Here is a 114,168-nt window from a genome sequence, read left to right on the forward strand (position 1 = left end):
CCCCAGCTGCACACCGAGGCGACGACCGTGCAGTTTCCCGGTCTGAACGGGGTGCTGCCGGGGTTCGGATCGCAGCGCCCGAACGACTGGGGGCTGGGGTTCGAGATCCGGGCTGAGAAATCGCCGCACTGGACCGGGACGTCCAACTCGGCCCGGACCTACGGCCACTTCGGCCAGTCCGGCACGTTCCTGTGGGTGGATCCTGCCGCTGAGCTGGCCTTTGTGGTACTCACCGACCGGGACTTCGGGGAGTGGACGTATCCGCTGTGGCCGGCCATCTCTGATGGAGTCCTGAGAGAATTCGGCGCACACTAGCGCAACACGCGTCCCACGGGGCACAATAGACACGCGCGAAACAGCTGCACAGTTCGGTAACGCCAGGTCGTTGGGGAAGACGTCCCTAGTGGAGCCGAAGGAGCAGATGTATGCGTGCGTCGAACCAGTTCGCCGAGGCGACAACTGGCGTGGTCTACGTTCACGCCTCGCCCGCGGCGGTATGCCCACATGTCGAGTGGGCTCTTTCGTCGACCCTGTCGGCGCGGGCGAACCTCAAGTGGACGCCCCAACCCGCCATGCCCGGACAGCTGCGAGCCGTCACCAACTGGGTGGGCCCGGTGGGTACCGGCGCGCAGTTGGCCAACGCCTTGCGGTCGTGGTCGGTGCTGCGCTTCGAGGTGACCGAGGATCCCAGTGAGGGCGTGGACGGACACCGCTGGTGCCACACCCCGCAACTCGGTCTGTGGAGCGGCGCGATGAGCGCCAACGGGGACGTGATGGTCGGCGAGCAGCGGCTGCGTTCCCTGATGGCCTCCGGCGCCGACGCGCTGGCCGCCGATCTGGACTCGGTGCTCGGCACGGCCTGGGACGAATCGCTGGAGCCCTACCGCGGCGGTGGCGACACCGGCGAGGTCACCTGGCTGAACAGGGGCGTCGGCTAACCCCCGACGCTCAGCCGCACCCGCACGGTGTCGCCGTCGTCGATACCTTCGGGCCGGCGCAGCGCCACCTTCAGCGGCACCAGGTACACATCGTCTTTCGGGATCAGCGATGTCGTCACCTCGGTGGCACCGATGCCCACCCGGGCCGGGATGACGCCCCACCCGTAAGTCAGCTCACCGAGGTGCGCGCGCAGGAAATCGTCGACCTCGGGCGGCGTCTCGACGAAGAAATGAAGAAATAGGGTGCCGGGCGGTGCCTTTCTGAGCCAACTGGAACACCGCACCGTCGAACTCCCAGTCCACGGCTCGATGCTAGGGCGTGAGGATCTTCAGCGCGCCCGGTACCGCGGTCACGGTGACGGGCAGCGGGCACACGTACTCGCCGTCGGCATAGGCGTTGATGCCCGGGCAGTCGACGGTGATCGTCGTCGCCCGCGCCGTGCGCACCTCGTCGAGATCGACATGGGTGCCCTTGAACACGGTGGGGAACAGCCGGATCAGCCTGGTCCGTGACGCCGAGGCCACCATCGTCGCGTCGAGCAGGCCGTCCCGCGGGTCCGCGCCCGGACAGATCTTCATGCCCCCGCCGTAGCTCCTGGTGTTGCCGAACGCGGCCAGGGTGAGCTCGGTGACGAGTTCCTCACCACCGTCGAATGACAGCCGGAACGGCAGCAGCCGCAGCTTCGAGATCTCGGCCACCATGGCCAGGTTGTAGCGCATCCGGCCGTGCGGCCAGGTCATCCGGTTGGTGCGGTCGGTGACCAGCGAATCGAACCCGGCGGCCATCACGGTGCCGAACCAGCGGTCGGTGCCGTCGGCACCGGAGATTCGGCCCAGGTCGATCTCGCTGATGTTGCCATCGGCGATCACGTCGGCGGCGGCCGCGGGATCCTTTGCCGGGATACCGAACTCGCGGGCGTGGTCGTTGCCGGTGCCCGCCGGGACGATGCCCAGCGGGATCTCGGTCTGGGCGAGCACCTGCAACGCCAGCGAGATGATGCCGTCACCGCCGACGACGACGAGCGCGTCCATACCGCGTTCCAGCGCGCCCTCGACGAGCTGGCGCGCATGTGCGGAGTCACGGCCCGCGATGGCCACCACATCGACGCCACGCCGGTGCAGCTGTGTGATGGCCCGCTCCGCGGCGTGCGGTGCGCTGCCGTGCCCCGACGCCGGGTTGGTCAGGACGGTGACCCGGTTGATCACGGAATCAGCTTGCCGGGGTTGAGGATCCCGGCCGGATCCAGGGTCGACTTGACCGATCGCAGGATCTCCACGCCGAGATCGCCGATCTCGGCCTGCATCCACGGCCGGTGATCGGCGCCGACGGCGTGGTGGTGGGTGATGGTGGCCCCGGTGCGCACCATGGCGTCCGAGGCGGCGGCCTTGGCGCGGCGCCACTGCTCGATCGGGTCACCCTGCTGGGCGGCGACGACGGTGAAGTACAGCGACGCTCCGGTGGGGTACACATGCGAAATATGGCACATCACCAGTGCCTGCCCGAGTGACTCGGACAACGCCGCGGTGACGGCGGCCTTGAGCGCGGGGATGTTGGACCAGTTGGTCGCGGTTTCCAGGGTTTCGCACAGTGCGCCGGCCGCCAGCAGCGAATCCCGCAGGTACGGAGCGCCGAAGCGGCCGTGTTCCCACCCCTTGGCCGGTGCTTCACCCAGGGAGGTGGCGCCGTTGGCCCGCAGCAGCGCGGCGGTCTCGGCGTGGCGGCTCTCGGTGTGGGCCGCGGTCCCCTCGAACACGGTGATAGCCAGGCAGCCGCCGGTGATGGTCTGCTCGCCGATGCTCTCGGTGGTCGCCAGGTTGACGCCGGTTTCGGCCTCGTCGGAGAGCCGGAGCACCGTCGGGCCGGTGCCGGTCTGGATGACGGCACGCAAAGCGGCTGCGCCGGTGGCGAAATCGGGGAACGACCAGGCCTCGTAGCGGGTGGACTCGGACACCGGGTGCACCCGGACCCGCACCCTGGTGATGATGCCGAACACGCCCTCGGAGCCGACGATGAGCTGGCGCAGATCGGGGCCGGCCGCCGAGGCCGGCGCGCGGCCCAGGTCGAGCACGCCGGCCGGTGTCACCACGCGCAGCCCGCGGACCATGTCGTCGAATCTGCCGTAGCCGGCGGAATCCTGTCCCGAGGACCGGGTGGCGGCGAACCCGCCGATGGTGGCGAACTGGAAACTCTGCGGGAAATGCCCGAGTGAGAAGCCTTGTGCGCCGAGCAGTTCCTCGGCGCGGGGGCCGGTGACGCCGGCGCCGAGTTCGGCCTCGCCGGATTCCGCGTCGAGGCTGTGCAGTGCGTCCAACCGTCGCAGGTCCAGCGAGATGACCGAGGCGAATCCGCCACGTTCGGGGTCGACGCCGCCGACCACGGTGGTGCCGCCGCCGAACGGGACGACGGCGATCCGGCGCTCGGAACAGACGCGCAGCAGTTCGACGATGTCATCCTCCCCGCCGGGAAGCAGCACCGCATCCGGAGCATCCTGCACACCGGTATCCTTGCGGCGCAACAGGTCCGGGGTGGACTTGCCACCGGCCCGCAGCAGCCTGCTGGTGTCGTCGGTGCGGCAGAACTGGTCTCCGACAACGGCTTCCAGCGCTGCGCGGTCCGCGTCGGTCAGTGCCGAGGGGCGCACCCGGACCTCGGTGATCGCCAGTTCGGGGGTGGCCGGGCCGTCGATACCCAGCGCCTGCTGCAGGAGCGCCTTGATGCCGTCGGAGAGTGGCTTGGCGGCCCGCGGGTCTCCCCAGGCATTCCACTTCATCGGGGGTTGCAGGGCGGCATCAACGGGCGTCATGCGTTACAGTATTACATATCATGTCAATCAGTAACGATGAGTCGCTCGGCGATCGGATCCTCGATGCCGCCGCTGCCTGCGTGCTCGCCTACGGCATCGACCGGGTCACTCTGGCCGAGATCGCCCGTCGCGCCGGCGTCAGCCGCCCGACGGTCTACCGGCGCTGGCCGGACACGCCATCGATCCTGGCCGCCCTGCTCACCTCCAGGGTGACCCGCGTACTCGACGACGCCGGTGACCGCGAGGTCGGCCGGGAGGCGCTGGTCGCCCGCATCGTCGCGGTCGCCGAACGCCTGCAGCACGACGAGATCGTGATGTCGGTGCTGCACAGCGCCCCCGAACTGGCGATGGTCTACATCGCCGAACGGCTGGGCACCAGCCAACAGATCCTCATCGATGCCACCGCCGGTCAGATCGAACTGGCCCAGGAGCACGGCAGCGTGCGTGCCGGCGATCCACGCCGGCTGGCCGCGATGTGCCTGCTCATCACCCAGTCGACCGTGCAGTCCGCGCAGATGGTCGAGCCCATCCTGGGCGCCGCCGATCTGGCCGCCGAACTCGCCCACGCCCTGAACGGATACCTGCAGCCATGAACCCTGCACCCATCGAGGACAGCGCCCTCAACCGCGAGCGCCGCAGCACCGAACTCACTGCCCTCGCAGACGGCGGGCCCGTCGATGTCCTGGTCATCGGCGGCGGGATCACCGGCACCGGCATCGCCCTCGACGCAGCGACCCGCGGGCTGCGGGTAGTCCTGGTGGAGAAACACGATCTGGCGTTCGGCACCAGCCGCTGGAGTTCCAAACTCGTGCACGGCGGGCTGCGCTACCTGGCCACCGGCAATGTCGGCATCGCCCGCCGCAGCGCCATCGAACGCGGAATCCTGATGACCCGCAACGCACCTCACCTGGTATCCGCCATGCCGCAGCTGGTTCCGTTGCTACCCGGTATGAACCGGGCCTCCCGCGCTCTGGTCCGGGTCGGGTTCGTGGCCGGCGACGGGCTACGCCGATTGGCGGGGACCTCGGTCAAGACGCTCCCGCGGTCACGCCGGGTCGATGCCGCCCGCGCGGTGGAGCTGGCGCCGACGGTGCGCCGTGACGGACTCGACGGCGCCTTCCTGGCCTACGACGGTCAGCTGATCGATGACGCCCGGTTGGTCACCGCGGTGGCCCGCACCGCCGCCCAACACGGAGCCACGGTGTTGACCCGGGTTTCCGCCCATGGCGCCCAGGGTGATTCGGTTCGCCTGGTCGACGAGCTCACCGGTGAATCGGTGGACGTGCGCGCCCGCGCGGTGATCAACGCCTCCGGTGTGTGGGCGGGGGAGGTGGACCCGTCGATCCGGCTGCGGCCCAGCCGTGGCACCCACCTGGTCTTCGACGCGGCCACCTTCGGCAATCCCACTGCGGCACTGACCATCCCGATACCGGGGGAGCTCAACCGGTTCGTCTTCGCGATGCCCGAGCAGTTGGGCCGGGTGTACCTGGGCCTGACCGACGAGGACGCACCCGGGCCGATTCCCGATGTGCCGCAACCGACGCAGGCCGAGGTGTCCTTCCTGCTCGACACCGTGAACACCGCACTGGACACCGCGCTGACGCAGGCCGATGTCCGTGGGTCCTACGCCGGGCTGCGGCCGCTCATCGAATCCGGCGGGCACACCGCCGACGTGTCCCGTGAGCACGCGGTGACCGAATCACCCCACGGCGTGATCAGCGTGATCGGCGGCAAGCTCACCGAATACCGCTACATGGCCGAGGACGTGGTGGACCGCGCGGTGGCGCTGCGCGGGCTGGCCGCCACCGAATGCCGCACCCGCAACCTGCCGTTGGTGGGTGCGCCCGCCAATCCGGTCGCCACCCCCCGGGCGCCGTCGGACATGCCGTCCTCACTGGTGGCGCGCTACGGCGCCGAGGCCCCCAACGTCATCGCCCGGGCCACCTGCGACCGGCCCACCGAGCCGGTCGCCGAGGGAATCGATGTCATCCGCGCCGAATTCGAGTACGCGGTGACCCATGAAGGCGCGTTGAGCGCCGAGGACATCCTGGACCGCCGCACCCGGATCGGCCTGGTGGCCGACGACCGCGGGCGTGCCGAAGCCGCGGCCGCGGAATTCGTCTGAGCGCTACTTGGTCGTATAGCCGCCATTGGCCAGAATGGTCTGGCCGGTGATCCACCAGCCCTCGCCGACCAGGAAGCGTACTAGCGGAACGATATCGGCCGGATCGGTCAGACCCGTCGAGGTGAACTTCGACAGGTCGGCAGCATTCTGGTTGTACTCGGCCGACTCTGTGCTTTCCTGACCGTAGAAGAACGGTGTCTCCATCGGACCCGGCGCAATGGCTGTCACTGAGATACCGCGTGGGCCGAATTCCTTGGACGCTGCCCGTGTGAAGTGCTCCACGGGGGCCTTTGATCCGGCGTAGATGGAATACAGGCCGGTGAAGGCGCCGAGCAGGGATGTAACAACGGTCGTGAGCTTCCCGCCGTCCGCCAAGTGTTTGCCAGCCTCCTGCATGAAGAAGAACGCCGTCTTGGCGTTGATGGCGAAGATCTTATCGAAATCGTCCTCGGCGATATCCCCGAACGGCTTCTTGATCACCATGCCGGTGGTGTTGATGGCGATATCAACGCTGCCCATCGCGCCTTTGGCATCGGTCCACAACTGGGTGACCGCTGCCGCGGTGGTCAGGTCGCCCTGGAGCAGAAACGCCTCCGCGCCAAGGGCCCGCACAGCAGCGGCGGTCTCGTGGGCGGCTGCTCTGCTGCCCTCGCTGTTGTAATGCACGGCAACCGCCGTGGCGCCCTGCTCGGCCAGGTCACGGGAGATCAGGCCCCCCAGATTCTTCGCACCGCCGGCGATCAGCACATTCTTACCCGCGATGGTGCGGCCCGGACTTGTCATCGACCCTCCTGAATTGTTTGCCCGAGGCTAAGGCCGTGGAGGTGCCGGACGCCTTCGAAAAAACTATGGTGGTTGCGGAAAACATCCACCGGGGGAGAGTTCATGCGGGTTTGGCAGGGGGAACGACCCAGGACGCCGCGAACGGTGCTCGCCCGCCGTGGTCTCGCGGCCCAGGGCATGAACTTTTCCTTTGTATCCGAACGCATAGCGACGCCCACCGACTGGTGCTTTTCCGAGGGACACCATGTGCTGGTCGTGCATCGTGACGGCCGGCTGAAATCGATGGAGAGTGAGTTCACCTCCGGCCCGACCGGGCGGATTCTGCCGCGCGTCGGCGACGTATGGGTGATACCGGCTGACCACCGATACGCGGCACTGGCCACTGGCGATACCGTGGGATTTTGTGAAATTGCTCTTCCCGCAACAGCTTTGCCGAGCAGGCAGTTGACGCCTCGAATAGGGCAGCTCGACCCGTTCCTGCACCGATTGACCGACAGGCTCGCCGGGTTGGCCGATCGTCACGATGCGATGTCGCGCCTGATGCGGGACAGCATCGCCGAGACTGTCCGGCTGCACATCGTCGACAGCTACACCGCAGAAGGCGCCTGCGCCCGATCGCCGCGAGATCTGGATGCCTCGACAAAAAATGCGTTGGTCGAGCATCTGGAGACAAGTCTTGACGCCGACATCACCCTGGCGTCGATGGCCGACTTCGCGGAAATGGCTCCCGCCGACTTCATCCGCGCATTCGCGGCTGCCTTCGGCACCACACCGCACCAGTACCTGATCGAACGCCGCATCAACCGGGCCAAGACGCTGCTTTCGGCCAGCGTCGCGTCGATCACCGAGATCAGCATGAGCGTCGGCTTCTCAACGCCGAGCCATTTCGCGACGACGTTCAAACAGCGGGTCGGTGTGACACCGTCGGCCTACCGGGCCGCCGCGGGCTAGGCACGTCTGAAACGCCGAAACTGTATTCCAGAAGGCGAATGACGAGTGAGGGCCTTCTGGAATACAGTTTCGCGGGAAATACGGGTTACAGCGGGATGTTCTTGTGGCGGCCGCGTCGTGCGGGCGCCTCGGCCAGCGCCTGGGTGATCACGCTGCGGGTGTGGGCGGGATCGATCTTCGCGTCCACCACGCCGATCTCGATGGCGCTGTCCACGCCACCGGCGATCCGCTCGTGCTCGGCGGCCAGCTCCTCGTGCAGGGCCTCGCGCTCGTCGTCGGCGGCGGCGGCCAACTTGCGCTTGTGCAGGATGCCGACCGCGGCCTTGGCGCCCATGACGGCGACCTCGGCGTCCGGCCAGGCGAAGACCTTGGTGGCACCGAGTGACCGCGAGTTCATCGCGATGTAGGCACCGCCGTAGATCTTGCGGGTGACCAGCGTGACGCGCGGAACGGTGGCCTCACCGAACGCGTGCAGCAGCTTCGCGCCGCGGCGCACCACGCCGCCCCACTCCTGGTCCACACCGGGCAGGTAGCCCGGGACGTCGACGACGACGACCAGCGGGATGCCGAACGCGTCGCACAGGCGCACGAAGCGCGCCGACTTCTCGGCGCTCTCGGAGTTCAGGCAGCCGCCGAGGCGCAGCGGGTTGTTGGCGATGACGCCGACGGTGCGACCGGCCAGCCGGCCCAGGCCGACCACGATGGACGGCGCCCAGCGGGACTGGAACTCCTCGAAGTGGGTGTCCTTGTCCAGCAGTGCCTCGACGATCGGGTGCACGTCGTAGGCGCGGCGCGCGGACTCGGGCATCAGGGCCTTGAGGTCGGTGTCGCCGGCCTCGGCCTTGCTGCGGTCGAAGTGACCCTGCTGGCAGAACAGCCCGACGAGGCGGCGGCCGCGCTCGTAGGCGTCGAGCTCGCCATCGGCGACGATATGGCAGACACCGGACTTCTTGTGGTGGGCTTCCGGGCCGCCGAGGGACACCATGTCGACGTCCTCGCCGGTCACGCTGCGCACCACATCGGGCCCGGTGACGAAGACCTTGCTGTCCGGCGCCATCACGATGACATCGGTCAGCGCGGGGCCGTAGGCGGCGCCACCGGCGGCGAAGCCGACGACGATCGAGATCTGCGGGACATACCCGGAGGCACGGATCATGGCCTCGAAGACCAGTCCGACCGCGTGCAGGGCCTTGACGCCCTCGGCCAGGCGCGCGCCACCGGAGTGCCAGATGCCGACGATCGGGCTCTGCTCCTCGATGGCGACGTCATAGGCGTTGACGATGTGCGCGCAACCCTCGACGCCCATCGCGCCACCCATGACGGTGCCGTCGGTGCAGAACGCGACGGTCTTCACGCCGTTGACGGTGCCGGAGGCGGCCAGCACACCGGACTTGTCACGCTCGTGCAGCACGGACACGCTGCCGTCGTCGAAGAACATCTTCAACCGGAGCAGTGGGTCGCGCGGGTCGAGCGACTCAGCTGCTGCCTCGGGAGCCATAGTGGTCATCCAGTCCTCCTCATTACGCGTCGGAATGGTGACCGGCGCCTTCGGTACTTCTGTCAGTACTTTCCGAAGGTGAGCGCCACATTGTGCCCACCGAATCCGAACGAGTTGTTGATCGCGTACTTGTAGTCACCGGTACGGGGCTCGCCAGCCACCACGTCCAGGTCGATCTCGGGATCCAGATTCTTAAGGTTAAGCGTCGGGGGGATGATCCCGTCGCGCAAGGCGAACACTGTGAGAATGGACTCCACTGCGCCGACAGCGCCCACGGAGTGACCCAGCGCCGACTTCGGCGCGTACACCGCGGGCTTGTGGCCCTTCATCGCGTTGTTGATCGCCACGCCCTCGGCGACGTCACCGACACTGGTGCCGGTCGCGTGGGCGTTGATGTGGTCGATATCGCTGGGCTGCAGGCCGGCGAGCTGGATGGACCGCGACATCGCGTAGCCGGCCTGCTCGCCGTTGGGGTCCGGCGCCACGATGTGGAACCCGTCGGAGGTGACGCTGGCACCCATGATGCGGGCCAGGATGTTGGCACCGCGCGCCTTGGCGTGCTCTTCGGTCTCGATGACCATCATCGCGCCGCCCTCGCCGAACACGAAACCGTTGCGGTCCCGGTCGAACGGCCGGCAGGCGCCGGCCGGGTCATCGTTGGTGTTGGAGAGCACGATGCGCATCTGGGCGAAGCCTGCGATCGGCACCGCTTCGATCTTCGTCTCGACACCACCGCAGATGGCGATGTCGGCCTCGCCGAGCACGATGTTGCGCCAGGCGTTGGCGATGCCCTCCGAACCCGATGCGCAGGCTGAGATGACGGTGCTGACACCGGCTTTGGCCTTGCGTTCGAGTCCGACGGCAGCGGCCGCGCCGTTGGGCATGTACATCTGCACCACCAACGGTGAGACCGCCCGCAGGCCCTTGGCCCGCATGCCGTCGTAGGCGAAGACGAGTTCCTCGGCCGATCCCAGACCGGTGCCGATGGAGACCATCAGACGCTTGGGGTCGACTTCGGGGGAGCCTGCGTTCTCCCATACCCGACGGCCGATGACCGTCGACATCTTCTGCAGATAGGACAGGCGACGCAGTTCGACCCGGTTCAGCTCGCTGTCGAAGTCCTCGAGCAGATGGCCGCCGATGCGTACCGGCAGGTCGTACATCTCGATGAAATCGTCTTCGAGTGTCCGGATGCCGCTTTCACCCGCCAGCAGCTTCTTCCACGTCGTATCTGCGTCGGTCGCCAACGCGGTCGTCATGGCTACGCCAGTGACGACCACGTTGGGAAGACCGTTCCCCGTTGAGAGCCCAGTCACGCTGTTCCCCACCTCTTACTGCCACATTCCTGCCGAGGACTCTCCTCTGAATCCCCGGTAACGATCCTCAGTAACGTCCGAACGCCAATGCCACATTGTGGCCACCGAAACCGAACGAGTTGTTGATGGCGTACTGGTAGTCGCCATAACGAGGCTCGCCCGCAACAACATCGAGATCGATCTCAGGATCGGGGGTCTCGTAGTTGAGGGTCGGCGGGATGACACCGTCACGCAGCGCCAGCACCGTCAGGATCGACTCCAGGGCGCCGACGGCACCGATCGAGTGACCCAGTGCCGACTTCGGCGCGTACACCGCGGCGTGGTCCACTCCGGCGACGCGCAGTGCATTTGCCTCTGCGGTGTCACCGATCGGGGTTGCCGTGGCGTGTGCGTTGACGTGGCTGATGTCCTTGGGGGACAGCCCCGCGGTTTCCATCGCGCGCTTCATCGCCTGGCCGGCCCGAAGACCGTCCGGTGACGGAGCGACCATGTGGAACGCATCGGAGGTGATACCGGCACCCATGATGCGGGCCAGCGGCTTGGCGCCACGGGCCAGGGCGTGCTCCTCGGTCTCGATGACCATGAGCGCACCGGCTTCGCCGAACACGAAACCGTCCCGGTCCTTGTCGAACGGCCGCGAGGCCGCCGTCGGATCACCGTTGCGGGTCGACATCGCACGCATCATCGAGAACGCGGCGATGGGCAGCGCCTCGATGGCGCCTTCGACGCCACCGCAGACCGCGATATCGGCGTCACCCATGACGATCTGTCGCCATGCGTGGGCGATGCCCTCGGAACCCGACGAACACGCCGACACCGGTGTGATGACACCGGCGCGGGCCCCGAGTTCGAGGCCGACCACGGCGGCTGCACCGTTCGGCATGACCATCTGAACGGCGAGCGGGGACACCTTGCGGGGCCCGCCCTCGTTCATCGCGTCATACATCTCGACGATCTTCTCGCCGCCACCGAGACCGGTGCCGATCACGACCGCAAAGCGGTCGGGATCGACCTCCGGACGTCCGATGCTGTCCCACAGCTGATTGCCGAGGTACTTCGACATGCGCTGCACGTAGGACATGCGGCGGTGTTCCAGCCGCGACATCAGCGGATCGAGGGGCTCCGCGAGGTGGCCACCGATCTTGACTGCCAGATCCCACTTCTCGACGAAATCGTCCTCGAGAATGCGGATGCCGCTTTCGCCTGCCAACAAGCCCTTCCACGTGCTCTCGATGTCCGGCGCGAGCGCAGTGGTCGCCGTGACGGCGGTCACGACGACGTTAGGGAAACCGCCATTAGCAGTGGAAGGACGTGTCACTGTGCGAACTTCTCGCGCAGTGCGGCGGCAGCCTCGGGGTTCTCTTCTTCCAGCTTCTGGATGTAGGAGACGACGTCACCGACGGTGCGCAGGCCGGCCAGATCCTCATCGGGGATCTTCACGCCGTACTTGTCCTCGGTCTGCACGGCGATCTCCACCATCGACAGCGAGTCGATGTCCAGGTCGTCGACGAAGGACTTCTCCATCGTGACCTCGGAGGGCTCGATGCCGGTGACCTCTTCGATGATCTCGGCGAGGCCGGCGATGATTTCTTCTTGGTTGGCCACAATGGCTCCTTCTTGTTACGGCACTCCGGCTGTCGGAGTGAGGTTGTACGTCTTGGTGTTCGGGCAGTGCTACCCGGACTCAGATCTCGGCGAGTCCGTCCAGGTCTGACGGGGCCTTCACCGCATGTGTCGGTGTGCCCTTCAGTTCTCGTTTGGCGATACCGACCAGGGTTCCCGCGGGCGGGAATTCCACGATGGCCGACACCTCCAGGCCGCGCAGCGTCTCGTTGCACAGATCCCAGCGCACTGGCCGGGTCATCTGGGCGACGAGCTTGGTCATCGCGTCGGCCGCCGAAGCGACCGGCTTGCCGTCGGCGTTGGACAGCAGGGTCGCGGTGGGCTCGTTGGTGGCCACCGTGGCGGCCGCCGCGGCGTAACCCTCGGCCGCGGGAGCCATGTAGCGGGTGTGGAACGCTCCTGCGGTGGCCAGCACCCGGACCCGGGCCTTGGCCGGCGGATCCTCGGCGAGCTTCTCCAGTGCCGCGACCGCTCCGGCGGCGACGATCTGGCCGGCGGCGTTGCGGTTGGCGGGGATGAGGTCCAGGGACTCCAGGCGGGCCAGCACCTCGGCCTCTTCACCACCGAGCACCGCGGCCATACCGGTCGGCTCCAGGGCGCAGGCCTTGGCCATTTCCGCACCGCGGGTGGCGGCCAGCTTCACCGCGTCATCGGCGGAGATGACGCCGGCGATGGCGTAGGCCGCGATCTCGCCGACCGAATGCCCGGCAACGGCGGCATCCTTATCGGCGATGAGGCCACGCTTGGTCAGTTCTTCGTGTGCCAGCAGGGTGGCGGCCACCACGAGCGGCTGGGTCACCGCGGTATCGGTGATCTCCTCGGCGGTGGCGGTGGTGCCCAGGCGCGCCAGGTCCAGTCCGGCGATCTCCGACCACGCGCTCAGTCGGTCCGCCGCACCGGGCAGCTCCAACCACGCGGTGAGCATGCCGGGGGTCTGAGAGCCCTGTCCGGGAGCAAGCAGAGCAAGCACAGTCTTTTGGGGCACGGATTAAGAAAACACTGTGAGAGCCTCTCAGCGCGGTGTAAGAGATTATGAACCTTGTCTTATTCTTTTGTGGAGTTTCCACAAAAGCGCACGTGAAGCGACCGGGCCGAGACCGGACCGCGATCTGGACTCATGGGGTGTATCCGCCCCAGCGGGTGATCTGTTGTCCGTTTGACGCCGCGGAATAGCCGTTTGGCGAGCTGAAGTGGCTTGCGTCACCTTTGAGCCGTCCCACCGTCGCGGCGACCCGCAGGATGTACGCATCGCGGGGGACGGTCGGATCCCGTCCGGTGAAATCGGTGATTCGCTTGAGGCGATAGCGCACGGTGTTTGGATGAACCGTCAATTTGCGGGCGCACGCCTCGATGGCCCCACCGGAATCGAGGTAGGCGTCCAGCGTCTTGGTGAGCGCGGGGTCGGCGTCGGCCAGGGGGCGCATCACCTCGGTGGCCAGCACGGCGATCGCGTGTGGGTCGCCGAGCAGCGCGCGCTCGGGCAGCAGTTCGCGGGACGAGACCGGACGCGGCGCGCCGCTCCAGCCTGCGACGGCGTTCATCCCGGCGATGGCTTCGGCGGCGCTGCGGTGGGCCGCGCCCAGTGTCGGCACGGTGGGTCCGATGACGACCGGGCCGTCGCCGAAGACGTTCATCAGCTCGGCAAGGAACCGTTCGGTCGGTGACAGCCCACCGGTGACGATGGTGACCAGCCAGGTGCCGTGCACATCCGACAGGGCGGCGCGACCGCACTTCCTGGCCGCGGCGTGCACGTCATCACCGGCCTGCTCGATCCGATCGGAGCGTGGCAGCCCGACGATGACGGTGGCCGGTGCGGTCGCGTCCCAGTTCAGTGCCGCCGCCTGGGACTGCAGCGCGGGTCCCATGTCCCCGCGGACCACGGCGTCGACCAGGTTGGCCTCCATCCGGGTGTCCCAGGCGCCGCGTGCCTCGGCCTGGTCGGCGTAGGCGGTGGCGGCGGCGAACGCCAGGTCGCGGCTGTAGCGCAGGATGCCCGCGGTCAGCGCCGTCAACTGCTCCTCGTTGCGGGCCAGCAGCGGCACGACTTCCTCGAAGTACTCCATGGTGACGCGCACCATCTCCACCGACTGACGCAGTGCGACACGACGGCGCAGATCCTGAGGCACCACTTCGAAGGCCTGGGCGGTGTAGCCGACGTCGCTGTTGGGATCGCGCATCCATTCGACGAAGTTGATCACCGCGGTCTGCACGACCAGCTGCACGCTGGCGCGCTGGGAGGCCTCCAGGTCGGCGAAGAACGGCAGCCGGGTCTCCAGGGCGTGGACCGCCTCGGTCGCCAACCTGCCGGAGTACTGCTTGAGGCGGCGCAGCGCCGACTCGGGGACGCTCTGCAGCACTTCCAGCGTCGACGCCGGAGGCGGGGCGAACCGATTGTCGGGCATCCCCAAAAGATACGCCTGCTTTTTGTATGGATCCGTTTGTCAGGGGTTGTGGGAGCGTCAGCCGGGATGAGTCCGGCTGACGCTCCCACCACCCACTAGGCGCTTCCGGTGTCGGCGTAGGAGACGCCGGCCGCCTTGACGTCGTCGATCTGGTACTCCTTGGCGGCCGCGATCGCCACCGACGGATCGATCTCCCCGTCGCGGGCGAGTGCTTCCAGGACGGCCACCACGACCGACTCCGCGTCGGTGTTGAAGTAGCGGCGCGCCGCCGGACGGGTGTCGGAGAAGCCGAACCCGTCGGTGCCCAGGGTGAGGTAGGTGCCGGGCACCCAGGGCCGGATCTGCTCGGGAACCGCACGCATCCAGTCCGAGAACGCCACCACGGGTCCGGTGGCATCGGCGAGCACCTGGGTGACATAGGCCGTCGGTGCCGGCTGATCGGGGTGGCGCAGCCGTTGCTTCTCGACCGCGACACCGTCGCGGTTGAGCTCGCCCCAACTGGTCACCGACCACACATCGGCGGCCACGTCCCACTTCTCGGCCAACATGTCGGAAGCCTTGATCGCCTCGGGCATCGACACCCCCGAGGCCAGGATCTGCGCGGTGCTGCTGCGCTTCTCCGGAGCGGCCCGGAACCGGTACATGCCCCGCAACACGCCCTCGGGATCGAAGTTCTCCGGTTCGGCGGGCTGCACGTAGGGCTCGTTGTAGATGGTGATGTAGAAGAACACGTTCTCCGGGTTCTCCCCATACATCCGCTTGAGGCCACTCTCGACGATATGAGCGATCTCGTAGGCGAACGCCGGGTCGTAGGTGACCGCCGCCGGGTTGGTCGAGGCGAGCAGCAGCGAATGCCCATCGGCGTGCTGCAGTCCCTCACCGGTCAGCGTGGTGCGACCGGCGGTCGCACCCAGGACGAACCCGCGGGCCATCTGATCGGCGGCAGCCCAGAACCCGTCGCCGGTGCGCTGGAACCCGAACATCGAATAGAAGATGTAGATCGGGATCATCGGCTCGTTGTGGGTGGCGTAGGAGGTGGCCACCGCCGTGAACGACGCCGTCGAGCCGGCCTCGTTGATGCCCTCGTGCAGGATCTGGCCGATCTCGGATTCCTTGTAGGCCAGCATCAGCTCGGAGTCCACCGCGGTGTAGAGCTGCCCGTTGCGGTTGTAGATCTTGAGGCTCGGGAACCACGAGTCCATGCCGAACGTGCGGGCCTCGTCCGGGATGATCGGCACGATGCGCGGCCCGATGTTCTTGTCGCGCAACAGTTCCTTGAAGGTCCGCACGGTCGCCATGGTGGTGGCCACCGGTTGCTTGCCCGAACCCTTCTTGAGCGCCTTGTAGGTGTCGGTGGGTGGCAGCTTGAGCGCCTTGGACTTGGTGCGGCGCTCGGGCAGGAACCCGCCCAGGGTGCGGCGGCGGTCCAGCAGGTACCGGATCTCGGGGGCATTGGGCCCGGGGTGGTAGTACGGCGGCAGGTACGGGTCCTTCTCCAATTCGGCATCGGAAACCGGTACCCGGGTGACGTCGCGGAAGGTCTTGAGGTCTTCCAGGGCAAGCTTTTTCATCTGGTGCGTGGCGTTGCGGCCCTCGAAGTGCTGGCCCAGCGTGTAGCCCTTGATGGTCTTGGCCAGGATGATCGTCGGCTGGCCCTTGTGCTCCATCGCCGCCCGGTAGGCCGCGTACACCTTGCGGTAGTCGTGCCCGCCGCGCTTGAGGTTCCAGATCTCCTTGTCGGTCATCGGATCGACGAGGGCCTTGGTGCGCGGGTCGCGACCGAAGAAGTGGTCGCGGACGTAGGCGCCGTCATTGGCCTTGTAGGTCTGGTAGTCACCGTCGGGGGTGGTGTTCATCAGGTTGACCAGCGCGCCGTCGCGGTCGGCATGCAGCAGCGCATCCCACTCGCGGCCCCACACCACCTTGATGACGTTCCAGCCCGCACCCCGGAAGAACGACTCCAGTTCCTGGATGATCTTGCCGTTGCCGCGCACCGGGCCGTCCAGGCGCTGCAGGTTGCAGTTGACCACGAAGGTCAGGTTGTCCAGCGCCTCGTTGGCCGCCACCTGGATCAGGCCGCGGCTCTCGGGCTCGTCCATCTCACCGTCGCCGAGGAACGCCCACACGTGCTGATCGGAGGTGTCCTTGATGCCGCGGTCGTTCAGGTAGTGGTTGTAGCGCGCCTGATAGATCGCGTTCATCGGGCCCAGGCCCATCGACACCGTGGGGAATTCCCAGAAGTCGGGCATCAGCCGCGGATGCGGGTAGGACGGCAGTCCGCCACCGGAATGCGAGTGCTCCTGGCGGAAACCATCCAGTTGGTCGGTGGACAGCCGGCCCTCCAGGAAGGCGCGGGCGTAGACACCGGGGGAGGCGTGGCCCTGGATGAAGATCTGGTCCCCACCACCGGGGTGGGACTTGCCGCGGAAGAAGTGGTTGAACCCCACCTCGTACAGCGACGCCGACGATGCATACGTCGAAATATGGCCGCCCACACCGACTCCCGGGCGCTGGGCGCGGTGCACCATGATGGCGGCGTTCCAGCGGATCCAGGCTCGATAGCGTCGTTCGACGTCCTCGTCACCAGGGAACCAGGGCTCCAGTTCGGTGGGGATGCTGTTGACGTAATCGGTGGAGGTCAAGGCGGGAATGGCAACACGCTGCTCGCCGGCGCGTTCCAGCAGACGCAACATCAGGTAGCGCGCCCGGGCGGGACCGGAGCGTTCAACCAACTGGTCGAACGACTCCATCCACTCGGCTGTCTCCTCGGAATCGATATCGGGCAGATAGGAGGCAACGCCCTCCCTGATCACACGAACCCGGTCGGGTTCGCCTGTGGTGCCAGAGTTTTGGGCCAGGTCTTGGCGCGCGAACTCGGTGGTCAACTACGGCTCCTCGGTTGAAAGGTGCTTGGTGTCGGATACTTGATGCTTGTGGCACCCTCTATCGTCCCCCTATCCTGCCGCAGATCACCGGGCGGGGTTGCCTACCGCAATGATCTGCCCATCCGGCGGGTGAACCGGTAAGTTTGGCCACGATGGTGAACAGTTGGCGGGGGTCCGCAGCACCGACGCGGATGCGCATCGCTGCGCTGGCACTGGGAGCGCCCGCGGGCCTGGCCCTGGTCGTGGTGGGGTGCACGAGTGTCACCAGCGGTACCGCCACGGTGGACAAGGCCGACGCGCCGATCTACCAGGCCTCGGTGTCCGCGTCGATCGCCGAGTCGGTGGCGAGTTCCAGCGCCAAGGAGTCCGAGCGTCAGGTGTCCATCACCAACCGCGCCGTGCACACCTCGTGCGAGGCGATCAGCAACAGCAGCGCGGACGCCATCAGTTCGGTCAACGGTTATGTCGACGCGTACAACCAGAACGCCGACGTGGTGGCCACGGCCGGCCCGGCGATCGCCGCGCTGAACGGCAGCGCCGACCTGGTCTCGGGCAGCCTGTCCGATCCGCTGGGGCCGGAGTTGAGCGGCGCGCTGACCCGCTGGGTCGACGCGGCGCGGGCGGTGGCGTCGGCGATCGAGACAGATATCGGCCCGAGTCCGTTCAACGACGCCATCAACGAATTGAACGATTCCCGGACCGTGGCGCTGGACCTGTGCGACGCCGCATATTGACGAACTCGATCAAACTTGCTGCCAGTGGGCAGCTACCACAACACGACGTGCGACGATAGGGCTCCAGAAGTTCGGAGGCACATACGAAGCAGGATGAGGGAGGACAGAAGGTGGTCGCGGCGGGGAAGGATTCCGACCCGAATTACGCCCAGAAATTGGGCATCGAGAAGGGTCAGGTCGTCCAGGAGTTGGGCTGGGACGAGGACACCGACGACGATATCCGGGCCGATGTCGAGGATGTCAGCGGCGGCGAGATGCTCGACGAGGACTCCGACGAGGTGGTCGACGTCGTCCTGCTGTGGTGGCGCGATGACGACGGTGACCTGGTCGACCGGCTGATGGACGCCATCACCCCGCTCGCCGATGACGGCGTGATCTGGGTGGTGACACCGAAGACCGGCAAGCCCGGCCATGTGCAGCCTGCCGAGATCGCCGAGTCCGCGCCCACCGCGGGGCTCATGCAGACCTCATCGGCGAATCTGGGGGACTGGATCGCCAGCCGGTTGGTACAGCCGAAGTCCAAGGCCGTCGCGAAGAGCCGGTAGGCATGCTCGCTGTCGGCGACAGCGCGCCGGACTTCACGCTCAAGGACCAGCACGGCCGCGCCGTCACGCTATCCGGGTTGCGCGACAAAAATGTGCTGCTGGTGTTCTTCCCGCTGGCGTTCACCGGCGTGTGCCAGGGCGAACTCGGGGAGATCCGCGACCGGCTGTCCGAGTACCAGAACGATGATTCCGCGGTGCTCACCGTGTCGGTCGGACCGCCGCCCACCCACAAAGTCTGGGCCACCGAGAACGGGTTCGGATTCCCGGTGTTGTCGGATTTCTGGCCGCACGGGGCCGTGACGCAGGCCTATGGCGTGTTCAACGCCGACGCCGGCTACCCGAACCGGGGCACGTTCGCCATCGACCGCGGCGGGGTGATCCGGTTCGCGGAGATGATGCAGCCCGGCGAGCTGCGTGATCAGTCGGTCTGGCAGCAGGCCTTGGGGGCGTTGCGGGACGGCTGAGGATTTCACCGCACGCGGGCGCGACGTGTAAGTTGCCTGCGACGGGGCGCGTAGCTCAGTGGTAGAGCTCTGGTTTTACACACCAGTGGTCGGCGGTTCGATACCGTCCGCGCCCACCATCAAAACTGCAGTTCAGAGGGTTTTGCGTGCCGAACATCTGGTCCGTCGGCGGCGACCGTCTTACTCGGAATCGGGCGTCGGAGCCTGCAAGCAGCAGAGCGCCGATCCGAACGGCCGTCAGTCCTCGATTCCGTGCAGCACGACACTTTCGCTCAGAGGCAGGCGATGCATATGAACGTCGTTCACCGGAGCCGCCGGATCAGCTGTGCCGAAGGAAATTCCGAACAGCAATTTGAGCTCGTCAGACAGGCCGAGTGCTTCGCGTACGACGTCGGCATACATACCCAGAATGGTCTGCGGGATGCTGTGATAGCCCCGGGCCGTGAGTGAGAGCAGGAGTGTCTGCGCGTACATGCCGATATCGCCGGCGGTGCGCACCCCGTCGCCGAGCTTGGGCATGAACAGGAACGCGACGTGGGGGGCGTCGTAGAAGCGCAGATTGTCGCGCACGACCCCGTGTCTGCCTTCTACGTCCGTGCGGGCGATCCCCCACGCCTCGTACAGCGTTGCACCGTGGGCGCGTGACCGTTCCCGGTAGGTGCCGTCGCCATAGTCGAAGGTGAAATCGGCGGACTCGCGCCCGTCGTCGTAGGCCCGCAGGAGTTCGTCGCTGATGGCATCCCGCAGGGTGCCTGAGACGACATGCACCTGCCACGGTTGGGTGTTGCTGTTCGAGGGCGCGGTCTGTGCATCTTCGAGTACGGCGCGGATGTCAGACGCCGGCAGGGGAGTCGGCAGGAACTTCCGAGCCGACCGCCGGGACCGGATCACATTCACGAACGGCGTTGTGGTGCTGGTCATCTGTGGTCTCTTTCACGTCTCGTCGTCAAATCCGTTGTCATTGATTCGATTCTTTGGCTGATGGGGGTCAGCCTGCTGTCAGCTGGTCACGGTTCTCGATCGCCCATTCCCGCAGCGAGATCGAGGGGCGGCCGGTGACGAACTCCACGTCGTCGCGCACGGTGCCGATGTAGCCCATCCGCCCGTCGATGACTTGGCGGGTGAATTCCACACCCGCGTCGGCGTACCACGACTCCACCGCGGTGCTGCCGTTGGCGATCGACGCCTTGAACTCCTCCGGGCCGCGCACATCGCAGCGAATCTCTCGATTGAGGACCTCGGAGAGGGTAATTGCCACTTCGGGTCCCGATGCCACCTCGGTGGACAGCCAGTACTCCTTCCCGCCGTGTCGGGAAGGTCCCTGCCGCAACACCGTTGCCGCAACGGCGGCGATGTCGCGCGCGGCGATCCATCCGACACGGCGATCACCCCAGAAGACTGAGAAGGCGCCATTGTCGACCGGCGTCATGGACGCCAGCCCCTCCATGAACACGTTGGGGTGCAGGTGGGTCCACTGCAGTCCGCTTCCCTCGATGTAGCGCTCGATCATCTGGTGCCAGACGAAGTGCGGATCGGTGACGTCCCAGTTGGCGAACACGCCCTGATGCACGATGTGGCTGGCACCGGCCTTCACCGCGGCGTCGACGAGCGTCTTGCTCTGGGTCAGCATGGCAACGGTGTAACCGGTCAACAGGTATACCCGGTCCACGCCGTGCAGCGCGTGCGCGAAGGTGCTCGGATCGTCCAGGTCGAGGCGCACCGCGTCGCGTCCCGCCGCGCGCAGCTCGTCGACCTGCTGGGGTTTGCGTGCGGCATAGCGGACCCGGACGTTCCCGGGGTCACGGTCGAACTCCTCGACGAGGAGCTTGCCGACCTGGCCCGTCGTCCCGATGACGAGCACGAGGGGGCCCGTTGAATCAACTTCTGCAGCAGGGTTTCCCACGGTGTGTCTCTTCCGGTTCGAGTGGATCCGACGCGTTTCACAAGCCCAATGCGGCTGCGAGTGCCCGCAGATTGGGCAGCGGGTCGTCGGTCGGGTCGTCGACGGCGACCTGTACGACGACGTGGTCGGCGCCGGCGTCGAGATGTGCGGTGACCGAGGCGGCCGCCTCCTCGGCTGTTCCCATTCCGACCAGCGCACGTGCCAGCCGTTCGGAACCGCCGATCACCAGGTCGGTCTCGTCAAAACCCTGCCGCAGCCAGGAATTCCGGTAATTGTCCAGCCGCGAGTAGAGATCCAAGTGGCTGTGCGCGCGACGCAGTTGATCATCGACACTGCCGCCGATGGCGATGGCCTGCTCGGTGACGATCCACGGGTCTTCACCCAGGATCGCACGGGTGTTCCGCGTCTGGTCGGGCAGCACCAGATACGGATGCGCGCCGTCGGCACCCTCACCGGAAAGTTCGATCATCTTGGGACCCAACGCAGCCAACAGACGCGTTGGCCGCGAGCCGGATTCGAGCTCGGCCGGTACCGCGTTCATGCCGTCCAGATACGCCCGCATCATCGCCAGCGGCTTCCGATAGGCGCCGCCGAGGGAACCTTCGACGAAGGGGGCGTGGCTGACACCCAGCCCGAGGACGAACCGTCCCGGGTACAGGGCGGTGAGCATCCGGGCGCCACTTTCCGCCGCGGTGGGCAACCGGACGTGGATGTTGGCGATGCCGGTGCCGACCACCAATCGGTCGGTGGCACCGAGGAGTGCTGCGGATTCGACGAGCACGTCCTTGCCGTTGCCCTCGGGCATGAACAGCGACCCGTACCCGAGCGCCTCGATCTCGCGGGCCATGTTCTGCGCATCGCGGATCGGCCAGGGTTCACTGTTCCAGAACACGCCGACCTTGGATGGAAAGTCAATGGTGCCAGGCTTGTTCGTCATGATCACTTTCGTTTCGTGGAGTGGATGCACGGTCACATGAAGATCGCGCGCGCCAGTCGGACGGCGTAGTCCGAGCTGAGATTCGGCATCCCGTCGCCAACGCGTTCGGCGATGGCGGCGATGGAGATGTCGCGGCGCTTGGGCAGCCGATCCTTCTCGGCCGCGGCGAGGGCATCGCCCATTTCCTCGCTGGTGAGATTCGTGCAATAGCACGGGGCGCCCGGTTGCTGACGCCACGACTCGGAGAGTGGGCCGGCATCGAAGCCGTCGAATCCGGTCTGATCGACCAGCATCATTGCGAGCGTGCGGTCGTCGGCGTCGTCGGCGGCGACCGGAATGGCGATGCGGCCGGGGGTTCCTGCGGGCGCGCCCTTGTCGGCGAATGATGCCGACCCGATAGCGTTCCAGGCCTTGACAATTGGCCGTCCGATCTGCTGGGACAGCCATACGCTCTCGACCTCGCCGGCGTCGATGGGCTGAATCCGTTCATCGCGGTGCGGGTAGTAGTTCGAGGTGTCGATGACGACGGCGTCGGCCGGAGCCGCGGACAACGTCGATGCGAAGGCGGGCATGCGATTCAGCGGCATCGACAAGATGACCACCTCGACGTCGCGCACCGCATCGGCCGCGTCGACCGCGCGGGCGCCGGCGGACAGCGCCTCAGGGTCGATGGTCTCCGGGCCGCGGGAGTTGGCGATCTTGACGTCATGTCCCGCCGCACTCAATTTTCGACTCAACGTCTTGCCGATGTTGCCGGCGCCGACGATGCCGATTCTCATTCTCGCTCCTTCGTTGTGTTGTGTGTCAGTCGACGGCGGGGTGGGCGAGGCCCTCGAGCGTGCGTCGAAGGTCCTGGAGGCCGGGCTCGTCGAGCTGGCAGGCTGTTTTGATCTTGTCGGTGACGCCGCGGACCTCCGACTCGAGCGCGCGACCCGCAGTGGTCAGGTCGACCAGCACGCGCCGCTCATCGGTGCGATCTCGCACCCGCGACACCAACCCGGCAGCCTCCAGGCGCTTGACCAGGGGCGTGATGGTGCCGGTGTCCATGTCCAAGCAGGCACCAAGTGCGCCGACGGTCTGGGGGGCGCCGTCGAGCAGCGCCAAGATGACCAGGTACTGGGGGAAGGTCAGTCCCAACGGCTCGAGGAACGGCTTGTGCAGGCGAACCATCCGGTTCGCTGCACCGTAGAGCGCGAACGACAATTGCTCGCCCAGGCGGCCGTCTGTGCCCGGCGGAGTGGGTGAATGCAGATCTCCAGTGCGCGATTCCATAGTGCACTAGATAATAGCAGCACGGACGGGGTTAAGCGAGCCATGAAGGCGGCCAAGCGTTGAGTTTGATTGTCAAACTCACTTCTGGCACGCTGGCACCGTGTCAACCACACCGCTTGCCGACCTGGCGGGCCGTCCTTGCCCCATCGCGGCGGCCATGGAGGTCGTCGGCGAGAAGTGGTCCCTGCTCATCATTCGCGAAATCGCCCTGGGCTCAGTTCGTTTCGGCGCCATCGTGGCGGGCACCGGCGCACCGAGGGACCGCATCGCAGCTCGCCTGAAGACGCTGGAGGCCGCGGGGGTCATCGCCCGAACGGCCTATCAGGATCATCCTCCGCGTGACGAATACCGTTTGACCGCCTCCGGCCGGGACCTTCTTCCCGTGCTGGACGCCCTACTGGCCTGGGGTGCCGATCACGCGGTGGCCGTCGACGATCCTCTCCGCCCACCCCGCTACCGATCCTTCGTCCGAACCGAGGAGACACCGTGACCACGCAAACCACTGAGACGACCGACAAGCGGGACGGCTGGGGCGAGGAACGCTCGAAGGTTGTCAACTGGCACGATCCGGCGCCGACCGCCGCGGCCGGCCTGGCCATGTCGGGCATCGACTATCTCCGTGCCATGACCGAGGGCACGTTGCCGCCGCCCCCGATCTCGGGCCTGATGGACTTCACGATGGTGGAGGCAGAGCCGGGTCGCGTGGTCTTCACGTGTCGGCCCGACGAGTCGGCGTACAACCCGATCGGCGCCATCCACGGCGGATTGGTCTGCACGCTGCTGGACTCGGTGCTCGGCTGCGCACTGCACAGCACACTGCCCCAGGGCAAGGGTTACACGTCGATCGAGATCAAGGTGAACTACCTGAAAGCGGTCCGGCTCTCCAGCGGCCTACTCACCGCGACGGGCACCGTGGTCAAAGCGGGATCGCGCGTCGGTTTCACCGAGGGCGTCGTCACCGACGCGGCGGGCGCCGTCGTCGCGACCGCGTCGAGCACGCTGCTGGTATTCGACCTCTGAGCGTCACCGGACCACGCCGGTCTCGAGAAAGTGCGTTTGTCACAGCTCTACCTCTGCCGCATCGATGGTGGACACGACGTGTTCGGCGATCGCGAGCGCCGATGTGGCCGCGGGGGAGGGCGCATTGCGCAAGACGACGATGCGGTCGCGGAAGCTGATCCGGAAGTCGTCGACCAGGCCGCCATCGGCATCGAGGGCCTGGGCCCTGATCCCGGACGGCCCGGGCACCACATCGTCGTCCGCCAGGTCGGGCACGTAGGCGCGTGCAGCCTCGACGAATCGATGCTTGCTCAGCGACCCGCGCATTTCGCGGATCCCGGTCCGCCAATGCTGGCGGGCGAACCGCCAGAACGCCGGTGTACGCGCCACCCCCACCAGATCGGGTACCGACACCTTGCGCCAGGTGTAGCCCTCCCGGGCAAGGGCCAGAACGGCATTGGGTCCGATCAGCACCTGTCCGTCCACGCGCGGGGTGACGTGGACGCCGAGGAACGGGTAACGCGGATCGGGCACCGGGTAGACCAATCCATTGACCAGGTCCCGGCGCTCCGGCTTGATCGTCCAATACTCGCCACGGAACGGCATGATCACCGGATCCGGCCCGTCGCCGGCCATCTCGGCCAGCCGGTCGCTCTGCAGCCCTCCACAGGCGACCACCCGATCGAACGTGGTCGCCGCTGTGCCTCCGGCGGTACGTGAGGTCACCACCACCTCCGCGCCCATGGTGCGCAGGCCGGTGACCTCGTGGCCCAATTGCACCGTGGCGCCTGCCGCGGTCGCATCGACCGCCAGCGCCTCAGTGACCTGGCCGTAATCGACGATCGAGGTCGATGGGGAGTGCAGGGCGGCGATGCCGCGCACATGCGGTTCGAGTTCGCGTAGTTCGTCGGGTCCGACGATGCGGATCCCAGGGACACCGTTCGCGAGTGCGCGTTCCTCGATATCGAGCAGCCGGCCCCGCTCCTCCTCGTCGAGTGCGACCAGCACCTTGCCGCAGGCGATGCGGGGGATCGAGTGCTCGGCGCAGAACTCCTCGAGCAGCCCGACGCCGCGGCGGCACAACCGTGCCTTGACCGACCCTGGCTGGTAATACAGACCGGCATGGACGACACCGCTGTTGCGTCCGGTCTGATGCGCGGCGAGTCGGTTCTCCTTCTCGAAGACCGTCACCTCCGCGTCGGGATGGCGCGTGATGATCTCGCGGGCGATGGCGATCCCGACGATTCCGCCGCCGATTACTGCAATCCGCATGTGTGTCACTGGGCCCCCTCGGCCCGAGCGTAATAGCCGGTGAACACCTCGTCCTGGTGGGCGGCGAGGGTGGGATGCGGCAACGTCAGCACCACGATGTCGCGGACGTGACTCGGTCGGCCGGAGGTCGGCCGTCGTGTAGGCCCTGGGGAGTGGCGCGCCGAACCGTGAATTCAGTACGCCGACACCGACGAATTCCGAGCGTCGTCGAAAAACTCGTCAAACAAGTAAGGGCGGGTCCGAATATTTCGGACCCGCCCTTACTTCCATGAATTAGATCAGTCGTTCGGACCCTCAACGGTCTGCTGCGGGGCCGTCACCGGAGGTGTGAATACACCGCCACCGGGGTTCAGCGACTTCTCGGTCGGGGTCAGCGAGACCTCCGTGGTGGTCGTGGTCGTGGTGGGCGACTCTTCGGGCTTGTCGCTGTCACTGCTGCACGCCGCGGTGAAGCCGATCATCGCGATGATGGCGCCACCGCCAACCGCTGCCGAAATCCGACGACGAGCCAGACGATTTAATGCCATCTTCCGTCCTTCTCCTGGTGTCAATGTGGTGAAACTCCGGCAGCCGCGATGTCCGCGAAAACCGGGTGCAACAATCCCATTTTACGCTGGGATCTGGCGTCAGAAACTGTAACGCAGTGCCTGTATCAGTGCATTCCCTCACTCCTGCTATGTAGGGGTTGTTTTGACGGGTTGTGTGTTCGTTCTGGAGCCCACGCGGTTCCGGGCATGGCCGCGGGTGTACCGTAATAAGATACGGACCGTATCTTGATCGGTCGAGGCTTCACGAGGAACCGGGGGGTGCGCGATGAGCACCGAACATCAGATGATCTTCACGCCATCGCAACCGCTGCCCGCGGCGCGCACCGGCGTGTTGACGGGATTCGATCCGGGCACGCGCACGTTGGAGGCCGGCTATCGGGTGGCGCCGCAGTTCCAGCCGATACCGGTCGACATCGTTTTCGAGAAGGACGTTGCGGTCCGGCTGCGCGATGGTGTCACGATCCACGTGGATATGTTCCGCCCCGCGGGTGCCGAACAGGTGCCCGTCGTGGTGGCATGGAGTCCGTACGGCAAGGGGCAGGGGTCCTCGGCCAGTGTCATGGGGGTGTTCGCCATGGTTGGACTGGACAACGGGATCGTCTCGGGACTGGAGAAGTTCGAGGGGCCCGACCCGGCGTACTGGTGTGCCCATGGCTATGCCATCTGCAACCCCGACATTCGCGGTGTGGTCGACTCTGACGGCAACAGTGTGTTGTGGGACCGCCAGGAGGGCCGTGATTGCCATGACCTGATCGAGTGGCTGGCCGAACAGCCCTGGTGCAGTGGCAAAGTCGGGATGAGTGGAACCTCCTACCTGGCCGTGTCGCAGTGGTTCACGGCAGCCGAGCAGCCCCCGCACCTGGCGGCGATCAACCCATGGGAGGGCGTCAGTGACGTCTACCGCGATCTGGTGATGCGCGGAGGCATGCCGGACACCGGGTTCGCCCGGCAGTTGCAGGAAGGAAGCTTCTTCGGCACCAACATGAAGGAAGATGTACTCGCCGAGGCGGAGCGTTACCCACTGATGAATACTCTGTGGGAGAACAAGATCCCGGATTTCGAGAAGATCACCGTGCCGGCCTACGTGGTGGCCAGCTACACGAACACCCTGCATACTGCGGGAACGTTCCGTGCCTGGCGGCGGATGGCGTCGCAGCACAAGTGGCTGCGCATCCACAACGGTCAGGAGTGGCCCGATTACTACGACGAGACGAACCGCGAAGATCTGCGCCGATTCTTCGACCGGTATCTCAGGGACATCGACAACGGGTGGGAATCCACACCCCGCGTTCGGTACTCGATTCTCGACCTTCGCGGTGGCGATCAGGTCGGAGTCGCCGCGGACCGGTTCCCGCCCACCGGGTTCGTCTCGACCAAGTTCTACCTCGACGGTGCCGCGCGGGTATTGAGCACCCAGCCGACATCGGCGGACGTAGAGGTCGGCTACGCCGTCGACGCCAATCCGAATGCGGTGTCGTTCATCGCTCGCTTCGACGAGGAGACCGTCATGGTCGGCTATCCGAAGGCGCACCTCTGGGTCGAAGCGCGCGGCGCCGACGACATGGATCTCTTCGTGCTCGTGCAGAAGCTCGACGCGTACGGCACCCCACTGCAGCAGTTCACCGTGCCCAACCAGGACGCCCGAATCCACGACCTGACCGACCACGGAGCAACCGTGCTGCGGTACAAAGGATCCGACGGACGGCTGCGCGTCTCTGCCCGACACCTCGACGGCGAGTTGTCCACATGGGATGTCCCGGCGCACACCTTCGACCGGGTCGAAAAGCTCGTCGAAGGCGAGCCCGTCGAGATCGAAATCGACCTGTTGCCCATCGGTCTCGCCTTTCATCCCGGCGAACAACTGCGCTTCGTCATCAGCTCGGCCACCCTGCTGGGCCCGTTGATGCCCGCAATCCGGGAATACACCGGCGCCAACAGCGGGCAGCACGTCATTCACACCGGCGACTCGCACCCGTCGTATCTGCAGCTACCCGTTCGGAAGCCTTGAGGACTGTCATGGACGGGGAACCGAAGACGCGACGCCGCAACGACGCGCTGATGACGGCGATCCGGGATGCGGTCAGGGCCGAGCTCACCGAACACGGCTATGCGGCCCTGACTTTCGAAGGAGTGGCCCGGCGGGCGAAGACCAGCAAGCCGGTTCTCTACCGTCGTTACCGGACCCGGGCCCACATGGTCGTGGACGCGTTGCCCAATCTCCGATGGGAACCCGACGATCTCGTGTTCGACGCGACGGAATCGTTGCGGGAAAACCTGCTGACCCTGTTCGCCGCGATCGTGGACAACTTCGTGGCCATCGGCGTGGACAACTATCGGCGGCTGGTCGCAGACGCTGACGACGACCTGCTGGACCTTCTGCATGCGCAGATCATCGGCTTGGCCGAACGCACCGTCTATCCGGCCCTGGCCCGCGCACGCGAACGGGACGAGATCGGGCCCAGGGAGATCTCGCGCCTGCCCGCGATGTCCATCGGGTACCTGCTGCGAGACCGACTGCTGTTCACCCGCGCCGAGGTGGGCCGCGACGCGATCGCCGAGATCCTCGACACTGTGTACCTGCCGCTGATCAGCACCGTATCCAGGCTGTAGACCCTTCGGTCCCTGGGGATAACCCCCGGACGACTCTCGGGATTCCTACCTGGACAACCACCTTCAGAAAATTCGACCATATATGTGGAATGTCCACCGGTTGGGAAGTGTTGGTGATTCATATGAGTGTCGTGACAGCGATGACTCGCACTCATACGTTGAGAGACATGAACACGTCTGGTTCAGCGGAAGGCGGGTCACGTGCCTGAAACCTACTGATATGCAAGTAAATAACACCTAGAAGACACAAGCCACAACTTCACAAACTCACAGAGTTCTGCCCCCGGGTGCCCACGATGCACCGCCGGGTGGCTCAACCCTGCTCGAAAGGAACACGAAAATGCAGAAAATCATCCTCGCCTCGGCAGCCTTCATGGCTTTGGCCGGCGGTTCATTCGGGATGGCGGCCACCGCGTCGGCGGCGCCGGCCGGCGCGTCGTCGGTCGAGGAAACCATCTATGACCTGCGCACTCAGGGCTATAACGTGCAGCTGAACGGCACCCGCAACGGGCCGCTGTCCAACTGTTCGGTCGACTCGGTGCGCGGCGCGTCCGACGCGGCGGTCCCGGGTGCGACGGTCTACGTCGACCTGTCCTGCCCGGCCGAGTACCAGTACTGATTCGCGCCGGGGGCGCGGTGCTGCTCACCCCGTGAGCGGCACCGCGACCTCGTTGCGTCGGCGGAACGGCAGGGTCCACGGCGGGTCGTAGAACCATGCCACCGGCTCTCCGTCGGTGTGGAATTCGGTGCCGTGCAGTGCGGTCAGCAGTTCGGCTGACTTGGCGGTGACGGACGTCGGACTGCGGTCACCGCTGAACCGCAGCACGGCGAAGCGCTCGGCAGGCACCTCCACCACGGTCACCGAGCTGTCATCGGGTTCGGGCAGGGTGTCCAGCGACCACTTCGACGGCATGTAGAAGCGGATGATCGAGTCGCCGCTGTCGTCGGCGCGGGCCTGCGATACCGGGGCCGTCATGGCGATCCTCTCGCGGTGTTGTGCCACCGGGGCCGTCATCGCGATCTTCGCCTTGCGATGGTTGCCGCCGAAGATGTAGCCCGCCAGACGACGGAAGCCCGCGCTGCGGGCCTCCTGACCGTTGCCCTTCACGCTGGTCTGCGCGGCGACGCGCGGCCCATACCGACGGATCTCGATCTCGCCGACCCGGCCTTCGAGCACAAAGAGCGGTTCCTCGGTGCCGACACGGATACCGAAGACACCCCCGACGCCCTCGACGAACTGGGTGGCGGCACCTGCGATCTTGGTCAGCATGCCTAGGAAGTACCCAACTCGGCGGGGATTACTCCGGCGGGGCGAAGAACTCCAGCGCGACACCGTCGGGATCGCGGAAGCTCAGACCGGATCCGTAATGCGCGTCGACCACACCGCCGTGCGCGATACCGAGATCGTCGAGGCGGCCGGCCCACTGCTGTAGCTCGGCACGGGTCTCGCAGCCGAACCCGACGTGATCGAGGCCCGCCCGGAACTCGGTGAACTCACCGGGGGAGATGGACCGGTCGTGCTGATGGATCCCGAACAGCGTGCCGTTGCCGAACGACCACACCAGATGGCGGAATCCGCCGTCGGTGTGCTCGTCGAGAACGGGGTCGGCTCCGATCAGCGCGCGGTACCAGGGCCCGCTCACCTCGATGTCGCTGACCGTGACGGCCACATGGTTGAGCGCTGCAATTGCCATGGAAGTCTCCTGCCTGATAGTTCGGTTCACACCACCCGTTTGCCACGTCGCGCACGGGACCGCATATCCCAGAGGTAGAGCTGATAGCCGAACAACCACAGATCGCGCGGGACGACGCGGTCGGCGATCCGTAGCGCGCCGATCAACGCGTCGAACGCCCGCTGTTGGCGGCTGGTCCAGCGCAACCGCATCAGGGTGCGGAACTCAGCGGGCAGGAATCCGGTGGTCGCGAACAGGTTCAGCGGACCGGCCACCTGGCGCAAGGGGGTCGGCAGGAAGACCAGCGCCGCGACCCCGTGCAGATGCCTGCGCACGGGCTCGTCGATCCGCAGCTCCTCCAGCGACCGTTTCCAGTATTCCTCGAACGCGACCCGGTCCGCAGGCCACATGTCCTGGTGTACCTGCAGTGTGGTGCCGAGCCGGGCGGCGTCCCCGTACACCGCGTCGGCCGACTCGTCATCGAGTGGGCCGTAGAGGAATTCGTGCTGATCGACGTAGTAGCGGTACAGGCAGGCCGCCACCCACAGTTGCAGCGTGGGATCGAATGCGTTGTAGCGCACCGGGCTGTCCGGGCCGGACCTGACCTGGCGGTGCGCGGTGTCGACCGCCCCGCGGATCAGGGCGCGGTCGTGGTCGGTGCCCACGGTGGCCGCCGCCAGATAGGTGCCGGTGGTGCGGGCCCGCTTGAACGGATGCTTGTAGACGTTGCCGCGGTCCACCGGGCTTTCCAGGACGCCGTACCCGACACCCGGGGAGGCCAGTTGCATGATGACGTTCGCGGCAGGTGCCAGCGCCGCGGCCGGATTGATCAGATCGGCGACGCGCCTCGGATTCCGCGGGGGACCGAGCCTCATGGAATTGAGTACACCACCTTGTGAGACGCTGCCGACGTGTTTGTGCCCAATAGCTCTGCCCGTGCGATCGGCTTGGCGGCCGGCTATCTGGCCGACGTGTGCCTGGCCGACCCCCAGCGCGGTCACCCCGTCGCCGCGTTCGGGTCTGCCGCGGCCGCACTGGAGCGCCGCACCTACGCCGACAGCCGGGCCGCCGGCGCCGCTCACACCGCCGCGCTGCTCGGGGCTCTGGGTGTGTTCGGACTGGCCGTCGAGCGTGCCGCGCGCCGGCGCGGCCCGGCGTGGACGGCCGCGGCCACCGCGGTGACCACCTACGTGGTGCTCGGCGGAACATCGTTGGCGCGCACGGGTGCCCGCCTGGCGGACACGCTGGAACGTGACGATATCGACGGCGCTCGGGCGCTGTTGCCCTCGTTGTGTGGTCGTGACCCGGCCGCCCTGGACGCCGACGGCCTGGCCCGTGCAGCATTGGAATCGGTCGCCGAGAACACCTCCGACGCGCAGGTCGCCCCGATCCTGTGGGGCGCAGTCGTGGGCGTGCCCGGCCTGCTGGTCTACCGCGGCGCCAACACCCTGGATGCGATGATCGGGCACAAGTCGCCCAGGTACCTGCAGTTCGGCTGGGCGGCAGCACGATTCGACGATGTCGTGAACTACGTGGGGGCCCGCGCGACCGGGCTGGTGGTGCTGGCGGTCGGTGGCGCGCCGAGCGCCACCTGGCGGGCCTGGCAACGCGACGCGGGCAAACATCCCAGCCCCAACGCCGGCGTCGCCGAGGCGTCCTTCGCCGGAGCGCTCGGGGTGCAGCTCGGTGGTCCCACCCAATATGCGCACCGCCTGGAGATGCGTCCGACCCTGGGCGACGGGCCTGCTCCCACCGCCGCCGACCTGCGTCGCGGCGTGCGATTGTCGCGGGCGGTTCAGGCCGGCGCGACGGTGCTGGCGGTGGCCGTCAGTGCCGTTTGCCGTACCGGTCGGCGAGCTTCTGCTCGGTGCTGACCGGCTTCGGCGCCGCTTCGCCGGGCTCGGGTTCGCCCTGCGGGTTGGCCAGTGCCTTCTCCCGGCGCCGGACCTTGACCTCGGCGAGGATGAAATACCCGACGCCGATCGGGGCGATGATGCCGAACGCGATCCACTGGATCCCGTAGGACAGGAACGGGCCGGCGTCCAGGACGGGCAGCGGGATCACGCCGAGTCCGCCGGGCTGGTCCTCGACCAGTTGCAGATAGGACCCCGCCAGCGGGACCCCGGTCACCTGGGAGACCTGCCCGGGATTGATCGAGTAGACCTGCATGGCGCCCTCGGCACGGAACGGATCCCTGCCGACGGCGAGCATCTCCGAATCACGCAACCGCGCGGTGATGGTCACCGGCTCGGCCGGGGCGGCCGCAATGGGCGGCACCGCGGTGCCCTGGTCGGGTTTGACGTAGCCGCGGTTGACCAGCACGGTCGGTCCGCCGTCGACGACGAACGGGACCAGCACCTCGTAGGCGGGCGCACCGTCCACCGACCGCAACCGGGCCAGCACCTGCGCCTCGGGCAGGTAGCGGCCCGAGGCCGTCACCCGCTGCCACTGATGGTCGTGCGCCGACGAATCCTGCTGCGGCAGATAGTCGGTCAGTGGCACCGGGTCGGTGTTCAGCGAGTTGGCGATCTGAGTGTTCTCGCGTGAGGTCGTGGTGTTCTTGCCGAGCTGCCAGGGCGCCAGCACCGTGAAACACAGCCAGGCGAAGGCCGCCACCACGACGTACAGCGCCAGCCACTGCGGCCGGAAGAGGAATCCGAAGCGCTTCATGGCTGTTTCCTCTTCGCGCAAGCGCTCATCGGTGCCGCCCCAGTTGGTGGTCGATCCAGTCGTGCAGGCCGGGCAGCGAGGCCTCTATGACGGCGAAGACCGCCTCGAAATCGTCTGGCCCGCCGTAATAGGGGTCCTCGACATCCAGGGTGAAGGCGGCCGAGCGCGGGTCGAACGAACGCATCATCCGTAGCCGCTCCGGCGGCACACCCATGTCGGCGAGCATCCGGGCGTGGTTGCGTCCCATCGCGACGACCATGTCGGCGGCCAGGTGATCCTCGTCGAGCTGGGCGGCGCGGTGGGTGGTCGGATACCCGTGTGCCAGCAGGACGGCATTGGTCCGGTGATCGGCGCCGTCGCCGGCATGCCAGCCGCCGGTCCCGGCGCTGGTCACCCGGACGCGCTCGGCGAGGCCGCGCCCCTCGATCTGGTGGGCCAGCATCTTCTCGGCCATCGGGGACCGGCAGATGTTGCCGGAGCAGACGAACGTCACATGCAGTGCCTGATCCCCCGGTCGCTGCGCTCCAGCCCGCCGGCTAGACACCGAGCACCCTTCGCAGGTCCGCCATCGTCGCCACCCGGTGCAGCGGCGCGGGGGCATCGGGCCCGTCGAAATCGGCGCCGCCGTATCCCCAGTCGACGACCACGGTGTCGATGCCGTGGAAGGAGGCGCCTTCGACGTCATGGCTGCGGTCACCGACCATCAGCACCCGCTCCGGCAGCGGACCCAGCTGCGCCAGCGCGTAGGCGATCACCTCGGCCTTGGCGGCTCGGGTGCCGTCCGGGCTGGCGCCCGCGATGACCTCGAAATATCCGTCCATCCCGAAGTGGGTGAGGATGCGCTGCGCGGTGGGCTGCGCCTTGGAGGTCGCCACTGCGAGACGCACGCCGGCGCGCTTGAGGTCTTCCAGCAGGTCGGGGATGCCGTCGAACAGGCGGTTCATCGACCAGCCGCGGGTGGTGTAGTCGGCGCGATAGGCGGTCATGGCCTCGTCGGCGCGGTCGCCGAGGCCCATCGAGGTCAGCGTGTGATGCATGGGCGGACCGACGATCCGGCCGGCGAGATCGCCGTCGGGAACGGTGGCGCCGATGGTCTCAAGTGCGTGGCGGAAGCTGGCGACGATGCCGTCCGCTGAGTCCGTCAGGGTGCCGTCGAGGTCGAACAGCACCAACTGCGGAGCTCGGGTCACGGTTTCAGTCACCCCACCATTGTCGCCGATGTTCCGGTGCTGCTGGTCGGCGCACTACTGTCGTGCTGTGGTTCACGAGGTTCGGCAGGCGGCGCGCTATCACGGCGACCAGGCCGTCACGTCCGGGATGCTGGACTTCGCCGTCAACGTCCGGGCCGCCGGGCCACCGTCGTGGCTGGTCGAACGCCTCGGTGCGCGGCTCACCGATCTGGGGCACTACCCGAGCGCAGCCGATGTCGCCCGCGCCACCGAGGCGGTGGCCGCGCGGCACGGACGCGATGCCGACGAGGTCGTGCTGCTGGCCGGCGGCGCCGAGGGCTTCGCGCTGCTACCGAACCTGGACCCGCGGCTGGCCGCGCTGATCGCGCCGTCGTTCACCGAACCGGAGGCGGTGCTGAGCGCCGCCGGGGTGCCGATCCGTCACGTGGTCCTCGACCCGCCGTTCGGGCTGGCCGGTGCCGCGGTGCCCGCTGGGGCGGACCTGGTCGTGGTCGGCAACCCCACCAATCCGACGTCGGTGCTGCATCCGGTGCGCGACATCCTCGCGCTGCGCGCGCCCGGCAGGATCGTCGTGGTCGACGAGGCCTTCGCCGACGCGGTGCCCGGCGAGCCGGAATCGCTGGCCGGCATGTCGTTGCCCGATGTGGTGGTGCTGCGCAGCCTCACCAAGACCTGGTCACTGGCCGGGCTGCGGGTCGGCTACGCACTCGGCGCACCGCAGGTGCTGGCCCGGCTGACGACCCGCCGCGCGCACTGGCCGTTGGGCACCCTGCAACTCGAAGCCGTCGCGGCCTGCTGCACTCCGGAGGCGGTGGCCGAGGCGGACGCCGACGCGCGCAGGCTCGCCGCCCTGCGTGCGGAGATGGTGACCGGGTTGCGCGCCGCCGGAGTGGACGTGGTCGACGGTTGCGCACCGTTTGTGCTGCTCCGCGTCGACGATGCCGAACTGACCCGAAAGCAACTGGATAGCAGGGGGATTGCGGTGCGCCGGTGCGACACCTTCGTCGGTCTGGACGGCGAGTATCTGCGTGCGGCGGTTCGCCACGAATGGCCGCTGCTGGTGGAGGCCCTGACATGAGCGTGTCTCTCGCCGAGGTGATGGACGTCCTGGACGCGGCGTATCCGCCTGCGCTGGCCCATGACTGGGACTCGGTCGGCCTGGTGGCCGGTGACCCGGCAGAGCCGGTCACCTCGGTGACGGTGGCGGTGGACGCCACCGATGCCGTGGTCGCCGAGGTGCCCGAGGGCGGGCTGTTGCTGGCGCACCATCCGCTGTTGTTGCGGGGTGTGGACACGGTGGCCGCCTCGACCGCCAAGGGTGCACTGATCCACCGGATGATCCGGTCCGGGCAGGCGTTGTTTACCGCACACACCAACGCCGACTCGGCCTCTCCGGGCGTCTCCGATGCTCTCGCCGAGACGCTGGGACTGGTGGTCGAGGACATTTTGTCCCGCGGCCCGTCCGGGCCCGATCTCGACAAGTGGGTGGTGTTCGTCCCTGTCGAACATGCTGCGCAGGTGCGGGATTCGTTGTTCGCCGCGGGCGCCGGGCAGATCGGTGACTACTCCTGCTGCAGCTGGAGCGCCACCGGCACCGGCCAGTTCCTGCCGCACGCGGGTGCGACGCCGGCCATCGGCGAGGTGGGCGCCGTCGAGCAGGTCACCGAGGACCGCATCGAGGTGATCGCCCCGGCGCGTCTGCGTGGGCGGGTGCTCACCGCACTGCGCGCCGCGCATCCCTACGAGGAACCCGCCTTCGACGTCTTCGCGCTGGCCCCACTGCCTGCCGATGTCGGGATCGGCCGGATCTGCACACTGCCCGAGCCCGAACCGTTGTCCACGTTCGTGTCCCGGGTGCGCGGCGCGTTGCCCGCGACCACGTGGGGCGTGCGGGCAGCCGGCGTCGCGGACGCGGTGGTGTCCCGGGTCGCCGTCTGCGGCGGCGCGGGGGATTCACTGCTCGGCGCGGTCACCGGCGCCGGGGTACAGGCTTATGTGACCGCAGATTTGCGGCACCACCCGGCCGACGAGCATGGCCGGGTCTCTGATGTGGCACTGGTCGACGTCGCGCATTGGGCAAGTGAGTTCCCCTGGTGTCACCAGGCGGCATCGCTGCTGCGCGGCAGTTTCGGCGAGGCATTACCGGTGCGCGTGAGTACCGTGCGCACCGATCCGTGGAATATCGATGGAGGTTCCCAATCATGAAAGCCGAAGTGAGTCAGCAACGTTCACTGCTGGACCTGGCCGAAGTCGATGCCGAATTGCGTCGCGTCGACCACCGCGCCGCCAATCTGGCCGAACAGCAGGAATTCGAACGCGTGCAGGCGCTGTACCAGGAGGCCAGCGACCAGGTGGCGGTGGTCGGCATCGCCCTGGACGACGTCGACGGTGAGATCGCCAAGTTGGAGAGCGAGATCGATTCGGTGCGCCAGCGCGAGGACCGTGACCGGACGCTGCTGCAGGGCGGGACGGTCAACGCCAAGCAGCTCAGCGAGCTCCAGCACGAGCTGGAGACGTTGGAGCGCCGGCAGTCGTCCCTGGAGGATTCGCTGCTGGAGGTGATGGAACGCCGCGAGGAGTTGCAGCGCCAGCAGTCCGAGCACCTGGCCCGTATCGACGCTCTGCAGAACGAATTGTCGGCGGCGCAGCTGGCTCGCGACGCGGCACTGGTGGATATCGACAACGTCCGTCAGGTGTCGGCGGGCCGGCGTGCGGAGCTGGCGTCGCTGCTGAACGCAGACCTGGTCACCCTCTACGAGAAGCAGCGCGCCGGTGGTGGACCCGGTGCCGGACTGTTGCAGGGAAAGCGGTGCGGGGCATGCCGTATCGAGATCGATCGCGGTGAAATGGCAAGGATCCAGGCCGCCGAGGACGACGAGGTGCTGCGGTGCCCGGAATGTGGAGCGATCCTGTTGCGGATCAAGCAGTGAAGGTCATCATCGAGGCCGATGGCGGATCGCGCGGGAACCCGGGCCCGGCTGGCTATGGCGCGGTGGTGTTCAGCGGGGACCGCTCAGCGGTGCTCGCCGAACGCAAGGAGTCGATCGGCCGGGCGACCAACAATGTCGCCGAATATCGCGGATTGATCGCCGGTCTGACCGCGGCGGCCGAACTGGGTGCCACCGAAGTGGTGGCGTTCATGGACTCGAAGCTGGTGGTGGAGCAGATGTCCGGGCGCTGGCGCGTCAAGCATCCCGATCTACTTGAGCTCAATCGTGAAGCCGCGCAACTGGCTCGGCAGTTCGGCCAGATCGAGTACGGCTGGATCCCGCGGGCCCAGAACTCACATGCCGACCGACTGGCCAACGAGGCGATGGACGCTGCGGCGGCCCCCGCATCGGCGCCCGCCTCGCCGGGCTGGAGCGGCGCCCGTGGGGAACCGACCCGGCTGATGTTGTTGCGCCACGGTCAGACCGAGCTCTCGGTGGACCGCCGGTACTCCGGACGGGGCAACCCGTCGCTCACCGAACTCGGACGCAGCCAAGCTGAGGCAGCGGCCCGCTACCTGGGGGAGAAGGGCGGCATCGACGCGGTCGTGTGCTCGCCCCTGGGGCGCGCCCACGAGACGGCCAGCGCCGCCGCGAAGGAACTCGGCCTCGACGTCGTCATCGACGAGGATCTCATCGAGACCGACTTCGGCAAGTGGGAGGGCTTGACGTTCTCCGAGGCGGCGCAACAGGATCCGGAGCTGCACGGCAAATGGCTGCGCGATACCAGCGTGACGCCGCCCGGCGGCGAGAGCTTCGATGCGGTGGCGGAGCGGGTGCGCCGGGCCCGCAACCGGATCGTCGAGGAGTATGCCGGGTCGACGGTGCTGGTGGTCTCCCATGTCACGCCGATCAAGACCATGCTGCGGCTGGCACTGGACGGCAACGCCGGGATTCTCTACCGGCTGCACCTCGATCTCGCGTCGTTGAGCATCGCGGAGTTCTATCCCGACGGGCTCGCGTCGGTGCGGCTGGTCAACCAGACCTCGTATCTGTGATCAGCTGGAGTGCAGGTGTAGCCGTTCCCCGTGGACGTCGAAGATCATGATGGCCTCGACCGGTCCGTCGACGGTGCCGAACCAATGTGGCGTCCAGGTGGAAAACTCCACGGCTTCACCGGGTTTGATGATGAAATCGCGTTCGCCCAGCACCAGACGCAATTGCCCGGAGAGCACGTACATCCATTCCTGACCCTCATGGACGGGAAGCTCGGCCGGTGGCGTGTTGCGCTTGGTGCTCACCCGCACCTTGAACGTGTGCCGGCCGCCGGTCGGGCCCTGACGGGTCAACGGCCAGTAGGTGACCCCGTGGCGGGTGTGGGAGCTGCCCCGGACCCGCGGGTCTTCGGACTCCGGTTCGCGCAGCAGCTCGTCGGTGCTGACCGACAGCGCCAGGGCCAGCCGGGGCAGGTGATCCAGGGCCAGCCGCCGTTTCCCGGATTCCAGTCGGCTCAGTGTGGACACGTCGATGCTGGCGCGGGCGGCCACATCCTGCAGTGTCAGGCCTTGCTGGGTGCGCAGATCCCGTAACCGCTTGCGGACGGTGTCGTCGACGCTCTTTGCCTCCATGGCAAACGAGCTTGGCATTTTGTCCGCTGATCGGCAAGCTCGATGACATGAACAACGAATGGGACTGCATCATCGTCGGTGGCGGCGCGGCCGGCCTGAGCGCGGCACTGGTACTCGGCCGCGCCCGGCGTCGCACGCTGGTCCTCGATGACGGTGACCAGAGCAACCTGGCTGCGCACGGCATCGGCGGACTGCTGGGTCACGACGGCCGCCCGCCCGCTGAACTCTACGAGGCGGGCCGCGCGGAACTCGCGGAATACCCGAACGTCACCTTCCGGCCGGTGCGGGTGACCGCCGCCAAAGCGGACGGGCCGGGCTTCGTCGTCGAACTTGCCGATGGCGGCCACGAACATGCGCGCCGCCTGCTGCTGGCGACCGGTATGCAGTACCAGCCGCCGCAGATCGCGGGCCTTGAGGCGCTGTGGGGCGGCTCGGCTTTCCACTGTCCGTTCTGCCACGGGTGGGAGGTTCGTGATCAGCCGCTGGCCGTGCTCGCCGATGGGGACCGCGCTGTGCACATGGCGCTGATGCTCAAGGGCTGGACCGACGATATCGTCGTGCTCAGCAATGGCGCGGGCCTGCAGAATGACCTGCTGACAGCCGCGGACATCGCCGTGGACGACCGGCAGGTCAGCGAATTCCATTCCGAGGGTGGCGTATTGACCGAGGTGCGGTTCGCCGAGGGCCCACCGCTGCCGCGGCGGGGTGTGCTGGTAGCCGCTGTCCTGCACCAGCGTTCCCACCTGGCAGCCCATCTCGGGGTGGACTTCGCGCCGGCGAGTCCTGTTGCCGCCGATGCCATCGTCGTCGACCAGTTCCAGCGCACCACGGTGCCCGGGGTGTTCGCCGCCGGCGATGTCAGCGTGCAGATGCCTCAGGTGGCGGCCGCGGTGGCCAGCGGATCGCTGGCGGCGGCTGCCGTGGTGCAGAGTCTGCTGGCCGATGACGTCGGGCTGCCCGTTCCGCCGTGGCCGGCGCCCGATGTCCAACAGCACTGGAACGAGCACTACGGCCAGCGCGATCGCGTCTGGAGTGGCCGGGTGAACCTCCGGCTCTCCGAGGTGGCGGAGTCGCTGGCACCCGGGCGCGCCCTGGACCTGGGATGCGGTGAGGGTGGCGACGCCATCTGGCTGGCGTCGCGGGGGTGGTCGGTGGTTGCGACCGATGTCTCACACGTGGCACTGGAACGGGCCGCCGCTGACGCGGGGGAGTTGTTGAGCCAGATCGACTTTCAGCACCACGATCTGGAGGTGAGTTTCCCGGACGGCGAGTTCGATCTGGTGTCCGCACAGTTCCTGCATTCGAAGATTCCGCTGGACCGGGCGCGCGTGTTGAAGCGGGCGGCGGTTGCGGTCGCGCCCGGGGGTCTGCTGGTGATCGTCGACCATGGCGAGGCTCCGCCCTGGTCGAACCACCGGCACGTCGAGTTCCCCGGTGCCGAGGAAGTGGTGGGATCACTCGACCTTGACGACGGCTGGGAACGCGTGCAGGTTGGCCCGGTCGAGCGCGAGGCGACCGGACCCGACGGGCAGCCGGGGCATCTGATCGACAATGTGATGGTGCTGCGGCGGAGTCACTGAAAGTTATCCACAGGCTCACGCATTTCCCCTCGCCACATGTCGTGGCCGGGCGGTAAAATCGAACACATGTTCGAAGTCTTGGATCGGGCCGCACTCGCTGGGTTGAGCGATGACGCGCTCATCTCGGCGGTGACTGCGACGACCCGAAACGAGGCGTCGGTGGCGGCTTACCGGTTGGCGTTGATCGGTGAGGTGGTGGCCCGCCAGTGCGATGACGAGGATGACACGGTTGCCCATCAGGTCATTGATGGTTGGGCGTGGGCGCAGGCCGCGGTGGCGGCGGCCTGCAATCTGAATCCGCACGCGGCGTCCAAGCAGATGCGCATCGCCCAGGCTTTGCGTGACCGGCTGCCCCGCACCGCGGCCCTGTTCGCCAAGGGTGCGATCTCGATGGCGGTGATCGATGCGATCACCTGGCGCACCCACCTGGTCGTCGACGATGACGCTCTGGTGTTGATCGATACCGCGATCGCCGGGGAGGCGGGCGAGTACGGGGCGCATTCGGAGAAGCAGTTGATCGGTGCCATCGATCTGTGGGTGGAGAAGTTCGACCCCGAAGCCGTGGTGCGCTCAAAACGTAACGCCAAGGACGTCTATGTCGAGTTCGACGATAAGGACGATCCCAACGGGGTCGCCTCGTTCTGGGGGCGGCTGCGTGTCACCGACAAAAAGGTGCTGGAGAAACGCCTCAATGACCTGGCGGACACCGTCTGTGGCAATGATCCCCGCGCGCGTGGCGAGCTACGTGCGGCCGCCTTGGCCGCGTTGGGTGTGGTGGGCCCGCAACTGGAACGGCTGGCGTGTGGGTGTGGGGATGCCGGCTGCCAGGGCAGCGGGAAGGATCCGCGCTCGACGGCGGTGACGATCTATGTGCTGACCGACCAGGTGCCCGCTGCCGGTGAAGGGTCTCCGCGGCACACCACCCCGGGCAGTGCGGGCACCCCGGAAACGCAGCCCGCCGAGACCGGACCGGCCGCGCCCGACGCCGAGCAGCAGGCACCGCCGGCGGAGAACGCGCCGCAGACGCCAGCAGCGGAGTCCGGGCCTGCTGCGCCCGCGGCCAACACCCAACCCGCGGCCTGCAACCCTAGCCCCGGCGTGATGCTCGACGGCGCCATCATCCCGGCCGCCATGCTGGCCGACCTCGTCGCGTCCGGCGCCACAGTGAAGCCGCTCTCCGAGATCGCCGACCTACCCGCCGAGCGCCAATACCGGCCCTCGACCGCACTGACCGCGTTCGTCCGCATGCGCGCCATGACCTGCAGCTTCCCCGGCTGCAACCGGGCCGCCCACCGCTGCGACCTCGACCACCTGACCCCATGGCCGGCAGGGGCGACCCATCCGGGCAACCTGGCACCGCTGTGTCGTCTGCATCATTTGATCAAGACCTTCTGCGGCTGGACACCCACCGCCCAACCCGACGGCCGTATCCAATGGTCAGCACCGACCGGGCACACCTACACGAAGGCCCCCGGCGCGGCAATCATGTTCCCGCACTGGAACATCGAGACTCCCATCCCACGGAAACGCGCCATCCGGCTGATCAACGACGCCGACCTCCACACCAAGATGCCGGTCCGAAAACGCACCCGCGCACAAGACCGCGCCCAACGCATCAAAACCGAACGCACCCGCAACCAACTCGAACTCGCCCTCGAACTCGCCCAGAACGACAGCGACCCGCCACCGTTCTGAGGTCAGCTGAGGGCGCTCACGTCCGCGAGTTGGGTGAGCCGCACGCTGTTGCCCGACGGGTCACGGAACCCGCAATCGATGCCATACGGCATCTGATGCGGCTCCTCGGTGAATTCCACTCCGCGGGAACGGAGTTCCTCGAATGAAGCCTGGCAGTCCTCGGTGGTGAGAAAAATCGTGCCGGCAAAGCCCTTCGCGGTGAGGTTGCGGACCTCCTGCTGGGTGGCCGCATCCATGACCGGCGGACCGGGCACCGCCATCAGCACGACCGAGACGTCGTCCTGGCCCCGCGGACCGACGGTCAACCAGCGGAAGGTGTTGTCGAGATCGGGTAGTGAAACATCCTGGCGTACTTCGAAACCGACCTTCTCGGTCCAGTACTGAAGAGCGACGTCCTGATCGTGCACCCAAAGGTGCGCGCTTGCGATTTTGATCATGCCGACAACGCTACGACCGATCGCCGGGCGCCGTCTTCTACCCGTGTGCTGTCTTGGACCGGCCGGCCGGGGCGCGCCGGGTATCGCGCTTGACGATGCAGCTGGGCACCCGGGCGTACACGCTCGCGGGCGGCAGGCTGGCCCGATAGGCCGCGGGCGGCCTTCCGTACACCCTGGCGAAGGTGGTGGTGAACGAACCCACACTCGTCAAGCCGACCATCGCGCAGATGTCTGCCACCGATCTGTCGGTGTGGCGCAGTAACGCGGCGGCGCGCTCCAACCGTCGGCTCTGCAGATACGCTCGCGGCGACTCCCCGAACGTCCTGGAGAACATCCGGCTGAAATGCGCCCGGGACAGTCCGGCGGCCGCGGCGAGGTCGTCCACCGTGATCGGCTCCGCATACCGGGCATCTGCCAGATCCTTCGCATGCAGCAAATATCGGGCTGGAGGCACCTGCGCCATGGCCCTAAGGGTACGGTGATCGGCGCGGACGAGTTGGCCGGGCGACCGCGGAGCTCAGGTTTCCACCTGGGCGTCGAGGAAAGTCCGGACTTCACAGAGCAGGGTGATTGTTAACGGCAATCCGGGGAAACTCGCGGGAAAGTGCCACAGAAAGAAGACCGCCAGAAATGGTAAGGGTGAAACGGTGCGGTAAGAGCGCACCAGCATCCCGGGTGACCGGGATGGCTAGGTAAACCCCACCCGAAGCAAGGCCAAGAAGGCCGCAACCTGGTTGTGGCTGCGCAAGCGTCCGAGGGCTGCTCGCCCGAGCTTGCGGGTAGGCCGCTTGAGGCACCCGGCAACGGTGTGTCCAGATGGATGGTCGCCGCCTCACCGGAAACTCCGGAGAGGAACAGAATCCGGCTTACAGGCCAGCTCGTCCGCCCCCTACTTCTTGACGGCCTTCTTCAGGGCCTTCAAGGCGTCGCCGATCCCGTCCTCGGCCTGCAGCGCCACCTCGGCCTCCTTCTCGTACAGCACACCGTAGGTGAAGGTGTCCTCGCCGGCGGCGTGCGCGGCGTCGGCCTCCTCCAGCAGATGCGTGCGGCTGACCACGCTGTCCTGGTGATCGCCGAGCAGGCTCTGGATGGTCTTGGCCTTGGCTTCCACCGCCGAATCCCCGGTCGCCGACGCCGTGTAGCGAAGCCGCTTGGCGCGCTTGCGAATCCGGTGCAGCGACTCGTCGGTGCCGTCATCTTCGGCCTTCTTCGCGGCCTTGTGGACCTTCTTGTACGCGGCCGCCACACTGGCCGCCGCGGATTCGTCGCCGGACTTGTCCCCGGTCGCAGACGGCGCGGCCACCAGCTCATCCAGCGCATCGAGCAGCCGGAAGTAGCGCTCGGAGCGCATCGCGAGCAGCGACCGCCGCCACCCGTTGGCGTAGCGCTGCTTGTTGCCCTCCACCAGCCGCTCGCGCACCCTGCCGCGCACCAACTCCGGCGCCAACCCGTCGAGCGCTTCCTCGTACTTCTCGGCCAGCACCTCGGCATCGCGCGCGACCCCGAGGATGCCGGCCAGCACCTTCAACTCATCGAGCACCCAGGCGTCATCGGCAAGGCCGAACGACTCGTCGGCGAGCAAGCTGCGGATCTTGCGGGTGGCGACCCGCATCTGGTGCACCGAATCCCAGACATCGGCGCGCACCGCCCGATCCCACGAGATCAGTTCCTCGACGTTCTCGGCGACGGCCCGGCGCACCGGGTCGGAGGCCTCCACCGACGCTGCCTCCGGTTCGGCGGTGGCCAGCACTCTGGCCAGCTTGGAGCCGTGCCCGGCCGGTACCGCGCCCGCGTCGAACAACCGGTTCGACAGCCGGTCCAGGACGTCGGTGGAGCCGACGCCCTCGGCCAGTTCCAGCTCCCATTCCCGCCAGGTCTGCGGTTCGCTGTCCGGGCGCAGCGCGGCGGCGGTCACCTGGTCATCGCAGAACTCGGCGATCGGGGAGTCGTCGGCGCCGAACAGCAACGACACGGTGCGCTGCGTGGTGATGCGCGCGACCGCGCCCAGCGGACGGTCCCGGACGATCGCGGCGACCACATCGCGGATGTCCTCGGGTACGGAGTCGGCCAGCGGCGCGCGCACCTCGGTGCGGGCATCCGGGCCGGCCGGCAGCTTCACGTGCCAGCCGGCGTCGCCCCCGCCGGTGCGCCGGCGCAGCGTGATGCGCTTTGCGGCCAGGTCGTAGTTGGGAGTGTCGTAGTACACCGCTTCCAGCGTCAGGGTGGGCGCGTGTTGCACCCTCGACACCGCGGCGAGGCCTTCGAAGGACGGTGAGACGGTGGTCTCGACCACGTCGAATTTCCGTTCAACCTCGGTGTGGCGCGACGCTTTTGGCTTATCAGCAGGCATGTTCACCCTTGTTCGGTACCGCGTGTGTCAGGAGTTGTGAACAGCGTGCCACATCGAGGTGAACAACCCCGGGGCGTGCGAGGCCCTCGATTCTGGGGGCGCGTGTTACACATCACCACCCCGCCGTAATACGGTGAGCGCCATGACCGCTTTCGAGACGCTGAAGTTCACCCGGGCCGGATCCGTCGTCAACATCGTCCTGGACCGGCCCGATGCCGCCAACGGGATGAACGCGGCGATGACGCGCGACCTCGCCGATGCGGCGTCGCTGTGCGACACCGCAGAGACGAAGGTGGTCACCCTGACCGGCGCGGGCCGGTTCTTCTGCGCCGGCGGTGACCTCAAGGCGATGGCCGCGGCCGACGACCCGGGCGTCTTCGTCAAGGGCATCGCCAACGATCTGCACCGCGCCATGTCGACCTTCGCCCGGATGGACGCCGTGCTGATCACCGCGGTCAACGGGGTGGCCGCCGGCGCGGGATTCTCCCTGGGCGTCTCCGGTGACCTGGTGCTGGCCGCGGAGTCGGCGTCGTTCACGATGGCCTACACGAAGGCGGGCCTGAGCCCAGACGGCGGCGCTTCCTACGTGCTGCCGCGACTGGTGGGCCTGCGGCGCACCCAGGAACTGATGATCACCAACCGGGTGCTCAAGGCCCCGCAGGCGCTGGAATGGGGCCTGGTGACCACCGTCGTTCCCGACGCCGACCTGCCCGCGAAGTTGGCGGAACTGGCGACCGAGGTCGCTTCTGGTGCAAAGGGTTCCAACTCGGCGGTCAAGCAGCTGCTGTTGACCAGTTACTCCGCGGGCTACGAGGCCCAGTTGGAGCATGAGGGACGCCATATTGCAGGCAATGCCTCCTCTCCCGACGGGAAAGAAGGCATCGCTGCGTTCCTGGGCAAACGCGCCCCGGAATTCGGCTGACTAGTAGGAGTGCTCCTCGGCGGGGAACACCCCGCTGGCGACCTCATCGGCGTACTGCGTTGCGGCACGGCGCAACTCGTTGCCGACCTCGGCAAACCGCTTGACGAACTTGGCGGTCTTTCCTGAGGTCAGTCCGGCCATGTCCTGCCACACCAGCACCTGGGCGTCGCAGTTCGGGCCCGCGCCGATACCGACGGTCGGGATGGTCAGCTTGCCGGTGATCTGGGTGGCCAGCTCGGCGGGCACCATCTCCAGCACGACGGCGACGGCACCGGCCTCGGCCACCGCGATCGCGTCGTGGATGGTCTGATCGCCGGAGTCTCCGCGACCCTGCACCCGGAATCCGCCGAGGCCGTTCACGCTCTGCGGGGTGAAGCCGATGTGCGCGATCACCGGGATGCCGGCCTGGGTGAGCGCTGCGATCTGGGCGGCCACCCGCTCGCCGCCCTCCAGCTTGACCGCGTGCGCGCCGGTCTCCTTCATGAATCGCGTGGCGGTCTCCAGCGCCTGATCGGCACTGCGCTCGTAGCTGCCGAACGGCAGATCGGCCACCACCAGGGCGTGCTCGGCGCCGCGGACGACGGCCCGGACCAGCGGGATGAGTTCGTCGACGGTGACCTGCACGGTGGTGTCATAGCCGTACACGACGTTGGCGGCGGAATCGCCGACCAACAGCACCGGGATACCGGCGTCATCGAAGATGCGGGCGGTGGAGAAGTCGTATGCGGTGAGCATCGACCACTTGTGGCCTTCGGACTTCCACTTCTGCAGGTGGTGGGTGCGTACCTTCACGGGCGCTTTGGTGGCACCATAAACGGACTGCTCAGACATCATTGTCCCTCGATGTGTGGTTGTCGGGTTGATCCTCGTGGCCCATCCGGGTCCCCGGGTCATCTGACGGTTACAAGTGTGCCACCCGGGCACGTGAAGGTGAACGCCGGAGTTGAGTGGATTTCCTCACATCGGCACCTCACGGTCCTAGCATCGGCAGCATGCAACGGCTCAGTGGTCTCGACGCCAGCTTCCTCTACCTCGAAACCGCAGCCCAGCCCCTGCATGTCTGCTCGATCCTGGAATTGGACACCTCCACGATGCCCGGCGGCTACACCTTCGACCGGTTCCGCGACGAGCTGACCTTGCGGATCAAGGCGATGCCCGAATTCCGGGAGAAGCTCGCCGACAGCCGGCTGAACCTGGACCACCCGGTCTGGGTGGATGACACCGATTTCGACGTGCAGCGCCATCTGCACCGCATCGGGCTGCCGTCGCCCGGCGGGCGCGCCGAACTGTCCGAGATCTGCGGACACATCGCGTCGCTGCCGCTGGACCGCAGCCGCCCGCTGTGGGAGATGTGGGTCATCGAGAACGTCGCGGGCACCGACGCGCACTCCGGTGGGCGACTGGCATTGCTGACGAAGGTGCACCACGCCGCCGTCGACGGTGTCACCGGTGCCAATCTGATGTCCACGCTGTGCACCACCGAACCCGACGCGCCGCCACCGGACGCCGTCGAGGGCGTCGGGGGAGCCTCCGAACTGGAGATCGCGATCAACGGTGCGGTCAAGTTCGTCACCCGGCCGCTGAAGCTCGTCAACATGCTGCCCGCGACGGTGTCCACGGTCGTCGACACCGCGCGCCGGGCCACCAAGGGCCTCACGATGGCGGCGCCGTTCGCCGCGCCCAAGACCGCCTTCAATGCCAATGTGACCGGGCACCGCAACATCTCGTTCGCCGAACTCGACCTGGCCGACATCAAGACGGTGAAGGACCATTTCGGGGTCAAGGTCAACGATGTCGTCCTGGCCCTGGTGTCCGGGGTGCTGCGGCGCTTCCTGCTCGACCGCGACGAGCTGCCGGAATCGTCTCTGGTGGCGATGATCCCGGTCTCGGTGCACGACAAGTCCGATCGGCCCGGACGCAACCAGGTGTCGGGCATGTTCTCCTCGCTGCACACCAACATCGGAGATCCCGCCGAACGGCTGATGGCCATCGCGTCGGCCAATTCGGTGGCAAAACAACACAGTTCGGCGATCGGCGCGACCCTGCTGCAGGACTGGACCCAGTTCGCCGCGCCGGCGGTGTTCGGGGTCGCGATGCGGGTCTATGCCCGCAGCAAGCTCTCGGCGGCCGCGCCGGTGCACAACCTGGTGGTCTCCAATGTGCCGGGCCCGCAGGTGCCGCTGTACCTGCTCGGGTGTGAGGTCAAGGCGATGTACCCGCTGGGCCCGATCTTCCACGGCTCCGGGCTCAACATCACCGTCATGTCGCTGACGGGCAAGCTCGACATCGGCCTCATCTCCTGCCCCGAACTGCTGCCTGACCTGTGGGAGATGGCCGATGACTTCGCCGTCGAACTGGCCGAGCTGGTGGCCATCAGCGGATAGCCTCACCTGCTCCGATGTCGGCGCATGGCAGCATGGTCAGCCATGAACCTCACGCGCGGGGTCCCCGCGGCCGCCATGGTGCTGCTTCTGGTCGCCGGCTGTAGCAACGCGGTCGACGGCCGGGCCGTGATTTCTGCGCCCCGCCCCGGCACCCCGGTGCAGTGGGCGCCGTGCGAGGCCGCGTCGGGGGAGTCGCGAATCCCCTCGGGCGCGGAATGCGGGCTGCTCTCGGTGCCGGTCAATTACGACAACCCCGACGGCGACGTCGCGCAGATCGCGATGATCCGGATCAAGGCCACCGGCGAGAAGATCGGCTCGCTGTTCGTCAACCCCGGCGGCCCCGGCGAATCCGGTGTGGAGGCCGCGGTCAACCTGGTGGGCACCATGCCGCAGTCGGTGCGTGCGCGGTTCGACCTGGTCGGCTTCGACCCGCGCGGAGTGGGCCTGTCCAAGCCCGCGCTGTGGTGCAACTCCGATGAGGACAACGACAAGCTGCGTGCCGACCCGACGGTGGAATACACCGACGAGGGCGTGAAGCACATCGAGGCCCAGACCAAGGAGTTCATCGACCGCTGCGTGGACAAGATGGGCGAGGAATTCCTGGCCAATGTCGGAACCCAAAGCGTGGCAAAGGATCTCGATGCCATGCGGGAGGCCGTCGGCGATGAGAAGCTGACCTACCTCGGCTACTCCTACGGCACCCGCATCGGGGCGACCTACGCCGAACTGTTCGGTGACAAGGTGCGCGCGATGATCCTCGACGGTGCGGTCGATCCCAATGCCGACCCGGTCGAGGCCGACCTCCGGCAGGCCGCCGCCTTCCAGACCGCGTTCAACGACTACGCCGCGGACTGTGCGCAGGACCCGAACTGCCCGCTGGGCACCGACCCGGCGAAGGCCACCGAGGTGTATCAGGACCTGGTCTTCCCGCTGGTCGACAACCCGGCTCCGACGAATGATCCGCGTGGCCTCGGCTACAGCGACGCGATCGTGGGCACCATCCTGCCGCTGTACTCGCCCAACCTGTGGCGCCACCTCACCGACGGCCTGAGCGAATTGCGCGACGGCCGGGGCGACACGATGCTGGCCCTGGCCGACCTGTACATGGGCCGGGATGCCAACGGCCACTACAACAATTCGACCGATGTGCGGGTCGCCGTGAACTGCGTCGACGAACCGCCCATCACCGACCGGGAGACCGTCATCGAACAGGACCGGCGCTCCCGCGAGGTCGCCCCGTTCCTGAGCTACGGCGAGTTCACCGGGAATGCTCCGATGGGCACCTGCTCGTTCTGGCCGGTACCGCCGACGTCCACACCGCACGAACTGAACGTGCCCGGCCTGCCGCCGACCCTGGTGGTGTCCACCACCAACGACCCGGCCACGCCGTATCAAGCGGGCGTCGACCTGGCCAAGCAACTCGGTGGCACGCTGCTCACCTTCGAGGGCACCCAGCACACCGTGGTGTTCCAGGGCAACGCCTGCGTGGATGACATCTCGGCCAAGTACGTGATCGACGGTGTCGTCCCGCCCGAGGGCACCCGCTGCAGATAACGGCGCCGTCACCGTCTGGTTCCCGGGTGGTCTCCTCCCCGATCCGCCGGTGAACCCGGCACGGTACCCGTGCGACCATGTTCGCCATGTGGCTGGCGGGCAGGATTTTCGCAGTGCTGCTGGCCCTGCTCACCACGGCCGGCATGCTGTGCGCACCGGTGCATGCGGCGCCGCCGTCCTGGGGTGGCTGCGCGCAGTTCCTCGGTGACGCCCCGGTGATCACCACGGCGCAGTGCACCACCATCGCGGTTCCGATCGACCGTGCCAATCCTGAAGGCGCACAAGCGCAACTGGCCGTCATCCGGATCCCCGCCGCGGGCGACCGGATCGGCACGCTGATGGTCAATCCCGGCGGTCCCGGCGCCTCCGCGGTCGACACCGTCGCGCAGATGGGCACCGCCCTCGCCGCATCCCCGATCGGGCAGCAGTTCGATCTGGTGGGCTTCGACCCGCGCGGCGTCGGCTACTCGACCCCGCAGCTGCGGTGCCGCACCGACGCGGGGTTCGACGCCTACCGCAGCGAACCGATGGCGGACTACAGCCCGGCCGGTGTCGCCCACATCGAGGAGGTCTACCGGTCGTTCGCACAGTCCTGCCTGGACAACATGGGCCCGGAATTCTTGGCCAACATCGGCACCGCCTCGGCCGCGCAGGACATGGACGCGGTACGTGCCGCCCTCGGAGAGGAACAACTGAGCTATCTCGGCTTCTCCTACGGCACCGAACTCGGCACGGCCTACGCGCAGCGCTACCCGGAGCGGGTCCGGGCGATGGTGCTCGACGGTGCCCTGGACCCCGGTTCGGATCCGATCAGCGAAAGCGTGTGGCAGCTGACCGGATTCCAGCGCGCGTTCGACGACTACGCGGCCGACTGTGCGCAGTCGGCGGACTGCCCGCTGGGCACCGACCCCGCCCAGTCCGTCGCGCGCTACCACCAACTCATCGACCCGCTGGTGCAGCAGCCCGCGGCGACCCCGGATCCGCGCGGACTCGGATACGCCGACGCCATCACCGGAACCGCTAATGCCCTCTACAGCAAGCGCTATTGGCCGTACCTGACCAGCGGGCTGCTCGGCTTGCAGCGCGGTACCGATCCCAGTGACCTGCTGCAGCTGGCCGACGACTACTGGCGCCGCGATGCCAACGGTCACTACCGCACGCAGCAGGACGCGTTCACCGCGATCCGCTGCGTCGACGCGCCGTTCCCGACGGACCCGGCGGCCTGGGTGGACGCCGACCAGCGCACCCGGGCGGCCGCGCCGTTCATGGAGTACGGCACCTTCACCGGCTATGCGCCGCGCGATACCTGCGCCATGTGGCCGGTGCCGTCGACGTCGTCCCCGGCGGCCGCGACCTCGCCCGGCCCGGGGAAGGTGATCGTGGTGTCGACCACCCGCGATCCCGCCACCCCGTACGAGGCCGGGGTCGAGCTGGCCCGTCAGCTCGACGCGCCGCTGGTGACCTTCGAGGGCACCCAGCACACCGTGGTGTTCAACGGTGACGAATGCGTGGACACCACCGTGCTGGCGTTCCTGCAGGACCTGGTTCAGCCGCCGCCCGGTTTGCGCTGCTAGTCATCCCTTGCGAAAAGGGATCATCTCGCGGGACAACAACGCCCGCACCCGGGGATCACGGCTGCACGCCACCGCGAAGACCGTCAGCAACACCCAGCTGCTCAGCGCGCTGGCCAGTACTAGCCCGAACGCGGCCCAATCCCCGCCGGCCAGTTCGCGGGCCGCGTACTGCCGTGACCAGAGCCGCCAGTAGATCATCAGGTTGACGGTCAGCCCGACACCGTAGGACAGCGCGAACGAGAACAGGAACGGTTTCCAGGTGCCGTCGTGCAGCCGGGCCGAAACCGGTTCGTGCCGAAGCGGGTACAGCACCGAGAGCACGTTCGCCACGCCCAGCCAGATGAACACCATCGTCACGAGCTGGTCGATCATGGCGATCGGATTGCCGTCCCCGATGGCGGTGAGGGCGCCGATCACCGGCAGGCCCGCGCCGATCACCAGCACCGCGATGGTGATGTTCTTGACGACCAGGATGCGCCAGATGCGCTCACCGGCCGCCAGCGCGTGACGCACCCGCTCGGCCTCGAAGCACAGCGCGTTGGTGCAGACCACGCTGCCGACGATGGCCGCGAACAGGTAGAGCGTCAGCCGGCCGGCGTCATAGCGGACCAGGCCGGAGAAGTGATAGAAGCCGACCAGGGACAGCGCGATACCCAGGGTGATGGCGGTGCGGACCAGGATCGCGCGCGGCTTGTCGAGCACGACGTGACGCAGTTCGGCAACGACTCGGCGGCCCAGATCGGGCAGCAGCGGCCGGACACCGCGCACCACCGCGGTCCGGGTCGGCTCGGGTGCCACCTGGCGGGCCAGGGCCACCTGTGTCACCGCCTCGGCGACCGCCGCCCGCGCCAGCCCCACCGCCACCACGACGTTCGCCGCGGCCTGCTGCGGGGTCTGCGGCAGACCCCAGGTCGTCGCCACGGCGCTGGTGTGGCTTGCGGCGCGGGCCAGCGGGCCCGCCGGGCCTCCTCGGCGAGGGCCGCGTCATCACCCCATTCGGCGGCCGCGGCCGCCGCCTCGGCGGCCCGCAACGCCCCGGTCAGGGCACGTAGTTCCTGGATCGCCGCGAGTGACGGGGACTCGCGGCCGGGGTCTGCGGTCACCGCATCACTGAATCACGTCCTGGTCGGCGGAACCGCGACGCGTGTGTAACACAGATTTAACAGCCGGTACCTAGGCTTCCAGCATGGACCGCCAGAAGGAATTTGTGCTGCGCACGCTGGAGGAACGCGATATCCGCTTCGTCCGGTTGTGGTTCACCGACGTGCTCGGATACCTGAAGTCGGTGGCTATCGCGCCCGCAGAACTCGAAGGCGCCTTCGAGGAGGGCATCGGCTTCGATGGTTCCTCCATCGAGGGCTTCGCCCGGGTCTCCGAGGCAGACATGGTCGCCCGGCCCGATCCGTCCACCTTCCAGGTACTGCCGTGGTCGGACAGCGCAGGCAGGCATCATTCGGCGCGGATGTTCTGCGACATCACCATGCCTGATGGCTCCCCGTCCTGGGCGGACTCCCGGCATGTGCTGCGCCGCCAGCTCGCCAAGGCCAGCGACCTCGGCTTCTCCTGCTACGTGCACCCGGAGATCGAGTTCTTCCTGCTCAAGCCAGGCGACGACGACTCGCTGCCCGTGCCCGCGGACAACGGCGGTTACTTCGACCAGGCCGTGCACGATTCGGCGCCCAACTTCCGCCGCCACGCCATCGACGCGCTGGAGCAGATGGGCATCTCGGTCGAGTTCAGCCACCACGAGGGCGCGCCCGGCCAGCAGGAGATCGACCTGCGCTACGCCGATGCGCTGTCCATGGCCGACAACGTGATGACCTTCCGCTACCTCGTCAAGGAGGTCGCGCTGGCCGACGGCGTGCGGGCATCGTTCATGCCCAAGCCTTTCGGCGAATACCCGGGTTCGGCCATGCACACCCACATGAGCCTGTTCGAGGGTGACACCAATGCCTTCCACAGCCCCGACGATCCGCTTCAGCTCTCCGATGTCGCCAAGTCGTTCATCGCGGGCATCCTCGAGCACGCCAGCGAGATCAGCGCCGTCACCAACCAGTGGGTCAACTCCTACAAACGTCTGGTGCACGGCGGCGAAGCGCCGACCGCGGCCTCCTGGGGTGCGGCCAACCGCTCCGCCCTGGTCCGGGTGCCGATGTACACCCCGCGCAAGGCCTCGTCGCGCCGTATCGAGGTGCGCAGCCCCGACTCGGCCTGCAACCCGTACCTGACCTACGCGGTGCTGCTCGCCGCCGGTCTGCGCGGTGTCGAGAAGAACTACGTGCTGGGCCCGCAGGCCGAGGACAACGTGTGGAGCCTGACGCCCGAAGAGCGTCGCGCGATGGGCTACAAGGAGCTGCCGGGCAGCCTCGGGGTGGCGCTGACCGAGATGGAGACCTCCGAACTGGTCGCGGAAGCGTTGGGGGAGCACGTCTTCGACTACTTCCTGCGCAACAAGCGTTCGGAGTGGGAGAGCTACCGCAGCACGGTCACCCCGTTCGAATTGAAGAACTACCTGTCGCTGTAGTTTGGGTGGGTGGCCAAACCCGCGACGCAGCGACCCAAACTGCCCGGCGTGGGCAGGCTCGGACTTGTTGAGCTCACCGCGCGGGAGGACCTGAACCGGCTCGGCTGGACCACCGACGACCACGTGGAACTGCTGTGGTCACTGTCGCGGGCCCCCGACGCCGACGTGGCGTTGCGCGCCATGGTGCGCCTCGCCGATGCGCTGGACTCCGACTGGGCCGAACTCAACCGGGCGCTGCTGAAGGACAAGGCGCTGCGCGGACGGCTGTTCTCGGTGCTGGGCGGATCACTGGCCCTCGGTGATCACCTGATAGCGCGGCCGCAGTCCTGGCACCTGCTGGCGGGTGCGGTCACGCTGCCACCCGTCGAGGAACTGCGCCGGACCTTCATCGCCGAGGCCGACAGCATCGCCGATCCGCGCACCGCGAGCCTGCCGCTGCAGACCCTCTACCGGGACCGGCTGCTGGTGCTCGCCGCGCTCGATATGGCGCCGACCGTCGAGAACGAACCGGTGCTGCAGTTCAGCACCGTCGGCGAACACCTCTCGGACCTGGCCGACGCCGCACTGGCCGCGGCGCTGACCATCGCCGTCAAGACCGTGTGCGGGGACGACACCCCCGCACCGGTGATCTCGGTGATCGCGATGGGCAAATGCGGTGCCCGCGAACTGAACTACGTCAGCGACGTCGACATCATCTTCGTGGTGGAGAAGGCGGATGCGATCACCACCCGCGTCGCGGGCGAGATGATGCGCTTCGCCGGCGACACCTTCTTCGAGGTGGACGCCGCTCTGCGGCCCGAGGGCAAGCAGGGCCAGTTGGTGCGCACCCTGGAATCGCATGTCGCCTACTACGAGCGGTGGGCCAAGACCTGGGAGTTCCAGGCGCTGTTGAAGGCGCGGCCGGCTGCCGGCGATCCCGAGCTCGGTGCCCGCTATATCGAGGCGCTGATGCCGATGGTGTGGACCGCCTGCGAGCGTGAGGATTTCGTCGTCGAGGTGCAGGCGATGCGCCGGCGCGTCGAGCAACTGGTACCGGCCGGGGTGCGGGCCCGCGAACTGAAGCTGGGCACCGGTGGCCTGCGCGATGTCGAATTCGCGGTCCAGCTCCTGCAATTGGTGCACGGCCGCAACGACGACTCGCTGCACGTGGCCTCCACGGTCGACGCGCTGGCCGCGCTGAGCGCCGGCGGGTACGTCGGCCGTGACGATGCCGCCAACCTCACCGCTTCCTATGAGTTCCTGCGTCTGCTCGAACACCGGCTGCAGCTGCAGCGCCTCAAGCGGACCCACATGCTGCCCGAGGCCGATGACGAAGAGGCGATGCGCTGGCTGGCACGCGCCGCGCACATGCGCCCCGACGGTCAGCATGACGCCCTCGGGGTGCTGCGCCAGGAACTCAAACGGCAGAGCATGCGGGTATCGCGCCTGCACGCCAAGCTCTTCTACCAACCACTGCTGGAATCGGTTGGCAAACAAGGTTTCTCGGGTGGACTGTCGACCGAGGCCGCCGAACGCCAGCTCGCCGCACTCGGTTACGAAGGTCCGCAGAGCGCGCTGACCCACCTCGCGGCGCTGGCCAGCGAGGGCGGCAGGCGTGGCCGGGTGCAGCAGGTGCTGCTGCCCACGCTGCTGGACTGGCTCTCCGACACCCCCGATCCCGATGCCGGGCTGCTGTCCTACCGGCGGATCAGCGAGGAACTGGGCGACCTGCGCTGGTACCTGGCCACGCTGCGCGACGAGGGCGCGGTGGCCAAACGACTGATGCGGGTGCTCGGCATCTCGGCCTATGTGCCCGATCTGCTGATGAAGGCCCCCGAGGTCATCCAGCTCTACGCCGACGGCCCGCAGGGACCGAAACTTCTCGACGTCGACCCCGACACGGTCGGCCGCGCACTCGTGGCATCGGCGGGGCGGCACGAGAATCCGGCGCGGGCGATCGCGGCGGCACGCACCCTGCGCCGCCAGGAACTGGCCCGTGTCGCCTCGGCGGATCTGCTCGGCATGCTCGAGGTGGCCGATGTGTGCCGCGCCCTGACGTCGATCTGGGTGGCGGTGCTGCAGGCAGCGCTGGAGGTGGTGATCCGGGACCGCTCACCGCAGGGCGGAGCGCCGGCCCGCATCGCGGTGATCGGGATGGGCAGGCTCGGCGGTCGCGAACTGGGATACGGGTCCGACGCTGATGTGATGTTCGTCTGCGAACCGGCCGACGGCGTCGAGGAATCCGTCGCGGTGAAATGGTCGGTGACCGTCGCCGAACAGGTGCGGGCACTGCTCGGAACCCCCAGCGCCGACCCGCCTTTGGAGGTCGACATCGGCCTGCGCCCGGAGGGACGCAACGGGCCGCTGGTGCGGACCCTGTCCTCCTATGAGGCCTACTACGCCCAGTGGGCGCAACCCTGGGAGATCCAGGCCCTGCTGCGGGCGCACCGGGTGGCCGGCGATGTCGAACTGGGGGAGCGGTTCCTGCTGATGATCGACAAGACCCGCTATCCCGAGGGTGGGGTGTCGGCCGAAACCGTGCAGGAGATCCGGCGCGTCAAGGCCCGGGTGGACGCCGAACGGCTGCCCCGCGGTGCGGATCCGAACACCCACACCAAGCTGGGTCGCGGCGGCCTCGCCGATATCGAGTGGACGGTGCAGCTGCTGCAGCTGCGCTACGGGCACAAGATTCCGTCGCTGCACAACACCTCGACCCTGGAGACGCTGGACGCCATCGGCGCCGCCGAACTGGTCGCCGAGGGCGATGTCGCGTTGCTGCGCGAGGCCTGGCTCACCGCGACCAGGGCCCGTAACGCGCTGGTGCTGGTGCGCGGTAAGCCCACCGACCAGCTGCCGGGCCCGGGACGGCAGCTCAATGCCGTTGCCGCAGCCGCCGGCTGGCCCGACGGAGACGGCGGGGAGTTCCTGGACAACTACCTGCGGGTGACGCGACGGGCGAAGGCCGTGGTGCTCAACGTCTTCGGGGGCTGACCTCAGCTCAGCTCGATAGGCGGCCAAGTACGCGTTTGGGTGGGGGACCGGCTACTGATAGAACCATCTGATGAGCCAGCAGTTCTCCGAGATCAGCGCCGACGAGCACGAACGGCAGCAGGCGGTGCACGGACCGCTGACGGCCGCGGTGCGACGACTGGTGGAAGCCAGCATCAGCACCGGTGCCGACAGCGAGACGATTCGTCGGGCGCAGGTGGCGCTGGAGGCGATCGCGGACACCCTCGAGGAGCAGCGGCACGACGGCCCCCGCACCATGCGGCACGCCGAGACCGGCCGGCCCATCACCTGGGCCGACCCGGTGATCGGGCTGCGCAATGCGATCGCGCCGCCGCTGGCGATCGAGCACACCGAATCCGGGCGCTGCTGGACCGAATTCCACCTCGGTGCGCCCTACGAGGGGCCGCCCGGGCGCGTGCACGGCGGCATCTGCGCGCTGGTGCTCGACCACATTCTCGGTGAGGTGGCCAGTGAAGGTCTGCGCAAGCCGCGTTTCACCGGCACGCTGACACTGAAGTACCTGCGCGGCACGCCGCTCGGCCCGCTGCGCGCCGAGGCCTGGGTGGAGCGCACCGAGGGCATCAAAGCCTTTGCGCGCGGCCAGATCCTGGATGCCGAGGGCGTGACGGTCGAGGCCGAAGGCATCTTCATCATGCCCGCGTGGGCGCGGGAAGCGGTCTAGCTCCGCCGCCGAAGGACACTGTCGAGCGCGATCGAACCGCCGCCGACGAACACCAGCAGGAAGAACCCGAAGCAGAACAGCACTGCGGGTTCGCCGCCATTGTCGATCGGCCAGAACGCCTTGGGCAGATGCGCGCTGAAGTACGCGTAGGCCATCTCACCGGAGGCGATGAAAGCGGCGATGCGGGTGAACAGTCCGGTCAGGATCAGCAGACCGAGCACCAGTTCGATGACCCCGGCGTACCAGTACGGCCAGGTGCCCATCGGCACGGTGCCGCTTTCCATCGCGGTCGGGAAGCCGAGCAGCTTCTGGGTGCCGTGCAGCGTGAAGAGCAGTCCGAACACGATCCGGAAGATCGAGAGGACGACGGGCGCGAACTGCGTCAGCTTGGTGTCGATATTGGGCGAGGCCATCCGGCAATAATAGGACTACGGTCCGTTTTTGGTCTAGCCGGTGGCGGTACGGGTCCGCAACCGGTCCACGGAATAGGGGCCCGGCCCGGTGAAGACCAGCAGGAAGAAGACGAAACAGAACGCGATGGCGTCCAGTCCGCCGTTGCCGCCGTACTCCGGCGGGGCGATCGGCCACAAGGCCAGCGGCTGGTGCTGCCAGAAATAAGCGACGGCCATCGCGCCGGAGGCGATGAACGCCGCTGCGCGCGTGAACAACCCGACCATTATCAGCACGCCGGCGATCAACTCGATCAGGCCTGCGTAGAAGGCCGGCCACGACCCGGCGGGGATGGACATGGTGAGCGGCCAGTCGAAGATCTTCGAGGTGCCGAACACGGTGAACAGGAACCCGAACACGATCCGGACGAGGCTCAGAATCGACGGCGCCAGCGCGTCCAGGCGAGCGGACAGATTGATCATGGGTGCCAACCTACCGAGTTCACAGGAACGGCTCGCGTTGTTGGCGCTCCTGAGTCTCCTCGCGCTTGCGTTGTTTGTCTCGTTCCCGCTGCTCGCGCTCCCGGGCCTTGAAGCGGGCCTTGATCTCTTTCCGCTGCTTACGTGTTCCGTGATGGCGCAGAAACTGTTCTTCCTCACGGCTGTTCATGCCGCCGAATCCGCCCCCGCAATATCCATCGGTCATCGGGCCCCCTCCCAACCGTAGGGCGAAAGTCTAAGTCCGATGTGCTCACGGGGCGCGTCAACGACAAAGCCACCCGACCGCAGTGCGGCCGGGTGGCGTCGTTTCGTGCAGACCTACGACTTACACGTCGTAGTACAGGCTGAACTCGTACGGGTGAGGACGGATCTGGATCGGCAGGATCTCGTTCTCACGCTTGTAGGAGATCCAGGTCTCGATCAGGTCCTCGGTGAACACGCCACCCTCGGTGAGGTATTCGTGATCCTCTTCGAGCTTGTCGATCACCGCGGCCAGCGAGGTCGGGGCCTGCGGGATGTTGGCGGCCTCGTCCGGCGGCAGCTCGTAGAGGTCCTTGTCGACCGGTGCGAGCGGCTCGATCTTCTTCTTGATGCCGTCGATGCCGGCCATCAGCATGGCCGCGAACGCCAGGTACGGGTTGCCCGAGCTGTCCGGGCAACGGAACTCGAGGCGCTTGGCCTTCGGGTTGTTGCCGGTGATCGGGATACGCACGCAGGCCGAGCGGTTGCGCTGGCTGTACACCAGGTTGATCGGGGCCTCGTAGCCCGGCACCAGGCGCTTGTAGGAGTTCACCGTGGGGTTGGTGAACGCCAGCAGCGACGGCGCGTGGTGCAGGATGCCGCCGATGTAGTGGCGCGCCATGTCCGACAGACCCGCGTAACCCGACTCGTCGTGGAACAGCGGCTTGCCGTCCTTCCACAGCGACTGATGGGCGTGCATACCCGAACCGTTGTCACCGAACAGCGGCTTGGGCATGAAGGTGACGGTCTTGCCGTTCTGCCACGCGGTGTTCTTGATGATGTACTTGAACAAATTCACATCGTCGGCTGCGGCCAGCAGCGTGTCGAATTTGTAGTTGATCTCGGCCTGGCCGGCGGTGCCGACCTCGTGGTGGCCGCGCTCCAAAGTGAACCCGGCGTTCTGCAGGTTGGTGGCCATCTCGTCACGCAGATCCACATAGTGGTCGTACGGCGCGACGGGGAAGTAGCCGCCCTTGGGGCGCACCTTGTAACCGCGGTTGGGGGAGCCGTCGGCCTCGTAGGGCTCGCCGCTGTTCCACCAGCCCGACTCGGAGTCCACCTCGTAGAAGGTGCCGTTGATCTTCGAGTCGAAGCTCACCGAGTCGAAGATGTAGAACTCGGCCTCGGCGCCGAAGTAACAGGTGTCGGCGATGCCGGTGCTGGTCAGGTAGTTCTCCGCCTTGCGGGCGACGTTGCGCGGGTCGCGCGAGTACGCCTCCCGGGTGAACGGATCGTGCACGAAGAAGCTGAGGTTCAGCGTCTTGGCCGCCCGGAACGGGTCGATGCGCGCCGTGTTGGGATCGGGCAGCAACATCATGTCCGACTCGTGGATCGACTGGAAGCCGCGCACCGAGGAGCCGTCGAAGGCCAGCCCATCCTCGAACACGCTCTCGTCGAATGCCGCTGCCGGGATCGAGAAGTGCTGGACGACACCGGGCAGATCGCAGAACCGAATGTCGACGTACTCGACGTTCTCGTCCTTGATCAGCTTGAAGATGTCATCGGAGGTCTTTTCCGCCACTACAAGTTCTCCTTTTCTGGTGACCCGCGCGTTGACGCTATGGACACGATGTTGCACGGTCATCAACCATATGTTGCGTCGAAGTTACGCAATGCCCTGCGTTCTATGCTTGGTCGTATGGCCCGTGAGCTCTCATCCTGGTTGTCCGGACCGGAACCTTCAAGGTCGGGCAACCCCGCCGACGGGCCCGACGACTACCCCGGACACCGGCTGGGGCTACCCCGGCACGGGTCGGGGTCGATCGCCGGATTCGGGCGACGGACCGCTGCGCTGCTGGTCGACTGGTTGATCGCGTACGGTCTGGCCGCGCTGGCGATGAGCCTGGGGCTGCTGTCGCTGCAGACGCTGTCCACCGCTGTCCTGGTCATCTGGCTGATCCTGGGCGCGGCATCGGTGCGGTTGTTCGGGTTCACACCCGGCCAGATGGCCCTTGGGTTGATGGTGGTGTCTGCAGACAACCGCCAACATGTCGGGATCGGTCGTGCGCTGGCCCGCGGTGTGCTGGTGGCGCTGGTGATCCCGCCGCTGTTCACCGACAGTGATCAGCGCAGCCTGTCCGATCTGGCCACCAAGACCGCCGTGGTGCGGCGATGAGCGGAAAGCACCGTTAGCGTTCCTGGCGGATCTTGCCGTCCATCATCGTCATGGTGACGTTTGTGCGATGGATATCGTGCGGGTCGATATCCAGGATGTTGCGGTCCAGCACGATCAGGTCGGCGCGCTTACCGGCCTCCAGTGAGCCCACCAGGGCGTCCAGCCGGATCTGATACGCCGCGCCCAGGGTGTTGGCGTGCACCGCCTGCTGCACGGTCATCCGCTGATCGGCCGGCGAGAGCACCTCGGCGTCCGGATCGCCGATCAGCCGGCGGGTCACCCCGATCTGGATCGAGTCGAGCGGCTTGTAGGTGGAGAAGTATCCGGCGGCCGGCCAGTCGGTGCCCAGCGACACCCGCCCGCCGGAGCGCAGCACGTCCTGGATCCGGTAGAAGTTGTCCTGGCGTGGCGCGCCGTAGCGGGCGGCCATGTTGGTGACGGTGTCGGGATCGGCCGACATCCAGTTCGCGGAGAACTGCGCGATGACACCGAGCTCACCGAAGCGCGCGCTGTCGGGATCCTCGACGTAGACCAGGTGGGCGATGGTGTGCCTGCGCTCGCGCGGTGGATTCGCTGCGACGGCCGCCTCGATCGCGTCCAACGCGGTGCGCGCGGTGCGCTCGCCGCAGGCATGGACGTGCACGTCGAAGCCGGCGGCGTCGACTGACCCGATCAGTTGCTGCCACTGGTCGACGGTGAAGGGTGACGCGCCGATCGAATCCGGCTTGTCCGCATAGGGTTCCAGCAGCCAGGCGGTGTACCCGCCCTGGGTGCCGTCGCCGATGATCTTCACCGCGCCGACCTGCACCAGGTCGGTCGAGATCCGGTCGCGGATGCCGGTGAGATCGGCCACGGCGGTGTCGACCGGCGGGGACTTCACGCTGTAGGACGCGACGACGCGGAACGGCAACGTGCCGTCGGCCTCGCGGTCGGTGTAGAGCTGTATCAGCGCGCCCTGGTCGTCACCGATGGGTGGCACGCCGGCGTCGAACACCGACGTGATCCCGGCCTCGGACGCCTTGGGCAGCCAGCCCCGCAGCAGGGTGCCCATCGTCTCCGGCGAGATCGGCTCGATGGCGTTGACCAACCCGAGGACCGCATTGACCTCCAGTACGTAGCCGGTCGGTTCACCGTCCTGGTCGCGGGCGTAGTAGCTGAATCCGGGGATCGGATCTTGGGTGGCACGGCTGACGCCGGCGATCTCGAGGGCCTTGCTGTTCGCCCACAGGCTGTGACCGTCGATGGCGAAGAAGAACCCGGGCCGGTCCGGCAGGACGCGGTCCAGGTCGGTGCGGGTGGGTCCATCGGGCCCGAACATGTCCACCCGCCAACCGAATCCACGCACCGGACCGTCCGGGTTCTCGGCGGCATACCGCTCGATCGCGGCCAGCGCGTCGGCGCCGGTGGGCACCTGCAGGTCGACGCCGGAGGTCAGGAACGCGCCGAGGAACGGGTGGATGTGGCCTTCGACGAAGCCGGGCATCAGCAGCTTGCCGTCGAGATCCACCACGCGGGTGTCCGGACCGGCCAGCGCCATGGCGCCGGCCTCGTCGCCGACATAGGAGATGGTGTTGCCGGTGACGGCCAGGCCCTGCGCCCAGGGATCGGTGCCGGCGACGGTATAGATCGGGCCGTTGTGGAACACGAAGTCCGCGAATGGCCCGTGCCCCGTAGCAGGCGCCGGCTCCTGATCAGCGGCACATGCCGCGAGCGTCCCGGCCGCCGTCGCCGCCAACACCACGGTGGCGGCGCGCAGCAACGTGCGGCGGTTCGAGGTCAGATTCAGTGCGGCGAAATGCGGTGCCCAGTCACATGCGGTGCACATGCACCCGCCCAGATGTCATGCGAGACATCTAAGCAATCCGGCACCGCCGATGACGGGCAGTCGCCGAATGTTTGCGTTTGCGACTATTTGCGACGCACGGTGCGCTGCACGCCGCGCATCTTGGCGTTGCCCGGCATCGGGCCCTTCGGCATGGCGGCCGGGCCGATCTTGGAGCCCAGCGCCACCAGACGGGACTCCAGGGAGTCGATCTGCTTGACGGTGATATTGGCCGGGAGCTTGTTCAGGTGACGCTCCAGCTTGGCCAGCGGGACCTCACCCTCGCCGTTGCCGACGACGATGTCGTAGATCGGGACATCGCCGACCAGGCGCGCGGTGCGCTTCTTCTCCTGGGCCAGCAGCGGTTTGACGCGGGACGCCGCGCCTTCACCGATGAGCAGCACCCCCGGTCGGCCGATCACCCGGTGTACCGCATCGAAGTGCCCGGTGGCCGCGACGCCCGGAGTGACCCGCCACTTGCCGCGCAGATTGTCCAGCGCCCACGCCGCCGCGCCGGTCTGGCCCTCGGCCTTCTTGTACACCGACTTCTGCGCGCGGCGGCCGAAGATGATGAACGCCACCAGGGCGCCCAGGATCACGCCGAGCGGGATCAGCAGATAGGTGGTGAAGCCACCGGCAACGATGCCCAGCGCCACCGACGCCGCGACGATGATGACGAAGGCGCCCACCATGTAGGGCAGCAGGCGCTTGTCCTCTTTGCGCTGGATCTGGAATGCCTGCCAGAGCTGACTGCGCCGCTGCTTGGAGGCCGCCTTGCGGGCGGCCTTCGCCTCGGCCTTGGCGGCCTTGGTCTGGGCGGGGTTACGCGATTTCGCCATTGGATCAGGATACGGGTGGGGTGGCGGTTGCCCGAACCCGTGCCGCCTGCTCGTAGAGCCGGCCCGCGCGGTAGGAGGACCGGACCAGCGGACCGGCCAGCACGCCGGCGAATCCGACGTTCTCGGCGAACGTCGTGAACTCGACGAATTCGTCGGGATGCACCCACCGGTCCACCGGGTGGTGGCGCGGCGACGGACGCAGGTACTGGGTGATGGTGACGATGTCGCAGCCGGCCTCGTGCAGGTCGACCAGCGCGGTGCGCACCTCATCGGGTGTCTCGCCCATGCCCAGGATGAGGTTGCTCTTGGTGACCAGACCGAAGTCGCGGGCGGCGGTGATGACATCGAGGCTGCGCTGNGGTGTCTCGCCCATGCCCAGGATGAGGTTGCTCTTGGTGACCAGACCGAAGTCGCGGGCGGCGGTGATGACATCGAGGCTGCGCTGGTAGCGGAAGGCRGGCCGGATCCGCTTGAAGATGCGCGGCACGGTTTCGACGTTGTGCGCGAACACCTCCGGGCGCGACTCGAAGACCTCTTCGAGCAGTGCAGGGACCCCGTTGAAGTCCGGGGCCAGCAGCTCSACGCCGGTGTTCGGGTTGAGCGCGTGGATCTGGCGGACCGTCTCGGCGTAGAGCCAGGCGCCGCCGTCGGGCAGATCGTCGCGGGCCACACCGGTCACCGTCGAGTAGCGCAGCCCCATGGCCTGCACGCTCTCGGCGACSCGGCGCGGTTCGTCACGGTCGAGCTCGGCGGGCTTGCCGGTGTCGATCTGRCAGAAGTCGCAGCGCCGCGTGCACTGCTCGCCACCGATGAGGAAGGTGGCCTCGCGGTCCTCCCAGCATTCGTAGATGTTGGGGCAGCCGGCCTCTTCGCACACGGTGTGCAGACCCTCGCGCTTYACCAGCGACTTGAGTTCGGTGTACTCCGGCCCGGTGCGCAGCTTGGTCTTGATCCACGGCGGCTTGCGCTCGATCGGGGTCTSGGCGTTGCGCACCTCAAGGCGCAGTAACTTACGGCCGTCGGCACCTACGCCAGCCAATGATTCCGCCGTCATCTCTTCCTCAGATCCACGTGGCCGCGGTCAGCTTCGGTGATGCCACCCCACACGCCGTACTGCTCCTGAAAATTCTCGGCATGCCTGCGGCATTCGGTGACCACTGTGCATTGCGCGCAGATGGACTTGGCCCGCCGCTGGCGTTGCTCCTTGGTTCGTCGGTGCTCTCCGTCGATTCCGTAGAACACCGCGGGATCCTCATCGCGGCATCGTGCGGCTAGCTGCCAGTCCCATCGTTCGACGACGGGACTGTAGCGGGGAAGCAGGGATCGGCGGGTGCTGGCCATGGCGTCGTCGTTCAGACCACGAGGTGCAACGGGCGTTCGAGAAGTGCTGTCAGGTCGCGCAGGAACTCGGCTCCCGTCGACCCGTCGATGGCGCGGTGGTCGGCCGAGAGTGTGAGGCGCAGAATGTGGCGGGCCACCACCTCGCCGTCGATGAGGCGGACCTCCTCGGTGGCTGCGCCGACGGCCAGGATGGCGGCTTCGGGCGGGTTGATCACCGCGGCGAATTGCTCGATGCCGTACATACCGAGGTTGGAGATGGTGAAGGTTCCGCCGGACATCTCGTCGGCGCGTAATTTGCCGATGCGGGCGCGGGCCGCCAGTTCCTTGGTGTCGGAGGCGATCTGCGAGACAGTCTTGTGGTCGGCGTCGCGCACGACGGGGACCACGAGCCCGGCGTCGACGGCGACGGCCACGCCGATGTGCACGTGGCGATGGTGATACAGCACGTCGCCACCGAAGGACACGTTGACGGCGGGATTGCGACGCAGGGCGACGCCTGCGGCGCGGACCAGGAAGTCGTTGATGCTGACCTTGGCTGCCTCGGTGGTGCGCAGGCTGTCGTTGACGGTTCGGCGGAAGGCCAGTAGATCGGTCACGTCGGCGGCGGCGGTCAGGTAGAAGTGCGGTGCGGTCTGTTTGCTCTCCGTGAGTCGCTTGGCCGCAATGCGTTGCAGGGTCGTGAGTGCCACCGTGTCAGCCTCGTCACCCGCGGCGGCGGGCACGGGCGCGCCGGCCGGTGCGGGCACGACGGGGACGAGGCCGGCATTGTCGACGTCCTTGCGGATGATGCGACCGCCTGGCCCGGTGCCGATGACCGCGTTGAGGTCGATCCCGCTGTCGGCGGCGACCTTCCGGGCCAGCGGTGAGGCCTTGGGCCGATTGGATCCGGGGGCAGTGACGGAGTTGCGTACAGCGGCAGCGGCAGCGGTTTCGGGCGTCGCTGGGGTGCTCACGGCAGGTGCTGGGGTTCCGGGGGCAGGCGCCGCGGCGTCGGCGAGCGCTCCGCTACTGTCGCCGATAACGGCGATGGGGACGCCGACCGCGACGCGGTCACCTTCGCCGACCAGCACGCGCTCCAGGATGCCGTCGTCGTAGGACTCCAGTTCCATGACGGCCTTGTCGGTTTCGATCTCGACAAGCACCTCGCCACGTTCGACTCGGTCACCGATGTTCTTGAGCCAGGTGAGGATGAGGCCATCTTCCATGGTGTCGGAGAGGCGGGGCATGGTGATCTCGGGCACGTGCGGTCCTAGGGTGTCGTGGTCAGAGTCGGCCGACCGCAGCCAGCGTTTCGCGGCATGCGGTGTAGAGCGATTCGGCCGAGGGGAGGGCCGCCTGCTCCAGTGGTTTGGCGTAGGGCAGGGGAACTTCGGCAGCGGCGACGCGGCGTACCGGTGCGTCGAGATGGTCGAAGGCGCCATCGGAGATCGACGCGGCGATCTCGGCGCCGATACCGTAGGTCAGCCAATCGTCTTCGGCGACGACGGCGCAGCCGGTCTTGCGGACGGATTCGACAATCGTGTCGCGGTCCAGCGGGCGAAGGCTGCGCAGGTCGATCACCTCGGCGCGGATGCCGTCTTTCTCGTGCAGCCGTTCAGCGACCTGTGTGGCGATTTTGGCCATCCGCGAATACCCGATGATGGTGATATCGGTGCCGGGGCGTCGGATTGCCGCTTTGCCGATCTCAATGGGCTCCAGGTCCTCGGGTACCTCGTCTTTGGTGTTGTAGAGCGCCAGGTTCTCCAGAAACAGCACGGGGTCGTCGTCGCGGATCGCGGCCTTCAGCAATGCCCGTGCGTCGGCGGGTGTGCTTGGTGCGACGACCTTGAGTCCGGGGACGAAGGCGTAGTAGAGCTCGATGTTCTGTGAGTGAGTGGCCCCGAGTTGCTGTCCGCCGCCGCCAGGGGTGCGGATGACCATCGGGACGTTCGTCTGGCCGCCGAACATGCCGTAGATCTTGGCGGCATGATTGACGATTTGATCGAGCGCCAGAAGCGAGAAGTTGATTGTCATGATCTCGACGACTGGGCGCAGACCGAGCATGGCGGCACCGACGGCCGCACCGACGAATCCTTCCTCGGCGATCGGGGTGTCACGGACTCGCTTCTCACCGAACTCTTCGAGCAGACCGGCGGTGATCTTGTAGGACCCCTCGAAGACACCGATTTCTTCGCCGATAAGGAACACCGAGTCGTCACGCACCATCTCCTCGCGGAGGGTGTCGCGCAACGCTTCGCGATAACTGATGACAGGCAACGGATTTCCTTCGGTTCAGAACAGTGGGTCAGCGGGTAGCCGGTGGAGCTCGCCGGCCACGGGGCTTGCGTAGGTGTAGTCGAACAAGGTGGCCGGATCGGGGTGGGGGCTCGCGTCGGCGAAGGCGACCGCGGCGTCGGCCTCGGCTTGCGCGGACCGTTCCAGCTCCTCGGCAGACCGCTCGTCGAGTACACCTGAGCTGAGCAGCGTGTCTTTGAACAGAGTCAATGGGTCGGCGGATTGTGCGGCCGCGACAGCATCGTCGCTGCGGTACTTGGCGGGATCGACCACCGAGTGCCCCCGTAATCGGTGGCTCACGGCCTCCAGCAGTGCGGGCTTACCTTCGCAGCGGGCCTGCTCCACGAGCTGTCGGGCGACATCGCGCACCGCGAGTACATCGGTGCCGTCGACTCGCTCCCCTCTCATTCGGTAGGCGGATGCGCGTTTGTACAGTTCGGGCTCGGCTGAGGCTTTCTCGACGGTGGTTCCCATGCCGAGGTTGTTGTTGATCACGACGAACACGACGGGCAGATTCCAGAGTGCGGCGATGTTGAGAGACTCGTGAAATGCGCCGATATTGGTGGTGCCATCGCCCATCTGGCACATCACCACATCGTCACCGCCGCGGTAGTCAATGGCCAGCGCCGCACCAACGGCCAGAGGGAGCTGGCCGCCGACGATCCCGTAGCCGCCGAGCAGCCGAGCCTCAGTGTCGTACATGTGCATGGACCCGCCCCAGCCTTTGGAGGTGCCGGTGCTGCGGCCATAGAGTTCGGCCATGACGCGGTTGGGGTCGATACCTTTGGCCAACGCATAACCGTGTTCGCGGTAGTTTGTGAAGAGGTAGTCCGAGGGGCGCAGGGCCGCCATCAGGCCGACCACGGTGGCTTCCTCGCCCAGGTTCAGGTGGCAGTACCCGCCGATCTTGGCTTGCGTATAGCCTTGGGCGGCACGCTCTTCGAAGCGTCGAATAAGAACCATCTGTCGGTAGTAGCCGCGCAGCTTCGCCACGTCGTCGCCCGCCAGTGCGGGCCGGTCGATCGTATCGGTCATCGTAGATCTCTCAGCGTCTCTTCGGAGGGATGTGTACGGGCATGCCAAGGGCGGCCAATGCTGCTTCCATGCCGATTTCGCCCAGTGTCGGGTGCGCATGGATGGTCTCGGCCAGTTCGTCAAGCGTGGCTTCCAGCGTGATCGCCAGCGCCGCCTCGGTGATGAGGTCGCTGGCAGACGGGCCGATGATGTGCACGCCGAGCACCTCGCCGTATTCCTTGCCTGCGACAATCTTGATGAAACCTTCTGTGTCACCGTAGGTTCGGGCACGACCGAGCGCAGCGAAGGGAAATGTGGCGACGTTGATGACGTGTCCGGCACTCGCAGCGGCCGCTTCAGTCAGTCCGACGCTGGCAATCTCAGGATGGGTGAAGGTGGCAGCGGGCAGCGCTGTGTAATCCATGTGTTTGTCGTGCCCGGCGATGACCTCGGCCGCGGTTATCCCCTGGTGTGATGCGACGTGCGCCAGCAGGGCCTTTCCCGTGACGTCACCGATGGCATAGACGTGATCCACGTTGGTACGCAGTCGGTCATCGACCGCGATGAATCCGCGCTCGTCGACGCCAACACCGGCGCTCTGCAGTGCCAGGTCGGCGGTGTTGGCGCGTCGACCGACACCGAAAAGAACGACATCGGCATCGATTTCGCACGGTTTGGGGCCGCTGACCACAATCCTCAGCGCCTTGGCTTGTTCGATTGCGGTGACCGTGGATCCCGTGTGCACGGTGATGCCGCGCTGAACAAAGGACCGCTCGAGTGCGGCGCCGATGTCGATGTCTTCGGCCGGCACCAGGGTGTCGCGCATCTCCACCACCGTGACTTCGCTGCCGAACGCGCTGAACAGATTGGCCCACTCGGCACCGACCGCACTGCCCCCGACGATCACCACACGCTTGGGAACGTCGGTGAGGCCGAATGCGCCGTCGGAAGTGATCACTCCCGGCAGGTCGGCGCCGGGAATCGGCAGAGGAATAGGCGTGGATCCGGTGGCGATGATGATGTCACGAGCACTTGCAGCGTCAATTTGCTCACCGGGCGCCGCGGCGTAGCGCGGCCCGGCTCCGCTGTCGACATCGCAGATCTCGACGGTGGTTGGTCCAGTGAAGCGCGCGTGTCCGTTGATCACGGTGACGCCGTTGGCGCGTAGCAGACCCGCGACCCCGTCGGTGAGGGTGGTGACCACATCGTTCATCCGTGCGCGTACCGCGGCGTAGTCGAAATCGACATTGTCGGCGCGCACACCGTAGGACCCACAGTCACGGACCGTCTGGAGCACCTCGGCCGAGCGCAACATCGCCTTGGTCGGAATGCAGCCCCAGTTCAGGCACACCCCGCCCGGGCGCTCCTTCTCGATGACTCCCACCGAAATACCAAGCTGCGCAGCACGGATGGCCGCGACGTACCCGCCTGGGCCCCCGCCTATGACCAGAAGATCGAATTCACGCACACAGCTGAGTCTGCAGCGCTGTGAATGCTGCCACCATGGCCGCATGGCCCAGTGTTCGGTCACACCGATTGGGCGATGTGCCCAATCTCAGCGGCGCTCGCCCGATATGTTCAGCGCGGACAATGCCAGCGACAACTCCACATAGGCCGACCGACCGTGAAGTGAGCGACCTACCAGTTCGGTGACTCGCTGCAGGCGGTTGAGCACCGTGTTGCGGTGGCAGTGCAGTCGCGCAGCGGCGTTGACTGTCGAGCGATCCTCTTCCAGCCACACCAGCAGTGTCTCCAGCAGCACCTCGCGTTCGTGGGCTGGACGTGCCAGCAGACCCCCCAAATTGCGTGAGATCAGGCGTTGTGCGAAATCCGGCGAGCGCACCAGCAGCGCCTCACTCAGATGCTCATCAAGCCAGACCAGCTCGGTGGACCCGACCGCGACCAGGCTCAGCGCGATGAGTGCCTCGGTATAGGCCGCTGCGACATCGGCCAGTCCCCGGACCGCCGACGATGCTGCTGATCGGCCCCGCACCAATGGCCGTAATCGCGTGATCACGTCGGCCGCTGAACGTTGGTCCAATGCCACTACTCCGATACGGGAGTCCACTTTAGAATGCCACAAGGAACGGAAACCCCAAGCGTCCAGAGTGTTTCGGGGGGACGCCAATGCCGGCGCGCCGTCGGGGCCCACGTCGGTGACAATCACAAGGTATCCGCCGTCTACGGGAAGATCGAGTTCACGAGCGACCTGGCTGGCAAAACCTGTATCCCCGGCGCGACGGTCGAGCAGATCCTCGATCAGCGCATTGCGGCGCTGTTCGTCGTGGCGGACTCGCTCCTGTTCACTCTCGCGATAGGCGCTCGACAGAGCTGAGGAGAGCTCGTCGATCACCGTCCAGGTGGCTGTGCCGGCGTCGAGCACGACGTCGGGATCCACACCGGTATCTTTCGCGCGAGTAAGCAGGGCCTCCCACACGATGCGTCCACCGAGTCGGAAGGTCCGCAGCATCACCTCCAATGGAATCCCCTGATCGGCACGGTGTTTGGCGATCGTCTCGACAACCTCATCGGTGCCGCCTCGCTGTCCGCGCAACGATTCCAAGACTCGGACGAGGTAGTTGCGGCATCCCTCACGCAGATCATCGCGGGGCACACTGCCGTAATCAGTCCACTCCGGATTGTCGGTGAAGATGGCCGAGACCAAACGTTCAGTCAAGATGTCCACGTCATCCAGACCGGCCTCGGCCAGCACACGTGTCGCCTGTGTCGACGCCGCAGAGTGTCGTTTGCGCACAGCGGGCACCGTACTCCCGGACCAACACCCACGTCGAGACCAGAGCGGCTCCGCTCCGAAGGACCAAGAACTGGCCGTCTGAGGCCTCGCCGTTCTCCGCCATCTCACTTGAGACGGCGCCACGCAGACCGAGAATCGGCAGTGATCGATAGGCCCATCCATCCTGTCGATCGTCAAACTGGATGGCGATTGGCGCCGATCCTACCTGCGCCGTTGTCATTCAGTCACGGAGATGGCGCAGCGATTGTGGTCATCCATTTGGCAGAAGCGGGAACGTTACAGTGGTGCAAGATTTGAGTGCGGGATCGGTCAGAAGTTCCACGGCGCGCCAGTCGCCCCAGGGTCACTTCAGTAGGCGTGGACATCAGTGGCCAGCCGCGCGTGGACGTGCATGTCGTGCCACCCATCGGCATGCAACGCCGATCCCCGCCGGATTCCTTCAGCGAGGAAGCCGGCCTTCACGGCCACACGGCAGGATGCCTGATTAGCGGCCGAGTGCTCCAGGGCGATGCGATGGAACCCGGCGTCGAATGCCCACCGGCACAGGACCTGCGCCGCTTGCGTGCACAAACCTCGGCCGCGGGCGGCAGGGACCATCCAGTACGCCAGTCCCGCTGACCCGTGGTCCAGTTTCACGCCCCCTAGCGTCATCCGGCCCAGCAGGGCGCCGGTCTGCTTGTCGGCTACCGCCCAGCTGAGCTCCGTTTCGGCTGCCCATCCGCGCTGCCGAGCGCTGATCCACTCAGCAGCTTCGTCTACCGAATCCACCCGCCGCACATGCCAACGCTGGATATCGGCATCGGCGAACGCCTCCATGACCGCGCCAGCATCGTCGAGCCGCCACGGTCGCAAGACCGCCCCAGGCCCCACCGCCATCTCGGGTTGGGCAGACCCGAAAAACAATCCCGACGCCATGACAGGAGCGATCATTCGCGGCACGCTCCCATCATCGACCATAACCGCGGACCTTCGGTTGCTCCCACACCACACAGGCCGCACATTCAGGTTCCGAATCATCGCTAGACCAGAGGACGCTCGGGTGCGGATTGCCTTCCATCCCGTACCCCGTCGTTCAGGGGCGGATGAAAGGGCCCTTTCGCCATGGGCTGAGCACGGTCCGACTACACGCATTGCACACAGGCCTGGCTACAGTGACTTCGCATGGTGGAATTGGTGTGTGACAACCGATCCAGAGGTTCGCACGGACGCTGGAGCCGTCCGCGGCCGTTGGGGAAATGACGTTGCCGTGTTCTGCGGGATCCCCTACGCACTACCGCCCGTGGGTGCTCACCGTTTCGGGCATCCCGTCCCGCCAGCATCCTGGGATGGCGTGCGCGAGGCAAAGGTGTTCGGTCCACCTGCGCCCCAATCTGATGCATCTGACTCTGAGGTAGACGCTTCGTGGCTGACCCTCAACGTGTGGTCACCTGGTCTTGGCGCGGCCGGGTTACCGGTCATGGTGTGGATCCACGGTGGACGCTACCTGGAAGGACACAGCGCCAACCCCCACCACAACGGCGCCACGCTGGCGGCCTCCGGTGTCGTGGTGTTGAGCCTCAACTACCGTGTCGGGGCGGAGGGATTCGCCCGCATCGCCGGAGCCCCGAACAACCGTGGCCTGCTCGATCAGATCGCCGCACTGCGATGGGTACAGGACAACATCGCCGCGTTCGGCGGAGATCCGCACAACGTCACCGTGTTCGGGCAGTCCGCGGGCGGCGGCAGCGTCGCCTCGCTGCTCACCATGCCGGCAAGTGCGGGCCTGTTCACGCGCGCGATCGCCCAAAGCGTGCCCGGCACATTCTTCACCGAGCGACTCGCGGCCGCAGTCTCGGACGAGATCGCCGGCGAACTCGGGGCGCAGGCCACAACGACTGATCTGCAGCACTTTTCGCCTCAGTCGCTCGTGGCGGCCAGTGAGAGGCTGCTGAAGCGGATGCCCCACTTCGTCGATGCGTGGGGTCCGATGGCGCTGACCCCGACACCATTCTCGCCCATCGTTGACGGCGCCACACTGCCTGACGCCCCGTGGCGCGCCCTGGCCGGTGGCACCTCACGCGGTATCGATCTGCTGGTCGGACACACCCGTGACGAGTACTCCCTATTCCACCCATGGCACGACAACGCTGTCCCCGACGGGTTGCTCACCGACACCATCGAACGACTCGCTCCCACCTCCTGCCGGCCAGGTGATTACCGCGCCGCCTACCCTGATGCCGGTGCCACAGAGTTGTACGAAATAGTGAACTCGGACTGGCTGTTTCGCATGCCTTGTGAACATCTCGCCGCCGCCCACCACGCAGGAGGCGGCACCTCACGAGTGTACGAACTGGCCTGGAGTTTCAACCCAGATGAGGGCGCCTCACACAGCCTGGACATGCTGCTCGTCTTCGGCACGCTCACACGCAGTGACATCACCAGCCATCCGTCAGCCCATCCCGGCGCGGCAGACGAATACGAGCAGCTCTCACGCACCATGCGGACGGACTGGGTGGACTTCGCCACCCGTGGTGCGCCCAGATGGCCGCCTTATGAGCCGTCAGGCACTCGCACTACACGCGTCTACAGCGCCGACACGACCGATCGCCCCTACCCGGAGGAATCGTCGCGCCGCCTCTGGGCACACCACAGATTCAATACGCTCGATCTCTCTGCCTGACGGCGCGCCCGCACCGCCACGTTCTTGCCATCCCACGGCGATCCGCGCGTAGCAGTGCGTCTAGCCCTCGGATGCCGTGCTGGCCCGAACTAGCTGATCGCTGCGCTTTGGGGCGTGCCACTCGCCAGAGGCCGCACGCCATCTGACCTCCACCTCAACTCCAGAGGTTTCCCTGACGGCGTTGACGCTTCCGTGATGACCGACCGTCATGGCGAGCGAAGCGCCGAGTCGCTGCCGGACAGAGAGTTACGTAGCACGGCAGTCCCGACGACGAAGACAGCCCCTCGGCGCTGAACGGCGGAACTGTCTCAGCCGTGCACACAACCTTGTCGGACAGCGTGACACTCACGTCGTAAGCGGTGGCGTCACCGGCTTAGCCGCATCGAAGCGTTCCGCGCCGGGCTGGCCGGCTTCGAGCCCGTTCGGTGGTCGTCGACAAGGATAGTCACCGAAACCGCATATCGGGGTTGAGTTTTGCTTAGATAGGCGACATGCTTCTCCATGATGCGCGATGACTGATTCCGGCGAGTACCCGCTAACGCCGAGGCAGCAGCGGGCCTGGCTGAATTTCATGCAGGTCTATCACCGGTTCGAATATGAGGTGAACCGTCACCTGCGCACCGAGTGCGGTCTTTCGCTCTACGACTACACGGTGCTTAGTACGCTCTCGCGCGCTCCGGATCGCCGCCTGCAGCTGACCACACTGGCCACGGTGATCGGGTGGGAACGCAGCCGGGTCTCTCACCACCTGATCCGTATGGCACGCCGCGGCCTGGTCGAGCGCACAACCTGTGACACCGACGGTCGTGGCACTGTCGTCGTCCTGACCGACGAGGGCTGGGACCAGCTTGCAGGCGCCGCCCCGGTGCACGCAGAGTGGGTACACCGGGCGTTCTTCGCCGATCTGGATCCCGAGCACGAGGACGCCCTCGCCGACATCCTCGCCGTTGTACACGAGAGTCTGTTGCGCGAGGGCACCTTGCCGCGTCCCGACCTCAGATAGACCGGCTAAACCTGGTTCATGCCCCCGTCGACGAAGATCTCCGCACCTGTCATGAAGCTGCTCGCATCGGAGCCGAGGAACACCGCCACGGCGGCCAGTTCGGCAGGATCACCCAGCCGCTTCATCGGGTTCGTTGCCAGACCGTCGAAGAACACCTGCCGCTGGTCTTTGTCAGGCACCAGTTCGGTGAGTCCCTCGGTCAGGATGGGACCGGGTACGACTGTGTTGACCCGGAAGCCACGCTCGCCCAACTCGGTGGCCCAGGTACGGCCGAAGGACCGGACAGCAGCCTTAGCCGCGGCGTAGGCGCCGAATGCCGGGGTACCCCTGGTGGCCGCGGTGGAGCCGGACAGAACGATCGAAGCACCGGGATTGAGGAGCGGCAGCGTCTTCTGCACGGTGAACACCGTCCCGCCTACGTTGCGGTTGAACGTGTCGATGAGGTGTTCGGGTGTCTCGTCCTCCAGCGTGGCGAACTCACCACTGCCGGCGTTGGTGAAGACGATGTCGAGGCCGGCACCTGCGTCGCGGATGACCCCGACAAGTCGATCCAGATCCTCGGTCTTGGTGACATCGCTGGCGACACCGATGACACCGGAACCCAGCGACGCTGCGGCGGCGTCGACGCGCTGTTGGGTACGCCCGGTGATGAACACCTTGGCGCCCTCGTCGGCGAAGGCGCGCGCCGTCGCATAACCGATGCCGGATGTGCCGCCGGTAACCAATGCTGTTTTTCCTTCGAGCTGAGCCATCTCGCCCTCCTGTTGTCGAAAACGCTTGCTGCGTTTCACATCCAACAACTACGTGACATGACACGTTATTCCGAGACATGTCACCTACTATGGTCGTCGACTCCTCCCGTACAACCACCCCACTAGGAACAGGACTTCCATATGAGCGGTGTCGTACACATTTACTCTCACGGCGGCCCGGAAGTGCTGCAGTTCAGTGACCGCACTCTTCCCCCACCGACACATGGTGAGGTTCAGCTGACCCATGACCACATCGGCGTCAATTACGTCGACATCATGTTCCGTGCAGGAATCTTCCCGATGACCCACTTCCCGGCAGTTTTGGGCATGGAGGGCGCCGGAAGGGTCATCGAGGTGGCGGATAAAGCGTCACGATGGAACGTCGGAGACCGCGTCGAGGCCGAACAACGGCACCAGGCCCGGATAGGTCTGTACGCACTGGATCTCAAGACCCAAAAAGACCGTCGCACACCGGAACCACGAGCGGTTCGCGATGCGCTCCTCGGTCAAGACCCACGTTGCCGCCCGCGTTCTGCAGAAGGCAGAGCGCAACCATCTGTCGATTCTCACGCTGGATGGCGAAGACCGACGCTCCCAGCTGCGCCTTAACTATTTTCTCACCTAGTTGGCAGAGCCGCTTTTCTCATCCAAGTGGCAAAAGTTGGAAAGGTACGGTTGTGCAACTTGCCGACGTCCCTTCCGCTTCTCAACAATGACCGCGTGGTCCGCGGGGCCCCGCGGACCACGGCCCTGAGCATTATCTACAACCGTCCGCCGTGAGCTGGAGTACTGCCGCCAGCCGAGTCGGAGAATCGCCTGCGGCTGCGGAGCTAGATCGGTTCGCGATAGCCGTAGAACTCGTGGTCTTCGTTGTAGCCGCCTTGTCCGGCGCCCAGGTGGGTGAAGGATTCCACGAATTCGATCGACTCGATCCATTTGACTTGTTTGAAGCCGAGTTCGCGTTCGTTGCGTAACCGCAGTGGCGCGCCGTGCAGTTCGTTGAGTTGCTCACCGTTCATTTCGTAGGCCAACAGCGTGAGGGGATGCTGCATGTGGTTGATGTTGTGCGCATCGTAATAACGGCCGCCCTCCGCGCCGTCGGCAAAGGAATAGAAAACCACCCACTTCGCCTGTGGCAGTGGTGCGACCATGTCGAGAACGTGCTTCATGGGCACCCCGCCCCACTTGGCGATCCCCGACCAACCCTGGATGCAATAGTGCTGGGTGATCTGGTCTTGCTTGGACATCGCTTTCAGCTCTTCATAAGTCAGCGTCACCGGATTCTCCACCAACCCGTCGATGCGGAGCGTGTAGTTGGCGAAGCCCTCGCCCAGCAGAGTCTTGTAGGTCTGACTTGTCGGCAGGGTGCCGTTGGGCCAGAAGTAGGGCGAGATGTCAGCTTCTGTGTAGGTGGCTCGCGGATCACTCCACTCCAGCAAGGCTTTGGTGCCACCCACCAAACGTCGGCCTACTCGCTGAACCAGCCGGGGATAGCGCAGCGTCAAGGGCGACGCCGCGCACCAGGCGACGATGACGACCGTCATCCAGAGCACATAGAGCCACAGCCCCGTCCACGTCGCGGTGTTGAGGCCGGTGGTGATGTGATTGAGGTTCAACAGCATGCCGGTCATGAAGACCATGGCGGTGTGGACGAGGATGAAGACCACAAAGTACAGCAGCACCCCGAAATGGATCGAGCGCGCGACTTGGCGATTGAGCCGTCCAGCTCCTAGTCCGAATCGGGCCGCGATGGCAGGCGCTTGCAGCAGACCGGTGACGAACGCCAATGGGCCGGCGATGAAGACGGTGATGAAGTAGGCCAAGTTCTGCAGGCCGTTGTACTGCGTCCAGCCCTGGTTGGTCGGGAAGTCCAACGACAGGTACTGCAGACCCGCGGACAGCGCATTGGGGAACACATCCCAGTCCCGGGGCACCAGGCGTTCCCATTGTCCGGTGCTGAACAAGAGGATGTAGAACAGCATGCCGAGCACAACCCAGAGTGTGTCGAAGCTGAAATGCCACCATCGCGCCAGTCCGATGGAATGGCGGATCCCGGGCAACCCGAGCCAGCTGGGCAGAGTGAGGGTGTCGTCTCGGGCCGACCATGCCTGCTCGGCGGGTTCCTGGACCATCCGGTCAGCGGGGACGGGCCCTCGCAGGCGCAGCCATTCTCGGCCCGGCTCTGAGCCTGCGTCGAGTTGGAGGCGGGGGTGCTCGGCGAGGATTTGCAGTCCCGATCGAATGATGAACGCCATGAAGAGCAGGTTCAGGAAGTGCATGATGCGTAGCCAGCCGGGAAACCCGGTGAGCACCGGTGGTTGGAATGCGCCCACGCCGGGATAGGTGTCGATGAAGTGCGCAACCATGGGGTAGGTCCGGAGTTGCTGTGCCACTGCGACTCCGACGACGAGCAGCGCGACCCCGATCGGCACGATCCACAACGTGCTGACCCATCGTCTGCCGATCCGCAGTTCGGGAATTCGCGCCATCACCGCAGGAACGAGTTTGGACCATTCCTCCCGGTCGATGCGGTCGCCGGCTGCCGACAGCTGACTACGCAATGGGTCGGGATTGTCTGCCGACTTTCCGGGCAATGCGGGGTGGTGGGTCTCTTTCGGTGAAGGCTCGTCGGGATCTCTGCTCATCGGTTCATTCCGGTCATCCGGCCGGGGCAACATAGGGAAACCGTTGCGATGGAGGTGTTATGGCCGAATCTGGCTGCGTTCCGGTCATTACCGCGGTGTTGGTAGCGAGACTGGCCATGACCTCGGGAGTGTTGTCGGTCAGTGTTCGGCCATTCCACCCGGCGAAGCCGAACGTGGCCGGCGTTCCGACCGTGTACGGGAGAATGTTCGGAAACAAGCGCTGGGCCACTTGTCGCCCATAGGCAACGGGATCCCGCGCGGTTCCGTAGGCGCTGACCACCCCGGCAACCTTCTTGCCTATCGTGTCGCCGTAGTTGGCGTAGTCATCGGCGGGTACTCCGGTGTTGAGTTCGTCGCCAAGTTTGTCGTCGAACTGTCCGAACAATGGATGAATCATCGGCAGGCCGACGCGGTTGATCGGGCGCCACCCCCCGGCGTCGGTGGCCAGCGACGCTACCGCCCACACCCCGATCCGGTTGTTCACGCTGCGCGGCGTCAGTTCCTCGTGGGGCAATTCCAGTAGCAGTGTGTACACCGTCTCACCGGCGAACAGGTTGGTGGACGAGGTCGGCTGCCAGTCACCGAGGTCGATTCTGGTGCCGTCGTGGAACGCGTGGCCGACAGCGTGGAGGACATCGGGGTCGATCCAGAACGGGTCGTTCACCTTTGCGGCCCAGGCCCGCGCGCCGCTGTCCGTCTCGACGGGGCCGTTGGTGTGGCCGGACAGTATGAGCACACCTTCGGCGAATGGGTCGGTGGCGGCGGCGCCCGCGATGCGATGAATGGTGAAGTTCTGGCGACCTTGAGTGTCCGTTTCGGTGAAGGTCGCTCGGTAGGTGAGGTCTTCGGTTGAGTCTCCGTTGAGATCGATCTTGAACTCGTATCGGCCTTCGGGGTGAAACCCCGGAGTTGTTGCGCCGCCAAGGGAGTGGCACACGTTGAGCATAAGGGCGGTGCCACCGTCACCGTCGAAGACGTAGAGGTCGGTGATATCCAGCCGCACATCTTGGCGGGCGGTCGGTGAGTCGAGGTGGTGTGACATGTCTGCTCCTTCGATGTGCCCATTCGGTGAATGCGTTCGACCCCGGCGCCCGCCGTCATGTGCCCTGGTGGTGAGCGCCGTTCGCTTATTGCGCGGCGCTTTTCACCAGCTCTATCACGGGGATGACGCGTGTGGTGTTGCGTTGGTGTTCGGCGAACTGGGGCTGAAGGGTGCTTTGTTGGGCATAGATGGCGTCGCGTTCGTCTCCGGTGAGTACGCGCGCTGTCGCGGGAAACGTTTCGGTTCCCAGTTCGACGGTGACCTCCGGGTGGGCAACCAGGTTGTTGTACCAGTGCGGATTGTCGTCCGATCCGCCTTTGCTGGCGAACACGAAGATGCGGTCCTCGCTGAGCAGGGCAACCAGCGGCGCGATGCGTTCGATCCCGGTCTTCGCGCCGGTGTGGTGCACGAGCACCAGTGGCATGCCGGCGAATACGCCACCGGCGGTTCCACCGCTGGCCCGGAACTCGCGGATGACGTTCCGGTTCATCTCATCGAAGTCGTATGTCTGAGTCATCAGATCTCCCTGCGGGTGTCGAGGCCTTGTTCAGAAGGCGGGGTTGATTCCGGTGCGGCCGGGCTGATGGCTCCGCAACAGGTCGGCGGCCCAGGATGGAGCGGCAGCTTTGTGGGGTTGTTCGATGGCCTGTTCGATGACCAGTGTTTGCAGCACTTCCTCGATGTGGGCGCGCGGGTGTTGGGTTTCGGCGTCGGTGATGCTGTCGGTGAAGCGGTTACGCAGTTCTGGTGGACCGAACTCGATTTGTACGCCGCGACGTAGGTAGTGGGCGATGGGGCCTCGACGTTCGGGAATGCCGGGGGTGGTGTGTAGGGCAATGGCTTCCCAGACGTGGTCGATGGTCGCCGCGTTCCATTCGCGTTCTGTCAGGAACGCGGCTGCTGCGTCGGCGCCTTCTATCTCGAACCGAGCGGCGCCGTTATACCGTTCGGCCGTGCCGACATCGTGGAACAACGCTGCGATGCAGAGCGATTCAGTGTCGAGGTCGGCCACGCCGTCGTACTGAGCGGCGTGTCGCCCGAGCAGGAAAGTTCGGATGCTGTGCTGATAGACCGCCGGGTGCAGGATGTCGCGAACGTGGGCAACGGCTTCACGCACAGGGCTGGTGTCCGGTACTTCGCCAGAAAGTGTCATGACAGCCTGAGGCCTCTCATCAATCGAAGGTCAGGACGAGTCGTCCGCGGATCCCGCCGGCTTCCAAGGCGCGATGCGCCTGCGCCGCTTCGGCCGCCGGGTAGGTCCGGGCCACTCGAAGGGTGAGCTTGCCCTGCTCGGCCAGCACTCTGAGCTCGTTGAGCTTGTCGTTGCGGTGGGTGTATTCGGGAACGAACACGTCGCGCACCGTGATTCCACGGTCTTGGCCGAGGTGGGCTGCGCCCCCGAGTTCCCACATGCGCACCGCGGCGATCTGCCCGCCGTCGCGCAGGGCGGGCACGACGTCTGCTCCCTGCAGCGAGCCATCGATCACGGCATCGACACCGTCGGGCCACCATTGCCGGATACGTTGTCCCACACCAGGTCCGCGAGGAACAATCTGGTCGGCACCGAGTGCGGCCACCAAGTTTTCATCAGCCGGCGCGGCGTCGGCGATCACGCGAAGACCGTCGGCTTTCGCCAGTTGGATGGCGTAGCCGCCGACGGCGCCGGCAGCACCGGTGACCGCGACTGTCTGTCCTGGGAGGAGCTGTAGTACGTCGAGGGCGCGCCGTGCCGTGAGTCCGTTCATCGGGAGCGTGGCGGCCTCCGGATGAGTCGTACCCGCCGGCGCGCGGGTCACCTGATCGGCGTCGACGACCAGGTACTCGGCGTAGGCGCCGCCGGTGGCGTCGATGGGCATCACGATGGTCATGACGCGATCTCCCACCCGCAGGTCTGTCTGGGTGTCTGGGCCGATGTCGTCGACGATGCCTGCCGCTTCCATGCCCGGGATGTAGGGCGGGCTCAGCGGGCCGGATCGCAGTAGCTCGTCGAGGTCGCCGCGGCGCAGCAGCGTGTCTCCGGGATTGACGGTGGCGGCGTGTACGCGTGTGCGGATCTGGCCGTTGCCTGCGGTGGGCCGCGGGATCTGCACCAGTGCGAGGACGTCGGGGCCGCCGTACTCGGTGACGCCGACGGCGCGCATCGTGGGCACGTTCATAGCCCGAGGTCGCTCAGACCGGGGTGGTCTGCGGGTCGTGGACCGGCACTGTCCCAGTGGAATAGCCGCTCGGCGTCGGTGATCGTGATGTCGTTGATGCTGGCGTGGCGGGTCTTCATCAGTCCGTCGGCGTCGAACTCCCAGTTCTCGTTGCCGTAGGCGCGGAACCACTGGCCGGTGCTGTCGTGGTACTCGTAGGCGAAGCGCACTGCAATCCGATCGTCGCCGTATGCCCAGAGTTCTTTGATCAATCGGTAGTCGAGTTCGCGCGCCCATTTTGCGTGCAGGAACTCCACGATGTTGTCCCGGCCTTGGACGAAGCTGGACCGGTTGCGCCACCAACTGTCCGGGGTGTAGCCCAGTGCGACCCGCTCCGGAGTCCGGGTATTCCAGAGGTCCTCGCCGGCACGGACTTTCGCGGTGGCGCTTTCGTGACTGAACGGCGGTTTGTTGGTCGAAGCGGTCTTTGCAGAAGTGGTCATTGTCGACTCCGAGGGTTCAGGATTGAAGGAACGCGAGCAGGTCCGCGTTGATGACGTCGGCGTGTGTGGTGGGCATACCGTGCGGGAAGCCTTTATAGGTTTTGAGTGCACCGTTTTTGAGCAGCGCCGCGGATTTTGGGCCGGCCGCGACATACGGCACGACTTGGTCGTCTTCGCTGTGCATCACCAGCGTCGGGATGGTGATCTTCTTGAGGTCTTCGGTGAAGTCGGTCTGCGACCAGGCGACGATCTCGTCGTAGTGAGCTTTGGCGCCGCCCATCATGCCCTGGCGCCACCAGTTCTCGATCAGAGCTTCTGACGAGGGCACGCCGGCCGTATTGAAGTTGTAGAACGGACCCGATGGCACTGCGCGGAAGAACTCGGAACGATTGGCCGCGAGTTGAGCCTGTAGGTCATCGAACACGGATTTGGGCTGGCCTTCAGGGTTGTCGTCGGTCCGCACCATCAGGGGTGGCACGGCTGAGATCAACGCGGCCTTGGCGGCTCGCTGCTCACCGTGGCGGCCCAGATAGCGAACCACCTCGCCGCCACCGCAGGAGTGTCCGATGTGGATGGCGTCATGTAGGTCCAGGTGCTCGACCACTGCCAGCAGGTCATCCGCGTAGTGGTCCATGTCGTGGCCGTCGGAGACTTGGCTGGAGCGTCCATGGCCGCGGCGGTCGTGTGCGATGACGCGGTATCCGTGCCGCAGGAAGAACAACATCTGGTTGTCCCAGTCATCAGAACACAGTGGCCAGCCGTGGCTGAGGACGATCGGTTGACCCGAACCCCAGTCCTTGTAGAAGATTTCCACGTTATCGGTGGTGGTGATCGTGGGCATAGCGACTCCTCAGGGCCGGTCGGGCATCAATAGGGGCTTGTCCTTGCGCATAGCAGCGACGGTGGAAGCGTCGAGGTTCAGGGTGGCGGCGACTACCGATTGCGGCGTCAAGCCCAGCCATTGGTTGGCCGAGAAGTCCTCGAAGTGGTCGCTGCGGAACAGTTCGAGCATCTGCACGGGCTCGTCACCGACGCATTCGAAGTAGTGGCCCATCGCGCGTGGGACGTAGCCGACATCGCCGGGATAGAAGTCGAACGTTCTGGCCTTGCCGCTGGACCCGAATACCGTCATCCGGGCGTGCCCGGACAGCCAGTACTGCCACTCGTCATTGTTGGGGTGCCAGTGCATTTCGCGCAGCGCACCCGGCTGCAGCTCGACCCATGCGGCGGCGATGGTGGAGGCCGACGGGAAGTTGTTGGAGTCGGTGATGCGGACGCTGCCGCCGGGGACCTCGATGGGGTCTTGGGCCAGCATTCGATGGGTCATGCGTTCGGCTGTGCCCGCCGGGGACTGGGTTGCTTCGATATCGGCGACCAGAGTCCCGGGAACCTCGCCGGGGAAGATGTAGCGACTGTGCTCGATGTCGCCTGCGGCAGGGATGTCGTCGAACGCCGATTCGGGCACGGCGAAGTTCTTGGCCAGCACACGCTTTGGTGTGTGGGCGAACCAGTCGGTGACCAGGAAGGTTTCGTTCTCGGAGAAGTTGCCGTCGTCGAACACCAGCAGGAACTCGCAATCCTCTAGTGCCTGTATCGAATGCGGAAAGCCGGAGCGGAAGTTCCACAGGTCGCCGCGGCCCACGTCGTCGATGTAGTTGCGGCCCTGCTGGTCCATGGCGGCGATGCGAGCGCTTCCCGACAACATGAATGCCCACTCGGCTTCACGGTGCCAGTGCAATTCGCGGTAGGCCCCGGCCTTGAGCCGCATGTTGACCCCGGCCAGGGTGGTGGCCACCGGCAGGTCCCGCGCGGTGACCTCGCGTGCCCAGCCGCCGGGAAGCAACCGGTTGTGTGCGGCTGAGAAGGAGAACTTCAGATTGGGCATGCTGCCCGAGTCGGTACTCGGAGCGCCCGGGTTCTGCCGGCCGATCGCCACGTTGTCGGGACCGAGCACGGTGGCACCCAGTTCCCCACGGATCGTGAAGACCATGCTCTGATCGTCAGAAGCGTTGCCGTTCAGCGGAGTATGGCTTGGCGATGTGGTCATTGCGGGTCTCCCTCGATTCGGGACACCGAGGGAGTGACGGTCATCAGCGCCTCGGTGTCCGACCATCATCGCTGCGCGGGGTGGTCGTGCGAATCTGCCACCGGACAGTGCGACCGGCTAGTCGCAGGTGTCGTGGCGACCGTGCGAGCGATCCCACAGGGTCAGCGTGGCCGCGGTCGTGGCGCCGAAGAGCAGGTGCGCGCTCAGATCCTTGCCGAGGGTCTTCGCGTCGTAGTCCCAGATCGGCTTGTAGAGCTTCGCCGGTGCCAGGACGGCGTAGGACTGCAACCAGACCGCCGCACCGAAGGCCAGTCCGTAGCAGGCAGGGTGGCGCGCCAAAACGCCTGTTGCCGCCCCGAGCGCCGCACCCCACCCCACACCGGTCGACCAGTGCACGACATTGTTGGTCAACCGTGCTCGTTGCGCCGGCAGTTTCCTGTGCAGTGCGCGGTCGATCACCAGCCTGCCGAACTTGGCCGGCGCCGGCGCGTCCTCCCAACCGTGTAGGCCCGCCGAGGTCTCCCAGTCGAGGAATCCGCTCTTGCCGCCTCCGCGTCGGTACCGGTAGTACCAGAGGGTGTCCATGGCTGCCGTGCCGATCGCGCCGGCCAGCGCCCCTCGCGCAGGCCCGCAGAGGATCCTCACGGCTGCCCCGCTGTGCTGTGTTGCGGATCGGCTGCGGTCGCCGCCGGCGCGACGGAGACGATCTGATGTTTCATCAGCGGCTGATCGCTCTGGGTGCTGAAATCACCGATTCCGCACAGGACGTTCAACTCCGGCATGTAGCCGCTGACACTGCCGGCCGGGATGTCGTAGGCGATCGCCCGATATCCCCACACGGTGCGGGTGCTGCCATCGCGGGCGAAACTGGTAATGTCGATGAGGTCGAACTCCGCGAGCCCTCGCTCCGTCATGTCGGCACGGTTCATGAACAACAGCGTGCGCAGATTCTTCACACCGCGGTAGCGGTCGTTATCGGAGTAGACGGTGGTGTTCCACTGATCGTGGGAGCGCACCGTCGAGAGCATGAGCTTTCCGGCCGGCGGAACCACGTCGGGCAGCGGTGACGCCCAGAACTCAGCCCGACCGGATTCGGTGAGAAAGACCCGCTCCCTGGCGGGTTGGCGGATGCGGAAGCCCAGCGGCATGCGCACCCGCCGGTTGAAGTCCTCGAACCCGTCCAGTACCGCTGCCATGGTGTCGCGAATGCGGTCATAGTCCTCGACGTAGGACTCCCACGGGGTCATCGAGTCGGGGAGGGTGGCGCGTGCCATCCCAGCGAGGATGGCGCACTCGGACAACAGGTGTGGTGATGCCGGCTTACGCATGCCGTGAGACAAATGCACCATGCTCATCGAGTCCTCGACGCTGACCCCTTGCTCGCCGCTGGCCGCGATGTCCTTCTCGGTCCGGCCCAGACACGGCAGGATCAGAGCCGCGCGGCCATGAACGAGGTGACTGCGGTTGAGTTTCGTGCTCACCTGCACGGTGAGGTCGGTATTGCGCAAGGCTTCGAAGGTGGCCTCGGTGTCCGGTGCCGCCATGGCGAAGTTACCGCCCATGCTGACGAACACTTTGACCTCGCCGACGCGCATGGCCTCGATGGTGGCCACCGTGTCGAGACCATCCTCGCGGGGCGACGAGATACCGCATACCTCGTCGAGGCGATCCAGGAACGCGGCCGGCGGATGGTTATCGATACCACAGGTGCGGTTACCCTGCACATTGCTGTGCCCACGTATCGGTGAGGGTCCGGCACCCTCGCGACCGATGTTGCCGCGCAACAGAAGAAGATTGACGATCTCGCGGATGGTGTCGACGCCGTGCTCTTGTTGGGTGAGGCCCAAACACCAGCTGATCACCGTCCGACTGGCAGCAAGATATCGATGGGCGAGGTCGCGGATCTCATGTTCGGATACGCCGGACTGCTCGACGAGGTGGTTCCACGGTGTGGCCGAGATGTGGTCGCAGTAGGACTCGAAATACGCGGTGTGATTTCGGATGAACTGCTGATCGATGGCATGAGGATCAGTGGCGGCGCGTTCCAGTACCGCTTTGGCCACGCCGCGCAGCAGTGCGAGATCGCCGGCGATGCGTGGCTGCACGTTCATCGTGCCGGTCTTGGTCGCGTGAAATGTTGCCATCGTGGCGAATTCGTGCGGGACAATTGTGCGTCGCGACGCCGCCTCGATCAGTGGATTCACGTGCACGATCTGCGCGCCACGGCGGTGCGCCTCGGCCAACGCCGTCAACATCCGCGGCGCGTTGGAGGCCGCATTGACCGCCATCACGATCAGGAGGTCTGCCTGATCCCAATCATCGATATCGCAAGTGCCCTTGCCGGTGCCGATTGCCGCCTGTAGGGCACGGCCGGAGGCCTCATGGCACATGTTCGAGCAGTCGGGCAGGTTGTTGGTGCCGAACTCGCGTACCCACAGCTGGTACAGGAAGGTGGCTTCGTTGGACAGCCGGCCCGAGGTATAGAACGACGCCTGATGGGGACTGTCCAGTTCGCGCAGCGTCGATCCGACCAGAGCGAATGCCTCACTCCACGTGATGGGTAGGTAGGTGTCGCTTGCTGGGTCGTAACTCATCGGTTCGGTCAGTCGCCCCTGATCCTCCAGCGCAAAATCGCTCCATCCGGTCAGCTCGGTGACCGTGTGTGAGGCGAAGAATGCACGATCGACCCTCTTGCGGGTCATCTCCCAGGTGACGTGTTTGATGCCGTTCTCGCAGATGTCCAGATGCAGGCCGTTGCGGTCATCGGGCCAGGCACACCCGGGGCAGTCGAAACCCCCATTTTCGTGGTTCATCTTCAGCACGGCGTGCGGTCCCCTGATCGGTGCTCGGCCCTCGGCGAGAACCCTGCCAACGCTGCGCGCCGCCCCCCACCCTGCTGACGGGGCGCGATCGTCCTCTTGAGAGAACGCACCTCCCAGATTTGGGCCCCGCCCCACCGCCGGGCTGCCCGGCGCACCGCGTCCCAATTCATCACCCAGAGAACCTTGTTGACCGGTCATCGTGTTTGCCTCCCATATCGGTGAAGAGCTCGGTCTAGGCAGCCCGTCCTGGTCGAACTACGCTGCGATGACCTACTGGCCACGCCAACCGTCGAGGTGTCATGAACCAACGAGTGCAGGTGCGCCGCATCTACGATGCTCCGATGCCCGATGACGGCGCCCGGGTGCTGGTTGATCGGCTGTGGCCACGGGGTGTGAGCAAAGAGCGAGCGCACCTCGACGAGTGGTGCAAGCAGATCGCACCATCGACCGAGTTGCGCACCTGGTATCACCACGCCCCCGAGCTGTTCGACGAATTCAGCCGGCGATACACCGCCGAGTTGGACGATCCGGAGCCCGCAGCCGCCCTGGCGCATCTGAAGGATCTGGCCTCAAAGGCGACGTTAACCCTGCTCACCGCCACCAAGGACCCCGACACCAGCGAAGCCGCCGTACTATCGGCCATCCTGACGCGTGGCCTGGCTGGGAAGTAGACACCAGTTCGGGAGTGCTGATCCCAGGCAACTCCGACCCCGAATTCCTTCTTGATAGGGGCGGCCAGATGCGGCACAGTAATCGTCCTTCCTTGGCAAGCGCCGAAGTCGAACGCCGGCAAGGTATCGCGGACGCGTCGATCAGGCCTCATCATCGCGGCTACGGCGTGAACTGCGCATCCGCCGGTGAACAGTGCAACTGGCCAGTCGTGTGGCACGGAGAGCCCTAGCTCTGTGCCACAGCAGGCAACGCGCCGTCGAGTTGGCTGCGAGACGTGATACCCAGCTTGGCGAACACCTTGCTCAGGTGGTACTGCACCGTGCGGGCACTGATGAACAGCCGCGCACCGATCTCCGAGTTCGACAACCCATCACCCGCCAATCGCGCCACCTGCGCCTCCTGCGCGGTGAGCTGCCGGTCTGCTGCCGCAGAGGAGCTACCCTCCTGGGTGCTGACACCGGTAGCTTTCAGTTCGCCCCGGGCGCGCTCGGCGAACCCGTTCATGCCCATCGCCTCGAACATGTCGTGGGCAGTGCGCAGCTGTGCGCGAGCGGCGCTGCGACGGCGCTCGCGGCGCAGCCACTCCCCGTAGACGAGATGAGACCGCGCGAGTTCTCCCCGCATGGTCGTCTGCCCAAGACGTTCGATGGACTCGCGGTGGAGCGTTTCGGCATCGGCACCGTCGCAGACGAGTGCCCGCGATCGCGCCGCCAGCCCCAAAGCCCAGTCGGTGCCGCTGGCTGTGGCCATCGAATCGAGCCGGCTCACAGCATCTGTCGCCAATTCCACGGCCCCGCTGCGCGCGGCAGCTTCGACCAGCTCTACAGGAGCCCAGTTCGTCGCTCCGAGTTCGAACGGAAAATCAGCGGCACGCTGTGCCGCATGCAGCGCCTTCCGATAGTCCCCGATCCCGTTGTACAGCAGTGCTTCTGCCCACCACGCAACGGTGATGCCGTTTCCTTCGCCGCGTGCAGTCACCTCGTTCACCGTGGCTGCGATCAGCGCCAGAGCTTTGTCCTTGTCTCCGCTCAACGCGGCCAGCGCCACCTCCGCGTAGGGCGCCAAGCTACTACCTGTGGCCACCTTCGCCACCTGCAATTCGTCAATCACCGCCGTAGCACCGGTGAGATCCCCGCGGAACAGCAGCGCGATCGCGCGAGAACTCAGCGCAATGGGAATTTCGCTCAGTTCCCCACCGCTGCGGGCCAGCTCAAGGAAGCGAACGGTCAGCATCTCCAAACGCTCGTCGTCCCAGGCGAAATAAGCGGCGGTCGATGCAAGAAAGATCCATCGCAATTCCATAGGAGCAGTGGTGTGGTTGTCGACGGCGGTTAAGGCCCTCTGCAATGCAGGCAATGCGGTCACATAGCCGTGACCAAAGTGCTCGACGAGCCAATCAAGCAGTAGGTCTGGCAACCTCCGGGCAACGGATGCGCGCGGCGCTGATTGTGCGGCGCGCGCTACGTCAATCACGTTGACCCCGAGTGCCAGTCGGCCGGCAAACATTGCCGCGAGAATCGCATCCAGGTAGGTGTCACGACAAAGCGATGTATCGATGTCTTCAAGCCGTCTCGCTGCCTTCAGCAGCAACGGTGGTGCGGTACTGCCACGACTGGCGATGAATGCCAATTGCGCTCGCACGAGGTCATTCTTCGCCTGTTGGTGGTCGCTGAGTTGTTCGGTTTCCGCCATAGCCAGCAGGTCGAGTGCACTGTCAAAAGCCCCTGCCTTAACTTTCGCCGACGCAGCCGCCAGTGCCCGCTCGGCACGTTGGGCTGGATCGACGGACAGGCTTGCGGCGCGTTCGAGGAATGTCGCCGCGGCTCCGATGCCGCCGCGGGCCTGCGCGCGATCGGCCGAGCGGTCGAGTTGAGCGGCAATGTTCTCATCAGGGCCCGTGGCAGCAGTGGCGTAATGCCACGCCCGTCGATCGGGATCCAGTTCGGCATCGGTCGATGCGGCGAGCGCCCGGTGAACGAGTTGCCTGTCGTGCGGCGGAGCCAAACGATATGCCGCCGAGCGTACGAGCGGGTGGCGAAACTTGACCCTGGTTGTGAAGGTGCACAACTCAGCTTCGATGGCGGGTGTTGCCGCCGCATGGTCGACGTGGAGACGGCTGGCTGCGCGCCAGATCAGCCCTAGATCGCCCGTGGGGTCAGCTGCGGCCAGCAATAGTAGGCGGCGCGTCGCCTCGGGCAACACCGCGATCCTCGAGCGGAAGATCTCCTCCACCTCAGACGACGGGCGCACCGCACCAGGCAATGCGAATCCGCCTGCGAGTTCGTCAGGGCTGAGGCTTCGGGGTAACTCCAACAACGCCAACGGATTCCCACGTGTCTCTGCAACGATCTGGTCGAGGACCTTCGGATCCAGAGGGGCGCTCAGCGCCGAGTTGAGCAGGGCGTGAGCGTCCTCCGCTCGGAGTCCTCTGAGCATGAGTACTGAGATGCCGGCTACCGCATCGCTCGGAATCCGGGCCGCGAACACAAGTCCGACCGCTTCGGTGCCCAAGCGGCGCGCGACGAATTCCAGCACTTGCGCGGACGCGCTGTCCAGCCATTGTTGATCATCGATCAAGCACAGGAGCGGTTGAACCGCTGCGACGGCAGCAAGAAGGTTCAGCAGCGCCAGTCCCACCAGGAAGCGATCCGGCGGCGGTCCTTCCGTCACGCCGAGCGCCGTGCGCAGCGCTCCCTGCTGCGGTAACGGCAATTCGTCGAGATGATCCAGCATGGGAAAGCACAGCTGATGCACTCCGGCGAAGGCCAGCTCCATTTCCGATTGAACGCCGGCGGTCCGCGCGATACGGATTTCAGTGCTGACGCCGAGGTAGTCCAGAAGCGCTGTTTTGCCGACACCCGCTTCCCCGCGTATCGCCAACGCGCGACTTTCACCGGAGCGCACGGCATCGACGAGTTGATCGAGGATCGTGCATTCGTCACGACGCCCGATCAACTCGCCCACGGAGCAACCTCCGGGTACAGCGCGCCGACCCGCACAAGGAGACGATAGTGGCTCATGCACAACTTTGCCGACTGTTCACGGTTCCCGCCAGTCAGCTGTATGACGATCTTGATTTAGGCGCTCGGCGTTCCTGCTAACGGCCACTCTCGGCCAGTACCGCTCACGTTGAGCATTCCTCGTGAATTGTTTGCTAGCTCGATGTTCCAGCTAACGCACCAGCAGATGCACCGACCTCGCGTCCAACAATCGCGAGGCGTCCGACGTTGTCGCCTCAGCTCGTGTCGATTCTCAAAGTCGATGACACACGCTGCGCCCCCTAGCCTGCATGGCCTGAACGATCCCGCCTCGACGGCGCCGCGCAAACACCGGACGTTCGCGTCGTTCAGAACGGCCTGACCAACCGCAACGACGCCGCCACACACATCACCACGCTTCGCGCCATACCGCCGCCCCTCGGCGTGACAATCCGCGTTGGCGGCACTCCTGCACTCGAATACGACAGCATCCAGGGACTTTTCGATAAACTACCCCTGATGCTGCTGGTCCTCATCACGACGACCACGCTGCTGATGTTCTTGGCGTTCGGGTCGCTCGTACTGCCGATCAAGGCCGCCATTATGAGCGTGCTGACCCTCGGCGCCACCATGGGCGTCCTGACCGCGATGTTCGTGGGCGGCCTGTTCGCCGACTGGCTCAACTTCACCCCACAGCCACTCAGCGCCCCCGTCCTGGGCCTGGTCATCGCCATCATTTACGGGCTGTGCACCGACTATGAAGTGTTCCTCGTATCCCGCATGATCGAAGCACGAGCACAAGGTATGTCCACCGCCGAATCCATCCGCATCGGCGCTGCCACTACCGGGCGCCTCATCACCGCCGCTGCACTCATCCTCGTCGTCGTCGCCGGAGCCTTCGTCTTCTCCGAACTCGTGATGCTCAAATACCTGGCCTTCGGACTACTGACCGCGCTGATCCTCGACGCCACCGTTATCCGCATGTTCCTCGTCCCCGCCCTGATGAAATGGCTCGGCGACGAATGCTGGTGGGCACCGGAATGGATGAAGAACCTCCAACAGCGCATCGGGCTCAGAGAAGTTCGCCTTACCGACGAACCGCACAAGACCATCACACACAACCAGGACCTCGGCATTGCCGAATCCCATCATGGACGAAATACGTTGCCCCACAGAACCACAGATCGGCAAGGCCACACGCCGCGTGGCCGTCACTCTCGCTCAAATCAAATGTCGACGAATTACGCCACCGCACACCAGCAACTCGACGACGCCCCCACGACACCCCTGGCCGTGCGGATGTAACCGCTGCCCATCGCTCCCCCAAGCTGCCTCTGGCTAGAAAAGATGGCGGCTCACGCAAAGTACGCCAGCGGAGTCCGGAGATCATGCACTCAAAAATGAACTCGATCCGAAACGATGAAGTCACTCAACAACTCGCGCGACAGTTGATAACCCGTTGTGGGGAACCGACATAAGCGGAGGGTACCGCCGTCTATCAGGACGGAATCCCGGCGGCCGCGACCCGTCCCGGAAAATTGGGGGGACGAAAATGAGAATTGGACATCAAACTTGAGAAGCCACAGCGCACCGGAGGAACCGCCACAGCTACAACGACGACCGGCGCGGGGGCCACGCGGCTGTCGATTCTCAAACTGGATGGCTTACGTCACCGCCTGTAGCTTCGCCTTTGCAGGTTTGTCACAGAGGTGGCGCGCCAATTTTTGTCACACGACTGGAAAAAAATAGAGCTGTACGGTGGTGCAGGATTGCCGGATTGGGCTGGATGCGGTCACCGATCAGTTCCAGCGATGAGTACAGAGCGGTCGTGGCACGAGCCGTGCGGAATCACTTCGTCGCGCAGTATCTTCGACGACGAAGCAATGCGAATAGCGCAGACCGCTTTGGCATTCAGTGGGCTGCCGGTTGTCGCTGGCCCCGAGATGCCCCGGTTGCAGTTGGTATAGGCGGCGGCGTGGACGGTCCTTTGGCGATACTCACAGATCAGGTGATTTGTCCTGGGGGTGGTGTCGCAATACTTTTGCTTGACCACAGCCTGCCGCTGATTGCGACCGCTGATAGGCCGTGGCAACAGAACCTGTCCGATGGGACGCGCCACGCGCCGTTCCACCGGGCACCGGGCACCGGGCACCGCAATTTCTACCAACGGGCGAAGGAACAGACTCTCGGCCTGTCTGATGATATTGCGAAGCTCGCGAAAGCCAAACGCGTGCCCGGTGCGCTGAAGAAGGACTTTTGCCGCCAGGTCGACAGCGTGGTCGCTATTGCTCCAGAGTGACTCCGGGCTCGCAGCTGCACGAATTCGATGACGGTCGAGGCGCTCGGACTACCTCGCAGCGCCGGGACGCGGTCTCACGCAGTGCTCGCCCGCCGCTTGGGATGAACTCATCCGAGAGTCGGGCCTCTATCCCGAGGCCGAGGATGACGAGGGGAGGCACCGCCGCGCCGACCGTGCCGCCGTTGAGGACCCCACCTCGGGCGGCCTGCCGTAGCAGCGATGAAGGTGATCGAATGCACCTGCGACATCGGTCGGTAGGTCCGGCCTGCGGAAACTGCCATCACAGCCGCTCAGCCCGCGCGAGCCGCGACGAGCTGTACACAGTCGGCTGCCGACCGCCGGCAGACGTGATCCGAAAGGCTCGCTATTCGCGGGAGTCGATGAGATCCCAATCCCGGCGCGCACCTGGCCGCCGTGCCGGTCGGTGGGGGATGGCGGCTGCCGGCGAAGGCGGAAGCCTCGATGTACCGGCAGAGTGGAATCTCGCTGACGACTGGATCTCGGAGTTCCCCCGGAGGCGGGACCTTTCACGTACCGCGACCACGCAAGCATAGCGCAGCTAATATCACTCCATGGGGGATCAAACTCGGTGACACCGACACCACGAAACACCGTTTCAGAAGTCCTGGACTGCTTCGACGATGAGTTTGCCGACGTCGCCTCGGCGTTCGCTCGAGGTGATTACGTGCTATGGCTCGGATCGGGAATCTCGCGGGACGTCGTTCTCAACGTGCCGGCCTTACTTGAACGCATGCTGGATTTTCTGCAGTCAAAAAGCGACTCCACAGATCCCGTATGCCGGTTCACCACGGCTCTTGAAGAAGTCCTACAGGTTGCGGGGGTAGACGCAGACTCCATCGATCTCGCCGCAGCAGTTGGCTCATGGCCGAACCTCGACGACATCGTCAGCCGTCTCGTCGATCGGTACTCGTATGTACTTGACGTTCAGGTCGAGGGCGAACCCGAGGACTATCTCGTTTGGACTGGTCTCGACGTTTCCACAACATACGGCGCCCCCGACCTTGAACCCGACGTTGAGCACCTCTGTGTTGCAATACTGATGATGGAGGGTGTCGTACGGTCGGCACCCACAACAAACTGGGACGGTCTCGTAGAGGCAGCTATGGAACGTCTTGCGGGCGGCTCGAATCGCAACCTGAAGGTGATCGTGGCAGCTGAAGATTTCACCGCACCGGACAGGCAGGCCGAACTCGTCAAGTTCCATGGCTGCGCGGTTCGAGCCGCGAACGACCCAGCGGAGTACCGCGACCTTTTAATCGCGCGCATCTCGCAGATTTCCGGATGGACCGAAAAACCAGAACACCAGATGATGAAAGACCGGCTGCAGTATCTATTCGCCGCTAAGCCTGCGTTCATTGTCGGTCTCTCCGCACAAGACGCGAACATCCACACCTTTCTTCAAAGAGCAGTTCAACATCTGCCCAGGACCTGGCCGATGGCGCCGCCCGCCGTCGTGTTCGCCGAACATGATCTTCATCAGCACCATAAGCTCGTGATGAGGTTGACCTATGGCGACAGCTACCACCCAAACCGTCACGAGATCGGCGAGTCCGCCCTACTAGGCGCCTACGCCAAACCCGCCTTACTAGCTCTTGTACTGTTTACCGTCGCCGACAAGTTGTGCATGCTGATCGGTCAAGTAACGGAGCTCGCCATGCCTGGGCCCGAACTTGATCTGCTTCGAGCGGACGTGCGAAACGCTCGAAACCTTGTTGGCCAGAACGGCAATCCTGCTGACCGAAGCTTTATGGAAGCTCTAGTATCGATCATCACACTCGCTCTGTGGGTTTTTCGCAGAGGCGAGGTTCCCAACGCCGCCCCGTATCTAGCCCTTTCTTCCAGTCCAATAGCGGACGCTACAGAGGATCCCGACTATCCAAGCGCGGCCTTGGGGCGGTTTGCCGTGTCCTACGCGCTTCTCGCGCGCGGGGCCGCTAACGGTCGATGGTCAATTGAAATCGGGAATATCAAGCAACCAGGTGACGGCGTCGTTCGAGTGCGAACAGGCGGACGCTGCTCCAAAGTCTTCATAGCGCGCGACATGCGGGTTCTATCTGACCTTCAACTCGCCGGAATTATCGATCTTGACGATCCCGAAGTGGTTGTCGCACACGCGGAAGCAATTCGTGCGCCGGCGGCCCGTTCCCCGCGGACGCGCTACGGCCGCACCGGCAACGGCGGCGCCCGCCAGATCGATGTCGAATCGCTGTGCGCCGAAGCCTCTTGTGCCGAAAATCTTTTCGACTCCTTCGCGCTAGTAGGTGCGCTTTGAGCGTGACTGCTATCGAGTCCGTACTTGAAGTGCTCACCGACGCCGATTTCGAACGCCTACCCAAGCCACTCATGGTGGCTGGAGCCAGTTTCGCTTTCGACGCCGCGGTCAAGGGCACACGCACGTCAAACGACCTAGTGGTTGTCGCAACCAACGAGACGCCCGCACCACATATTGCACGACTGCTATCTGCGCTCAGTCGCACGCTAGACCAAGTGCGTTCCCGCCGTCCGGTCACCCTGATCCTTCTCGGATTGAACGCCAACACACAACCGATGGCAAGCCTCGAAATGCATGCCCGTGTACTGACCATCGCCAGCGCATCGCCCGACGTTCACGAGATCCGCCGCGCAATCGCAGTACTGCTACCTCTAACGCTCCCGGATAGGACGTCATCTGGAGAGCCACCGCTCACTGTCGTCGCACGGAAATTGGGCAGCTCACTATCGGATGAGCACAAGCAGTTTATTGATGCGGCCCAAATTGGACCCAATGCGGTACAAGAACGACTACGTCGATTTATCGATGAAGCAGCAACCGGCCAGTCTTTTGAGGGGACCAAATAGTGACTGACGTCCCCCTGAAATCCATCTCGATTTCCGACTTTCGCCGCCTCAATGGCACGCGAACTCTGCCACTCGACGCGCCAATAGTGTTGCTGCACGGTCATAACGGCGCAGGAAAGACAAGCTTGCTGTCAGCGTTGGAACTCGCCCTGACTGGCGAGATTCGCAGTATGCGCCGACACGACCCGCGATACACCGCTCACCTCCCGTCACATGGAAGTGAGTTTGCAACGCTCAGCGTCGAGGTTTCGGACCGTCTCGCCAGGCCGGGCGCGAGCGGCCGAATGACAGTGGGCGGCAGTCACATCGAAGGCGCGCCAGCGCTCAATCGAAACGAGGCCCAGTTCTACACTGAGCGGTGCTATCTTGACCAAGTCTCGTTAGGGCAACTACTCGACCTCTATCAGTACCGCGAAGGCAAAGAGGAGTCGGCCCTCGCCCGCTTCGTCAACGAACTTCTGGGACTTGAGCAACTCGATGCGCTTCGTTTCGGATTGGCCGACGCAGACGACATTCGTCGGCTGAAGAAGCTTTCAGATGATCTCGCGAACACTGATGCTGATGCGCGCGATGCTGCGTCTGAGCTGACGGAGCTTACCGAAAAGCTCAGTACCGCGAGGGACGATTTGACGACTTCACAAGATCGACTCGTTGAAGCGATGCGCGCCCTGGGTCACAACCAAACGGACTTTGGCGACGCCTATAGCGAGGCGAGAACCTTACTGCAGGCGACACGACCCGAAAGGGAACGTTCAGATGCTGCGGCGCTGCGTGATTCAGTTAGCTCGCTGGGCGGTCGTATCGAGAGCTGGTCGATCCGGCCTTCAACTGTCGATCTGAACGGGGCGCGAGACGGTGTCACCGAAGCGTCTGTCGTCTTAGAGAATTGGCGCCGCCTCCACGGCACAGCCATCGATGATTTGCATGCCGATCTCGAACGACTCAACGTGCCGACTTCATCGCACACCGCTAGCGCACTCTCAGAGACTCTCGCCGTAATTGACCAACGCCTCACTGAGCAGAGCGAACTCGCAATCGAGAACGACAGATTGGAAACGCAACTCGCGCAACAGCACGCTCTACTTCGCGAACTTCAAGACCGTCTGTCGGACGCCCAGGAACGGGCAGGATCGTTGGCCGAGGGTTTGGCGGCTCTTCGAGAGCACGCCTCCGACGACGTCTGTCCCGTGTGCGACCGGGCATTCGGCGAGGTGTCCACCACGCATCTCACTATCCACATCGACCGCAAAATCACAGAGCTGACTAACCAAGGGAGACAACTTCAGTTGTTGCGCGCTGAGCGCGACAATGCGTCGAAGGCGGCGCAAGGCTCAGCGCAAAATCTGGAGCAACTTAGGCAGCGTGTTCTAGACAAAGAAAGACTCAGCGATCTTCGGACACGCCGTGCGGCTGCCGCCAATCTTCGAGAGCGCGTTGAAATTATCCAGCCGCTCATCGACACGATGCATAAGCTTGAGACGGCGCTTGATGCTGCTGAAACCAGATATCAAGAACTCGAATTTGTTGCTCAAGAAGCCAGCACAGTTCATGCGGATCTCCAGGACCTTGCCGACCAACTCGGCGTCAGTGGTCCCCTGCTGGACGAAACGCTGCAAGATGGTTGGCGCAGACTTGCAAGGACCGCCCGAGAGCGAGCAGTCGCCACCGAGACGCTTGAGGCAGCTCACATCGCAGCCGAACAGAGGTTGCGGCACGTCCAACGCGAGTCCGCCCGGGTTGCCGAACTCAAGGATGCGGTCGCAGCCGCTGCAGTACGAAAGGCAACACTGGAAGCGAGGGTTCAGGAAGCAAAGCGCCGGCAATCCATCGCGAAAGAAGTACAGCAGGCTGCCTCGTTGGCGCGGACGGAGATTGTTCACCGCGTTTTCACTCGGTCACTAAATGACGTATGGCAGAGCGTTTTTACGCGGCTTGCACCGCGCGAGGACTTCATTCCTGCCTTCGGAATTCCGACGACGTCGAAGTCATCCCTAGCGCTGACATTGGAAACGGTTCACAGATCCGGGATGGTCGGCGGGTCGCCGCAACTCATGCTTAGTGCAGGAAACCTGAACACGGCGGCGCTGTCCTTGTTCATAGCCCTGCACCTCGCCGTCGAACCGCTCATCCCCTGCCTCGTCTTCGACGACCCAGTCCAATCGATGGACGAAGTTCACGTCGCACAGTTCGCCGGGTTGGTTAGAGTGCTAGCAAAGCAGCATGGCCGCCAGGTAATTATCGCCGTTCACGAGCGGGAGCTTTTCGAGTATCTCGCGCTTGAACTGAGCCCGGCCTTCGAGGGGGACGAGCTCATCACGATCCAGCTTGACCCGACGTCAGAGGAAACTCGCCGACCAGTGCAGCGGATCGGCTGGTCGCCAGATCCCGCGATCGCGGTCTAACTGCCCATACCAAGCCACTTCGTAGTGCGGCAATAACTCGCAAACCTGCGCATCAATCAGGGAGTACACCCGCCAAACGCACTTCACTGAGCTGCCGGCCACACAGGCTCCGAGCTTGATATCGACTGCTGTTGCAGCGAAAGCCGCCACCGCCACACACTTTGACGAGGACGGCCCGGGACTGCCCTGCAACTCGTCCGCTAAGTGGGCGTCAGGAGAAGATACTGCGCGGCGAGTCGCTGCTTTGCATCCTTCTCCTCACCCCACGAGTCGATTGCATAATGGCCTACATGTGCGACACAGTAGAAGTTATCCTCGGCTGAGCTACTACCAAAGCCCACGCACGAACTGCCGGGTACCTTAGCTACATCGCCGCGTCGCACTCCGTTGGCAGACGCTTCGTCGTAGAAGAAGTGGGCGATTTGTTCTGCGCCGCTTGCGGTCTCCGTTTCGTACACCCCCGTTGCTGCTCTGGCCGAGCGACGTAGACGTGCGTTGCGGAACGTTTCGGCCGACCTGGTGGCGTCCCTTTCGAAGTGCAAAGTGCCTCGCAGGCCATAAACCGCACGGTCGGTGGGCGACGACTGTGCGGCGCTTACAGGTATCGTCCGGGCCAGCAGACCGGTCGGATCGACTCGAAGTTTTGCGAGCTGGTCTTCGGGGGTTGGCGTGAACTGATCGATTAGATCCGACTGTAGGTCGATGGTTTTGGAGATTAGATCTGACGCCGGCACAGGACCGCCTGGAGACCATGCCTCTTGGATCAAGAGGTACCGGCCGCGCGCAATGAATGCAAGTATCGAATCCCTCGCCGGCGAGCAGCAATCAGGATATCCCTTCCAAGTATAAGTTGTCACGTCTGGCCGCGAGGCGATTGGAGCTGCGGCCGACAACCTTTGTTCATTAGCGGCTAGCTCCACAAGCTCGCGCACGGTATCAATCGCGTGGCCCGAGTCCGGAAATACTAGAACAGAATTCGTAAGGAACGCGTCTGCGTTGCCGCGCCTGCTGCTCGTAAACCCAGCCAGGTACTGGTGCCTAAGGGCCGCCCCCGAGACTGGCCATGGGAGCACCGAGTCTACCGAGCTTCCGCCATCCAACGCCATAACTTGTCGTCCGAGACGGGAGAATTCGGGACTTACCTCCCAGGGGCCGAGCACGAATTCAGCCAAACGATGACTTTCGATCAAGGATCCTAGTGCGCGCGTTCTCGCCTCCCCTAGACCTTGGATTGGAATGATCGAATACTCGCCGGTATCGGGATAACCCTGCTTGCCGCCATCGACCTGTTCGGCAGGAGAGGAAGCGCCACATGCAACCAGCAGGGTCGACAGAAGTAGTGTACAAATTGTTCGAAAAAGGCAAAGATCTGCTTCCGCAACGAGCGCAAGATTACGACGACCGTCAATACCGACAAGCGCTTCTCGCTTCAGCATTGATTCAAGATCCGATCGTTGTTCAAATAGTTTAGGCTATTGTAATTACTGTAGTTTCCTGCACCGTAGTAATAGTCATTAAAGTACCCGGGGTAACTGTATAGATTATTGTCATACTGGTCCGCGCCGTCCGTTGGAGAAATTTGATTCGTCGAGTCGGGACTCGGCCCACCTTCGGATCCGGGCCGTGATGCGGACGGCGGCGCGATATCGATTCGAACGACACCATCTGGACTAGTCTCGATCGTCACCCGATCCTTCGGATCGGGGAGCGATGGCGGGGGCGTAGGTTGCGGATTGCCAGCAGGGAGGTCGGGCTTCTGCGGCGGCAGAGGGGACGGAACGACGGTCGGCGCTACTGTCGGCCTGACCTCGTCTGGCCATAACGTCCAACCGTCCCACCGCGCTCCGTGAAGCTGATCGCGGTCCAACTTTGCCTCCCTGAGATCCGCTCCAGAGAACTCTGCATCAACGAGGTTTAAGCCTCGAAGATCTGCTCCTCGCAAGTTTGCGTTCCGAAAGTTGATCTTCGGCCACGGTTGACCGCTGAGAGGGTCCTCGAAGGTTAGTCCCCGAAGGTCGACTCCCCTCAGATCCGCCTGCTCGAAGTTGATCCATTGGACCACCGTGATATCGCGCATGCTCGTTTCGGCGTTGAACTCCGCTCCCACGAAAGAACTGGCGGTAATCTTCATGCCGTCCATGGTGGTACCAGCGAACACAGCGTCCGGTATTACCGATTGCCACATAGTGGAGTCAGTGAGGTCAGCGTTATCGAACCACAGCGACGGTCGAGGACCGCAGCTGCGCCGAACCCAAATTCTGCTCAGATCTGAATCACTTAGGTTCGCGTCGCGAAAACTCGCACCAGCGATGTTTAGACCTCCCTTGGCGATACTATCGATGTACTCGACGTAGTCAGACCCGTTGGTTAGTATCTCGCTGCCGCTTGCACCGAGTCTCGCGTGCCGAAGGCTCGCGCTGTCGAATGCAGAGTCGCCAAGATCAGCACCGTTGAGCCGCGCGTAGTCTAGGCGACTGCGCTCCAAATTTCTGGCATAAAGGCAAGCGCCAGTAAGGTCGACGAAACTTGTCGCATTGTTAGCCCAGCGCCCGGAGTCCGACTTGTTTGCCCCTGCGGCCGATCCACCTGAATTCTCTGGTTTCTGATCCGCGAGAATCTCAACGGCTGCAGCTAGATCAGGGTTCTCGGCCAAGCCGACCCTTCGGCATTCATGGCCTAGCTTGCGGGAATCTACCCTGACGAAACCCGCCAATGCGTTTTTCACGGCGTTACGGTAATCCGGTGATTCCTTAGCAATCTGCTGCAACGCATAGATTGCACCAAGTCGCTTTCCCGTCCCATCCGAGTTGAGCAGCTCGACCGTGTTTGAGAAGCGGTCGGCCAGCTGCCCTTTACCCGAGAGCGCTAGGTCACCGAGATCGGACACCGTTGTGAAAATGACACTCGCTATGGAGGCAACCAGTGCGATTACAGCTAACGTGTTCGTGAAATTGCCACCGCCACTAGGTTCTCCGGTGTCTGATGCCGTCACCGACACATGTTCGCACAATCTACCGCTCCGTGTGCATGTAGTTTGACACGGTCAGGGCTGCGTCTCACCCGGCTACTACTGAACGATCGTGGACAGCGGAGAGCGACTTCTAATCGACACCATTTCATTTCGATACAATTGCACTTTTAAGTTCTTGCTTGCCCAGACATTAGACGCGCACCATACGCGATCCAGCAGCCGGCCTCACCGCACGCGCGAACTTATCCAATTGGGGTGGACCATTCGTAAGAATGTTCTCACTCCATCTTCTCTAACGAGCATGGCGATCTTGGCCGTGTACGTGGGGTGTGTGCCTGCGCTGTGGTTTCTTGAACCATCCTGGATCTGGTGGAGATCAAGGTCTCCGTCCAGACCAGGACGGTTCATAGACGGTTAGCGCTACATTCAGCTTGGCCCACTGGGGTGACAGCTTGGGCACAACGCCGCGATGCCGGCGCTGCTGTTATGGATGCTGCCGCTCTATGGCGGGTGTTTGAGGGCGGTCCATCGGCGCGAGCATCCCCAGACTGACTAATAGGTCGGTCATGCAATTTGCGGCTCCGCCATCTTCGCCATTTCGGCTGGCCATTCGCCACGCAGAATGGCAATCGACAGCCGCGGCCAGCCACCCTTGCCCCATAACGCAACGCGCCGTAGCGTAACTCCCCGTGACGCGCAGCTTCCACGCCGGACAGCCGTTTGACACCTCCGACGCCGATATCACCGCGGCGCTGGAGCAGGTCAGCATCCCCACATTGCTGTTGTCGCTGGTGCACCTCACCGGTGACCCGCGCTTCATCCGCGAGTTCAAGCAGGCCGGGCTGTTCCTCAACGAGGTGCAGGGCTTCATGTCCGAGGAGGACAAGGCCCGCGCCCGCGCCGAGGCGCTGCCGATCATCGGCGCGTACCGCGACCGGGGCTGCCATATCCCCGACCCACTGTCCCCCGAACTGGTGCGGGAGATGTTGGACTGGGCGGCCTGCGAAGCGGTCGGCGAGGAGAACCTGCCGCTGGTGCTCGAGGAACTCGACCTCGACGGCGTCGATCCGCGCCGGCCCGCCAAGCTCGACGACACCGGGGACTTCCACGTCGTCGTGATCGGCGCCGGGGAATCCGGAGTGCTGGCCGGCGTGCGGCTCAAGCAGGCCGGCATCGGCTTCACCATCCTGGAGAAGAACGCCGGACCCGGCGGGACCTGGTGGGAGAACAGCTATCCCGGCGCGCGCGTCGACGTGGCCAACCACTTCTACTGCTACAGCTTCGAACCCAGCAACCACTGGGATCACTTCTTCGCCGAGCAGCCCGAGCTGCGCCAGTACTTCGCCGACGTGGTGGCCCGCCACGACCTGGGCCCGCACATCCGGTTCGACACCGAAGTGCACTCGGCCAGCTGGGACGGCGACCGCTGGACGATCGACACCGGCAACGGAACCTTCACCGCCAACGCCGTCATCACCGCCGTCGGCCAGCTCAACCGGCCCAGCCTCCCGGACTTCCCCGGCGCGGAAACCTTTGCCGGACCGGCGTTTCACTCCGCCGCCTGGGATCACAGCGTCGATGTCACCGGCAAGCGCGTCGCGCTGATCGGCGCGGGCGCCAGCGGGTTCCAGATCGCGCCGGCGATCGCCGACAAGGTCGAACACCTCACGGTGTTCCAGCGCACCGCGCAATGGATGTTCCCCAACCCGATGTACCACGAGCCCGTCGCCGATGGCGTGCGCTGGGCCATGGAGCATCTGCCCTATTACGGCCGCTGGTACCGCTTCCTGCTGCTGTGGCCCGGCGCCGACAAAGGCCTGGACGCCGCCATCGTCGACCCGGAATACGCCGACCAAGAAAACGCGGTCAGTGAGATCAACGCGATCGCCCGGATCATGTTCACCGACTGGATCACCACCCAGGTCGGCGACGACCCCGATCTACTGGCCAAGGTGCTGCCCGACTACCCCGCCACCGGCAAGCGCACCCTGCAGGACAACGGCAGTTGGCTGAGCACCCTCAAACGCGACAACGTCGAACTGATCCGTACCCCCATCGACCACATCACCCCGACCGGCGTCGTCACCACCGACGGCGCCGCGCACGATGTCGACATCATCGTGTACGCCACCGGTTTCCGCGCCACCGAGGTGCTGTTCCCGATCACCGTCACCGGACGCGACGGCGCCGATCTGCACGAGACATGGGGTAACCGGCCCTACGCATATCGCAGCATCGCGGTGCCGGGCTTCCCGAACTTCTTCATGACCTACGGCCCGGGCGCGCACCTCGCGCACGGCGGCAGCCTGATCCTGAACTCCGAACTGCAGATGCGCTACATCAACCAATGCCTGCAGCGCCTCATCACCGCGAGGCTGCGGACGCTGGAGCCGCTGCCGGAGCCGACCGCCGAGTGGCACCGGCGTTCCCAGGAGGAGATCCGCAAGACCGTGTGGGCGCACCCATCCATCAAGCACTCGTATTTCAAGAACGCCGACGGCGAGATCCATACCGTCAGCCCCTGGCGGCTGAGCACCTATCACGCCGCCGTGTATGAACCCGTCTGGTCGGATTTCCGGGAGGAATGAGCATGCGTTCAGTGATGGTCGACGCCAGTGGAGCGGTCAGTGTGGAGACCCGGCCCGACCCGGAACTGCCCGGCGCGGACGGCGCCATCGTCAAGGTGGAAGCGGCCGCCATCTGCGGATCCGACCTGCACTTCTTGGAAGGGCACTACCCGATCTTCGAGCCGGTCGCGCTCGGGCATGAGGCGATCGGCACTGTGGTCGAAACCGGTCCCGAGGTAACCGGTTTCACTATCGGCGACCGGGTGCTGGTGTCCTCGGTGGCCGGCTGCGGGCGTTGCGCGGGATGCGCCACCCATGATCCGATCCGCTGTGTGCACGGTCCGCAGATCTTCGGTTCGGGGGCGCTGGGCGGCGCGCAGTCCGAACTGCTGGCGGTTCCGGGTGCAGACTTCCAACTGCTGAGGATGCCGGACGGGATCAGCACCGAACAGGCCCTGCTCCTCACCGACAATCTGGCCACCGGCTGGGCGGCGGCCAAACGCGCCGATATCCCGCTCGGCGGATCGGTCGCGGTGATCGGCCTCGGCGCGGTCGGCATGTGCGCGTTGCGCAGCGCCCTGACTCTCGGTGCGGCAACGGTGTACGCCGTCGACCCGGTGCAGACACGACGTGACCGCGCGCAGGCCGCGGGTGCGGTACCCGTGTCACCGCCGGCGGCGCAGACCATCCGGGAGGCCACCGGCGGCCTCGGGGTGGATTCCGTCATCGACGCGGTCGGCACCGACACCTCCATCAATGACGCACTGGACACCGTGCGCACCGGCGGCACGGTGTCCATCGTCGGGGTGCACGACCTGCAGCCCTACCCGCTGCCGGCGCTGGCCTGCCTGATCCGCAGCCTGACCATCCGGTTGACCACCGCACCGGTGCAGCAGACCTGGCCGGAACTGGTTCCCCTGCTGCAGTCCGGCAGGCTGAACGTGGACGGAATCATCACCACCACAATGCCGTTGGACGACGCGACCGCGGGTTACGACGCCGCCATGTCACGAGCGGGAGATCACCTTAAGGTGCAGTTGGTGCCCTAGCGGAACGTCCGCTGGAGGTATCCGGTCAGTGAGTCGGCCGCGGCCGGCCCGACGTAGCCGAGGTGTCCGTCCGGACGGACCACGATCGCCGTCGTCCCGTCGACACCGTAGGCCTTCGCGAAATCTCCGTCGGCATCTCGCAGCAGCGGCAGCACCGTGGCGTCAACGGCGGCGTCGGCATGAGCAACCACGTAGACATCGATCAGACCGTTGGAGGCATCCTGCGCGGCGGCCGCGGCCACCTCCAGCAGGTCGAAACTCGCTGTGGCATCGGCATACAACACCAGGGTGTGCCGGGTGCCAGCCAGCAGTGTGTATAGCCGCACCGGATCGGTCTCGGCCGCGCGGGTCAATCCGCGGGCATCGGGCGCGCGGCCGCCGGCGCCGTCGGCCACGATGGGACTGTCGGCATAACTGATCAGCAACTGGGCCTCGCGACGGATCACGAAGGACGGATCGTCGGAATCGGCGCCGATCCCCTCGCGGGCGCTACGCACGGTGCGACCGACCACCTCCTCCCCAACCGGCCGACGCTCGGCGTCATAGCTGTCGAGCAGCCCCTCGGCCGCATCACCGGTCACCGCGAGGGCCAGCTTCCAGGCCAGGTTGTAGGCGTCCTGGATACCGGTGTTCATGCCCTGAGCGCCGGTGGGCGGGTGGATGTGCGCGGCGTCGCCCGCGACGAACGCCCGGCCCCTGCCGTAGGCGTTGACGATCCGGTGGCTGATCCGGAAGACCGAGGACCAGCGCATGTTGCGGGCCGTCGTCGGCTCCGGGGACAGCCTGTCGAGAACCGCTTGAATGTGGTGCAGCTGCGGCGGATTGCCGCTCTCGAAGCCGTGCTGCACACCGCCGGTCGCCTCGGTGGACAGATCCGAGGGCACCAGCATCGACATCCGGTAGCGGCCACGGCCGGGCAGCGGGATGCACACCAGCAGGTCATCGATCTTGCCGTCGGTCTGGTGCATCGCGCGGATGGCGTAGCCCGCGGGCTGCGACCAGTCGACCTCGACATCACCGAGCATGTACTGCTCTTCGAACGCAGCGCCCTCGAAGGTCAGGCCAAGAGTCTTGCGGACCACGGAATGGGCACCGTCGGCACCGAGCAGATACTGGGCCCGCACGGTCTGCTGACCGATCTCACCCTCGAGGGTGGCGGTGACACCGTCGATATCCTGCTCGAATCCCGCCAGCCGGACGCCGCGTTCGATGGGGACGCCACGGGTGGCCAACTCCTCGCGCAGCACCCGCTCGGTGCTGTACTGCGGCAGACCGATGAACCCGAACGGGACATCTTCGGGCAGGGCGAAGTCGACCTGCCCGGCGGGTTCACCGTTGACGTAGACGATCTGTCCGCGGAAGGGCACGGCCGCGTCGAGGATCTGCCGCAGGATACCCATCCGCTCGAAGACTTCGAGCGTCCGCGGTTGCACGCCAACCGCTTTGGCGTACTGCGGCGGCTCGAGCAGCGGATCGACGATCCGGACTGCCACACCCCGGCGGGCGAGTTCGATGGCCGCGGTCAGCCCGATCGGGCCTGCGCCCGCGATCAATACCTGCGTGTCGGTCACGCCGAGAAGTATGCCCGAGCCTCAGTCCGTGTGAGCACTTTCCTGGACATGTGCACGCAGGTTGTCCCGCAGGTTCGCGATCCCCTTCTGCAGAACGCGGAACTCCTCCGGCGACAGGCCGGTGGCCGCCACGAGGTCCATCTCCAGGCCCTGCTCACGCAGCGCCCGGCCGGCGTCGGTCAGGCTGATCACCACCTGGCGCTCGTCCTGGGCGGACCGCTGCCGGGTCACGTACCCGACGGCTTCGAGCCGCTTGAGGATCGGGGTGAGCGTGTTCGATTCCAGGAAGAGCTTCTCGCCCAGGCCGCTGACCGTCTGGTGGTCCTCTTCCCACAGCGCGACGATCGCCAGGTACTGGGTGTAAGTGACGCCGAGCTTGTCCAGGATCGGTTTGTAGGCCTTGCCGTAGGCGAGGTTGGCCGAGTACACAGCGAAGCACATGAAATCCGACAGTTGGGGCGACGTAGGCTTCATGAGCCAATTGTAGCGTGTCCGATTAAATCGGGAATGAAAGAAAAATTCGCGGAGTTCTACTCAGCAGTCAGCCCGGAACGACCGGGCCGACCCGAAACCTGAGGAGCCAGCCATGACCGTTCTGTACACCGCCGAGACCCACACCACCGGTGGTCGTCAGGGTGAGTCCTACAGCTCGGACGGCAACCTGGACATCCAGCTGACCCCGCCCGGAGCCACCGGCAGCGGCACCAACCCCGAGCAGCTCTTCGCCGCCGGATGGTCCGCCTGCTTCATCGGCGCCATGGGCATAGCCGCCGCCTCGCACAAGGTGAAGCTTCCGGCGGAGACCGCTGTCGACGCGCAGGTCGATCTGCTGAACAACGACGGCGCGTTCGGGCTGGCGGCCCGGCTGAACGTGAGCGTGCCCGGCGTGGAGCGCGACGTGGCACAGGCCATCGTCGACGCCGCGCATCAGACCTGCCCGTACTCGAAGGCGACCCGCGGCAACATCGAGGTCACCATCACGCTGGTCTGAGTCTCGCCCGCCGGCCTACTCCTTGAGATCCAACGTCGGGGTGGGCCGGCGGAACAGCCGCGTCACGCCCAGCAGCCAGGCGAAACCGACTGCCAGCCAGATCAATCCGGTGACCAGGGTCATCACCGACAGGCTGGTCCACAGCCACACGGTGAGAGCGAAACCGATGAGAGGCAGGATCAGGCTGCCGATGACCTGGCCGCCGGAACGCTCTTTCAGATCCACGAAGTAGTGCTTGATCACCGACAGGTTCACCACCGAGAACGCCACCAGCGCACCGAAGCTGATCAGTGACGCCAGGGTCGCGAGGTCGATCACGATGGCCAGCAATGACACCACCGACACCACCAGGATCGCGTACACGGGGGTGGCGAACCTGCGGGAGACGTACCCGAACACCGCGCGCGGGAGGATGCCGTCGCGCCCCATCGCGAAGAGAATGCGGGCCACCGAGGCCTGCGATGTGATGGCCGAACCCAGCGCTCCGGCCACATAGGCCGCGGTGAAGAAGGTCACCAGGAAGTCGCCACCGGCAGCGGCCATCACGTCGAGCGAACCGGAGTCGACATCGGCGAATTCGTTGGACGGGAACACCGCCTGGCCCAGGTAGGACAGCACGATGAAGATCAGGCCCGCCGACACGGTGGCGATCATGATGGCGCGCGGGACGGTGCGTTTGGCGTCCTTGGCCTCCTCGGACAAGGTGGACACCGCATCGAAGCCGAGGAAGGACAGGCACAGGATGGCCGCGCCGGCGAAGACCGGGCCCAGACCGTCGGCTGTGCCGTCACCGGTGAACGGCGCCGCCAGGTCGACGGTGCCGTTGCCCGCCAACGAGGCGCACACCAGCACCGCGAAGACCACGATGAACACCGCCTGGATCGCGATGATGAGGAAGTTCGCGCGTGCCACCGAGACGATGCCGACGATGTTGAGCACCGTGACGATTGCGATGGTGACCAGGACGATCACCCAGGCCGGCAGCGCCGGAATGGCCGCTTCCAGGTAGATCCCGATGACCAGGTAGTTGATCATCGGCAGGAACAGGTAGTCCAGCAGCAGCGCCCACCCGGCCAGGAAGCCGACCGGCGCGCCGAATGTCTTCTGCGTGTAGGTGTATGCCGATCCCGCCACCGGGTACGCCGTCGCCATTCTGGCGTAGGACCGCGCGGTGAACACCATCGCGACCAACGTCACCACATACGCCAGCGGCAGCCGGCCACCGCTGGTCTCGGTGACGATGCCGTAGGTGGTGAACACGGTGAGCGGCACCATGTAAACCAGGCCGAAGAGCACCAGCGAGGGCAACCCGAGTACCCGTTTCAGCGAGCCCTCGGTGTCGGTGTCGGTAACGGACATGGGATTCAGCCTTCCCTCGGGTAAACCGGTCGCCCTTGCAGGTAGGTGGCCCGGACAGTGACGGCCGGCAGCTCAGGAGCCGCGGTCGTGGTGGGGTCGGCGTCCAGCCAGACCAGGTCGGCACTGGAACCGGGGATCAGCTTCCCCCAAGCTGTTTCGGCGAATGCCTGATGGGCGACACCGGCCGTGTACGCGGACAGCGCGGTCTCGATGGGCAGGATCTCGTGCGGTGTCCAGCCACCGGCGGGGGTGCCGTCCTCGGTCTGGCGCGACACCGCGACCGCGATACCGTCCAGCGGCGCACCAGAGGACACCGGCCAGTCGGACCCGAAAGCTAGTGCGGCGCCGGATTTTTCCAGGGATCGGATGCGGTATTGCCGCTCGGATCGTTCGGCGCCCAGTCTCGGTACGGTGAGTACCGTCATCAACGCATCCAGCTGGGCCCACAGTGGCTGCATGTTCGGGATGACGCCCAGTTCGGCGAACCGGCCCAGATCGGCATCGTCGACCAGCTGCGCGTGCGCGATGACGGGCCGGCGGTCACGCGGACCGTTGGTGCGCACCACGTGTTCGATGGCATCGAGGGCTTGGCGCACCGCGGCATCCCCGATGGCGTGGATGTGGATCTGCAGCCCGAGGTCATCGACCCGCTGCGCGGCGCGGGCCAGCGAATCGCCCTCCCACAGTTGCATACCGTGGCTGTGCAGTCCGGAACAGTACGGCGCAAGCAGCGCACCCGTCTCGTTCTCCACGACCCCGTCGGCGAAGAATTTCACCGTGTCGGCCGACAGCAGCGGTGAGCCGACGCCCCGGACCCGGTCACGGGCGTCGGCGAAATGCGTGACCTGCGTGTCGAAATGCCGCGGATCGGCGTAGAGCGCCAGATTGAACCGCATCCGCAGCGCACCGGCTCGGGCCGCGGCGATGTAGGTGTTCACGTCGTCGGGCTCGACCCAGGCGTCCTGCACCCAGGTGACGCCGCGAGCCAGGTAGTAATCGGCCGCGGTACCGAGCGCGGCGATGCGCACGGACTCGTCGCGTGCGGGCATCACCGCGGCGACCAGATCGGTCGCACCCCATTCCCGCAGGGTGCCGAGCACCGAACCGTCGGCGCGACGCGGGATCTCACCGAGGACCGGATCCGGGGTGTCTGCGGTGATGCCGGCCAACCGCAGCGCCGCGGAGTTCACCCAGAACGTGTGGTAATCCCAGGCCCGCAGGACCACCGGCCGGTCCGGGACGGCGGCGTCGAGCCAGCGCGCGTCGAAGAGCCCGCCCTCGACCAGGCTGCCGTCGTAGGAGGCGCCGACGATCCACTCCTGGTCGGGGTGGGCATCGGCATAGGTTTTGACCGCGGCGACGATCTCGTCGACCGACGTGCAGGGCCGCACCTGCGGGCCCACCGACTCCAGTCCCCCGTACAGCGGATGCGCGTGCCCGTCGCCGAAGGAGGGCATCAGAAAACCGCCCGCCAGGTCGACCCGCTCATCGGCGCCGGACGCGTGCGCCTGCGCACCGACCGCGACCACGAGGCCGTCGCTGACGAGCAATGCGTCCGTGGTGTCGGTGCCGGTCCAGATGGTGCCGCCGGAGAACAGGATGCTCACAGCGCCGCCCGCCGGGGGGACGGCTGCTGCTGGGTGATGCAGTGGACACCGCCGCCGCGGGCGAACAGCGGGCGGGCATCGACGGACATCACCGTGCGGCCCGGGTACTGCTCGGCGAGAATGGCCGCGGCGTCCGCATCGCGCGGATCACCGAAGCTGCAGGCGATCACGCCGCCGTTGACCACGAGGTGGTTGATATAGCTGTAGTCGACATACCCCTCATCATCGGTGAGGGTATCCGGTGCGGGCATCTCGATGATCTCGAATCGGTCGACGAGTTTTTCCCGCAATTCCCGGCACACCGCGGTGTCGGGGTGGGCGCCGGCGGTCTGGGTGTGCAGCAGTAGACGGCCCGGGGCGGTGAACGCGGCGACGATGTCGACATGGCCGCGGGTGCCGAAACGTTGCGAGTCGCGGGTGAGTCCGCGCGGCAACCACACCATCTCGGTGGCGCCGATGGCGCGGGCGAGTTCGGCCTCGACGTCCGACCGGCTCAGGTCCGGGTTACGGCCGGGGTCCAGCTGCACCGTGTCGGTGACGAGCACGGTGCCGTGTCCGTCGACCTGAATTCCGCCGCCCTCGTTGACAAGTGGCGAGGACACCAGCGGCACTCCGGCCGCCTCGGCGATCAGCGCGCCGATCTTCGCATCGCGGTCCCAGCGCGCCCAGTCCTGCCCGCCCCAGCCGTTGAAGACCCAGTCCACCGCGGCCACCGAGCCATCCTCGGCGTGCACGAACGTCGGGCCGATGTCGCGCATCCAGGCGTCGTTGAGCGGCGCTTCGATTATTTCGATGTCCTGGGAGACATAGCGTTTGGCGGCGTCGATCTCACCGGGATCCACCAGCAGGGTGACCGGTTCGAATTCCGCGATCGCGTGCGCCACCGCCGCCCAGGTGGTGCGCGCCTCATGGTGTTCTGCTTCGGTGTCGCCCAGCGAGTACCCCGCGGACGGGTAGGCCATCCACACCCGGTCCTGCGGTGCGAGTTCGGCGGGCATCAAGTAGCTCACTTGACGACCGCCGTGGCGTCGTGACCCTCGCCGTACGGACGTCCGGTGTCCACCGCAGCGGTCAGCCCGCCATAACTGTCCGGGCGCCGGGTCAGCAGGAACGGGAAGAGCTCCAGCCAATCCCGGCGCTGATCCAGATCCAGGTCGGCGATCAGCACCGCTTCCTCGTCACGCGGCGCCTGCACCAGCACCCGTCCGTACGGATCGGAGATGAACGACGAACCGTAGAACGACAGCGCGCCCTCGTTGCCGGTGCGGTTGGGCACCACCATGAACAGGCCGCTGTTGATGCCGTTGGCGACGATGACCTGCTGCCACAACGGCTGGGTGTCCAGGTCGGGGAACACCGGCTCGGATCCGATGGCGGTCGGATACACCACGACCTCCGCGCCGCCCAGCGAGTAGTTACGGGCGACCTCGGGGAACCATTCGTCCCAGCAGGTGGGCATTCCGATGCGGGCATCGAGGCCCTCGGGTGCGTAGACGGGGTACCCATCGTCCGGGGGCCCGGCCCGGAAGTAGGTGTCCTCGTAGTAGCCGGCCGAGATGGGGATGTGCATCTTGCGGGTCCGCCCGACCAGGTCGCCGGACGGCGAGACCAGGATGGCGGTGTTGTAGCCCAAACCATCTGCGGCCGGCGCCTTCTCGTACAGCGAGGCATGCACGAAGACCTCGTTGGCGCGCGCGGCCTCGGCGGCCAGTGCGAAGGTCGGTCCGCCGGTGAGGTCCTCGGCGCCGTCGCCGGGGTTCGGGCCGGCGGGGGTGTCGGCCGGGTAGCGCAGCAGGGTGATCTCCGGCAGGAACACCGCGGTGGCGCCCTCGCCCGCGGCCCGGTCGATGCCGTCGCGCAGAACCCGCGCCAGTTCGGCGGCGTCCGCACGCCAGCGGTGCTGAACCAGTCCCACCCGCAGCGGCGGCCGCTCGGAGGCGTGGGAACGTGACAGTGGTGCGGCCGCTCCGGCAATCAGGGTGCGCATGTCTACTCCTAAAACGAATACAATTCGTTTATTGTGTGACCCAACCCACTTTTCCGCAAGTGCTACAGGAGCAAGCCGTATGGGACGACCGAAGGTGGCGATCCTTTCCACTGACCTGATCGCCACGGCCGCAATGGATCTGGTCAGCAGGCAGGGTGGTTTCACCATTCCCGAATTGGCCCGCACACTGAAGGTCAGCCCGTCCTCGCTGTACAACCACGTCTCCGGGCGCGAGCAGATCATCGAACTGCTCCGCGAGAAAGCCATGAGCGAGGTCCGGCTGCCCGACCTGGCCGGACCGTGGATCGACGTGGTCGGCGACATCGTGCGGTCCTACTACCGCAGCTACGCCCGCTATCCCCGGCTGATCCCGCTGATGACCGCATATCCGGTCGGCAGCCATCAAGCCGTCGCGATGTACAACGCACTGGCCGTCACCCTCAGCGGGGCCGGCTTCAACGCCGAGGACACCCTGCGCATCATCACGCTGATCGACAGCTTTGTGCTCGGCTCCGCCCTCGACGTGGCCGCACCCGCCGCTCCCTGGGGCGACGGTCCCGAGGCCGGACCGGAACTGGCCGAAGCGCTGGCCACCGGGTCTGCGAAGGCAGATCGACCCGGCGACGCCTTCGAATTCGGCCTGGCGGTGCTGCTGCGCGGACTCGGTGCGCCGTAGAAAAATTTCGCTGATCGTAACTGTTCTCGCATCGGGCCCGGGCACGTCGAATGGAACTCGACTGTGAACACCGAACCCGAAACTGATTCGAGGACGCTTCACCATGGCAGCGCAGCCACGACAACTGCACCTGAACGCTTTCCTACGCAATATCGGCCAGCACGAAGCGGCGTGGCGACTGCCCGAGACCCGGATCTCTGGCATCACCGACATCGACCACTACATCGATCTCGCCCGCATCGCCGAACGCGGCAAGCTGGATGCGATCTTCTTCGCCGACCACCCGGTGCTGAAGGGCAAGACCGAGTTCCGCCCGTTCGATGCGCTGGATCCGTTCACCTTGGTGACCGCGCTCTCGGGCGCCACCAGCCAGATCGGCCTCGTCGCCACCGCGTCGACCACCTACAACGACCCCTACAGCCTGGCCCGGCGGTTCGCGACCCTCGACCACGTCAGCAAGGGCCGCGCCGGATGGAACATCGTGACCACCGCCAATGCGGACGCCGCGGCCAACTTCGGGTATCCGAACCACCCCGATCCCGACCATCGGTACCGCCGGGCCGATGAGTTCCTCCAGGTGGCGCTGCGGTTGTGGGACAGCTGGGAAGACGACGCCATCGTCGGTGACAAGGACGCACCGCGGTTTGTCGACCCCGACAAGATCCACCGGATCGATCACGTCGGCGAGCACTTCTCGGTGACCGGGCCGCTGGAGGTACCGCGGTCACCGCAGGGCCACCCGGTGCTGTTCCAGGCCGGATCCTCGGAGCCCGGCAGGGAATTCGCCACCCGCTACGCCGAGGCCATCTTCACCGCCCAGCCCACCATCGCCGAGGGGCGCGAGTTCTACTCCGACGTGAAGACCCGGATCCGCAAGCACGGCCGCAACCCCGATGAGGTGCACATCCTGCCGGGGTTGTCGGCGGTGATCGGCGGTACCGAAGCCGAGGCGCACGCGCTGAAACGCCAACTCGAGGACCTGACCGTGCCCGATTACGGACTCGAACAGCTCAGCAGCATCGTCGGTTTCGCGGTCACCAAGGACGACCTGGACCGGCAGCTGCGTTTCCCCGAGAACGAAGACGCGAACACCCATTTCATCAAGAGCCGCTACGCCCTGATCAAACGCCTGGTGCAGACCGAGAACCTCACGGTGCGGGAACTGCTGCTGCGGCTCAGTTCAGGGCGCGGGCACCGCCTCATCGCAGGTACCCCGGAGCAGGTGGCCGACGACATCGACGAGTGGTTCACCACCGGCGCCGCCGACGGTTTCAACCTCATCCCGCCGGCACTGCCGTCCTCGCTGACGGCCTTCGTCGACCAGGTGGTCCCGGAGTTGCAGCGGCGCGGCCTGTTCCGCGACGAATACACCGGCGCCACCCTGCGCCATCATCTCGGCCTCTCGCGGCCGGCCAGCCGATTCACCACCGGGGCGCGCACCGCCGCACCGGCAGCCAGCTAGGAGTCCGACATGCGCACGTTGTCCACCCTGTTCCGAGTAGCGGTCGTCACCGCGGTGACCGCCGGGACGCTGACCGCCTGCAGCTCGGCCGAACCCGATACCGCAGGCGGTGCGGCGCTCACCCCCGACGCCGCCCTACCCATCGACGTGCCGGCCGGCACCAAGCTCGTCGTCGCCGATGACGCCAACCGCCTCAAGACGCTGTTCGCGCTCTCCGGCGAGCAGGAGTTGCTCAGCGCCGATGTCAGCTACGCCAACTTCAGCAGCGGGCCGCTGCGACTGGAGGCGATCCGCTCCGGTAACGCCCAGCTCGGCCGGGTCGGCGACGTGCCGCCCATCCTGGCTCAGTACTCCGACGCCGGGGTGCCGATCGTCGGCGCGGTCCGATACGACGGCCCCGGGGCGACGCTGGCCACCGCCCCCGATTCCGGT

Annotated in this window: 104 protein-coding genes, 1 tRNA gene, 1 other RNA gene and 5 pseudogenes (2 of these 111 only partly in view); 45 read left to right on the plus strand and 66 right to left on the minus strand. The window is 65.8% G+C overall.

Translation table 11 applies throughout. From position 1 onward, the window contains the following. Positions 1 to 315: the 3' portion of a serine hydrolase domain-containing protein gene (locus ASE48_RS24635; RefSeq protein WP_057169775.1), read on the plus strand. The gene continues 510 nt to the left of window position 1, outside the view; 315 of the gene's 825 nt are visible here — the last part of the coding sequence; the start codon falls outside the window, past its left edge; its stop codon occupies positions 313 to 315. Between the two features lie 110 nt (positions 316 to 425). Then, on the plus strand, positions 426 to 938 hold the full coding sequence (locus tag ASE48_RS24640; RefSeq protein ID WP_057169776.1) for a DUF3145 domain-containing protein: 513 nt from the start codon (positions 426 to 428) through the stop codon (positions 936 to 938). On the opposite strand, the gene ASE48_RS24645 is transcribed toward ASE48_RS24640, so the two are convergent. Genes ASE48_RS24645 through ASE48_RS24655 form a run of 3 tightly spaced genes read right to left on the minus strand, consistent with a single transcriptional unit; the run spans position 935 to position 3,709 of the window. Beyond that, entirely contained in the window at positions 935 to 1,222 is a 288-nt protein-coding gene (locus ASE48_RS24645; protein ID WP_156409349.1) for a DUF1905 domain-containing protein, read from the minus strand. The two genes, ASE48_RS24640 and ASE48_RS24645, sit on opposite strands and share 4 nt — an antisense overlap. 28 nt (positions 1,223 to 1,250) lie before the next feature. Then, a complete protein-coding gene (locus ASE48_RS24650; protein ID WP_057170017.1) occupies positions 1,251 to 2,141 on the minus strand; it encodes a diacylglycerol kinase in 891 nt (296 codons plus the stop codon). After that, on the minus strand, positions 2,141 to 3,709 hold the full coding sequence (locus ASE48_RS24655; protein ID WP_156409376.1) for an FAD-binding oxidoreductase: 1,569 nt from the start codon (positions 3,707 to 3,709) through the stop codon (positions 2,141 to 2,143). The genes ASE48_RS24650 and ASE48_RS24655 overlap by 1 nt, the downstream gene beginning before the upstream one ends. Positions 3,710 to 3,759: 50 nt before the next feature. Here ASE48_RS24655 and ASE48_RS24660 point away from each other — a divergent pair, with 50 nt between their 5' ends. Continuing rightward, positions 3,760 to 4,335, plus strand: a complete 576-nt coding sequence (locus tag ASE48_RS24660; RefSeq protein WP_057170018.1) for a TetR/AcrR family transcriptional regulator — start codon at positions 3,760 to 3,762, stop codon at positions 4,333 to 4,335. Next, positions 4,332 to 5,867 (plus strand): glycerol-3-phosphate dehydrogenase/oxidase, encoded by a 1,536-nt coding sequence (locus ASE48_RS24665; protein WP_057169778.1) that lies wholly within the window; start codon positions 4,332 to 4,334, stop codon positions 5,865 to 5,867. Before ASE48_RS24660 ends, ASE48_RS24665 begins: the two co-directional genes overlap by 4 nt. 3 nt (positions 5,868 to 5,870) lie before the next feature. Here the strand turns inward: ASE48_RS24665 and ASE48_RS24670 are convergent, their stop codons facing one another. Continuing rightward, positions 5,871 to 6,650, minus strand: coding sequence for an SDR family oxidoreductase (locus tag ASE48_RS24670; RefSeq protein WP_057169779.1), 780 nt, complete (start codon positions 6,648 to 6,650; stop codon positions 5,871 to 5,873). Between the two features lie 144 nt (positions 6,651 to 6,794). Between ASE48_RS24670 and ASE48_RS24675 the strand changes: the two genes are divergently transcribed. Next, complete coding sequence (locus ASE48_RS24675; RefSeq protein ID WP_235571452.1) at positions 6,795 to 7,601, plus strand: helix-turn-helix transcriptional regulator; 807 nt, start codon at positions 6,795 to 6,797, stop codon at positions 7,599 to 7,601. Between the two features lie 85 nt (positions 7,602 to 7,686). Here ASE48_RS24675 and ASE48_RS24680 read toward each other — a convergent pair whose 3' ends face one another. The 7 genes from ASE48_RS24680 to aceE all read right to left on the minus strand — a co-directional run bounded on the left by ASE48_RS24680 (position 7,687) and on the right by aceE (position 17,325). After that, the gene (locus ASE48_RS24680; RefSeq protein ID WP_057169780.1) at positions 7,687 to 9,108 is read right to left on the minus strand and encodes an acyl-CoA carboxylase subunit beta; all 1,422 of its coding nucleotides are present in this window, start codon (positions 9,106 to 9,108) and stop codon (positions 7,687 to 7,689) included. A gap of 53 nt (positions 9,109 to 9,161) precedes the next feature. Continuing rightward, positions 9,162 to 10,415 carry a 3-oxoacyl-ACP synthase KasB gene (kasB, locus tag ASE48_RS24685; protein ID WP_057169781.1) on the minus strand — a complete coding sequence of 418 codons (1,254 nt, stop codon included), beginning with the start codon at positions 10,413 to 10,415 and terminating at the stop codon, positions 9,162 to 9,164. 67 nt (positions 10,416 to 10,482) lie between these two features. Then, positions 10,483 to 11,733, minus strand: a complete 1,251-nt coding sequence (kasA, locus tag ASE48_RS24690; RefSeq protein ID WP_057169782.1) for a 3-oxoacyl-ACP synthase KasA — start codon at positions 11,731 to 11,733, stop codon at positions 10,483 to 10,485. After that, a complete protein-coding gene (gene acpM, locus ASE48_RS24695; RefSeq protein ID WP_057169783.1) occupies positions 11,730 to 12,023 on the minus strand; it encodes a meromycolate extension acyl carrier protein AcpM in 294 nt (97 codons plus the stop codon). The genes kasA and acpM overlap by 4 nt, the downstream gene beginning before the upstream one ends. 76 nt (positions 12,024 to 12,099) lie before the next feature. Next, the gene (locus tag ASE48_RS24700) at positions 12,100 to 13,008 is read right to left on the minus strand and encodes an ACP S-malonyltransferase (protein ID WP_082614398.1); all 909 of its coding nucleotides are present in this window, start codon (positions 13,006 to 13,008) and stop codon (positions 12,100 to 12,102) included. Positions 13,009 to 13,153: 145 nt separating this feature from the next. Then, positions 13,154 to 14,440, minus strand: a complete 1,287-nt coding sequence (locus ASE48_RS24705; RefSeq protein ID WP_057169785.1) for a PucR family transcriptional regulator — start codon at positions 14,438 to 14,440, stop codon at positions 13,154 to 13,156. A gap of 95 nt (positions 14,441 to 14,535) precedes the next feature. After that, entirely contained in the window at positions 14,536 to 17,325 is a 2,790-nt protein-coding gene (gene aceE, locus ASE48_RS24710; protein ID WP_057169786.1) for a pyruvate dehydrogenase (acetyl-transferring), homodimeric type, read from the minus strand. Positions 17,326 to 17,516: 191 nt separating this feature from the next. Here aceE and ASE48_RS24715 point away from each other — a divergent pair, with 191 nt between their 5' ends. The 4 genes from ASE48_RS24715 (at position 17,517) to ASE48_RS24730 (ending at position 19,187) form a co-directional block, all read left to right on the plus strand. Continuing rightward, positions 17,517 to 18,059: a hypothetical protein gene (locus tag ASE48_RS24715; protein WP_200962264.1), complete on the plus strand. Its 543-nt coding sequence runs from the start codon at positions 17,517 to 17,519 to the stop codon at positions 18,057 to 18,059. Positions 18,060 to 18,169: 110 nt separating this feature from the next. Next, positions 18,170 to 18,604 carry a DUF3052 domain-containing protein gene (locus ASE48_RS24720; protein ID WP_057169788.1) on the plus strand — a complete coding sequence of 145 codons (435 nt, stop codon included), beginning with the start codon at positions 18,170 to 18,172 and terminating at the stop codon, positions 18,602 to 18,604. A gap of 2 nt (positions 18,605 to 18,606) precedes the next feature. Then, a complete protein-coding gene (locus tag ASE48_RS24725) occupies positions 18,607 to 19,068 on the plus strand; it encodes a peroxiredoxin (RefSeq protein WP_057169789.1) in 462 nt (153 codons plus the stop codon). A gap of 44 nt (positions 19,069 to 19,112) precedes the next feature. Continuing rightward, positions 19,113 to 19,187 (plus strand) — tRNA-Val (locus ASE48_RS24730). 118 nt (positions 19,188 to 19,305) lie between these two features. Here the strand turns inward: ASE48_RS24730 and ASE48_RS24735 are convergent. The 5 genes and pseudogenes from ASE48_RS24735 to ASE48_RS24755 all read right to left on the minus strand — a co-directional run bounded on the left by ASE48_RS24735 (position 19,306) and on the right by ASE48_RS24755 (position 23,180). Then, positions 19,306 to 19,989, minus strand: coding sequence for a nitroreductase (locus ASE48_RS24735; protein WP_057169790.1), 684 nt, complete (start codon positions 19,987 to 19,989; stop codon positions 19,306 to 19,308). A 67-nt stretch (positions 19,990 to 20,056) separates the two neighbouring features. Continuing rightward, a complete protein-coding gene (locus ASE48_RS24740) occupies positions 20,057 to 20,929 on the minus strand; it encodes an NmrA family NAD(P)-binding protein (RefSeq protein ID WP_057169791.1) in 873 nt (290 codons plus the stop codon). Positions 20,930 to 21,008: 79 nt separating this feature from the next. Then, a complete protein-coding gene (locus ASE48_RS24745; RefSeq protein ID WP_057170020.1) occupies positions 21,009 to 21,908 on the minus strand; it encodes a TIGR03620 family F420-dependent LLM class oxidoreductase in 900 nt (299 codons plus the stop codon). A gap of 32 nt (positions 21,909 to 21,940) precedes the next feature. Then, positions 21,941 to 22,690 (minus strand): annotated as a pseudogene (locus ASE48_RS24750) (NADPH-dependent F420 reductase); the annotation flags it as partial. A gap of 22 nt (positions 22,691 to 22,712) precedes the next feature. After that, complete coding sequence (locus tag ASE48_RS24755) at positions 22,713 to 23,180, minus strand: MarR family winged helix-turn-helix transcriptional regulator (protein WP_057169793.1); 468 nt, start codon at positions 23,178 to 23,180, stop codon at positions 22,713 to 22,715. Positions 23,181 to 23,280: 100 nt separating this feature from the next. On the opposite strand from ASE48_RS24755, the gene ASE48_RS24760 reads away from it, so the two are divergent. Beyond that, the gene (locus ASE48_RS24760) at positions 23,281 to 23,670 is read left to right on the plus strand and encodes a winged helix-turn-helix transcriptional regulator (protein ID WP_057169794.1); all 390 of its coding nucleotides are present in this window, start codon (positions 23,281 to 23,283) and stop codon (positions 23,668 to 23,670) included. Then, on the plus strand, positions 23,667 to 24,200 hold the full coding sequence (locus ASE48_RS24765) for a PaaI family thioesterase (RefSeq protein ID WP_057169795.1): 534 nt from the start codon (positions 23,667 to 23,669) through the stop codon (positions 24,198 to 24,200). Before ASE48_RS24760 ends, ASE48_RS24765 begins: the two co-directional genes overlap by 4 nt. Positions 24,201 to 24,239: 39 nt before the next feature. On the opposite strand, the gene lhgO is transcribed toward ASE48_RS24765, so the two are convergent. Further along, positions 24,240 to 25,451 (minus strand): L-2-hydroxyglutarate oxidase, encoded by a 1,212-nt coding sequence (gene lhgO, locus ASE48_RS24770; RefSeq protein WP_057170021.1) that lies wholly within the window; start codon positions 25,449 to 25,451, stop codon positions 24,240 to 24,242. A gap of 278 nt (positions 25,452 to 25,729) precedes the next feature. Further along, entirely contained in the window at positions 25,730 to 25,978 is a 249-nt protein-coding gene (locus ASE48_RS24775; RefSeq protein ID WP_057169796.1) for a hypothetical protein, read from the minus strand. 286 nt (positions 25,979 to 26,264) lie between these two features. On the opposite strand from ASE48_RS24775, the gene ASE48_RS24780 reads away from it, so the two are divergent. The 3 genes from ASE48_RS24780 to ASE48_RS24790 all read left to right on the plus strand — a co-directional run bounded on the left by ASE48_RS24780 (position 26,265) and on the right by ASE48_RS24790 (position 29,228). Next, positions 26,265 to 28,007, plus strand: a complete 1,743-nt coding sequence (locus ASE48_RS24780) for a CocE/NonD family hydrolase (protein WP_057169797.1) — start codon at positions 26,265 to 26,267, stop codon at positions 28,005 to 28,007. 8 nt (positions 28,008 to 28,015) lie between these two features. Then, positions 28,016 to 28,609, plus strand: coding sequence for a TetR/AcrR family transcriptional regulator (locus tag ASE48_RS24785; RefSeq protein ID WP_057169798.1), 594 nt, complete (start codon positions 28,016 to 28,018; stop codon positions 28,607 to 28,609). A gap of 340 nt (positions 28,610 to 28,949) precedes the next feature. Then, positions 28,950 to 29,228 carry a hypothetical protein gene (locus tag ASE48_RS24790; protein WP_057169799.1) on the plus strand — a complete coding sequence of 93 codons (279 nt, stop codon included), beginning with the start codon at positions 28,950 to 28,952 and terminating at the stop codon, positions 29,226 to 29,228. A gap of 24 nt (positions 29,229 to 29,252) precedes the next feature. On the opposite strand, the gene ASE48_RS24795 is transcribed toward ASE48_RS24790, so the two are convergent. From ASE48_RS24795 to ASE48_RS24805, 3 genes are read right to left on the minus strand one after another with little or no spacing between them, the layout of a single operon-like run. Continuing rightward, on the minus strand, positions 29,253 to 29,879 hold the full coding sequence (locus tag ASE48_RS24795) for an SOUL family heme-binding protein (RefSeq protein ID WP_057169800.1): 627 nt from the start codon (positions 29,877 to 29,879) through the stop codon (positions 29,253 to 29,255). Positions 29,880 to 29,907: 28 nt separating this feature from the next. After that, entirely contained in the window at positions 29,908 to 30,303 is a 396-nt protein-coding gene (locus ASE48_RS24800) for a VOC family protein (protein ID WP_057169801.1), read from the minus strand. A gap of 26 nt (positions 30,304 to 30,329) precedes the next feature. Next, the gene (locus ASE48_RS24805) at positions 30,330 to 31,157 is read right to left on the minus strand and encodes an oxygenase MpaB family protein (RefSeq protein WP_057169802.1); all 828 of its coding nucleotides are present in this window, start codon (positions 31,155 to 31,157) and stop codon (positions 30,330 to 30,332) included. Positions 31,158 to 31,193: 36 nt separating this feature from the next. Here ASE48_RS24805 and ASE48_RS24810 point away from each other — a divergent pair, with 36 nt between their 5' ends. Then, positions 31,194 to 32,156, plus strand: a complete 963-nt coding sequence (locus ASE48_RS24810; protein WP_057169803.1) for a cobalamin biosynthesis protein — start codon at positions 31,194 to 31,196, stop codon at positions 32,154 to 32,156. Here the strand turns inward: ASE48_RS24810 and ASE48_RS24815 are convergent. Genes ASE48_RS24815 through ASE48_RS24825 form a run of 3 tightly spaced genes read right to left on the minus strand, consistent with a single transcriptional unit; the run spans position 32,110 to position 34,154 of the window. Then, positions 32,110 to 32,952, minus strand: a complete 843-nt coding sequence (locus ASE48_RS24815; protein WP_057169804.1) for an SURF1 family cytochrome oxidase biogenesis protein — start codon at positions 32,950 to 32,952, stop codon at positions 32,110 to 32,112. The genes ASE48_RS24810 and ASE48_RS24815 overlap by 47 nt on opposite strands. A gap of 25 nt (positions 32,953 to 32,977) precedes the next feature. Further along, the gene (locus tag ASE48_RS24820) at positions 32,978 to 33,496 is read right to left on the minus strand and encodes a low molecular weight protein-tyrosine-phosphatase (protein WP_442928757.1); all 519 of its coding nucleotides are present in this window, start codon (positions 33,494 to 33,496) and stop codon (positions 32,978 to 32,980) included. Continuing rightward, positions 33,489 to 34,154 carry an HAD-IA family hydrolase gene (locus ASE48_RS24825; RefSeq protein WP_200962248.1) on the minus strand — a complete coding sequence of 222 codons (666 nt, stop codon included), beginning with the start codon at positions 34,152 to 34,154 and terminating at the stop codon, positions 33,489 to 33,491. Before ASE48_RS24825 ends, ASE48_RS24820 begins: the two co-directional genes overlap by 8 nt. A gap of 115 nt (positions 34,155 to 34,269) precedes the next feature. Between ASE48_RS24825 and cobC the strand changes: the two genes are divergently transcribed. From cobC to ASE48_RS24845, 4 genes are read left to right on the plus strand one after another with little or no spacing between them, the layout of a single operon-like run. Next, positions 34,270 to 35,220 carry an Rv2231c family pyridoxal phosphate-dependent protein CobC gene (cobC, locus tag ASE48_RS24830; protein ID WP_235571524.1) on the plus strand — a complete coding sequence of 317 codons (951 nt, stop codon included), beginning with the start codon at positions 34,270 to 34,272 and terminating at the stop codon, positions 35,218 to 35,220. Continuing rightward, positions 35,217 to 36,347, plus strand: a complete 1,131-nt coding sequence (locus tag ASE48_RS24835; protein ID WP_057169808.1) for a Nif3-like dinuclear metal center hexameric protein — start codon at positions 35,217 to 35,219, stop codon at positions 36,345 to 36,347. The genes cobC and ASE48_RS24835 overlap by 4 nt, the downstream gene beginning before the upstream one ends. Continuing rightward, complete coding sequence (locus ASE48_RS24840; protein WP_057169809.1) at positions 36,344 to 37,072, plus strand: zinc ribbon domain-containing protein; 729 nt, start codon at positions 36,344 to 36,346, stop codon at positions 37,070 to 37,072. Before ASE48_RS24835 ends, ASE48_RS24840 begins: the two co-directional genes overlap by 4 nt. Continuing rightward, on the plus strand, positions 37,069 to 38,127 hold the full coding sequence (locus tag ASE48_RS24845; protein ID WP_057169810.1) for a bifunctional RNase H/acid phosphatase: 1,059 nt from the start codon (positions 37,069 to 37,071) through the stop codon (positions 38,125 to 38,127). The genes ASE48_RS24840 and ASE48_RS24845 overlap by 4 nt, the downstream gene beginning before the upstream one ends. Here ASE48_RS24845 and ASE48_RS24850 read toward each other — a convergent pair whose 3' ends face one another. Next, on the minus strand, positions 38,128 to 38,697 hold the full coding sequence (locus ASE48_RS24850; protein ID WP_057169811.1) for a helix-turn-helix domain-containing protein: 570 nt from the start codon (positions 38,695 to 38,697) through the stop codon (positions 38,128 to 38,130). A gap of 47 nt (positions 38,698 to 38,744) precedes the next feature. On the opposite strand from ASE48_RS24850, the gene ASE48_RS24855 reads away from it, so the two are divergent. Both ASE48_RS24855 and ASE48_RS24860 read left to right on the plus strand, forming a co-directional pair. Then, on the plus strand, positions 38,745 to 40,277 hold the full coding sequence (locus tag ASE48_RS24855; RefSeq protein ID WP_057169812.1) for a bifunctional NAD(P)/FAD-dependent oxidoreductase/class I SAM-dependent methyltransferase: 1,533 nt from the start codon (positions 38,745 to 38,747) through the stop codon (positions 40,275 to 40,277). Between the two features lie 66 nt (positions 40,278 to 40,343). Next, the gene (locus ASE48_RS24860; protein ID WP_057169813.1) at positions 40,344 to 41,972 is read left to right on the plus strand and encodes an HNH endonuclease signature motif containing protein; all 1,629 of its coding nucleotides are present in this window, start codon (positions 40,344 to 40,346) and stop codon (positions 41,970 to 41,972) included. A gap of 2 nt (positions 41,973 to 41,974) precedes the next feature. Here ASE48_RS24860 and ASE48_RS24865 read toward each other — a convergent pair whose 3' ends face one another. Together ASE48_RS24865 and ASE48_RS24870 are read right to left on the minus strand one after the other, a co-directional pair. Beyond that, positions 41,975 to 42,409 (minus strand): VOC family protein, encoded by a 435-nt coding sequence (locus ASE48_RS24865; protein ID WP_057169814.1) that lies wholly within the window; start codon positions 42,407 to 42,409, stop codon positions 41,975 to 41,977. A 37-nt stretch (positions 42,410 to 42,446) separates the two neighbouring features. Further along, the gene (locus ASE48_RS24870; RefSeq protein ID WP_057169815.1) at positions 42,447 to 42,872 is read right to left on the minus strand and encodes a helix-turn-helix transcriptional regulator; all 426 of its coding nucleotides are present in this window, start codon (positions 42,870 to 42,872) and stop codon (positions 42,447 to 42,449) included. Positions 42,873 to 42,901: 29 nt separating this feature from the next. On the opposite strand from ASE48_RS24870, the gene rnpB reads away from it, so the two are divergent. After that, an RNA gene (gene rnpB, locus ASE48_RS25800) (RNase P RNA component class A) lies at positions 42,902 to 43,294 on the plus strand. 4 nt (positions 43,295 to 43,298) lie between these two features. On the opposite strand, the gene ASE48_RS24875 is transcribed toward rnpB, so the two are convergent. Then, positions 43,299 to 44,759, minus strand: a complete 1,461-nt coding sequence (locus tag ASE48_RS24875) for a CYTH and CHAD domain-containing protein (RefSeq protein ID WP_057169816.1) — start codon at positions 44,757 to 44,759, stop codon at positions 43,299 to 43,301. Between the two features lie 142 nt (positions 44,760 to 44,901). Between ASE48_RS24875 and ASE48_RS24880 the strand changes: the two genes are divergently transcribed. Further along, positions 44,902 to 45,681 carry an enoyl-CoA hydratase/isomerase family protein gene (locus tag ASE48_RS24880; protein WP_057169817.1) on the plus strand — a complete coding sequence of 260 codons (780 nt, stop codon included), beginning with the start codon at positions 44,902 to 44,904 and terminating at the stop codon, positions 45,679 to 45,681. Here ASE48_RS24880 and panB read toward each other — a convergent pair whose 3' ends face one another. After that, a complete protein-coding gene (gene panB / locus ASE48_RS24885; protein ID WP_057170022.1) occupies positions 45,682 to 46,512 on the minus strand; it encodes a 3-methyl-2-oxobutanoate hydroxymethyltransferase in 831 nt (276 codons plus the stop codon). A gap of 161 nt (positions 46,513 to 46,673) precedes the next feature. On the opposite strand from panB, the gene ASE48_RS24890 reads away from it, so the two are divergent. The 3 genes from ASE48_RS24890 to ASE48_RS24900 all read left to right on the plus strand — a co-directional run bounded on the left by ASE48_RS24890 (position 46,674) and on the right by ASE48_RS24900 (position 51,193). Continuing rightward, on the plus strand, positions 46,674 to 48,065 hold the full coding sequence (locus ASE48_RS24890; protein WP_057169818.1) for a WS/DGAT/MGAT family O-acyltransferase: 1,392 nt from the start codon (positions 46,674 to 46,676) through the stop codon (positions 48,063 to 48,065). 42 nt (positions 48,066 to 48,107) lie between these two features. Then, on the plus strand, positions 48,108 to 49,619 hold the full coding sequence (locus ASE48_RS24895; protein WP_200962249.1) for an alpha/beta hydrolase: 1,512 nt from the start codon (positions 48,108 to 48,110) through the stop codon (positions 49,617 to 49,619). 77 nt (positions 49,620 to 49,696) lie between these two features. Next, entirely contained in the window at positions 49,697 to 51,193 is a 1,497-nt protein-coding gene (locus ASE48_RS24900; protein WP_057169820.1) for an alpha/beta hydrolase, read from the plus strand. On the opposite strand, the gene ASE48_RS24905 is transcribed toward ASE48_RS24900, so the two are convergent. Next, positions 51,194 to 52,114 (minus strand): ABC transporter permease, encoded by a 921-nt coding sequence (locus tag ASE48_RS24905; RefSeq protein ID WP_235571454.1) that lies wholly within the window; start codon positions 52,112 to 52,114, stop codon positions 51,194 to 51,196. Positions 52,115 to 52,379: 265 nt separating this feature from the next. Here ASE48_RS24905 and glnA (ASE48_RS24910) point away from each other — a divergent pair, with 265 nt between their 5' ends. From glnA (ASE48_RS24910) to ASE48_RS24920, 3 genes are all read left to right on the plus strand, one after another. Next, the gene (glnA, locus tag ASE48_RS24910; protein WP_057169821.1) at positions 52,380 to 53,717 is read left to right on the plus strand and encodes a type I glutamate--ammonia ligase; all 1,338 of its coding nucleotides are present in this window, start codon (positions 52,380 to 52,382) and stop codon (positions 53,715 to 53,717) included. 9 nt (positions 53,718 to 53,726) lie between these two features. Continuing rightward, positions 53,727 to 56,687: a bifunctional [glutamine synthetase] adenylyltransferase/[glutamine synthetase]-adenylyl-L-tyrosine phosphorylase gene (locus ASE48_RS24915; protein ID WP_057169822.1), complete on the plus strand. Its 2,961-nt coding sequence runs from the start codon at positions 53,727 to 53,729 to the stop codon at positions 56,685 to 56,687. Positions 56,688 to 56,757: 70 nt separating this feature from the next. Continuing rightward, entirely contained in the window at positions 56,758 to 57,387 is a 630-nt protein-coding gene (locus tag ASE48_RS24920) for a PaaI family thioesterase (protein WP_057169823.1), read from the plus strand. Here ASE48_RS24920 and ASE48_RS24925 read toward each other — a convergent pair. The 4 genes from ASE48_RS24925 to glnA (ASE48_RS24940) all read right to left on the minus strand — a co-directional run bounded on the left by ASE48_RS24925 (position 57,384) and on the right by glnA (ASE48_RS24940) (position 60,039). Next, complete coding sequence (locus ASE48_RS24925; protein WP_057169824.1) at positions 57,384 to 57,800, minus strand: DoxX family protein; 417 nt, start codon at positions 57,798 to 57,800, stop codon at positions 57,384 to 57,386. The genes ASE48_RS24920 and ASE48_RS24925 overlap by 4 nt on opposite strands. Before the next feature lie 33 nt (positions 57,801 to 57,833). Further along, a complete protein-coding gene (locus tag ASE48_RS24930; protein WP_057169825.1) occupies positions 57,834 to 58,259 on the minus strand; it encodes a DoxX family protein in 426 nt (141 codons plus the stop codon). 19 nt (positions 58,260 to 58,278) lie between these two features. Further along, positions 58,279 to 58,482, minus strand: a complete 204-nt coding sequence (locus ASE48_RS32875) for a hypothetical protein (RefSeq protein WP_156409350.1) — start codon at positions 58,480 to 58,482, stop codon at positions 58,279 to 58,281. Between the two features lie 120 nt (positions 58,483 to 58,602). Continuing rightward, complete coding sequence (glnA, locus tag ASE48_RS24940) at positions 58,603 to 60,039, minus strand: type I glutamate--ammonia ligase (protein WP_057169827.1); 1,437 nt, start codon at positions 60,037 to 60,039, stop codon at positions 58,603 to 58,605. A gap of 117 nt (positions 60,040 to 60,156) precedes the next feature. Between glnA (ASE48_RS24940) and ASE48_RS24945 the strand changes: the two genes are divergently transcribed. Beyond that, complete coding sequence (locus tag ASE48_RS24945) at positions 60,157 to 60,633, plus strand: RDD family protein (protein WP_057169828.1); 477 nt, start codon at positions 60,157 to 60,159, stop codon at positions 60,631 to 60,633. A gap of 13 nt (positions 60,634 to 60,646) precedes the next feature. On the opposite strand, the gene ASE48_RS24950 is transcribed toward ASE48_RS24945, so the two are convergent. From ASE48_RS24950 to ASE48_RS24995, 11 genes and pseudogenes are all read right to left on the minus strand, one after another. Next, positions 60,647 to 62,458, minus strand: a complete 1,812-nt coding sequence (locus ASE48_RS24950) for an amidohydrolase (protein WP_082614402.1) — start codon at positions 62,456 to 62,458, stop codon at positions 60,647 to 60,649. 83 nt (positions 62,459 to 62,541) lie between these two features. Beyond that, on the minus strand, positions 62,542 to 63,294 hold the full coding sequence (locus ASE48_RS24955; protein ID WP_057169829.1) for a DUF4191 domain-containing protein: 753 nt from the start codon (positions 63,292 to 63,294) through the stop codon (positions 62,542 to 62,544). Positions 63,295 to 63,298: 4 nt separating this feature from the next. Further along, positions 63,299 to 63,652, minus strand: a pseudogene (locus ASE48_RS33555) (lipoyl synthase); the annotation flags it as partial. A gap of 1 nt (position 63,653) precedes the next feature. After that, positions 63,654 to 64,348, minus strand: a pseudogene (locus ASE48_RS24960) (lipoyl synthase); the annotation flags it as partial. Further along, on the minus strand, positions 64,345 to 64,635 hold the full coding sequence (locus ASE48_RS24965; protein ID WP_057169831.1) for a WhiB family transcriptional regulator: 291 nt from the start codon (positions 64,633 to 64,635) through the stop codon (positions 64,345 to 64,347). The pseudogene ASE48_RS24960 and the gene ASE48_RS24965, both read right to left, overlap by 4 nt. 11 nt (positions 64,636 to 64,646) lie before the next feature. Then, a complete protein-coding gene (locus tag ASE48_RS24970) occupies positions 64,647 to 65,876 on the minus strand; it encodes a dihydrolipoamide acetyltransferase family protein (RefSeq protein ID WP_200962251.1) in 1,230 nt (409 codons plus the stop codon). A gap of 22 nt (positions 65,877 to 65,898) precedes the next feature. After that, positions 65,899 to 66,882 (minus strand): alpha-ketoacid dehydrogenase subunit beta, encoded by a 984-nt coding sequence (locus ASE48_RS24975; protein WP_200962265.1) that lies wholly within the window; start codon positions 66,880 to 66,882, stop codon positions 65,899 to 65,901. Positions 66,883 to 66,906: 24 nt separating this feature from the next. Beyond that, a complete protein-coding gene (pdhA, locus tag ASE48_RS24980; RefSeq protein ID WP_082614403.1) occupies positions 66,907 to 67,944 on the minus strand; it encodes a pyruvate dehydrogenase (acetyl-transferring) E1 component subunit alpha in 1,038 nt (345 codons plus the stop codon). A 10-nt stretch (positions 67,945 to 67,954) separates the two neighbouring features. Then, entirely contained in the window at positions 67,955 to 69,391 is a 1,437-nt protein-coding gene (gene lpdA, locus ASE48_RS24985) for a dihydrolipoyl dehydrogenase (RefSeq protein WP_057170025.1), read from the minus strand. 87 nt (positions 69,392 to 69,478) lie between these two features. Then, complete coding sequence (locus ASE48_RS24990) at positions 69,479 to 70,636, minus strand: PucR family transcriptional regulator (protein WP_235571456.1); 1,158 nt, start codon at positions 70,634 to 70,636, stop codon at positions 69,479 to 69,481. Positions 70,637 to 71,026: 390 nt separating this feature from the next. Next, on the minus strand, positions 71,027 to 71,608 hold the full coding sequence (locus tag ASE48_RS24995; RefSeq protein WP_057169835.1) for a GNAT family N-acetyltransferase: 582 nt from the start codon (positions 71,606 to 71,608) through the stop codon (positions 71,027 to 71,029). On the opposite strand from ASE48_RS24995, the gene ASE48_RS25000 reads away from it, so the two are divergent. Together ASE48_RS25000 and ASE48_RS25005 are read left to right on the plus strand one after the other, a co-directional pair. Beyond that, positions 71,592 to 73,337: a carboxylesterase/lipase family protein gene (locus tag ASE48_RS25000; protein ID WP_082614405.1), complete on the plus strand. Its 1,746-nt coding sequence runs from the start codon at positions 71,592 to 71,594 to the stop codon at positions 73,335 to 73,337. The genes ASE48_RS24995 and ASE48_RS25000 overlap by 17 nt on opposite strands. A gap of 511 nt (positions 73,338 to 73,848) precedes the next feature. Next, positions 73,849 to 74,340, plus strand: coding sequence for a MarR family winged helix-turn-helix transcriptional regulator (locus tag ASE48_RS25005; protein ID WP_057169837.1), 492 nt, complete (start codon positions 73,849 to 73,851; stop codon positions 74,338 to 74,340). Between the two features lie 5 nt (positions 74,341 to 74,345). On the opposite strand, the gene ASE48_RS25010 is transcribed toward ASE48_RS25005, so the two are convergent. Then, positions 74,346 to 75,092 (minus strand): SDR family oxidoreductase, encoded by a 747-nt coding sequence (locus ASE48_RS25010; RefSeq protein ID WP_057169838.1) that lies wholly within the window; start codon positions 75,090 to 75,092, stop codon positions 74,346 to 74,348. Between the two features lie 276 nt (positions 75,093 to 75,368). Here ASE48_RS25010 and ASE48_RS33895 point away from each other — a divergent pair. Continuing rightward, positions 75,369 to 75,437 (plus strand): annotated as a pseudogene (locus ASE48_RS33895) (hypothetical protein); the annotation flags it as partial. A 24-nt stretch (positions 75,438 to 75,461) separates the two neighbouring features. On the opposite strand, the gene ASE48_RS33560 reads toward ASE48_RS33895, so the two are convergent. From ASE48_RS33560 to ASE48_RS25065, 11 genes are all read right to left on the minus strand, one after another. Next, entirely contained in the window at positions 75,462 to 75,602 is a 141-nt protein-coding gene (locus tag ASE48_RS33560; RefSeq protein WP_235571458.1) for a hypothetical protein, read from the minus strand. Positions 75,603 to 75,922: 320 nt separating this feature from the next. Beyond that, a complete protein-coding gene (locus ASE48_RS25020) occupies positions 75,923 to 77,737 on the minus strand; it encodes a molybdopterin-dependent oxidoreductase (RefSeq protein WP_082614427.1) in 1,815 nt (604 codons plus the stop codon). Between the two features lie 13 nt (positions 77,738 to 77,750). Then, entirely contained in the window at positions 77,751 to 78,779 is a 1,029-nt protein-coding gene (locus ASE48_RS25025; protein WP_057169841.1) for a DUF4331 family protein, read from the minus strand. Between the two features lie 85 nt (positions 78,780 to 78,864). Continuing rightward, positions 78,865 to 79,296, minus strand: a complete 432-nt coding sequence (locus ASE48_RS25030; protein ID WP_057169842.1) for a nitroreductase family deazaflavin-dependent oxidoreductase — start codon at positions 79,294 to 79,296, stop codon at positions 78,865 to 78,867. A 30-nt stretch (positions 79,297 to 79,326) separates the two neighbouring features. After that, positions 79,327 to 79,932 (minus strand): HD domain-containing protein, encoded by a 606-nt coding sequence (locus ASE48_RS25035; protein WP_057169843.1) that lies wholly within the window; start codon positions 79,930 to 79,932, stop codon positions 79,327 to 79,329. A gap of 19 nt (positions 79,933 to 79,951) precedes the next feature. Further along, positions 79,952 to 80,920: an NADP-dependent oxidoreductase gene (locus ASE48_RS25040; protein ID WP_057170026.1), complete on the minus strand. Its 969-nt coding sequence runs from the start codon at positions 80,918 to 80,920 to the stop codon at positions 79,952 to 79,954. Between the two features lie 11 nt (positions 80,921 to 80,931). After that, positions 80,932 to 81,417, minus strand: coding sequence for a nuclear transport factor 2 family protein (locus tag ASE48_RS25045; protein ID WP_057169844.1), 486 nt, complete (start codon positions 81,415 to 81,417; stop codon positions 80,932 to 80,934). Positions 81,418 to 81,433: 16 nt separating this feature from the next. Then, entirely contained in the window at positions 81,434 to 82,258 is an 825-nt protein-coding gene (locus ASE48_RS25050; protein ID WP_057169845.1) for an alpha/beta fold hydrolase, read from the minus strand. Between the two features lie 9 nt (positions 82,259 to 82,267). Further along, positions 82,268 to 83,464, minus strand: a complete 1,197-nt coding sequence (locus ASE48_RS25055; RefSeq protein ID WP_057169846.1) for a cupin domain-containing protein — start codon at positions 83,462 to 83,464, stop codon at positions 82,268 to 82,270. Between the two features lie 117 nt (positions 83,465 to 83,581). Continuing rightward, the gene (locus ASE48_RS25060) at positions 83,582 to 84,109 is read right to left on the minus strand and encodes a hypothetical protein (protein ID WP_156409351.1); all 528 of its coding nucleotides are present in this window, start codon (positions 84,107 to 84,109) and stop codon (positions 83,582 to 83,584) included. Beyond that, a complete protein-coding gene (locus ASE48_RS25065) occupies positions 84,106 to 86,484 on the minus strand; it encodes an FdhF/YdeP family oxidoreductase (RefSeq protein WP_156409352.1) in 2,379 nt (792 codons plus the stop codon). The genes ASE48_RS25060 and ASE48_RS25065 overlap by 4 nt, the downstream gene beginning before the upstream one ends. A gap of 101 nt (positions 86,485 to 86,585) precedes the next feature. Here ASE48_RS25065 and ASE48_RS25070 point away from each other — a divergent pair, with 101 nt between their 5' ends. Then, a complete protein-coding gene (locus tag ASE48_RS25070; protein ID WP_057169848.1) occupies positions 86,586 to 86,957 on the plus strand; it encodes a DUF488 domain-containing protein in 372 nt (123 codons plus the stop codon). Between the two features lie 226 nt (positions 86,958 to 87,183). Here ASE48_RS25070 and ASE48_RS25075 read toward each other — a convergent pair whose 3' ends face one another. Next, entirely contained in the window at positions 87,184 to 89,922 is a 2,739-nt protein-coding gene (locus ASE48_RS25075) for a helix-turn-helix transcriptional regulator (RefSeq protein ID WP_200962255.1), read from the minus strand. A 326-nt stretch (positions 89,923 to 90,248) separates the two neighbouring features. Here ASE48_RS25075 and ASE48_RS25080 point away from each other — a divergent pair. From ASE48_RS25080 to ASE48_RS25095, 5 genes and pseudogenes are all read left to right on the plus strand, one after another. Next, positions 90,249 to 91,058 (plus strand): annotated as a pseudogene (locus ASE48_RS25080) (MMPL family transporter); the annotation flags it as partial. 853 nt (positions 91,059 to 91,911) lie between these two features. Continuing rightward, positions 91,912 to 92,235 carry a hypothetical protein gene (locus ASE48_RS25085; RefSeq protein WP_156409353.1) on the plus strand — a complete coding sequence of 108 codons (324 nt, stop codon included), beginning with the start codon at positions 91,912 to 91,914 and terminating at the stop codon, positions 92,233 to 92,235. 589 nt (positions 92,236 to 92,824) lie between these two features. After that, complete coding sequence (locus ASE48_RS25090; RefSeq protein WP_156409354.1) at positions 92,825 to 94,528, plus strand: SIR2 family protein; 1,704 nt, start codon at positions 92,825 to 92,827, stop codon at positions 94,526 to 94,528. Positions 94,529 to 94,530: 2 nt separating this feature from the next. Beyond that, positions 94,531 to 95,094 carry a hypothetical protein gene (locus ASE48_RS32880; RefSeq protein WP_156409355.1) on the plus strand — a complete coding sequence of 188 codons (564 nt, stop codon included), beginning with the start codon at positions 94,531 to 94,533 and terminating at the stop codon, positions 95,092 to 95,094. Further along, on the plus strand, positions 95,094 to 97,496 hold the full coding sequence (locus ASE48_RS25095) for an AAA family ATPase (protein ID WP_162264268.1): 2,403 nt from the start codon (positions 95,094 to 95,096) through the stop codon (positions 97,494 to 97,496). Before ASE48_RS32880 ends, ASE48_RS25095 begins: the two co-directional genes overlap by 1 nt. A 200-nt stretch (positions 97,497 to 97,696) precedes the next feature. Here the strand turns inward: ASE48_RS25095 and ASE48_RS33900 are convergent, their stop codons facing one another. After that, positions 97,697 to 98,932, minus strand: a complete 1,236-nt coding sequence (locus ASE48_RS33900; RefSeq protein WP_442928758.1) for a DUF7373 family lipoprotein — start codon at positions 98,930 to 98,932, stop codon at positions 97,697 to 97,699. Continuing rightward, positions 98,926 to 100,488, minus strand: a complete 1,563-nt coding sequence (locus ASE48_RS32885; RefSeq protein ID WP_162264269.1) for a pentapeptide repeat-containing protein — start codon at positions 100,486 to 100,488, stop codon at positions 98,926 to 98,928. Before ASE48_RS32885 ends, ASE48_RS33900 begins: the two co-directional genes overlap by 7 nt. Before the next feature lie 668 nt (positions 100,489 to 101,156). On the opposite strand from ASE48_RS32885, the gene ASE48_RS25100 reads away from it, so the two are divergent. Together ASE48_RS25100 and ASE48_RS25105 are read left to right on the plus strand one after the other, a co-directional pair. Then, positions 101,157 to 103,055: a flavin-containing monooxygenase gene (locus ASE48_RS25100; RefSeq protein WP_057169853.1), complete on the plus strand. Its 1,899-nt coding sequence runs from the start codon at positions 101,157 to 101,159 to the stop codon at positions 103,053 to 103,055. Between the two features lie 2 nt (positions 103,056 to 103,057). Continuing rightward, positions 103,058 to 104,083: an alcohol dehydrogenase catalytic domain-containing protein gene (locus tag ASE48_RS25105; RefSeq protein ID WP_057169854.1), complete on the plus strand. Its 1,026-nt coding sequence runs from the start codon at positions 103,058 to 103,060 to the stop codon at positions 104,081 to 104,083. On the opposite strand, the gene ASE48_RS25110 is transcribed toward ASE48_RS25105, so the two are convergent. Further along, the gene (locus ASE48_RS25110) at positions 104,080 to 105,654 is read right to left on the minus strand and encodes an FAD-dependent monooxygenase (RefSeq protein ID WP_057169855.1); all 1,575 of its coding nucleotides are present in this window, start codon (positions 105,652 to 105,654) and stop codon (positions 104,080 to 104,082) included. The genes ASE48_RS25105 and ASE48_RS25110 overlap by 4 nt on opposite strands. A gap of 21 nt (positions 105,655 to 105,675) precedes the next feature. Beyond that, a complete protein-coding gene (locus tag ASE48_RS25115) occupies positions 105,676 to 106,128 on the minus strand; it encodes a MarR family winged helix-turn-helix transcriptional regulator (RefSeq protein WP_057169856.1) in 453 nt (150 codons plus the stop codon). A gap of 112 nt (positions 106,129 to 106,240) precedes the next feature. On the opposite strand from ASE48_RS25115, the gene ASE48_RS25120 reads away from it, so the two are divergent. Then, the gene (locus ASE48_RS25120) at positions 106,241 to 106,645 is read left to right on the plus strand and encodes an organic hydroperoxide resistance protein (RefSeq protein WP_057169857.1); all 405 of its coding nucleotides are present in this window, start codon (positions 106,241 to 106,243) and stop codon (positions 106,643 to 106,645) included. 15 nt (positions 106,646 to 106,660) lie between these two features. Here the strand turns inward: ASE48_RS25120 and ASE48_RS25125 are convergent, their stop codons facing one another. The 4 genes from ASE48_RS25125 to ASE48_RS25140 are packed head-to-tail and all read right to left on the minus strand — an operon-like array spanning position 106,661 to position 111,598. Then, positions 106,661 to 108,004, minus strand: coding sequence for an APC family permease (locus ASE48_RS25125; RefSeq protein ID WP_057169858.1), 1,344 nt, complete (start codon positions 108,002 to 108,004; stop codon positions 106,661 to 106,663). A gap of 5 nt (positions 108,005 to 108,009) precedes the next feature. Beyond that, positions 108,010 to 109,611, minus strand: coding sequence for an amidohydrolase (locus ASE48_RS25130; protein WP_057169859.1), 1,602 nt, complete (start codon positions 109,609 to 109,611; stop codon positions 108,010 to 108,012). Continuing rightward, complete coding sequence (locus ASE48_RS25135) at positions 109,608 to 110,621, minus strand: agmatine deiminase family protein (RefSeq protein WP_057169860.1); 1,014 nt, start codon at positions 110,619 to 110,621, stop codon at positions 109,608 to 109,610. The genes ASE48_RS25130 and ASE48_RS25135 overlap by 4 nt, the downstream gene beginning before the upstream one ends. Next, entirely contained in the window at positions 110,618 to 111,598 is a 981-nt protein-coding gene (locus ASE48_RS25140) for a nitrilase-related carbon-nitrogen hydrolase (protein ID WP_057169861.1), read from the minus strand. The genes ASE48_RS25135 and ASE48_RS25140 overlap by 4 nt, the downstream gene beginning before the upstream one ends. Before the next feature lie 79 nt (positions 111,599 to 111,677). Between ASE48_RS25140 and ASE48_RS25145 the strand changes: the two genes are divergently transcribed. The 3 genes from ASE48_RS25145 to ASE48_RS25155 form a co-directional block, all read left to right on the plus strand. Next, positions 111,678 to 112,274 (plus strand): TetR/AcrR family transcriptional regulator C-terminal domain-containing protein, encoded by a 597-nt coding sequence (locus ASE48_RS25145; protein ID WP_057169862.1) that lies wholly within the window; start codon positions 111,678 to 111,680, stop codon positions 112,272 to 112,274. A gap of 103 nt (positions 112,275 to 112,377) precedes the next feature. After that, a complete protein-coding gene (locus tag ASE48_RS25150) occupies positions 112,378 to 113,736 on the plus strand; it encodes an LLM class flavin-dependent oxidoreductase (protein WP_057169863.1) in 1,359 nt (452 codons plus the stop codon). A 9-nt stretch (positions 113,737 to 113,745) separates the two neighbouring features. Then, a protein-coding gene (locus ASE48_RS25155; RefSeq protein WP_057169864.1) for an ABC transporter substrate-binding protein crosses the window boundary here: on the plus strand, positions 113,746 to 114,168 show its start. The gene runs 645 nt beyond the window's last position; the window shows 423 of its 1,068 coding nt (coding positions 1-423); its start codon is at positions 113,746 to 113,748; its stop codon lies off the right edge, out of view.

It is taken from the genome of Mycobacterium sp. Root265 (genome assembly GCF_001428895.1).
In the GTDB taxonomy this organism is placed as follows: domain Bacteria; phylum Actinomycetota; class Actinomycetes; order Mycobacteriales; family Mycobacteriaceae; genus Mycobacterium.

Excerpts from the sequence above, each read along its gene's own strand:
- ASE48_RS24640 (WP_057169776.1), top strand. The coding sequence starts at position 426 with ATGCGTGCGTCGAACCAGTTCGCCGAGGCGACAACTGGCGTGGTCTAC.
- ASE48_RS24655 (WP_156409376.1), bottom strand. The coding sequence starts at position 3,709 with ATGAAGTGGAATGCCTGGGGAGACCCGCGGGCCGCCAAGCCACTCTCC.
- ASE48_RS24665 (WP_057169778.1), top strand. The coding sequence starts at position 4,332 with ATGAACCCTGCACCCATCGAGGACAGCGCCCTCAACCGCGAGCGCCGC.
- ASE48_RS24670 (WP_057169779.1), bottom strand. The coding sequence starts at position 6,650 with ATGACAAGTCCGGGCCGCACCATCGCGGGTAAGAATGTGCTGATCGCC.
- ASE48_RS24680 (WP_057169780.1), bottom strand. The coding sequence starts at position 9,108 with ATGACCACTATGGCTCCCGAGGCAGCAGCTGAGTCGCTCGACCCGCGC.
- ASE48_RS24705 (WP_057169785.1), bottom strand. The coding sequence starts at position 14,440 with ATGCCCGACAATCGGTTCGCCCCGCCTCCGGCGTCGACGCTGGAAGTG.
- ASE48_RS24715 (WP_200962264.1), top strand. The coding sequence starts at position 17,517 with ATGCGCATCGCTGCGCTGGCACTGGGAGCGCCCGCGGGCCTGGCCCTG.
- ASE48_RS24725 (WP_057169789.1), top strand. The coding sequence starts at position 18,607 with ATGCTCGCTGTCGGCGACAGCGCGCCGGACTTCACGCTCAAGGACCAG.
- ASE48_RS24735 (WP_057169790.1), bottom strand. The coding sequence starts at position 19,989 with ATGACCAGCACCACAACGCCGTTCGTGAATGTGATCCGGTCCCGGCGG.
- ASE48_RS24745 (WP_057170020.1), bottom strand. The coding sequence starts at position 21,908 with ATGACGAACAAGCCTGGCACCATTGACTTTCCATCCAAGGTCGGCGTG.
- ASE48_RS24755 (WP_057169793.1), bottom strand. The coding sequence starts at position 23,180 with ATGGAATCGCGCACTGGAGATCTGCATTCACCCACTCCGCCGGGCACA.
- lhgO (WP_057170021.1), bottom strand. The coding sequence starts at position 25,451 with ATGCGGATTGCAGTAATCGGCGGCGGAATCGTCGGGATCGCCATCGCC.
- ASE48_RS24775 (WP_057169796.1), bottom strand. The coding sequence starts at position 25,978 with ATGGCATTAAATCGTCTGGCTCGTCGTCGGATTTCGGCAGCGGTTGGC.
- ASE48_RS24780 (WP_057169797.1), top strand. The coding sequence starts at position 26,265 with ATGAGCACCGAACATCAGATGATCTTCACGCCATCGCAACCGCTGCCC.
- ASE48_RS24785 (WP_057169798.1), top strand. The coding sequence starts at position 28,016 with ATGGACGGGGAACCGAAGACGCGACGCCGCAACGACGCGCTGATGACG.
- ASE48_RS24790 (WP_057169799.1), top strand. The coding sequence starts at position 28,950 with ATGCAGAAAATCATCCTCGCCTCGGCAGCCTTCATGGCTTTGGCCGGC.
- ASE48_RS24795 (WP_057169800.1), bottom strand. The coding sequence starts at position 29,879 with ATGCTGACCAAGATCGCAGGTGCCGCCACCCAGTTCGTCGAGGGCGTC.
- ASE48_RS24800 (WP_057169801.1), bottom strand. The coding sequence starts at position 30,303 with ATGGCAATTGCAGCGCTCAACCATGTGGCCGTCACGGTCAGCGACATC.
- ASE48_RS24805 (WP_057169802.1), bottom strand. The coding sequence starts at position 31,157 with ATGAGGCTCGGTCCCCCGCGGAATCCGAGGCGCGTCGCCGATCTGATC.
- ASE48_RS24815 (WP_057169804.1), bottom strand. The coding sequence starts at position 32,952 with ATGAAGCGCTTCGGATTCCTCTTCCGGCCGCAGTGGCTGGCGCTGTAC.
- cobC (WP_235571524.1), top strand. The coding sequence starts at position 34,270 with ATGCTGGACTTCGCCGTCAACGTCCGGGCCGCCGGGCCACCGTCGTGG.
- ASE48_RS24835 (WP_057169808.1), top strand. The coding sequence starts at position 35,217 with ATGAGCGTGTCTCTCGCCGAGGTGATGGACGTCCTGGACGCGGCGTAT.
- ASE48_RS24840 (WP_057169809.1), top strand. The coding sequence starts at position 36,344 with ATGAAAGCCGAAGTGAGTCAGCAACGTTCACTGCTGGACCTGGCCGAA.
- ASE48_RS24850 (WP_057169811.1), bottom strand. The coding sequence starts at position 38,697 with ATGGAGGCAAAGAGCGTCGACGACACCGTCCGCAAGCGGTTACGGGAT.
- ASE48_RS24855 (WP_057169812.1), top strand. The coding sequence starts at position 38,745 with ATGAACAACGAATGGGACTGCATCATCGTCGGTGGCGGCGCGGCCGGC.
- ASE48_RS24860 (WP_057169813.1), top strand. The coding sequence starts at position 40,344 with ATGTTCGAAGTCTTGGATCGGGCCGCACTCGCTGGGTTGAGCGATGAC.
- ASE48_RS24865 (WP_057169814.1), bottom strand. The coding sequence starts at position 42,409 with ATGATCAAAATCGCAAGCGCGCACCTTTGGGTGCACGATCAGGACGTC.
- ASE48_RS24870 (WP_057169815.1), bottom strand. The coding sequence starts at position 42,872 with ATGGCGCAGGTGCCTCCAGCCCGATATTTGCTGCATGCGAAGGATCTG.
- ASE48_RS24875 (WP_057169816.1), bottom strand. The coding sequence starts at position 44,759 with ATGCCTGCTGATAAGCCAAAAGCGTCGCGCCACACCGAGGTTGAACGG.
- ASE48_RS24880 (WP_057169817.1), top strand. The coding sequence starts at position 44,902 with ATGACCGCTTTCGAGACGCTGAAGTTCACCCGGGCCGGATCCGTCGTC.
- panB (WP_057170022.1), bottom strand. The coding sequence starts at position 46,512 with ATGTCTGAGCAGTCCGTTTATGGTGCCACCAAAGCGCCCGTGAAGGTA.
- ASE48_RS24890 (WP_057169818.1), top strand. The coding sequence starts at position 46,674 with ATGCAACGGCTCAGTGGTCTCGACGCCAGCTTCCTCTACCTCGAAACC.
- ASE48_RS24895 (WP_200962249.1), top strand. The coding sequence starts at position 48,108 with ATGAACCTCACGCGCGGGGTCCCCGCGGCCGCCATGGTGCTGCTTCTG.
- ASE48_RS24900 (WP_057169820.1), top strand. The coding sequence starts at position 49,697 with ATGTTCGCCATGTGGCTGGCGGGCAGGATTTTCGCAGTGCTGCTGGCC.
- glnA (WP_057169821.1), top strand. The coding sequence starts at position 52,380 with ATGGACCGCCAGAAGGAATTTGTGCTGCGCACGCTGGAGGAACGCGAT.
- ASE48_RS24920 (WP_057169823.1), top strand. The coding sequence starts at position 56,758 with ATGAGCCAGCAGTTCTCCGAGATCAGCGCCGACGAGCACGAACGGCAG.
- ASE48_RS24925 (WP_057169824.1), bottom strand. The coding sequence starts at position 57,800 with ATGGCCTCGCCCAATATCGACACCAAGCTGACGCAGTTCGCGCCCGTC.
- ASE48_RS24930 (WP_057169825.1), bottom strand. The coding sequence starts at position 58,259 with ATGATCAATCTGTCCGCTCGCCTGGACGCGCTGGCGCCGTCGATTCTG.
- ASE48_RS32875 (WP_156409350.1), bottom strand. The coding sequence starts at position 58,482 with ATGACCGATGGATATTGCGGGGGCGGATTCGGCGGCATGAACAGCCGT.
- ASE48_RS24945 (WP_057169828.1), top strand. The coding sequence starts at position 60,157 with ATGGCCCGTGAGCTCTCATCCTGGTTGTCCGGACCGGAACCTTCAAGG.
- ASE48_RS24950 (WP_082614402.1), bottom strand. The coding sequence starts at position 62,458 with ATGTGCACCGCATGTGACTGGGCACCGCATTTCGCCGCACTGAATCTG.
- ASE48_RS24955 (WP_057169829.1), bottom strand. The coding sequence starts at position 63,294 with ATGGCGAAATCGCGTAACCCCGCCCAGACCAAGGCCGCCAAGGCCGAG.
- ASE48_RS24965 (WP_057169831.1), bottom strand. The coding sequence starts at position 64,635 with ATGGCCAGCACCCGCCGATCCCTGCTTCCCCGCTACAGTCCCGTCGTC.
- pdhA (WP_082614403.1), bottom strand. The coding sequence starts at position 67,944 with ATGACCGATACGATCGACCGGCCCGCACTGGCGGGCGACGACGTGGCG.
- ASE48_RS25000 (WP_082614405.1), top strand. The coding sequence starts at position 71,592 with ATGACAGGAGCGATCATTCGCGGCACGCTCCCATCATCGACCATAACC.
- ASE48_RS24995 (WP_057169835.1), bottom strand. The coding sequence starts at position 71,608 with ATGATCGCTCCTGTCATGGCGTCGGGATTGTTTTTCGGGTCTGCCCAA.
- ASE48_RS25005 (WP_057169837.1), top strand. The coding sequence starts at position 73,849 with ATGACTGATTCCGGCGAGTACCCGCTAACGCCGAGGCAGCAGCGGGCC.
- ASE48_RS25010 (WP_057169838.1), bottom strand. The coding sequence starts at position 75,092 with ATGGCTCAGCTCGAAGGAAAAACAGCATTGGTTACCGGCGGCACATCC.
- ASE48_RS25020 (WP_082614427.1), bottom strand. The coding sequence starts at position 77,737 with ATGAGCAGAGATCCCGACGAGCCTTCACCGAAAGAGACCCACCACCCC.
- ASE48_RS25025 (WP_057169841.1), bottom strand. The coding sequence starts at position 78,779 with ATGTCACACCACCTCGACTCACCGACCGCCCGCCAAGATGTGCGGCTG.
- ASE48_RS25030 (WP_057169842.1), bottom strand. The coding sequence starts at position 79,296 with ATGACTCAGACATACGACTTCGATGAGATGAACCGGAACGTCATCCGC.
- ASE48_RS25035 (WP_057169843.1), bottom strand. The coding sequence starts at position 79,932 with ATGACACTTTCTGGCGAAGTACCGGACACCAGCCCTGTGCGTGAAGCC.
- ASE48_RS25040 (WP_057170026.1), bottom strand. The coding sequence starts at position 80,920 with ATGCGCGCCGTCGGCGTCACCGAGTACGGCGGCCCCGACGTCCTCGCA.
- ASE48_RS25045 (WP_057169844.1), bottom strand. The coding sequence starts at position 81,417 with ATGACCACTTCTGCAAAGACCGCTTCGACCAACAAACCGCCGTTCAGT.
- ASE48_RS25050 (WP_057169845.1), bottom strand. The coding sequence starts at position 82,258 with ATGCCCACGATCACCACCACCGATAACGTGGAAATCTTCTACAAGGAC.
- ASE48_RS25055 (WP_057169846.1), bottom strand. The coding sequence starts at position 83,464 with ATGACCACATCGCCAAGCCATACTCCGCTGAACGGCAACGCTTCTGAC.
- ASE48_RS25065 (WP_156409352.1), bottom strand. The coding sequence starts at position 86,484 with ATGACCGGTCAACAAGGTTCTCTGGGTGATGAATTGGGACGCGGTGCG.
- ASE48_RS25070 (WP_057169848.1), top strand. The coding sequence starts at position 86,586 with ATGAACCAACGAGTGCAGGTGCGCCGCATCTACGATGCTCCGATGCCC.
- ASE48_RS33900 (WP_442928758.1), bottom strand. The coding sequence starts at position 98,932 with ATGCTGAAGCGAGAAGCGCTTGTCGGTATTGACGGTCGTCGTAATCTT.
- ASE48_RS25105 (WP_057169854.1), top strand. The coding sequence starts at position 103,058 with ATGCGTTCAGTGATGGTCGACGCCAGTGGAGCGGTCAGTGTGGAGACC.
- ASE48_RS25115 (WP_057169856.1), bottom strand. The coding sequence starts at position 106,128 with ATGAAGCCTACGTCGCCCCAACTGTCGGATTTCATGTGCTTCGCTGTG.
- ASE48_RS25120 (WP_057169857.1), top strand. The coding sequence starts at position 106,241 with ATGACCGTTCTGTACACCGCCGAGACCCACACCACCGGTGGTCGTCAG.
- ASE48_RS25125 (WP_057169858.1), bottom strand. The coding sequence starts at position 108,004 with ATGTCCGTTACCGACACCGACACCGAGGGCTCGCTGAAACGGGTACTC.
- ASE48_RS25140 (WP_057169861.1), bottom strand. The coding sequence starts at position 111,598 with ATGCGCACCCTGATTGCCGGAGCGGCCGCACCACTGTCACGTTCCCAC.
- ASE48_RS25145 (WP_057169862.1), top strand. The coding sequence starts at position 111,678 with ATGGGACGACCGAAGGTGGCGATCCTTTCCACTGACCTGATCGCCACG.
- ASE48_RS25150 (WP_057169863.1), top strand. The coding sequence starts at position 112,378 with ATGGCAGCGCAGCCACGACAACTGCACCTGAACGCTTTCCTACGCAAT.